Below are 93515 nucleotides of genomic sequence, written 5' to 3'. Positions count from 1 at the left end.
GCCGCCCGTACATGCCCTCCGGCGTGCCGACGGTCGCCAGCAGCGCGTCGATGATCACCGCGTCATCCACAGCGCGGTTGCTGGGCTGGGCGCGCTTCCACGCCCGGTAGGTTCGCGCGGCGACCTCCACGCCCTGCTCCCGCAGGACCTGGCAGACCGACTCGACCGCGCGGCCCTTGGCCCGCTGCTCGTCGATGAAGCCGACGATCAGCGGCGTCGGGGGTCGAGTTCCCCGGCGAAGAAAACCGCCGCGTCGCGCAGGATCGCGTTCGCCTCACGCAGCTCACGGTTCTCCCGCTCAAGCCGCCGCACCCGCTCCGACTCGCTCGTCGAGGCGCCCTGCCGTTCGCCGGCGTCGATCTGAGCCTGCCGCACCCATCGGCGCAGCGACTCGGCCCCGAAGCCGAGCCGTTTCGAGACCGTCTCGCACGCGGTCGTCAGGTTCGGGTACTCATCGAGATGGTCGAGCACGAGCCGGATCGCTCGCTGCTTCGTCTCCTCCGGGATCTGCTTCGGCATGATGACTATCTTCCTTCCAGACTCGAAAGGAACCGGCATCAAACCGGGGACGGTTCAGGTCCTTCGCGGGTCGTCGTGTGGCACGTCGATCGCCTCTACCGGCGACCCCGTGAGCTCGAGGACTTGATCGACCTCGTGGAGACGCATCCGATCCGCATTGAGGCGATCATGGGCGGTGCGTTCGACTTGAACACCCACGAGGGTCGGCTGATGGCCCGACAACTCGTCGCGATGGCGGCCTACGAGTCCGGACACAAGGCTGACCGCATTCGCCGCGCGAACCGGCAGAAGGCCGAACGTGGCGACTGGCACGGCGCAGCAAAGTTCGGGTACGGCACCGGCGGCGGTGCGGATCGTCCGGGCTTGCCGGGTAGTAGGCGTGCAGCCGGCCGGACGGGGTGCGCACGAGCGCGGCCCATCCGTCGACCAGGCCCTCGCGCTGCGCTCGCCCGAACGCGGCGTATCCGGTTCCGGCCGGGTGGACGTCGACGTCGACCACCTCGAAGCCCGAGACCGCGCCGGTCGGCACGCCGATGTTCGCGGTCGGCCAGCGCCGCCACCACGCGGCCACCTGTCGCAACTCGGCGCTCGCGTCATGGAACCCGTGCTCGGTGCGCGGCTCCTTCCCCAGACGCCGGCACGGGAAGACGGGGACGCCGGCCTGGGCGAACGACCTCGCCGCATCCGACAGCGGCATCGCCGCGGCGGCGCGTAGCACGGCGCCGATGTCCATAGCCGGCCTCCTCCCTACGCCCCCGATACCAGGGCTCGCTTCATGGCTTGCGACCATGAGGTGCGCGAGGTTCACCACGCAGCAGGCAGACGGACGATCAGCCAGTACGCCCGTCAGGCGCAGCGGTGGACCTGACGTATCAACCCGGCCTACCGGGAGGGCGCGGAGATCGTCTAGGAAAGCCGCCGAATGTGCGCGTCGCGGCGCGAATCACGCGACACCGCACGAGTTACGGGCTCAAGGACCGGAGTGAGGGCGCACACACCACGGCACGACTCGCACGGCATGGCGCCGGTGCAAGAAGGGTGCGGATGCCGCCGGTACTGCGTGGGGGTGATTCCGAAGCGCTTGCGGAACCATACTGCCGCAACTCGCGCGTCGTTCCATCCGACTTGCCGGGATGCATCGGCGATCGGCAGGTCGGTTTCCTCGATCAGTCGCGTGAACTCCGTCAGGCGGGTCTCGATGAGGAACCGCATGGGGGCGACACCGACCTGCTGGGTGAAAACGCGTGTGAGATGGGCGCGGGAGACGGCCACCTCCGCGGCGAGCCTGCCGACCGTCCACGGCTCGGTCATGCGCGAGCGCAGCAGGACGACCGAGCGGCGCACGGGGCGAGCGATTGGCGGCTGCGCGAGCCGGCCGCGCACCGGGAGGACGAACCTCTCGGGCACGGCGCCGTCGTCGGCGAGCAGCGTCGGTAGGGCAATCTCGACGGCGCGGGAGAACAGAGAGATCAGTCGGGTGGTCGCGACCTCCGGTGGCGCGGTCTCGTTCACGAGGCTGATCTGGCGCCACAGCGGTTCGATGCGGTGCAGGATGTCCACGCCAGGCTGCAGCACGAGTGCCGAGCCGTCCCAGGCGTCAGGATGCACGCCCGGACGGACGCGCGTGGTGTCGGCGAGCACCCATCGCATGTGGGAGCGGAGGAAGGACTCGTCGAAGTAGAGCGTCCATAGCCGCACAGTCGGGTCTGGGCGCCCTGAGCACCACATGCCGGCCCCGAGAGCCATCGCGTAGCCCGGTGTCAACTCGTGGATGCCTGTGGCTGTCTCAATGTGTGCGGCGCCCTCGAGGACGTGGACGATCTTGGCGTGCCCAAACACGGCGCGGTGGATGCGTTCGGCGCGCACGCTCTCCACAGCCGACAACGGCGGACCGGCCGGCCAATAACGTAGCCGCGGCCGGTATCGTCACGATCCCGCAGGGGTGGGACCGCATCCCGTCCGATCAATGGCGCCGTCACGCGTTCATCGACACGACCAGTTCCGTGGCCTCCGGAAGGTTGCGCCGTGGTCACGCCCGATAGCCGATGACAGTGGTCATGCCGGTTTCGGCGTGGTAGATGTTGTGGCAGTGGGCGACCCAGAGACCTGGGTTGTCAGCGTCGAAGTCGACGGTGAGGGCCTGCTTGGGCAGGATGATCGACGTGTCTTTCCGCGGGCCGCCACCTTCATGCTGGTAGGTGTGACCGTGTAGATGGAATGGGTGCCACATCTCGGTGTCATTAGTGATCGTGAACCGGACGCGTTCGCCTTCGCGGATCTCGTGCGCGCCGTCGAGGGGCTGATTCATATCGAACCGTCGCCCGTCGATGCCCCAGTCGTATTCGGCCATACCTCCGGTGAGAGTGATCGCCACGGTCCGATCAGGCTGCCGTGAGGACAGCGCAACGCTGCTATCTGACGTCAGCAGCTGTGCGGTCCCGATCCGGCTGCTAGTGAGCTCCGGGATGCTCACATCGGCCGTCGGTGCTGCCGCGGCGCTGCCGGTGCGGATGACGGCGAAACCGCGATCGCGTTTGCCCTCGGCCTGAGCGATGAGGGGGAACGCGCCGTCATCCAGGGTAATGATCGCGTCGTAGCGTTCGCCCATGCCGATGAGGATGCTGTCGACTTCGACCGGTTCCACGGGAATCCGTCGGTATTGGTGATGGTGAGCGTGTGACCGCCGATGGCGAGGCGGAACGCGGTGTCGCTGCCGGCGTTGATGATCCGCAGCCGCACCTTCTCGCCGGCCCGCCCGGTGAACTGGGTCGGGTCGGCGGGGGGCTTCCCGTTGACGAGGTAGAGGGGATAGTAGACGTCGCCGGCGTCGCCGCCGAGCAGGTCGGAGGTGGCGCCCATGAGGGTGTTGCCCATCCGCATGAACATGTCGCCCATCCCGCCCATGTCGCCCATCCCGGCGGACAGCTCGTCAAGGACGTCGTCGGGGGTGGCGGTGACGCCGTCGAGCCAGTCGTCGAGGATGATGACCCACTCGTCCTCGTAGCCGCCGGGCTCGGCGGGGTCCTCGACGATCAGCGCCCCGTACAGGCCACGGTCCAGCTGCACCCCGACGTGGGGGTGGAACCAGTAGGTGCCGGGATCGGGCGCGATGAACTCGTAGTCGAAACTGGCCCCGGCCTTGATGGGCTGCTGGGTGACCGGCGGGACGCCGTCCATGTCGTTGCGCAGCGCGAGCCCGTGCCAGTGCACGGAGGTGTCCGCCTCGAGCTGGTTCCGGACGGTGGCCTTCAGAGTGTCTCCGGCGCCGAGACGGATCACGGGCGCCGGAACAGACCCGAACGCCCAGGTCGGCGCGGTCGCCCCGGCTAGGTCCAGCACGGTCGGGGCGGCGGTGAGGGTCGCGGTGGTGACCTTCCCGGTGCCGCCGCGGCGCCGCTCGGCGCCTTGGACCTGGGCGCCGTCGGGCTGCACCCAGTTCGCCGCCGGCGCGCAGGCTGCCAGCGCGACCGTCGCGACGGCGCCAATGCTGACGCCGAGGAACCCTCGCCGAGTTAGGAGGAAGCGGGGGCGTGGGGCGGGCGACGGGTTCATCGTTGTTTCCTTTCCGGCCGGGAGCGCGGGCCGTGGTTTTCGTCAGGGAGGCCGTCCGGGTCGGACGTCGCATGATCGGCGGAGGCTCGTGGGGCACGATTGCCGGTTGCCGTGACGGCCGAGGGCTCTGAGCGCCTGGATCCGATGGCGAGCAACGCCATTGCGATCAGCACGATCACGGTCCCGATCCAGCCCCACAGGCCCGGGTCCTCGCGCAGGATCAGCAGCGACAGCAGGATCCCGAAGACCGGCACGAGCAGCGTCCACGCGGCGAGGAGGTCGAGCCGGGCACGTCCGATCTCGGTGAACCAGGCGACCGTGGTGGCGGCGGTGCCGACCAGTGATAGGAACAGCAGGGTGAGGATGAACCGGATGTTCCAGTCGATCGTGGGCGGCCCTTCTGTGACGGCTGCGGTGCCGGCGAGGATCGCACCTCCGATGAGCAGCTGAGCTGCCGCCACGATTCGGACGTCTGCGTGCACGATCCGGCCGATGAGGGTGCCGGCGGTGATCGCGGCGGCGGAGGTCAGTGAGAGCCACGCTCCGGTGCCGAGCCCGGAGGGAAGGACGATGATGAGTAGGCCGGTGAAGCCCAGGCCGATCGCGGCGATCGCGGCGGGGGTGGGACGCTCGCGGTAGAGCCACCACGCGGGCAGCAGGATCAGGATTGGCTGCGCGTTGGCGAGCACCGAGGCGATCCCGGTCGACAGTCCGGTCGCGGCGACGACCATCGTCGCGAATGCCAGGGCGATGTTCACCAGTCCGAGGCAGCCGATCAGTGCCCATGTCTTCGGGTCGCGGGGAAGAGGTGCCCGCTGGATGCCGGCGACGGTTGCGAGCGCGACCCCGGCGATGAGGGCTCTCAGTGCCGCGAGCCACAGCGGCGGGGCGTCTTGCAGGCCGACGGTGATCGCGACGAAGCACGACCCCCAGGCGAGCGTGACCCACAGCATCCGCAGCGGTCGGGGGTGCCCGTGCCGGCTGGCGTCCGCGAGGGGGCGGACGACGGTGTTCACGACGACTCTCGCGTGTCGGTCCCGCTGTCGCCCCCGTGGCGTCGATGATTCGAGTCGTGGGCGCCGGTGTGGTGGCGGTGGCCGAACAGGTGCATGGCGGCCATGCCGATGATCGCGACGTAGGGCAGCACTGCGACGACGTGGGGAAGGTGGTCGATGAACAGGTAGATCGCGATCCCGAGCACGGAGATCCCGATGATCAGCCACGCCGTCACAGGCATCCGTCGCCGCGGGTCGCCTTCGCCGGGATGGTCGGCGGGCGGTTGGTGGTCACCGGTCATGGTCGGGCTCCTCCGCCGGTGTGAGGAAGTCCTGGCGCATGCCGAGGCTCTCGTCGGTGAGGCGGATCGAGGTCGCGGCGTCGGGGACGGTGCCCGTCAGCGCGCGGATCGCGTCGATCGTCTCGGGCACGACGATGGCCTCGTTGTAGACCTGGTAGGCGAGGTAGGCCTCGCTGCCGTTCACGGTGACCAGGTCCTCCCACACGGCGACCTCCCACATGTCTCCCCGGGGGCGGCCGAGATCGCGCATCAGCTCGACGGTGGAGTTGAGGGCGACCAGGCCGTCGGACATCCGGATGAACGCGATGCGGGGCGCGGCGCGCAGGGCGTCCAGCACCTCGTCGCGGGTCGCCTCCCGGGTCAGTTGCAGCGTCCAGTAGTGGCTGTGGGTCTGCGTGTGGGCGCCTTTGGCGGCGATGGTGACGACATCGAGTCCGGGGAGCACGGTCTGTGCGTCGGGGCCCTGATGAGAGGGGATGGTCGGTTCTGGGACCATCGTGTTCATGATCCCGCCGAGGTGCGATTCCCACGGGTCGGTGGCGCGGCGGATGAGCACCCCACGGGCGCGCAGCAGGAGTCCGGCCGCATCCAGCGCGCCGAGGATCCGCACGATGCTGGTGGTGTTGCAGGAGACCACCCGGGTGCTGTCCCTGCCGATGGCGCTGGCGTAGTTGGCTTGGGCGACGAAGGAGTGGCCGGTGGTGGAGTGGGACTCGCCGCCTTGGAACACTGCCTTGACGCCGAGGGCGCGGTAGCGCTCCAGGTTTCCCGCTGCCACATGCTTGGGGGTGGTGTCGACGACGACGTCGCACTGCGCGAGAAGGTCGTCGAGCACTCCCTGTGCGGGCACGTCGGCGCCCCGCATGGCCTGCTGCGCCTCGATGGTGGAGGCGAACACGGGCAGGCGGTTCGCTGCGGACTTGATCCGCCAGTCGGTGGCGATGTCCGCGACGCCGACCAAGTCCATGTCCGACTGCAGCAGGACCGCGTCGGCGACGCGCTTGCCGATGACGCCGTAGCCGTTGACGCCGACTCGAATGGTGTTCATGTGCGTGCCTTTCTGATGAGGGATGGGAGCCGCGGCGGTCATCGCCGTCGCCGCGTGGTCCAGAGCAGGTAGCCGCCGAGTGCGGTGACCACGCTCGCGCCGGCGCCGATCATGACGCCTTCCCGCGAGCGCCATCTCGTGTTCCCGCTGACGAGTTCGCCGATGCCGTTGATCAGGGCGGCGGTGATCATGCCGGCGATCAGGCGATTGCCGATCCGTTCAGCCCGTCCCACGAGCGGTTCCAGTTCGGCCGCGCGCAGGTGCACCTCGAGGCCGCCGTTCTCCAGCACCCGCCGGAGCTGCTTGAGTGTTCCGGGCAGCTCGAGCAGCAGTGCTCCGGCATCCGCGGATGCCTGTGCCCAGCGTTTCGCCAGGGCGGGGAGGGAGAACTGTCGCTGCACGATCCGCTCCGAGAAGGGGGTGAGCGCCTGCAGCATCTCGAACTCGGGGTCGAGCCGTGCCGCCAGTGCCTCGCCCATCATCAGGACCTTGAACAGCAGAGCGGTCTGCTGCGGCAGCTGGAGGTGGTGGTGTCGCAGCAGGGCGAGCAGCTCTCCGAGCAGGTGGCTGAGGTTAATGTCGGACAGGGGGCGTCCGAGATACCGCGACACGAAGACGTCCAGGGAGCGGCCGAGCTCGCCGCGGTCGGAGGTGTTCTTGGTGATCGAGAGCGCGAGCAGGGCGGTGGCGAGCGCGTTGGAGTCTCCGCGGGTGAAGGCGAGCAGCACGTCGGAAAGCTGCTCGGTGACCTCTTCGTCGAGTTGGCCGACCATGCCGAAGTCGATGAGGGCGATGGATCCGTCGGTTTGGATGAACAGGTTGCCCGGGTGCGGGTCGGCGTGGAAGAAGCGGTTCTCGAACACCATGGTGAGGATGAGGTCTGCGCCTCGCCTGGCCAGCTGGTTCCGGTCGATGCCGGCCGCGTCCAGGGCGGGCAGGTCGTCGACTCGGATGCCGTGCATCCGTTCCAGGGTCAGCACGCGTGACGTGGTCGTCTCCCAGAACACCTGGGGGACGGCGACGTCGGGTGAGTCGGCGAAGTCGGCGGCGAACCGCTCCGCGTTCCGGCCCTCCTGCAGATAGTCGAGCTCGGCGCGCAGCGTGCGGGAGAACTCCTCGACGATGCCCGGCAGGTTGTACTGGCGGGCGGCATCCCACCGCTTGTCGGCGCGCTCGGCGAGGTTCTGCAGGATCTCCAGGTCTTCGTGGATCTGGGCGACCGCGCCGGGTCGGCGGACCTTCACGACGACCTGGGTGCCGTCGTGAAGGGTCGCGGCGTATGCCTGCCCGATCGACGCGGCGGCCAGCGGTTGCGGGTCGAACTGTGCGAAGAGCTGTTCGGGGTCCGCGCCGAGCTCCTCGCGGATCACCGCCTTCATCGGCTCCCAGGCCTCGGGCTGCGCGGCGTCCTGAAGCTTGACCAACTCGGCGAGGTAAGCGGCGGGCAGCAGGTCGTTGCGGGTGGACAGCAGCTGGCCGAGTTTGATGAAGGTCGGTCCGAGCTCCTCGAGGGCGAGTCGGAGGTGTTCCGGACTGGCGTAGGGCTCGTCCCGGCGCGCATGCCCGAGAACGCCTTTGTTGAAGGGAATCCACTTCTCCAGTCCGAGCAGCCCGAGGCCGAGCCCGAGTCCGTGGTGCTCGAGGATGGTGGCGATGCGCCGATACCGGCTCCGATGCGTGCTCATCAGTCGAGGCCTCCTTCGCGGTTGGTCGCGTCGCGGACCGAGGTGTCCGGGCCGATCGCGAACGTCTTGGTCTGTCCGGCCGAGAGCGGCACGGCGACCGCGCCGACGCGCACGTGGATCGCGGGTGCTGAGCCGGCGTGCACGCGAAGCTCCAGGCTGCGGTCACGGAGCATCACGTCGACGAGGTGGCCGCGGTATCGGATCTGGAACCCGACCCGGGTGAGGTTCGGCGGCAGTCGGGGGGCGAAGACGAGCTCGTCGTCACCGAGGGCCATGCCGGCGAACGAGCGGACGGGCAGGTCGATGGTGCCGGCCATCGCGCCGAGGTGGATCCCTTCGCGGGTGGTGCCGCCCTGGGAGTCGTCGAGATCGGCGATCAGCGCCTCGCGGAACGCGATCCAGGAGCGGGACGGGTCGATGCCGGCCAGGACGGAGGCGTTCACGACTCGGCTGAGCGTCGACCCGTTGGCGGTGCGGGCGAGGTAGTACTCGACCGTGCGGGTCAGGTCCTGCTCGGAGAACGGGTAGCCGAGCGTGGCGAGCTGCGCCCGGAGCCCGTCGTGACCGAGCAGGTAGACCAGCATGACGACGTCGGGCTGCTTGGCGAGCTTGTACCAGTTGGTGCTGTCGTTCTCGGACTCGAGGATGAGATCGAGCCGGCCGATGTTCCCGTACTCCTCGCGGTAGTGGTCCCAGTCCAGCTCCTGCAGGCTCTCGTAGCCGTCGAACTGGGTGAGGATGCCGTCGCGGTGGAACCCCACCGCCAGTCGTGTGCTGAGCCGGGCCCATCCCGCGATCTCCTCGTCGGTGACGCGGAGCCGGTCGCGGAGGCCCTCGCCGCGGTGCCCGTGGAGCAGGGCGAGTGTCCGGGCCGCTCGCGTGGCGACCCAAGAGGCGAGGACGTTGGTGTACGTGTTGTCGCGCAGGCCGCTGCCGGGAGCGTCCGGGGCGCCGTCGTGGAACTCGTCGGGTCCCATCACCCCGGCGATGTGGAAGCGGTCGGTGGCAGTGTCGTGCTCGGCGAGCGAGGCGAACAGGCGGGTGACCTCGATGATGAGCTCGCCGCCGCGTTCGGCGAGCCACTCGAGGTCGCCGGTGGCCTGGTAGTGCTGCCAGGCGTTGTAGGCGATGGCGAGGCCGACGTGGCGTTGACGGTGGGAGTTGTCCGGCATCCACCGACCGGAGCGCGGGTTGTAGAGCGCCTCGGGCGTCTCCTCGCGACCGTCGCTGCCGCTCTGCCAGGGGAAGAGGGCTCCGCGGAGTCCGGCGGCGGTCGCCGCGGCGCGGGCGGCGTCCAGTCGCCGCCAGCGGTAGTCGATCAGCGCCCGGCTGATCTCGGGCGTGCGCAGAGCGATCACGGGCAGGACGAACACCTCGTCCCAGAAGACGTGCCCCCGATACCCCTCGCCGTGCAGGCCGCGGGCGGGCACCCCGGCGTCGAGCTCGACGGTGTGCGGCGAGAGGGTCTGGAGCAGGTGGAAGACGTGCAGGTTCAGGATGAGTCGGCTGTGCGTGTCGGCGTCCAGGGTGACCGCGAAGCGTTCCCAGAGTCGCCGCCACGCCGCCGCGTGGCGTTCCCGCAGCGCCTCGACGTCGCCACCGCGTTCGGTGAGCAGGGTCAGGGCGGCACCACCCGGCTCGCTGATGGCCCGATCGTGGGAGGTGTAGATCGCGGCCGTCTTGGTGAGGGTGACCGGTCGACCCTGCTCCAGAGGGATGCGCAGCTCCCGGGTGGGCTGCGATGGCGTGTCGATGCGGTGATCGGTCGCGCTGTCGGTTCCGGTGAGGGTCGTGCGGACGGCGGTGGCGATGTGGACCCGGCTCTGTCGGGTCCGCACCTCGCAGAGGGTGGTGTCGCCGACGTGGCGGAACGTCGGCTGCGTGAGGTGGGTGGCGTCCGATCCGAGGTACGCGGCCACGTTGCTGTTGCGCACGCCGGCGTCGATCCCGGCGCGAAGGGTGACCGTGCCGCTCCAGTCGGGGGCGGTGAGCGTGGTTTCCAGCACGGCAAGGTGAGGTTCGTCCAGGGAGGTGAACGTCGTCTGCACGAAGTCGAGTCGATCCCCGTTCGGAGCGGTGAGGACCGCGCGGCGGACGACCAGGCCGCGGCGCAGGTCGAGCTCGCGTCGTTCGCTGTGCGCGACGACCTGGCCGGTGGACAGCCACGGCCCGCCTCCGATGCGGAGGTCCACCGGAAGCCAGTTGGGCGTGTTGACGAGATGCTCCTCCTCGAGCTCGCGCCCGTGGATGGTGCTCGCCAGTCGGTTGTACACGCCGGCGAGGTAGGTGCCGGGATAGTGGATGCCGTCGTCGTGGTGCTCGGGCCGGGCGCCACGGGTGGCCATGTAGCCGTTCCCCAGCGCGGTGAGCGCCTCCCGGTGCCCTTCGTGCGCGGGGTCGAAGCCGTCGTAGACCAGCTGCCACGGATCCGTGGTGGAGACGCCCAGGTCGAGCTCGGCGACATCGGCCAGGACGAGGTCGGCGCCCGCGGCCTCGAGCTGCTCCCGCGCTCCGGCGCGGTCGATGCCGACGACGAAGCCGAAGCCTCCGCGCCTCGCGGCCGCTACGCCGGCGACCGAGTCCTCGACGACCGCGGTGCGGGCCGCGGCGACACCCAGTCGCCGGGCCGCCTCCACGAACATGGCGGGATCCGGCTTGCCTTTCAGGTGATGCGTGAGCGCGATCCGGCCGTCCACCACGGTGTCGAAGCAGCCGGCCAGTCCTGCGGCGGCGAGCATCTGCTGCGCGTTCCGGCTCGCGGTGACCAGCCCGACCGGCACGGCCGCGTCCCGCAGGCGATGCAGCAGCGCCGCGGTGCCCGGATAGACGCGCAGCCCACGGGTGCCCAGCTCCGCCAGGAACAGCTCGTTCTTGCGCGCCGCGAGCCCCGCGATCGTCCACGCCGTTGGTGGGTCGTCGGGATCTCCGGCGTCCAGGGCGATCCCACGGGTCGCCAGGTACGCCGATACCCCGTCCTCGCGGGTTCGCCCGTCCACATAGCGGCGGTAGTCGGCGACCGGGTCGAAGGTCGTCTCGGGGTCGTCCACCTGCACACGCGGGTCTCGCAGCACCTCGTCGAACAGCTGCTTCCACGCGGCGGCATGGATCGCGGCGGTGTTCGTGACCACGCCGTCCATGTCGAACAGCACCGCGTCGTAGACGGCATCGAGGTGGTGAGTCCCGTGCTCTGCCGACCGCGGAGTCATCGCGGCGCCTCGCGTCCGGTCATGAGGCGCCGCCGGGCGTCGACGCCGGGGCGAGGCTGCTCGCCTCTGCCGGGGCCGCGGGGGCCTGCTGGGCGGGCAGCCGGAGCCGCTTGAGCAGGAGCGCGTTGACGGCGACGATCACGCTGGAGCCGGACATGCTGATGGCGGCGATCTCGGGGGTGAGCATGATCCCGAACGCGGGGTAGAACACGCCGGCGGCGATGGGCAGCGCGATGGCGTTGTAGCCGATGGCCCAGCCGAGGTTCTGCCGCATCTTCCGCAGCGTGCCCTTCCCGATCTTCAGCGCGATCGCGACATCGAGCGGGTCGGAGCGCATCAGGACGACGTCTGCGGTCTCGATGGCGACGTCGGTGCCGGCGCCGATCGCGATGCCGAGGTCCGCCTGGGCGAGGGCGGGGGCGTCGTTGACGCCGTCGCCGACCATCGCGACCTTCTTGCCGGATGCCTGGAGCTCGGCGATCTTGGCGGACTTGTCCTCGGGGAGCACGTCGGCGATCACGGTGTCGATGCCCAGCAGCGAGGCGATGCGCTCGGCGGTGGGCTTGTTGTCGCCGGTGAGCATCGCCACCTCGATGCCCTGCTCGTGGAGTGCGTCGATCGCGGCTTTCGCGGTGTCGCGGGGGGCGTCGGCGAGGGCGATCACGCCGGCGATCTGCCCGTCGACGGCGAACATGATCGCGGTGCGGCCGCCGTCTGCGAGGGCCTGCTGCTGCGAGACGACCGGGCCGGTGTCGATGCCCTGCGCGGCCATCAGCCGGGCGTTGCCGAGCACCACCTGCCTTCCGTCGACGGTGGCGATCGCGCCCTGCCCGGTGACGTTGCGGAACGCGGACGCGGTGCGACGCGGGATGTTCCGGCTCTCGGCGTATGTGACGATCGCCTTGGCCAGCGGGTGCTCCGACTCCCGCTCGAGCGCCGCGGCGAGGGCGAGTAGCTCGAGGTCGTCCATGCCGATGGGGATGTAGTCGGTGACCTCGGGCTCGCCCTTGGTGAGAGTGCCGGTCTTGTCCAGCACGACGGTGTCGATATGCGCGGCGGTCTCGATGCCGGTGGCGTTCTTGAACAGGACACCACGCTTGGCGCCCAGGCCGGTGCCGACCATGATCGCGGTCGGGGTGGCGAGCCCGAGGGCGTCGGGGCAGGTGATAACGACGACGGTGATCGCGAACAGGATCGCCATCGGCACATCCGCCCCGGCGAGGAACCACACCAGGAAGGTCAGAGTGCCTCCGACGAGGGCGAGCAGGACGAGCCAGAACGCGGCCCGGTCGGCGAGACGCTGCCCAGGGGCCTTGGAGTTCTGCGCCTCCTGCACCAGCTTCACGATCTGCGCCAGCGCCGTGTCGGCGCCAACCTTCGTGGCGCGCACCCGGAGGGTGCCGACGGTATTCACGGTCGCGCCGATCACCTCCGAGCCGGGCGCCTTCTCGACCGGCATGGATTCGCCAGTGACCATCGACTCGTCGATCTCGGACTCGCCGTCCTCGACGACGCCGTCGGTGGGGACCTTCGCGCCGGGGCGGATGAGCATGAGGTCCCCGGGGACGACCTCGGAGGTGGGGATCTCGACCTCCTCGCCGTCGCGGAGGACGACCGCGCGGGCGGGAGCGAGCTCCAGCAGCCGTCGGATGGCGTCGTTCGCGCCGCCCCTGGCGCGCATCTCGACCCAGTGGCCGAGGAGCACGAAGGTGGCCAGCACGGTCGCCGCCTCGTAGAAGACCTCGCCGCCGCCGGTGAGGGTGATGATCAGGCTGTAGATCCAGCCGGTGCCGACGCCGACCGCGACCAGCACCATCATGTCGAGGGTGCGGGCCCGCAGGGCTCGGTAGGCGCCGTCGAAGAAGATCCAGGCCGAGTAGAAGATCACCGGCAGCGACACGATCAGCATGAACACGTCGTCGCGCAGCCCGAACGGGGCCGGCACTTCGAAGCCGATCACCTCCCGGCCGATCGGGGACCAGAGGGTGATCGGGATCGACAGGATCAACGCGACCAGGAACCGGTTGCGCATGTCCCGGATCATCGCGTCCATCGACATGCCGCCGTGATGCCCGCCGTGGCCCATCACATCCTGCGCGCTGCGGCCGGCCGGCTGAGCCCCGTGATCGTGTCCGCCCTCGGTGGCCGGAGCGTGACCGGCATGCGCGCCGGCGTCCATGGCGGAGTGGTCCGCGTGGTCCGCTGCCGGGTGCGGGTGCTCGTGCCCCGCCGGGGTGTCATGACCGGTGGAGACCGCGCGTCCCTCGTGCTCGGCGTGGTCGTGGTGGTCGGCGTGCTCGTGAGGTTCGTGGGCGGGGTCGCAGATGTGGTCCGGGACGGATCGCCCGGCGCAGTGGTAGCCGCATTCGATCACCCACTTCTGCAGGTGCGCGACCGAGGTGGTCTGCGGGTCGTAGGTGACGGTCGCGGTCTGGGAGACCGGGTTCGCGTCGACGGACAGGACGCCCGGCTGGCGGGCGAGGTGGGCTTCGGTGACGTTCTTGGAGGTCGCGCGGATCATGCCGCTGACCTGCAGGGTCACGGTCCTGGTGTCGGTCATCGGATTTCCTTCGCGGTGGAGGGGCGGTTCAGGTCGGTGTCGGGGTGGGGCCAGCGCCAGTCGGCGACGGCGGGGATGTCGGTGCCATGCTCGCGGGTGTGGGCGCGGGCGCGCAGGCGGGCGTCGACGAGTTCCTGCCGCAGCTGCGCGTGGGTCGCAGCAAGGCCCGGGACGTGGTCGAGGACGTCGATCGCGAGCCGGTAGCGGTCGAGGTCGTTGAGCATGACCATGTCGAACGGGGTCGTGGTGGTGCCCTTCTCCACGAAGCCGTGCACGTGCAGGTTCTGGTGCCCGGCGCGCTTGTAGGTGAGACGGTGGATCAGCCACGGGTAGCCGTGGTAGGCGAAGATCACCGGCTTGTCGGGGGTGAAGATCGCGTCGAACTCCCGGTCCGGAAGCCCGTGCGGGTGCTGGTCCTCGGATTGCAGACGGGTCAGGTCGACCACGTTCACGACCCGCACGGACAGGCCCGGGATGTGCTCGCGCAGCAGCGCGGCCGCGGCGAGCACCTCGAGGGTGGGCACGTCGCCGGCGGCGGCGAGCACCACGTCCGGCTCGTTCCCCTCGGTCTCGGTGCCGGCCCAGGGCAGGATGCCCAGGCCCCGGGTGCAGTGCTCGATCGCCTCGTCCATGGTGAGCCACTGCGGGGCGGGCTGCTTTCCGGCGACGACGACGTTGATGTAGCCGGTGGAGCGCAGGCAGTGGTCGTAGGTGGATAGCAGGGTGTTCGCGTCGAACGGGAGGTAGACGCGGACGATGTCGGGGCTCTTGTTCAGGGCGAGGTCGATGAACCCGGGATCCTGGTGGCTGAACCCGTTGTGGTCCTGCCGCCAGACGTGGCTGGAGAGCAGGTAGTTGAAGCTCGGCACCGGTTCCCGCCAGGGCACCTCGCTGGCGGCTTCGAGCCATTTGGCGTGCTGGTTGAACATCGAGTCGACGATGTGCGTGAACGCCTCGTAGCAGTTGAACAGGCCGTGCCGGCCGGTCAGGACGTACCCTTCGAGCCAGCCCTGGCACTGGTGCTCGCTGAGCACCTCCATCACCCGCCCGGTCGGCGCCAGATGCTCGTCCACCGGCAGCACGGCCGCGTTCCACTGCTTGCCGGTGGCCTCGAACACGGGCGGGGCGAGCCGGTTGGAGGCGGTCTCGTCGGGGCCGAAGATGCGGAAGTTGTCCGGGTTGTGCCGGATCACGTCGGCGAGCCATTCGCCGAGCACCCGGGTCGCCTCCCCGGTTTCCGCGCCTCGCGCCTCGGGGTCGACCGGGTGGGCGTGGTCCCGGAAATCGCCCAGGCGCAGCGGGACGGTCAGCTGCCCGCCGTTCGCGACCGGGCTCGCGCTCATCCGCCGCACTCCCGCCGGGGCGACCGCGACCGTGGCGGGGAACGGGGCGCCGTCGGCGTCGAAGAGCTCGTCGGGCCGGTAGGAGGCCAGCCAGTCCTGGAGGATCTGCAGGTGCTCGGGGGTGTCGCGGACCTCGGCGAGCGGCACCTGGTGGGACCGCCAGGTGCCCTCCACGGGGAGCCCGTCGATCACCGGCGGGCAGGTCCAGCCTTTCGGGCTGCGCAGCACGATCGCTGGCCACGCAGGCCGGCCCTCCAGGGTGCCGGCCGCCGCGGCGGTCTTGATGTCCGCGATCCGGTCCAGCACCTCGTCCAGCACGCCGGCGAACCGGGCGTGGGACTCCTGCGGGTCCTCGCCGTCGAAGCCGACGGTGACCACGAACGGCTCGTGGCCGTAGCCGCGCAGCAGCGCGACCAGCTCGTCCTCGGGGATGCGGGACAGCACCGTCGGGTTGGCGATCTTGTACCCGTTCAGGTGCAGGATCGGCAGCACCACCCCGTCCGCGGCGGGGTTGAGGAACTTGTTGCCGTGCCACGCGGTCGCCAGCGGCCCGGTCTCCGCCTCCCCGTCGCCGATCACACAGGCGACCAGCAGATCCGGGTTGTCGAACGCGGCGCCATAGGCGTGGACAAGGGAATAGCCGAGCTCGCCGCCCTCGTTGATCGACCCCGGCGTGTCCGGGGACGCGTGCGAGGGGATGCCGCCGGGAAAGGAGAACTGCCGGAACAGCGCCCGCAGTCCCTCCTCGGTGCGGTCGATCCGCGGGTACAGCTCCGTGTACGTGCCGTCCAGGTAGGCGTTGGCGACCATGCCCGGCCCGCCGTGCCCCGGCCCGGTCACGTACAGGGTGTTCAGGTCCCGATCGGTGATCGCCCGGTTGAGGTGGGCGTACAGGAAGTTCAGACCCGGGGTGGTGCCCCAGTGCCCCAGCAGCCGCGGCTTGATGTGCTCCGCGGTGAGCGGGTCGCGCAGCAGCGGGTTGTCGAGCAGGTAGATCTGCCCGATGCTCAGGTAGTTCGCCGCCCGCCACCACGCATCCACCTCCTCCAGTCGGTCCAGGGTGACGTCGGTGGTGCGGTGGGCCCAACGGGCCGCTGCGGTGCTCATGGCAGGACTCCTCGCGGTTCGCGGCCGAGGCCGCCGAATGTGGTCATGGTGATAGCGGTCATTGTGCGGTCCCTGTCGGGAGGACGACGGTGGTCTCGGTGCCGTGGATCCAGACGACGCCGCGGTCGTCGACGAGCACGACCGCCCCATCTGCGTTCCCGAGCGCCTGGACGGTGCCCGTGGCGGCACCGACGCTGTCCCAGGATCCGGTGCCGGTGAGTCGCCAGAGGGTGCCGTCGGTGTCGACGCCGACCAGCCCGCCCGTGGAGTCCGCCTCCACCAGGTAGAGCGGCGGCGCATCCGCGACGAGGTCGAAGGTGGCGCCCGCATCCCGGCTCTCCTGCAGGCCCTGCCGCGTCGCGGCGTAGAGGATGCCGTCGGTGGTGACGGTCAGGTCGGCGGCGGGGAGCTCGGCGCCGTCGATCCAGGTGGTCCCGCCGTCGGTGCTGGTGCGGATGGTGATCGAGCTGGACCCGATCCCGTGGATCGCACGGTCTCCGGCGGTGAGGACGTGGAAGTCCTCCTGCCCGGTAAACGCGACCGGCTCCCAGGTGGTCCCGGCGTCGGTGCTTCGGATGAGTCCCAGGTTGTGCTTGCCGAGCTCCGCCGGGGTGTTCGGTCCGGGGTGCCCGGAGGCGTAGAGGACGTCGCCGTCGGCGGTCAGGCCCATCGCGTCGAAGTCCGCGCCTCCCAGGGGGCCGGAGATGTCGCCGGTGTCGGTGAGGGTGTAGAGGCCGATGTGGGTGCCCAGCAGCACGGTGCTCCCGCCGAGGTCGACGATGCCGTGCACATGACCGAGACCCGTGTCCGGGGCGGGTGCCGAGATGGCGGTCGGCGTGGAGGTGCAGCCGGTCAGCAGCAGCCCCGCGGCAGCGGCGACGGCAGCGGCCGTGATCGTGGTGGCGTTGCTGCTCATGCGATCGCCTGGATGAAGAGGATGGTCGCCGCGGACAGGATGATCAGGGCGAGGATGATGCCCACGAAGCACGCGGCCAGAGTCCGGGAAGTCATGATGGGCCTTTCGACGGGCCGGCGCTGTCCAGGTCAGGGGTGGTCGGCCCCGCCCGAGGGGTTCGGGTCAGAGGGTGGCGAGGATGTCCTGCATGGTGGTGATCTCGGCGGTCTGTCCGTCGATGATCTGCTGGGCGAGCGCGGCCACGTCCGGGTTCTCGCCGTTGTTCAGCACCATCTGGGCCATGGTGACGGCGCCCTGGTGGTGGCCGACCATGCCCTCGAGGAACAGCCGGGTCGCCTCGACCCCGGTGGCGGCGTCCAGGGCGGCCATGTCGTCGTCGGACATCATCCCGTCGCCGTGGTCCATGCCGCCCATCCCGCCCATCCCGCCCATGTCGGACATGGAGTCGTCGTAGGGGATTCCCCAGTCCTCGAGCCAGCCCTTCATGGTCTGGATCTCGGGGCCTTGGGCGGCTTTGATCTGCTCGGCGAGGGTCACGACCCGCTCGTCGATGCCGTCCTTGGCCAGGATCTGATCGGCCATCTCGATGGCCTGTTCGTGGTGCGGGATCATCATCGTGACGAACATCTCGTCAGCGGAGTTGAACGATGCCTGCTCGGAGGGGGCGGGGGTGCTGCTGGTCATGCCGCCGGGGCCGTGGTCCATGCCGGGCATGGATCCGTCGGTGGGCGCGCAGCCGGCGAGCACGAGCGCGGCGGCGAGCGCGGCGGTGCTCAGCGCGAGAATGCGGAAACGCATGGGTGGGTGTCCTTGTCTAGTCAGTCGAATGGTGAGTTGATTCCCGAGCCGTATGCGGGCACGGCGCAGCATCTCCCGGCACAGCGGCGACGGGAGGGCGGGGAATCAGGTTCGACTGATCGACAGGACGATGAGGGAAGGTGGTCGGGGGTGCGGTAACGCGGTGAGCACATTCCGCCCGTGCAGGTGTAGCAGGGCGAGGACGGTGCCCAGGGGGGCCAGCAGCGCCGGGGCGAGCAGCACGATGGTGGCGGCCAGCAGCGCCAGCACGCACGCCATCATCAGCATCGAATGGTCCGGCATTCCGCCCGAGCTGTCGCAGTCGCCCTCGCAGTGCCCGCCCGAAGCCTCGGTGCCTGTCCCGATGGTGTTCTCGAGCATGCTCCCGGTCGCGACGGTGCCGCCCAGGTCAGAGTCGGGCGCGGCATGGACGGCTTCAGAGGCCGCTGCGGGGGTGTCGGCGTGCCCGCTGGTGAGCGTGCCGGTGAGGGTGTGCATGGCCAGCAGGCCGGCGATCAGCAGGAGCGCGGTCGCGAAGGTCAGCAGCAGCCGGTGCAGCCCGGATGGGGCGTGCACCAGGGTTCGGATGTGGTTCACCGCCGACCTCCTTCCCGCGTCCAGCGTACCCCGGTGTGCCCGGATCCCCGCCGGCGCCGATCGGGCGCACGGCGGTCCTGCCCAGCCTGGTCGCCCGACCGACGCCTGACCAGGGGCGATGGTCCCGGATGGGGACCGGTGCGCGGCAACCGGCTCATCGGCGGCCCGTTCCGGCACGGTGGGCCTTCTCCATCAGAGCCAGCAGCCCGAGGGTGTCGTCCTTGATCTGGGTGCGACCGACGACGGCCCAGTTGCGGGCGAGGTGATCGCGGAGATAGTCGAGGATGTGCTCGAGGGGGACGGTGTGCCAGGAGCCGGACCGATGGGGGCGGGCGGTGTTGCCGAACGCGACCGTGCGGATCAGGTGGCCCTCCGGGGCGAGGACCTGCCCGGCCGTCAGCAGCTCCTGGACGAGGGCGGGCGCGTCGGCGGGGGTGCAGCAGCCGAACCGAGCGAACGCGGCCTCCAGCACCGCGGGGTCGCGCATCGCGGGGTTTAGCTTCGGGGCGCCCTCCTTGACCTCGCCGACGATCATGTCCGGCGCCCCGGGGCGGGCGCCGAGGGCCGGGTCGGGGTCGTCGCCGGGGATGTGGTGCAGTCGGATCGCGAGGATGTCCAGGTCGGTGACGGTGCGCGGCCCGTCCGGACCGGTCGCGTCCAGCACCGGGTACTCGGCGACGGTGAAGTACCCGTTCACCCGCAGGTAGGCCTGCACCAGACCGACCGCTGTATCCATCCCGCGCCCCCTTTCCCTGCCGTCGTGGGTCAGGCGGCGTTGGCGTAGCGGGCGGGGTCGCCGTCGAACAGCGGCCCGCACTCGGGGCAGCAGAACCAGTACCGCGCGCCTTCGTAGTCACGGAACAGGCCGCGCTTCTCTGCCCACGCCGGGTCGACCTGATTGCCGGGCATGACCGGGCAGGTGACGAGGTTGGTCGCCCCGGCCGGGGGCTCATGGTGATGGTGCTCGTGGGATCCGTGATCGTGCGCGGCGTGCTCGTGGCCGGTGTGGTGCTCGTGGTCGTGCGTCATGGCGGTCTCCTTGCGTGGGTGTCAGGCGTGGACGGGGGTGGTGTCGCGGCTGGGCGTCAGGACGGTGGGCGTCGGGGCGGGCAGGAGGCGGAAGCGGCGCAGTCGGAGGCTGTTGGTGACGACGAACACGCTGCTGAACGCCATCGCGGCGGCGGCGAGGATGGGGTTGAGCAGGGCGAGCATCGCGACCGGGATCGCGGCGACGTTGTACGCGAACGCCCAGAACAGGTTGCCCTTGATGGTGCCCAGGGTGCGGCGGGCGAGCCGGATCGCGTCCGGGACCAGGAGCAGGTCGCCGGAGACGATGGTCAGGTCCGCGGCGGTGATGGCCGCGTCGGTGCCGGTGCCCATTGCGATGCCGAGGTCCGCTTGGGCGAGGGCGGCGGCGTCGTTCACGCCGTCGCCGACCATCGCGACCACCCGTCCGGATGCCTGCAGCTCGCGGATGGTGTCGAGTTTGCCCTGCGGGGTGACTCCGGCGCGGACGTCCTCGATGCCGGCGTCGTCGGCGATGGTGCGGGCGGCGCCGGGGTTGTCGCCGGTAAGCAGGATCGGGGTCAGCCCGAGCCCGCGCAGTCGGGCGATGGCCTCACGGCTGGTGGGCTTGATGGTGTCGGCGACGCTGATCGCGCCGCGCGCCTGCCCGTCCCACGCCACGACGGTCACGGTGGCGCCCGCGGCCTCGTCGGCCGTGATCGTCGCGGCGAGCTCGTCGGGGATCGCGATCGCCCATTGCCCGGTGATCCAGGTGGCGCGGCCGGCGGCGACCATGCGGCCGTCGACGATGCCCTGCACGCCTTGACCGGCCTCGGCGGCGAATGACTCCACGGCATCCGTCGGGCCGTCGGCTGCGGCGGTGATGGCGCGGCCGATGGGGTGCTCGGAGCCGTGCTCGAGCGCCGCGGCGAACCGGATCAGCTCCGCCTCATCGGTGCCGGGAGCGGGGTGGATGCCGGTGACGGTCATGGTGCCGGCGGTGATGGTGCCGGTCTTGTCGAGCACGACGGTGTCGATGCGGCGGGTCTGCTCGAGCACCTGGGGTCCGCGGATGAGGATGCCCAGCTGGGCGCCGCGGCCGGTGCCGACCAGCAGAGCGGTCGGCGTCGCCAGCCCCAGCGCGCACGGGCAGGCGATGATCAGGGTGGTCACCGCGGCGGTGAAGGCGACCTCCAAGGGCGCCCCCGCGATCAGCCACCCGGCGAACGCGGCCAGGGCGAGGACAATGACGATGGGGACGAAGACGGCCGACACCCGGTCGGCGAGGCGCTGCACCTGGGCCTTGCCGGTCTGCGCCTCCTCGACCAGCCGCGCCATCCGGGCCAGCTCGGTGTCGGCGCCGACGCGGGTGATCTGCACGAGCAGGCGCCCGCCGGTGTTCACAGTCGCGCCGACCACGCGGGAGCCGGGGGCGACCTCGACCGGCACGGACTCGCCGGTCAGCATCGACTCGTCCACCGCGGACATTCCCTCGGTGACGAGGCCGTCGGCGGGGATCTTCTCACCCGGCCGCACCACCACGACATCACCCGGAACGAGCTGTGCGACGGGGACGCGCTGCTCAGTGCCTTCGCGGAGGATCACTGCGTCCTTGGCGCCGAGCTCCAGCAGGGCGCGCAGGGCCTCGCCGGACTGCCGCTTGGCACGAACCTCGAGGTAGCGGCCGAGGAGGATGAACACGGTCACCAGCGCGGCGACCTCCAGGTACACCTCGTGGCCACCGGCCTGCGGGGTGCCGACGAAGGTGACGCTCATCCGCATTCCCGGCATCCCCGCACCGCCGAAGAACAGCGCGTACAGCGACCAGCCGAACGCGGCCAGCACCCCGACGCTGATCAGAGTGTCCATCGTCGCCGCCCCGTGCCGGGCATTGATCGCCGCGGCGCGGTGGAACGGCCACGCCCCCCACACCACCACCGGCGCGGCCAGGGTGAGCGTGAGCCACTGCCAGTAGGTGAACTGCAGGGCGGGGATCATCGACAGCACCGCGACCGGCACCGCCAGCACCGCCGAGACGATCAGCCGCTGCCGCAGCGACGCCAGCTCATCGTCCCGCGGGATGGTCTGCTCAGCCGTGTCGGGCACAGGCGGGGCTGGGAGGCTCGCTCCGTACCCCGCCTGCTCGACCGCCGCGATCAGCTCCTCCACCGGCACCGGGGCCTCCGAGTGCACGCGGGCCTTCTCGGTGGCGAAGTTGACCGTCGCCTCCACCCCGGGCAGCTTGTTCAGTTTCCGCTCGACCCGCGTCGCGCACGACGCGCAGGTCATCCCGGTGATGTCGAGATCGACGTCCAGCGTGCTCATGAGGCTGCGGCGAGGCTGTACCCGGCCTCCTCGACCGCCTCCCGCACCCGCTCCGCGTCCACCGGGGCGGTGCTGGACACGGTCACCGTGGACACGCCGCCGGCGTGCAGGTCGACCTCGACGCCGGAGACCCCGTCGATCGCGGAGACCTCCTCGGTGACGCTGCGCACGCAGTGCGAGCACGTCATCCCCTCCACCAGGAACTGCGCCGACACCTCGCCCGATGCCGGTTGCGCCGTCGCGGAGGCGGTGGTGTTGGCCGTGGCGGCGTGGGAGGTGGGGGCGCAACAGGCGCAGCCACCGCCGTTCGTCGCCTGCAGGCCGAGGTCCTGGAATCCTTGTCCGGTCATGTTGTGCTCCTTTCGTGAGCGTGTCGATGCGTGTGGTGTGAACGTTCTAGGAGCGGACCAGCCGCGCGATCGCGGCGTTCGCCTCGCGGAGCTTCTCCTCCGCGACCGGGCCGCCCTGCGCGGTCGCCTGCGCGACGCAATGCCCGAGATGGTCCTCCAGCAGCGTCAGCGCGACCGACTCCAGCGCCTTCGTCGCCGCCGAGACCTGGGTCAGGATGTCGATGCAGTACACGTCCTCGTCGACCATCCGCGCGATCCCGCGCACCTGCCCCTCCGCCCGACGCAACCGCGCCAGCAGCGTCTGCTTGTCATCCACGTATCCGTGTGCCATCTCAGCCACCTCCGACGTCGATCGGATACCCTCTAGGGGTATAAGGCACTTCGTGAAGAGGATATTCCCGGAGCGGGCAGAGCGAAAGGGCGAACGTGACCAACTGGTACGTCATCACCGGGGGGCCCAGCTCGGGCAAGACCACCACCGTGAACCTGCTGCGGGACCGCGGCTACACCACCACCATCGAGCATGCCCGGCACTATCTCGACCTGCAGCGCATCGCCGGCCGCACCGTCGAGGAGGTCCGGGCGAAGCAGCGGCAGTTCCAGCGCGGCGTCCTGGACATGCAGCTCGCGGAGGAAGCTGCCCTCGACCCGGACGCCACCGTGTTCCTCGACCGGGCCGTCCCCGACTCCCTCGCCTACTACCGCTTCCTCGATCTCGAGCCCGACCCCGCCCTGCTCACCGCGCTCGAGCACGTCGACTACCGCACGACGTTCATCCTCGACCTGCTGCCCCTGGCCGCCGACTACGCCCGCACCGAGGACACCGCCGCCCAGCAGCGCATCCACGAACTGCTGACCCAGGTGTACGAAGCGCTGCCCTTGCCGGTCGTGCGGGTTCCGGTCCTCAGCGCCGACGAGCGGGTGCAGTTCATCCTGGACCGGCTCTGACCGCGAGCTGCTGCGGCAGCGTCGCGACCGTGCCGTGCACCGTGAGCGCACCCGACGCGGGCGAGAGCTCGCCGGCGATGAGCCGCAGCAGCGTGGACTTGCCGGAGCCGTTGCGGCCGACGAGGCCCGTGCGGCCGTGGCCGAGCGCGCCGGTCACCGCGTCGAGCGCGACCGTGCCGTCGGGCCAGGCGAAGGAGACGCGCGCGAGCGCGATGGCGGTGTGTGCCAAGCGGAGACCTCCGAGAGCGTGGATGCGCTGACGGATGCGTCGACGGTGCGTGTGCCGTCGGGTCAGCGCGGAGTCGCGGCTCCCGTGCTGTCGGTCATGCTCTGGTCTCCTCGAGCGAAGTGCGCCGGCGCTGACACCGCCGACGATTGCGCAGGCGACGGTACCGGAACCTCCGCGCATCGGCAACGGTCGGGCTCGCGGGGCTACCCTGGTCGCCATGGCCGCGGACGAGGAGCTCGACGCCCTCGTCGACCGCGTCCCGCTCGGCGAGAGCCGCTTCGAGATCGACGGCCGCGCGTGGAGCATCACTCGTGTCGACCGCGCGGGCGGTCGCTCGAGCACGATCGACGGCGAGGAGCTCGGCGGCCGGGCGCGCATGAGCGCGAACGTGTGGCGCACGAGCGGCGGCACGCGGCTCAAGCCGTGCGAGATGCCCGCCGAGCAGGTGCTCGCGGTGCTGCGCGCGCTGCCGGAGCGCGACGAGCGCTGACCTGCCGCTGCGGACAGGGCGGATGTGTCAGCGCGGCGGCTCGGGATCGGTCACGTCGGCGACCTGGGCGCCCAGGTGCGCGACGAGGGCGTCGCCGTCGACCGTCGCGGCGACGCCGTGGGCGCCCGCGCCGATCGAGACCCGGCGGCCGAGGATCCGCTCGTCGGCGATCACCGGGAGCGGCGTCGTCGTGCCGAACGGCGTGATGGTGCCGCGGCGGAAGCCGGTGACCTCGAACGCGACGTCGGCGTCGGGCATCGAGAGCCGGTTGACGCCGAGTAGCTCGCGCAGCTTCGGCCACGCGATCGCGCGGTCCCCGGGCACGAGCACGAGCAAGTGGTCGCCCTCGCCGCGCCGCACGACCATCGTCTTCACGATGGCTGCGGGCTCGACCCCGCGCGCGGCCGCGGCCTCGGCGAGCGAGCCGACCCTGCCGTGCCGCGTGATCTCGTGCTCGAGCCCCGAGGCGGCGAGCGCGTCGAGGGCGGGGTTCGACTCGGCCATGCCCCAAGGCTACGCGGCCGAGGTCGCGAGCCGGCCCCGAGCATCCATCGAATCGCGACCGGTGCGCTACCGCCTCCGGGGTGCTGGTATGCCCGCACCGATCGGGCGGTTCCGCACCCGCTGGCGCCGAGCAAGCGCGGTCAGGCGGGAGCGGAGCCGGCGCTCGCCGTGAGCGCCTCGACGAGCGATGCGGCGCTCGGATGCGCCGCGATGCCCGCGACGCGCAGGCCGAGCGCCCGGCAGTCCTCGGCGGTCTGGTCCCCGATCGCGACGACGCGCGCGTCGAGCGGCAGCTCGAGCCGCGCGACCTCCCGCGCGATCGAGCCGGAGGTGACGAGCACGGCGTCGACCGGCGCATCGCCGACCGCCGCCAGGAGCCGGTCCCGCGACTCGAATGCCGGCACGGTGCGATAGGCGACGACGTCGGTCACGCGCATGCCGTGCTGGCGGAGCCCGTCGGCGACCGTCGGCCGCGCGTCGAGCGCGCGCGGCCAGAGCGCGCTCCCCTCTCGGTGCGGCCACTCGTCGACGAGCCCGGCCGCCGACTGCCGCGCCGGCACGAAGTCGACCGGCACGCCGCGCTCCCGCAGCGCCGCGGCGGTCGCGACGCCGACGGCCGCGACGCGCACGGAGCCCGGCACCGACGGCAGCACCGGCACGGTCGACCGGCTCGTCACGACGAGCCAGTCGAAGCCGCCGTCCGCGAGCCGCGCGAGCGCGCGGCCGAGCGCATCCTGATCCTCGGCCGGCTCGGTCCGCACGAGCGGCAGCACGAGCGGCTCGAAGCCCGCCGCCGACGCGAGCCGGGCGACCTCGTCGCCCCAGCGGCCGCCGCGCGGGATCAGGACGCGCATCGTCGGCTCAGCCGCTCGAGCGCGCCTCGTGGACGAGGTCTGCCGCGCCGCCCTCGAGCAGCTCGGCGACCGCGCGCTCGGCGACGTCGCGCGCCGCCTCGGCGAGCTCGGCGGGCTTCGTCGAGTCGAGCGTGTAGGCGTGGGATGCCGTGAGCTTCCGCGAGCCGTCGGTCGCGTACGCCGACGCAGTGAGGAAGAGCATCCCGTCGGCGACTTCCGCGTGCGCGGCGAGCGGTGCCGCGCAGCCGGCCTCGAGACCGGCGAGCACGCGCCGCTCGGCGTCGGCCGCGGCACGGGTCGAGGCGTGGTCGGTCGGCGCGACGGCCTTCCGCGCTGCCTCGTCGCCCGCGCGCACCTCGACGGCGAGCGCGCCCTGCGCGGGCGCGGTCGGGAAGTCGATCACGTCGAGCACCTCGGTCGCGCGGTCCTCGAGCCCGAGCCGCTTGAGGCCCGCGAGCGCGAGCACGACCGCGTCGAGGTCGGCGTCGGGGCCCTGCGCGCGAGCGAGGCGCGTCGGCACGTTGCCGCGCAGGTCGACGACGTCGAGGTCGGGCCGCGCGAGCCGGAGCTGCGCCATGCGGCGCGGCGATCCGGTGCCGACCTTCGCGCCCTCGGGCAGCTCGGCGAAGGTGAGCCCGTCGCGCGCGCACAGCGCGTCGCGGGCGTCCTCGCGCTTCGAGACCGCGGCGAGCTCGATGCCCTCGGCGGGTGCCGTCGGGAGATCCTTCATCGAGTGCACCGCGACGTCGACGCGGCCCTCGAGCAGCGCATCCCGCAGCGCCGAGACGAACACGCCCGTGCCGCCGATCTGCTGCAGCGACGAGCGGTCGGTGTCGCCCTGCGTCGTGATCGGCACGAGCTCGACCTCGGCGTCGAAGCGCTCGGCGAGCGCCGCGCACTGCGCCATCGCGAGCTCGGAGCCGCGCGTGCCGACCTTGAGCGCGCTCACGGCTGCAGCCCGGCGACCGCGGGCCGGAACCCGAGCCGCGGGTTCTCGCAGCAGCCGGGGCGGCACACGTCGTACCAGGGGTGGATCGAGGTGACGGCCTTCCGCTCGGCGACCGGCCGGCCCTCGAGCCGCTCCTGCACGAGGTCGACGAGCGCGCCGACGTACTGCGGGTCGACGCCGGGCGTCGGCGCGCGGCGCACCCACAGGCCCGCCTCGGTCGCCGTCTCGATCGCCTCCTCGTCGAGGTCCCACATGACCTCCATGTGGTCGCTCACGAAGCCGAGCGGCACGATCACGACGGCCTTCCGGCCCTCCAGCGCCTCGATCGCATCGTTGATGTCGGGCTCGAGCCACGGCTGCGAGGCAGGCCCCGAGCGCGACTGGTAGACGAGCTGCCACGCGACACCCGGCGCCGCCTCGCCCATCACGTGCTCGGCAGCGGCGAGGTGCTGCGCCTCGTAGCCGCCGCCCGGCCCCCACTCGTGCAGGTCGGGTGCGCCCGAGCGCTCCGCGTCGGCGGTGGGGATGCTGTGGGTCGCGAAGAGCACCTCGACGTCAGCCTCGGCGAAGCCCGCCTCGCGCGCCTCGGCGACGCTCGCGCGCACCCCGTCGACGAACGGCGCGAGGAAGCCCGGGTGGTTGAAGAACTGGCGCACCTTGTCGATCTGCATCGACGCCTGCAGTCCCGTCGCCTCGAGCGCGTCGGCCCAGTCCTCGCGGTACTGGCGGCACGAGGAGTACGACGAGTAGGCGGAGGTCGGGATGGCGAGGAGCTTCGAGGCGCCCGCGTCGGCCGCCTGCTGCAGCGCCTCGTCGAGGTAGGGCGCCCAGTTGCGGTTGCCCCAGTAGACGGGCAGGTCGAGGCCCGCCTCGGCGAGCGCCGCCTCGAGCGCGGCCTTGAGCTCGCGGTTCTGGTCGTTGATGGGGCTCACGCCGCCGAAGTGGCGGTAGTGGGTCGCGACCTCCTCGAGCCGCTCGTCCGGGATGCCGCGGCCGCGCGTGACGTTGCGGAGGAACGGCAGCACGTCGTCCTGCCCCTCCGGCCCGCCGAAGCCCGACAGCAGGATGCCGTCGTAGGCGACGGGCTCCTCGACGTGCTCGGGCCCGGCCTGCGCGGCCTCGGTCGCGCTCGGCACCGCGGCGCCGGGCTCGAGGTGCACGCCGGTCGCGGCGGGCGCCTTCGTCTCGCGGCGGCCCTGCTGCGCCGCCTGCTGCTGCTCCGGCTGGGCCTGCACGGCCGCGCCTCCGCAGCACCCGCCGCCGCAGCAGCCGCCCTGCGCCTGGCTCGATCCTGCCTGTGTCGACTCGCTCATGCGAGCACCTCCTCGATCTCGTCGATCGTGATCCGTCGGCCCGTGAAGAACGGGATCTCCTCGCGCACGTGCAGGCGCGCATCCACGGCCCGCAGCTCGCGCATCATGTCGACGAGCTCGACGAGCTCGTCGGATTCGAGCGGCAGGATCCACTCGTAGTCGCCGAGGGCGAACGCCGCGACGGTGTTCGCGACCACGCCGCGGTAGGCGGCGCCCGCGCGGCCGTGCTCGGCGAGCATGCGGGAGCGCTCGGCGGGGTCGAGCAGGTACCACTCGTAGGAGCGGTTGAACGGGTAGACCGTCACCCACTGCTTCGGCTCGATGCCGCGGAGGAACCCGGGCACGTGGGACTTGTTGAACTCCGCGTCGCGGTGCACGCCCATCGCGCTCCAGGTGATCGTCGTGCCGGCGAGCTCGCGCGAGCGGCGCACGCGGCGCACGGCCGCCTGGAGCGCCTCGGGGCTCGTGGCGGCGCCGGCCGTGCCGTGCATCCACACGAGCACGTCGGCGTCGGCGCGCATGCCCGAGACGTCGTAGATGCCGCGCGTCGTGACGCCCTCGGCCTCGAGCGCCGCGAGCTCGTCGGCGAGCGGCGCTCCGCCGGTGCTCGATCCCGCAGCGCCCGCGCCGCCGCGGCGGTGCACGCTCCAGATGGTGAACCCGTCGCCCAGCGCTCCTGCCTGGGGCGATGACTGCTCGCTCATGCCTCTCCTCGTCCGTCTGTCACTGGGGTGCCGGATGCGTCCTCCGGCTCGGTCGCGGCGGCCTCGTCGTCGAGGTCCTCGGTCCAGGGGGTGCCGGCGATCGCGAAGCGCTCGCGGCGGATGCGCAGGGCCGCCTCGCGCGCGTCGGGCACGACCTGCGCGAGGCCCGTGCCGGCGACGGCCGCGCCGACGACCTCGAGGTTCTCGTGCTCGGCCGCGGCGTCGCGGAGCGCCTGCTGGCGGCGCTTCGCGCCGACGATCGACGAGGGCTGGCCCTGCTCCCAGCGCACGCGGGCGCTCGCGAGCGGCTGCGGCAAGTCGATGCCGAGGATCGCCTTCGCGTCCTCGAGCGCGAGCGCCGCGGCCGCCGCGTCGTCGAGCCCCTCGGTCGCGGGCGCGGCGATGCCCGAGCCGTAGGAGAGGCGCACGACCTCGCGGCCCGCGGCGGCCTCGCGCAGCCACGACCACTTCGCGCTCGAGTGCGTCATCGCCTTCGCGCGCACGCCCGTCGCGTCGGCCGCGACGAGCACGCCCGTGCCGCGCGGATCGCCCGAGACCGCGCCCGCGGGGAGCACGAGCGTGACGAGCTCGACGGTCACGCCAGGCTCGTCGGCGCGCGCCGCCGGGCCGATCGCGTCGCCGAGCACGCGGCGCGCCTCGCGCTCGGGGAGCGCGACGACGAGCGACGACGCGTCGAAGCTGCCCGCATCCGTCTGCACGCGCCAGCCGGTCGCGGTCTTCGCGGCGGAGACGGCGCGCACGCCGGTGCGCAGCTCCGCGCGGTGCTCGCGCGCGCGCTCGGCGAGGGCGGCGGTGATGCGGTGGATGCCGCCGCGGATGCCCTGCACGGCAGAGCCTGGCCTGCCGACCTGCTTCGCGGCGCCGGCGCGCTCCTCGAGCACGAGCGCGACGGCGCCCGAGAGCGAGCCGGCGCGCGTGATGGCGTTGTTGAGGCCGGGTGCGACGACCGCGACGTCGAGCAGGTCGGGGTCGGTCGAGTAGACGCCGCCCGCGAGCGGCGCGACGAGCCGGTCGAGCGCCTTCTGCCCCATGCGGCGGCGCACGAGCGGGCCGAGCGCCTCGTCCTTGCCGATCTTGAGCACGGGCATGAGCCGGTCGCCGTAGGCGCGCAGCGCCCCGCCCCAGCCGAGCGCGTCGATGACGTCGCGCGCGAGCGGCACGGCGGGGATGCCGAGCAGCGTCTGCTTCGGCAGCGGCACCGCGCGGCCCGGCAGCTGCAGCCACGCGCCGGCGGGGTTCGGGTCGACGATGTCGTCGGCGAGGCCGAGCTCCGCCGCGAGCTCGGCGACCGCGCCGCCGCGGGTCGCGAACGACTCGGCGCCCGCGTCGAGCGCGAGCCCGTCGACCTCGATGCCGCTCGCGACGCCGCCGAGCCGCTCGCTCGCCTCGAGCACGAGCACGCGGTAGCCGCGGCCCGCGAGGTCGTGCGCGACCGTGAGGCCCGCGACGCCTGCGCCGAGCACGATCGCGTCGTGGGTCGGCGCGCTCCGGCCGGCGGACGCATCCGCCGCCGACGAGGGCTGAGCGAGGTCGTCGGTCACCGAGCGTGCACCGCCTGCACGATGCGCGTGAGCACCTCGGGGTCGGTCGTCGGCGGGACGCCGTGGCCGAGGTTGAACACGTGTGCGCGCGCGACCGAGCCCGCGAGCATCACGTGGTCGATCGCGGCGACGATGATCTCCCACGGCGCGCCGAGCACGGCCGGGTCGAGGTTGCCCTGCACCGTGACATCGGTGCCGATGCGCTCGAGCGCGACGTCGAGCGGCACGCGCCAGTCGACCCCGACGGCGTCGACGTCGAGGTCCATCGCCGAGTAGAGCTCGCCCGCGCCGACGCCGAAGTGCACGAGCGGCACGCGGGCGCCGGTCGCGTCGGTCAGGTCGCGCACGCGGTCGAGCGCGAGGCGCGAGGCGGGGGCGACGTGCTCGCGGTACTGCTCGAGCGGCAGCGAGCCCGCCCACGAGTCGAACAGCTGCGCGGCGCTCGCGCCCTCCTCGACCTGGGCGCGGAGGAAGCGGCCGGTGACGTCGGCGGCCCAGCGGGTGAGCGCGTCCCAGGCGTCGGGGTGCGCGCGCATGAGGGTGCGGGCCTCGAGGTGGTCCTTCGAGGGGCGACCGGCGACGAGGTAGGCGGCGAGCGTGAAGGGGGCGCCGGCGAAGCCGATGAGCGGGGTCGAGCCGTCGCCGATCTCGGCGAGCCCGGCGATCGTCTGCCGCACGCCTTCGCGCACGGGCTCGAGCGCGGTCTCGAGCATCGCCGGGTCGTTCGCGACGAGCCGGGCGACGTCGTCGGGGGTGCGGATGGGCTCGGCGACGACCGGGCCGACGCCCGGCGCGATCTTCACGTCGACGCCCGCGAGCTTGAGCGGCACCATGATGTCGCTGAAGAAGATCGCCGCGTCGACCCCGTGGCGGCGGACGGGCTGGAGCGTGATCTCGCTTGCGAGCTCGGGCACGAGGCACGTGTCGAGCATGTCGCGGTCGGGGCCGTCGGTGCGCTGGCGCAGCTCGCGGTACTCGGGGAGCGAGCGGCCCGCTTGCCGCATGAACCACACCGGGGTCGTCTCGGGGCGGTCGCCGCGGTACGCGCGCACGAGCGGCGAGGCGCCGGTGCGCGTGTTGAGCGGGTGGTTCTCGGGCAGGGCGGTCACTGCTCCATTGTCCCACGCGGGCGGCTGGCCGACCTGGCGCTGGCTGTGCGCCAGCCATGAGCGTGCGCCGCCGACGCGGGCCCGACTACCCGCCGAGCGCACGCGCGTCGATCGTGAAGCCCTGCGCCTGCAAGCGCTCGACGAGCACGTCGCCCATCGCGGTCGCGGGGGTGAGCACACCGCCCGTCGGGCTGCAGCGCTCGCCGTCGACCGCGAGCGCGAGCGCCGCCTCCCCGAGCATGACGGAGGTCGCGGCGTAGCCGGGGTCGCCCTGCGCGGCGAAGGTCGCCTCGAGGCGGTCGCCGCGCTCGGTGCGGGCGGAGGTGACCATGCGGAAGCGCCCGCGCTCGCGCACCTCCTCCGAAGGCCCCTCGCCCGGCGCGGGGAGCGCGGCGTCGACGAGGTGCCGGAGGCCCGGCGTCGCCATCGCGGCGGCGAGCGCCGTGACGCCGGCCGCGAGGCCCGCGGCGCGCAGCTTGCCCCCGACGCCGCGACCGGTCGGCACGATCTCGCGGTAGCGGAAGCGATCGCCGTAGCCGCGGCCGCGCAGCGCGTGCGAGCGCAGCACGAGGCGCGTGTTGTACGAGGCCATCACGAACGGCGCCGCCCACTCCCCGGTCTCGGCGTCGCGGAAGTGCCGCGACGCATCCGCCGACGCGCGCACCGGCACGCCGCCCGTGAGCGCGGCGGGGTCGGCGAGGATCGCGCGCAGCCGCGGCTCGCCTTGCGCGCGCTCGAGCTGCGCGCGGAGCGAGTCGATCGTGCCGCCGCTGATGCCGCCCGAGAGCTCGCGCACCCGCAGCGTCGTGTCGGTGAGGCCACCCGCGCCGAGCTCGGCCGCGAGCGCGGCGAGCACGTGCACCGAGAGGTCGGAGGGCACCGAGTCGAAGCCGCTCGAGACGACGAGCCGGGCGCCGCTCGCCTCGGCGCGCTCGTGGCAGCGCTCGACGAGCTCGCGCACGAAGAGCACCTCGCCCGTGAGGTCGAGGTAGTCGGTGCCGGCATCGGCGCAGGCCTCCGCGAGCGGCAGCCCGTGCCGGAGGTAGGGGCCGACGGTGCTCACGACGACGCGCGAGCGCTCCGCGAGCGAGCGGAGGCTCGCGGGGTCGCCGCTGTCGGCGAGCGCGAGCAGCCACTCCGAGCCCGCGGGGCCGAGGCCCGCCCGCACGCGCTCGAGCCGCTCGATCGAGCGGCCCGCGAGGCCGACGCGCAGGTCGGCGGGCGCGGCGGCCGCGAGGTGCTCGGCGACGAGCCGGCCGACGAAGCCGGTCGCGCCGTAGAGGATGAGGTCGAGCTCGCGCATGCGGCCAGCGTGGCCGCCGCGCCTCGCGGTGCGCTGTGCGATCACTGACGGCGGACGGCGAGGGATCGGAACGGGGTACACGGGCGCGGTAGGATGCTCTGGTGCTCATCTGCCTGACGGCGAGTCACAAGAACGCCGACTTCAACGCCCTCGAGGCGCTGTCGTCCGCCGACGCCTCCGCCCTCCCCAGCTCCTTCGCCGCCCACCCCGCGGTCGACGGCGCCGTCGTCGTCTCGACGTGCAATCGCTTCGAGGTCTACCTCGACGTCGACGCCGATGAGTACGAGGAGGCGGCCGGCATCGCGCAGGGCGCCGCCGCCGACGCGCTCGGCTTCCATCGCCCCGAGACGCTCGAGCCGCTCGTCGACACGCGCGCCGCCGAGCACCTCTTCTCGGTCGCGGCGGGCCTCGAGTCGGTCGTCATCGGCGAGGGCGAGATCGCCGGCCAGGTGCGCCGCGCGCTCGCCTCGGCGCAGGAGGCCGGCACGACCTCCACGCACCTCGAGCGGCTCTTCCAGCGCGCCTCCGAGACGCAGCGCAGCATCAAGAACCGCACCGGCATCGGCGAGGCGGGCCGCTCGATCGTGCGCCTCGCGCTCGACCTCGCGAGCGCTCGCGTCGACCTCGCCGGCGCCCGCGTGCTGCTCGTCGGCACCGGCCGCTTCGCGGGCGTCTCGCTCGCCGAGCTGCGCCGCCGTGGCGCGAAGCACATCGAGGTGTGGAGCCCCTCGAACCGCGGCGAGGGCTTCGCCCGCAGCCACGCGATCGGCTACGTCGACCCGCGCGACGCCGCGCTCGCCGCCGCGAGCGCCGACGTCATCGTGACCTGCACGAGCTCCGACCAGCACGTCGTCGACGCCGCCCTGCTGCGCGCGGGCCGCGAGCGCCTCGCCGCGACCCACGCCTTCCCGGGCGCCGAGGCCGACGTGCACGACGCATCCGTCTGCCCCGTCGGGCACGACTCCCCCGCGACGTGCCCGCTGCACTCGGCCGGCGCGGGTGCGGCGCACGAGTGCCCCGTCGAGCACGGCCGCGCCGCGCAGCTCGTCGTCGACATGGGCATGCCGCGCAACGTGGATCCCGACGTCGCGACCGTGCCGGGCGTCGAGGTGCTCGACCTCGAGACGATCCGCATCCACGCGCCGCTCGAGCACCTCACGGCGACCGAGGATGCGCGCGACCTCGTGCGCAAGGCCGCGCGCCGGTTCGAGCGCGGCACCGCCGAGCACCAGGTGGGCTCGGCGATCGCGACGCTCCGCGAGCACGTCGAGGACGCGCTCGAGGCCGAGCTCGCGCGCATCGGCAAGCGCGGCACCGAGGCCGAGCGCAAGCTCGCCGAGCAGGCGCTGCGGCACTTCGCCGGCGTCGTGCTGCACAAGCCGACCGTGCGCGCCCGCCGGCTCGCGGCCGAGGGCCGCCACGACGACCTCCTCTCGGCGATCGACGCGCTGCTCGGCGACGACTCCGCCGCGTGAGCGGCCCTCGCCTGGAGTCGGGCGACGAGCCGACGACCGGCTCGCACGGCATCCTGCCTCCCGCCGGCGTCGAGACCGACCCGCGGGACACCGCGGGCGAGGCGCCCGAGCGTCGCCGGCGCATGGTCGACCTCGCGCCGCTCAAGGCGAGCCCCGCCTTCGCCCGGCTGTGGATCGGCACCGCGATCAGCGGCATCGGTGCGCAGATGACGATCGTCGCCGTCGGCCTGCAGATCTTCGACATGACCGGCAGCACGATGATGGTCGCGCTCGTCGGCGGCATCGCGCTCGTGCCGATGATCGTCGCGGGCCTGTGGGGCGGCATGCTCGCCGACGCCTTCGACCGCCGCGCGCTGCTCATCGCCTCGAGCCTCACCGGCTGGACCGCCGTGCTCGGCCTCGTCGCGCTCTCGGCGTGGGACGCGGCCCTCATCGCGGACGGCGAGCGCGCGCTCGTCTGGCCGTTCTACGTGCTGACGACGATCAACACGGTCGCGGCCACGATCTCGGGTGCGACGCGCTCGGCCGTGACCCCGCGCATCCTGCCCTCCCACCTCATCTCGCGCGCGGCGGCGCTCAACGGCATCTCGTTCGGCACGATGCTCACGGTCGGACCGGCCGCGGCGGGCGTGCTCGTCGCGACCGTCGGGCTGCCGATCACCTTCGCGATCGACGCGGTGCTCTTCACCGCCGGCTTCCTCGGCATCATCGGGCTGCCGAAGCTGCCCCCGCTCGGCGCGGTGTCGAAGCCGGGCCTCGAGTCGCTGCGCGAGGGCTGGCGCTTCCTCAAGCACGCGCCCAACATCCGCATGTCGTTCCTCGTCGACATCATCGCGATGACGCTCGGCCGCCCCTTCGCGCTGCTGCCGGCGGTCGGCGCGCTCGCGATCGGCGGCGGTCCCGTCACGGTCGGCGTGCTCACGGCCGCGGCCGCGATCGGCACCCTGCTCGCGAGCCTCTTCTCCGGCCCCGTCGCGCACGTGCACCGGCACGGCATCGCGATCTCGCGCGCGATCACGGTCTACGGATGCTTCGTCGCGCTCGTCGGCGCCGTCATCCTCGCGATGACGCTCGGGGCGGGCGGCGAGGTCGGCCCCGACTGGTCGCAGGTGTCGTGGCCCGCGCTCATCGTCGCCGGGGTCGGCATGGCCGGCATGGGCGCGAGCGACGAGATCAGCGCGATCTTCCGCTCGACGATGATGCTCACGGCGACGCCCGACGACATGCGCGGGCGCACGCAGGGCCTCTTCCAGGTCGTCGTCGCGGGCGGCCCGCGCCTCGGCGACCTCTACGCCGGCGCGGTCGCGAGCCTCGTCGCGCTCTGGGCGCCGCCCCTGTTCGGCGGGCTGCTCATCGTCGTGCTCATCGCGGTCGTGACGCGCTCGCAGCGCTCGTTCCTCGCCTACGACGCGCGCCGGCCCACGCCATAGGGACGGTCGGGGCGCCGCTCGGCGCGACACCCGGAGGCTGAGGCAGGGATGCGCGAAGGCTCAGGCGGCCTTGCGTCCCGACCGTTGCGGACAGCGTTACCGTGACCGCGAAGGGCATTCACGAGGTCGGGGTCCCATGCGTCACGAGCAGGCTCAGCAGGTCGAGCCGCCGCCCCTGCTCCACGATCAGCTCACATCGGTGTCCGCGCCGACGCAGGCCTGGTCGCGCCGCGACGGCTCGATGGACGAGCACCCGATCCACGGCCTCTTCCACGGCGACTGGCGCTTCGTGCGCGCCGTCGAGCTGCGCGTCGACGGCGCGCCGATCGAGCACCTCGCCACGTCGAGCGCGGGCGACTGGGCGCTCATCCGCGGGATCGCCCCGGCGCTCGACTCGGAGCTGGGTGACGCGCGCATCGCGGTCGAGCGGATGCGCGAGGTCACCCCGGGCGCGGTGCTCGAGCGGGCGACGGTCGTGAACGGCCGCGACCTGCCGATCGACGTGCGCATCGAGCTCGCGATCGACGTCGCCTTCAGCCCCATGGAGCGCGTGCGCGACGGCCGCGCCGACCCCGACCCGGTGCACGTCGGGATCGAGGGCGCCGACGCGGTCGCGACCGACGGCATCCGCACCCTCCGCGTCCGCAGCCGCGCGGGCGAGGTCGAGGTCGTCGATGGGCGGGTCGTCGTGCGCCAGCGCGCGATCGTGCAGCCCAACGACTGGGCCGGGCTCTCGGTCGAGCTGCTGCTCGACGACGCCTCGCTCGCGGTCGAGGGCGCGATCGTCGACGCGCCGAGCCGCGGCCTCGAGCCGACCGGTCGCCCCGCGCTCGACCATTGGGGCGAGCGCGCCGTCGCCGACCTCGAGGACCTCCTGCTCGACGTCGGCAGCGGCGCCGTGCTCGCCGCCGGCGCGCCGTGGCGGCTGACCATGGTCGCCCGCGACGCGCTGAGCGCCGCGCGGCTGCTGCTACCGCGCGGCACGACGGTCGCCGAGAGCACGCTCCGCACGCTCGCCGCGCGGCAGGGCGTGCAGCACGACGGCAGCACGGGCGAGCAGCCGGGCCGCATGCTGCACGAGCTCTCGCCGCACCGCCCCGCCGGCGCTCGCGCGGGCGCCGAGCTGCCGCCCACGTTCACCGACTCGGTCGACGCGACGCCGCTGTGGATCGTGCTGCTGCACGACGCGTGGCGCGCGGGCCTGCCGCTCGAGGCGGTGCGCGAGCTGCGCACCGCCCTCCACGCCGCGCTCGGCTGGCTGGGGCAGCAGGTGGGCGAGGGCTTCCTCACCCTGCCGGGCGGCGACGTCGCCGTCGGCGACGGGCCCGAGCTGCCGCGCGACGCCGAGGGGGCGCCGGTCGCCGGTCCCGTCGCGACCGCCCGGCTGCAGGCCCTCGCGTGCCGCGCGGCCGTCGGCGGCGCCGCGCTGCTCGAGGCGCTCGGCGATGACGGCGCGCCCTGGCTCGATTGGGCCGAGAGACTCCGCCGCCGGTTCCGTGCCGCGTTCTGGGTGGTTCGCGGCGACGATCGCCATCCCGCGATGGCGATCGACGGAACCGGCGGGCGGCTCGACTGGCTCTCGGCCGACCTCGCGCACCTCGTCGGCTCGACCCTGCTCTCGCGCGACGAGGAGCGCACCGTCGCCGAGCTGCTGCTCGACGAGCGCCTCTCGTCGGGGTTCGGCCTGCGCTCGATCGCGGTCGACGCGCCCGGCTACTGGCCGCTCGCGTGGAACGGCGGCGCGATCCGACCCCACGACACGGCCGTCGCGATCGAGGGCCTGCTGCGCGCAGGGCTCGACGACGCGGCTCGCCGCCTCGCCGAGCAGCTCGAGCGGGCGGCGGAGGCGTTCCACGGCTCACTCCCCGAGCGCTACGCGGGCTACGGACTCGCCGACGCGAGCGCGCCCGTGCCGCTGCCGGACGCGGGCGCCCCCCACGCCCGGAGCGCCGCAGCGGTCGTGCCCGCCTGGCAGGCGCTCGGCGCCCGGCGGGCCGCGCCCGCCGCGCGCCGCGAGCGCCATCTGCGCGCTGTCGAGACGCTGACCGTCGACGTCCCGAGGGAGGCGACCGCGGGTGAGGCCCGCTTCGCCAGCACCGGCGGCGCGTCGCCGCGCCGCGCGCACGTGCGGCTCATCGACGGCGGCTGGCCGCCGTCGATCTGACGGCGGGGCCCCGCACGACAGCTGCCGAGCGAGGAGATCCCGATACGCGGAGGGGCGGCCACCGGCCGCCCCTCCGCAGTTCGATCTTGAGCGCTTCGCACGCAACGCGCCGGAGCCGCATCGCGTGCTGCGCGCTCAGCCCTTGGCCGACCCCGCCAGCAAGCCTCTGACGAAGTAGCGCTGCAGGCTGAAGAACACGATGAGCGGGATGATGAGCGAGACGAACGCTCCCGCGGTGAGCCGCTCCCAGTTCTCGCCTCGAGACCCCGCGAGCTCCGCCAATCGTTGCGTCAATGGCGCGGTATCCGGCGTGCCGGTCGAGAACACGAGCGCGACGAGCAGGTCGTTCCAGACCCAGAGGAACTGGAAGATCGCGAACGACGCGATCGCCGGCATCGCGAGCGGCAGGATGATGCGGAAGAAGATCTGCCCGTGGCCCGCGCCGTCGACGCGCGCCGCCTCGATGACGTCGGCGGGGATCGCCGAGATGAAGTTGTGCAGCAGGAAGATCGCGAGCGGCAGGCCGAAGATCGCGTGCGCGATCCACACCGGCAGGTACTGCCGCTCGCTGATGAACGGCACGGCCTCGTGCAGCGCCGTCTGGAACGGCTGCAGGAACGTCACGAACAGCTGCAGCAGCGGGATGAGCGCCATCTGCAGCGGCACGATCTGGAGCGCGAAGACGATCACGAACAGCGTCGACGAGCCCTTGAACTTCACCCACGCGAACGCGTAGGCGGCGAGGCACGCGAGCACGAGCGGGATGAGGGTGCCTGGGATCGCGATCGCGAGCGAGTTGACGAAGTACTCGCCGAGCTGCGGAGACGACGCCGACGACGAGAACAGCACCTCGCTGTAGTTGGCGAGCGTCAGCTGCGGGTCGGAGAAGAACGTCCACCAGCCGGTCGTCTGGATCTGATCGGCGGGGCGGAACGACGACAGCAGCAGGCCGAACGTGGGGATCGTCCAGACGACCGCGATGACGAGCGCGGCGATCGTCGCCCACGGGCTCGTCAGGCGGCGCTTCACGCGATCGGCGCGGGTCCGCACCGCCGGCGCGACCTCGTCGGGGGTGACCTCGGGGTCCGGGGTGAATGCGACGGAGCTCATCGGATCGCCTTCTGCTGGTTCAGGACGCGGATGTTGTAGATGACGATCGGCATCACCATGATGAACAGGATGAGCGCGAGCGCCGCGCCTCGGCCCGGCTCGCCCGAGCGGAACGCCTGCGTGTACATCTCGTTGGCCACGACGGATGTGTTGAAGTTGCCCGCGGTCATGGTGCGGACGATGTCGAAGACCTTGAGCGTCGCGATCGAGATCGTCGTGACGACGACGACGAGCGACGTGCGGATGCCGGGCACCGTGACGTTCGCGAAGCGCTGCCACGGGTTCGCGCCGTCGATCTCGGCCGCCTCGAGCTGCTCGGTCGGCACGCCCTTGATCGCCGCCGAGAGCACCACCATCGCGAAGCCGGTCTGGATCCAGATCATCACGACGATGAGCGCGAGGGTGTTCCACGGGCTGTTCTGCAGGATCTGCTGCGGCTCGCCGCCGAACCAGACGAGGATCTGGTTCACGAGGCCGATCTGCTCCTGCTCCGGGCCGCGGTAGGCGTACATGAAGCGCCAGATGATGCTCGCGCCGACCATCGAGATGGCCATCGGCATGAAGACCAGCATCTTGTAGACGCGCTCGCCGCGGCTCTTGTCGATGAAGACCGCGTAGGCGAGGCCGATCGCGGTCGACAGCAGCGGCACGAGGATGACCCACACGACCGTGTTGGCGAGCGTCACGAGCGCCTCGGGCTGCGTGAACATCCAGATGAAGTTGTCGAGCCCGTTGAACGCGCCGGTCTTGTCGGTGAAGGCGAGCAGCGTCGTGCGGATCGCCGGGTAGACGAGGCCGATCGTGAGCAGCAGGGCCGAGGGCAGCAGGAAGACGAGCATCGGCTTCGAGTCGTCGTCCCGGTCGGCGAGGTAGCCGAGCAGCCCGATGATGCTGAGCGCGGCGGCAGCGGCCCACGGCCACACGCCCACCGGCTGCTCCTGGCCCGCCTCGAGCACGAGCGCGACGACCACGACCGCGACGGCGGCGAGCAGCCACGCGAGGAGCCGGGCGCTGCGGCGGATGCGGTCGGGCAGGAAGGCGATGGCGGCCGTCGCGACGAGCGCGCCGACGAGCGGCCAGCCCACGATCGCCGCCGCGAGCACGAGGGCGGGCGTGACCCAGTCGAGCGCCGGGATGCGCTCGGCCGACTGGGCGACGAGCACGATCGCGACGACGATGGCGGCGCCGACGCCGCGCAGCACGGCGCTGCGCACGGCGGGGCTCGCCGGCTGCAGCAGGCGGTCGAGCAGCCACTGGAGGACGACGATCGCGATGCCCGCGACGCCGACGGCGATCGCCGCGTTCGTGAGCGCTTGCGTCATCCACGGGACCAGGCCGTAGAGCAGGCGGGCGAGCAGCGCGAGGAGCGCGAACGCCGCGACGAGGATGATGCGGGGTCGCAGCCCCGAGCGCCAGCTCGCCGCCCGCGGCTTGTCCTCGGGCCGGTCGAGGAAGGCCAGCAGCAGCGCCACCACGGCACCGAAGGCCACGAGGCCGACGAGCACCTGCAGCAGCTTGCCGACGAGATCCATCGAGGTCATGCGCACCCCATCCGTTCGTGAGACGTGCCGATGATGCGGTGCGGGGGCCGTCTCGCGACCCCCGCACGCGCGTCATGCGACTACTGCGGCCAGCTCTGCTCGATCTGCGAGAGCACGGTCGCCGTGTCGGCGCCCGAGACCCAGTCGACCAGGCCGCTCCAGAACGTGCCGGCGCCGACTGCGCCCGGCATCAGATCGGAGCCGTCGAACCGGAACGTCGTCTCCGGGTCCTGCAGCGTCTCGACCGCGGACTGCAGCAGCGGGCTGCTCGCGTTGGCGGGGTCGAGGCCCGAGTTCGCGGAGATGACGCCGCCGAGCGAGACGCGGCTGTTGGCCCACGTGTCGCTCGAGAGGAACGTCTGCACCGCCACGACCTCCTCGTCGTCGCTGAACGCGCCGACGAACTCGCCGCCGCCCGTGACCGCGGCCGCGTCGGCCTCGGTGCCGGGGAGCACGAAGGCCCAGACGTCGCCGTCCTCCGCGACGGTGACCGAGTTGTCGTCGCTCCAGAAGCCCTCGTAGAACGAGGCCTGGTGGTGCATCGCGCACTCGCCGTCGAGCACCGGCAGGCCGGCCTCGCCGAAGTCGGTCGTCGCGATCGTCGACACGTCGCCGATGCCGCCGTTGACGTACTCGGGGTTCTTGATCAGGTCGCCGACCCGATCCACCGCCTCAGCGATCTGAGGGTCGTCGAAGGGGATCTCGTGCGCGACCCACTGGTCGTACACGTCGGGGCCGTGCAGGCGCAGGACGTAGTCCTCGATCCAGTCGGTGCCCGGCCAGCCGGTCGCCTCGCCGGAGCCGAAGCCCACGCACCACGGGGTCGTGCCCGATTCGGCGATCGTCGCGGTGAGCTCGTCGACCTCGTCGAGCGTCGTCGGCACCTCCCAGCCGTTCTCCTCCCAGAGGGCCGGCTGGTACCAGACGTAGCCCTTGACCGACGCCATGAGCGGCGCCGCGTAGAAGGTGCCGTCGACCGTGCCGTAGTTGCGCCAGTCCTCGGTCCAGAACTCCTCGGCGTTCGCGGCGACGGCCTCGGGCGCGGGCAGCAGGCTGCCGGTGCCGGCGATCGAGGCGAGCAGGCCGGGCTGCGGGAAGATGGCGAGGTCCGGCGGGTTGCCGCCCTGGACGCGGACGTTGATCTGCGCCTCGAACTCGGCGGAGCCCTCGTAGACCACGTCGATGCCGGTGCACTCCTCGAACTCGGCCCACGACTCGTTGAGGCGGTTCGCCTCCTCGTCGAGGATCGTGCCGTAGACGCTGACCTCGGCGCCGTCGAAGGTGCCGTAGTCGGCGTAGGCCTCGCAGCCCTCGGCGGCAGCGCCGGTGCTGCCGGGCGCCTCCGATGCGCCGGGCTCTGCGTCGCCGACACACCCGGTGAGGGCGAGTGCCGCGACGCCCGCGATGCCGAGCGGCACCGCGATCCTGCGTGCGTGCTTCACGTGAACTCCTTCGCTCAAACTCAGCGGATGAGCACGTGCCGCGAACGTCGCGCACGGCGGCGTGCTCGAAACCGGAACCGGTTCCACTTCGAGCGACCGTAGCGCACCCTGCCACAGGATGCACTCAGCAACGATGTTTCGATTCGGCAACGATCCGCGCGGGCGGTCGTTGGCGGATGCGCTCGGCACGGCTATGGTCGGAACCGGTTCCGATGATTGGGAGGCGGTCATCCGCCCGGGCGCGAGGAGGCGGCCGTGCCGAGGCTCGACGACGTCGCCCGTGCCGCGGGCGTCTCGAAGGCGACCGCGTCCCGCGCGCTCTCGGGCGCATCCGGTGTCGCCGCGAGCACGCGCGAGCGGGTGCAGCGCACCGCCGACGAGCTCGGGTTCCGGGTGTCCGGCGCCGCGCGTCGGCTCGCGACGGGCATGACCCGCACGATCGGCGTGCTCACCCCGTCCGTCAACCGCTGGTACTTCGGCAGCGTGCTCCACGGCATCGCGCACGCCGCCGACGCGCACGACCACGACGTGCTGCTCTACGACCTCGGCGCGTTCGGGCGGGGCGGGCACGAGAAGTTCGAGCGATTCATGACGCGCGGGGAGGTCGACGGCCTCGTGACGATCACGTGGAGCCTCGTCGGCGGAGACCTCACGCGCCTCGCCGACCTCGGCATCCCGGTCGCGACCGTCGGCGAGCCCACGCAGCACACGCGCTCGTTCGCGCTCGACGACGACGCGGCGGGTGAGCAGGCCGCCGAGCACCTCGTGCGGCTCGGCCACACCGACCTCCTGCACCTCGCCGCCGAGCCCGAGGTGCAGCCGTTCGAGGCATCCTCCTCCGATCGGCGGAAGCGGGCGTTCGAGCGCGTCTCGGCTCGGCACGGGCTGCGGATTCGACCGGTCCAGACGGTGCCGACCACGCTCGAGGGCGCGCACGCCGTCGTGCGCGAGATCATCGATCGCGCCGACCGCCCGACGGGCATCGTCGCCGGCACCGACGAGGTCGCGATGGCCGCGCTGCTCGCCGCGCACCAGCTCGGCATCCGCGTGCCCGAGGAGCTCTCGGTCATCGGCGTCGACGACGTGCCGGCCGCGGCCGCGTTCGGCCTCACGACGATCCGGCAGGACCCGGCGCAGCACGGCGAGGACGTCGTCGCGTGGATCATGGCGGCGCTCGACGACCCCGACGACGAGCCCGACCGGAGCCACACGGCCTACGCGCCCGTGCTCGTCGTGCGGTCGTCCACCGCCCCGCCGAGCTGACGCTTCGGCGCTACTCCCCCTGCACGCGGTCGTAGGCCGGCTGCCGCAGCCGGTGCGCCCGCCCGTACTCGCGCGCACCCGGCAGCAGCCGGCGGCCGGCGTCGAAGCGCAGCAGCGGGTCGAGCGGACCCGGGCGGCGCCGCAGCTCGAGCTCGCCGAAGCGCCGCCACGCGCCGCGCGGCCGGGCGACGAGCAGCTCGAGCCGCCACGGCTCGGCGGCGAGCCGATCGGCGAGCTCGTCCGGGTAGGGCGGGAGGTCCGCCGGTGCGATCGTGCGGGCGGCGAGCAGCACGGGCCCGCTCGGCGAGCGGTACGGCAGGATCGCGTGCAGGTGGGCCCGCGACGGCGAGCGGTGCGCGCGGAGGACGAAGCGCCACGGCCAGCCGTCGCCGGTCGAGGCGAGCTCGAGGTCCGCGGGCCCCTCCGGTCCGTCGAAGCGCACCGCGAGGCCGATGACGTCGGGCAGCGGCGCAGGCACGCCCGCCGAGCGGGAGGCGCGGGCGAGGACGGGCAGCGGCACCGGCTCCGCCTCGTCGATCCAGCCGATGCCGGTGCGGAGCGGGCTGCCCGCGCGGCGGAGCTCGCCGTGCAGCACGACGCCGTGCGGGTGCACGGGGTGCGGTCGTCGCACGAGCGCGAGCGTCGCGAAGGCCGCGCCGAGCGCGCGGCCGGCGACCCCGGCGATCGTCGCCGCGGCCGCCTCGGGCGCCGACCCGGGCCGCGACGTCGACGGAGCGCTCACGTCGACGACATCATGAGGCTGACCATCGCAGCCTGCACGGCCTCGATCGAGCGGTGCACCTCGCGGCTCGCCCAGGATCGCTCCGCGAGCTCGGCGCCCCGGGCGAGCAGCCGCTCGCGCGGGAGGCCCGGGAAGATCGGCGGCAGCGCCTCGGCCCCGTGCAGGATCGCGAGCGCCGCGCCGACGGTCGGGTCGTCGGCGCCCTCGAGCACCTCGATCGCGCGTGCCTGCAGCGCGTCCTCGACGTCGCGGCGCTCGCCACGCTCCCAGCGCTCGCGCCAGCGGATGCCGAGGAAGCGGTCCTCCTCCCGCGCGAGCACGCCCGCCGCGGCGAAGTCCTCGAGCAGCTCGCGGCGCACGCGGCTCGTCGGTGCGCTGCGGCCGCCCCAGCCGGCGACGACGCTCAGCGCCTGCGACGGCGTCGCGCCGTCGATCCGGTCGACGAGCGGCTCGAGGTGCGGGTTCGTCGTGCCGCTCGCCGCGACGAGCACGCCCGGCTCGCTCCCGGGCTCGCCGTGCGCGACCACGCGCATCCGCCCGTCCACCACGAGCTGCGCGAGGGCGGCCCCTGCGATCGCGATCCCCAGCGACGAGTCCTCGATGAGGGGCGAGCCCTCGTCGTCGTCGATGGCGAGCAGCAGCACCGCCTCCGGGATCGTCAGCGCCATGGCGCCCACGGTACGCCGTCCGCCCGCCGCGCGCACCCGTCGGCGGCGTCAGCCGCTCGTCGACGACGGCACGATGACGGTCGCGATGAGCACCGCCGTCATCGCCGCCTGCACCGACGCGATCGCCTCGCGCACCTCGCGGCTCCCCCACGACGCCTCGGCGAGCGCGTCGCCGCGGCGCTTGAGCGCATCCCTCGGCAGGTCCGGGAAGACCTGCGGCAGCGCACCGGCGCCGTGCAGGATGGCGAGCGCCGCCTCGACCTCGAGGTCCTCCGCTGCCGCCTCGCCGTCGCTCGTCACGAGCGCCCGCGCGCGCTGCTGCAGCGCGTCCTCGAGCTCGCGCCGCTCGCCGCGCTCCCAGCGCGTGCGCCACGTGAGGCCGAGGAAGCGGTCCTCGTCGCGAGCGACGACGCCCGCGGCCGCGAGGTCGTCGAGCAGCTGCCGCTTGAGCTTGCCGCTGTCGCCGCCGAGGCCCGCGATCGTCGAGAGCGCGTCCTTGGACTTCTTGCCCTCGATGCGCGCGACGAGCGGCTCGAGGCGCTCGTCCGTCGAGCCGCCGGCAGCGACGAGCCGACCGGGCTTCGCGCCCTCCTCGCCCTCGCCCGCGATCCGCACGCGGCCGTCGAGCAGCAGCTGCGCGACCGCGCCGCCCGCGAGCGCCGCGCCGAGCGCCGAGTCGTCGATGAGCGCGGTGCCGCGCTCGTCGTCGAGCGCGAGCAGCAGGACCGCTTCGGGGATGGTGATCTCCATGCCGCGACGCTACGTCGCGACGCCGGTCGACGCATCCCCCGACCGAGGGGCGCCGCACGGCGGAGGCGGGCGCGCCGCGAGCTCGTCTTGGAGCGCACGGCCCCTGTGGTGGAGACTGGCACGATGCAGGAACTCGCGATCCTCGCGATCGTCGTCATCGTCGCCCTCGCGTTCGACTTCACCAACGGCTTCCACGACACCGCCAACGCCATGGCGCCGTCGGTCGCGACCGGTGCGCTCAAGCCGAAGCCCGCGGTCGCGCTCTCGGCGGTGCTCAACCTCGTCGGCGCCTTCCTCTCGATCGAGGTCGCGAAGACCGTCGGATCGGGGATCGTCGACCTCACCGGCGTCGACGGCGAGAGCCTCATGCTCATCGTGCTGTGCGGCCTCACGGGCGCGATCGTCTGGAACGTGCTCACGTGGCTGTTCGGGCTGCCGTCGTCTTCGAGCCACGCGCTCTTCGGCGGGCTCATCGGCGCGACGATCGCGGCGCTCGGGGTCACGGGCGTGCTGTGGGGCGGCGTCGCGCAGAAGATCCTCATCCCCGCGCTGCTCGCGCCCGTCATCGCGGGCCTCGTCGCCTTCTGCGGCACGTGGCTCGTGCAGCGCGTCACCGCGAACCTCAGCGAGCGCGGCGAGAAGCGCGGCTTCCGCATGGGCCAGATCGGCGCGGCCTCGCTCATGTCGCTCGCGCACGGCACGAACGACGCGCAGAAGACGATGGGCGTCATCTTCCTCGCGCTCGTCGCGCACGGCTCCCTCGACCCCGACGCCGACATGCCCCTGTGGGTGCGCGTCGTGTGCGCCGTCGCGATCGCCGCGGGCACCTACATGGGCGGCTGGCGCGTCATCCGCACGCTCGGCAAGGGCATCGTCGACATCTCGCCGCGGCAGGGCATGTCGGCCGACTTCTCGAGCGCATCCATCATCCTCACCTCGAGCCACCTCGGCCTGCCCCTCTCGACGACCCACGTCGCCTCGGGGTCGGTCATCGGCTCGGGCCTCGCCCGCACCGACGCGAAGGTGCGCTGGTCGGTCGCCCGCCGCATGCTCATCGCGTGGCTCATCACGCTGCCGGCGTCGGGCGCGATCGGCGCGCTGTGCTTCGTCATCGCCGGGCTCTTCGGCCACCTGTGGGGCTCGATCGTCGTGACGGCGCTGCTCATCGCCGCGTGCGCCGCGATGTGGCTGCGCTCGCGCATGAGCCACGTCGGCTCGCACAACGTCACCGAGGAGTGGGAGCAGCCCAAGAAGGAGCGCAAGCGCGAGATCGACCGCGAGCTCAGCGCCGTCGCCTCGCACGTCGCGCCCGTCTCGCGGCCGCGCAAGCGGAAGAAGCGCAAGCACCGCCGCGAGGGAGGGACGGCCTGATGGGCATCGACTTCGGCGCGCTCGCGATCGCGATCGCCTCCGTGCTCGGCGTCGGGCTGCTGCTGGGCGCCGGCATCCCGCTCATCTACGGGGTGGGCATCCGCTCGCTCGAGAGCGAGCGACCCGGCTCGACCCTGCTCGGCCGATCGCTGCTCGGCCTGTGCGTGCTGCTCGCGCTCGCGGGCATCGTCGTGATCGTCTTCGGCAAGCAGCTCTTCGGCATCTGAGGCGCGCTGCGTAGCGTGGCCGCATGAGCAACGACGAGGCCCTGCTGCTCGAGAGCGCGCAGGCGTGCATCGACGAGGCGCGCGCCGCGGGGCTCGAGCTGCTGCTGCCTCGCGAGGTGCCGCTCGGCGGGCCGCGCGCGATGCCGGTGCTGCGCGTGCTGCCCAACAAGCACCGCCACTTCGTCGGCGCGTGGTGCTTCGCCGATGCCTTCGGGCCCACGTCGCTGCGCGGGGGTCCGGGCATGGACGTGCCACCGCATCCGCACACGGGCCTGCAGACCTGGAGCTGGCTCGTCGACGGGGCGATCGAGCACCGCGACTCGGCCGGCTTCATCCACACCGTGCGCCCCGGCGGGCTCAACATCATGACCGCGGGTCGCGGCATCTCGCACAGCGAGTACTCGAGCGCCGACACCGACGTGCTGCACGGCGTGCAGCTGTGGACGGTGCTGCCGAGCCACGAGCGCGGGCGCGAGCCGTGGTTCGACGGGCTCGACGTCGTGCCGACGGCCTCGCTCGGCGGCGGCGTGACGGCGAGCGTCTTCGTCGGCGACTTCGCCGGCGCCTCGAGCGGCGTCGGCGCCTACTCGCCGCTGCTCGGGGCCGAGCTGCGGCTGCTCGCCGGCACCGAGGCGGTGCTCGAGCTGCGCGCGGGCTTCGAGCACGGAGTGCTCGCCCTCACCGACGGCGTGCGCGTCGACGACGTGCAGGTCGAGCGCGGCGCGATGGCCTACGCGGCACCGGGGCGCGAGGCGCTCGTCGTCTCGGCCGAGCGCGACGCGATCGCGATCCTCCTCGGCGGGGAGCCGTTCGAGGAGGAGGTCGTGATGTTCTGGAACTTCGTCGGCACCGACCACGACGAGGTCGCGGCGGCGCGGGAGCAGTGGATGCGCGAGCGCGCGGCGGGCACGGACGCGCGGCCGCGCTTCGGCTCGGTCGTCGACGACGCGACCCCGCCGCTGCCGAGCCCGCGGCTCCCGTCGGTCGAGCTGCTGCCGCGCGGGCGCGCGAAGCGGCGCGGCTGAACCTGGCCCGCGTCAGGCGCTGAGCTCGAGCGCGACGACCGCGCGGTCGGGCGTCGGCCGCGCCACCTCCCGGAAGCCGGCGCGCTCGAACGTCGAGACGACGCCGCGGTAGAGCTCGTTCGCGGCCTTCCGCCGCCCCTCGGCCGGATCGACCGGGTACCCCTCGACGAGGCGGGCGCCGCGCGAGCGGGCGAAGTCGATCGCCGCGGCGAGCAGGCGATCGGTGAGCCCGGCGCCCCGGTGCTCGCGGCGCACGACGAAGCACGACACCGCCCACACCGACTCGTCGTCCCACGGCTCCTGCGTCGCCGAGACCAGCTGCTTCGTGCGCTGCAGCCGCACCTGCCGCGTCCGCGGGCCGACCCGCACCCAGCCGGCCGCCTCGCCGTCGACGTAGGCGATGAGCGCCGGCGGGAGCCCGTCCTGCAGCTCGGCGCGCAGCAGCTCGCGACGCTCCTCCGTGCTCGAGCGCTGGAAGTCGGCGTTCGTGATCGTCCACCACTGGCACTGGCACGATCGCCCGTCGCCCCCGCCGCCGAGCGCCCGCTGGGCGTCGTCGAAGCGATCGGGCGTCGCGGGGCGGATCTCGACCTGCGGCATGGGGCGACGGTAGACCCGCGCGTCGGCACCGACAAGGCCCCGACTCGCCGCGAGCGTCAGCAGGAGCGACGGGCGCCGATGAGGAGCGCGGTCGACGCGGCTCCGTCTCGATACGCCCGCTCCGCGGGCTGCTCGACGAACAGGAAGTCAGCGCTTCGCGGGCTGCTCGACGAGCGGGAGGTCAGCCCTTCGCGGCGCGCTTCGCCGCTTGCTTCGTCGCCCGCACCTCGGCGAGCGACGCCGCGTCGACGATGTCGGCGACCGAGCGCTTCGCGCCCTCCTCGCCGTAGGGGGCCGACGCATCCACCCACCCCGCGCCGTCGAAGCCGGCGCGCTTGCCGAGCAGCGCGAGGAAGATGCGCGCCTTCTGGTCGCCGAAGCCCGGCAGCGACTGCAGCCGCCGCAGCACCTCGGGGCCGTCGGGCTCGCCCCGCCGCCAGATCGCGCCCGCGTCGCCGCCCCACTCGTCGGCGACGACGGCGGCCAGCTGCTGCACGCGCTTCGCCATCGAGCCGGGGAACCGGTGCACCGCGGGCTTCTCGGCGAACGCGGCCTGGAACGCGTCGGGGTCCATGCGCGCGATGGCGGCTGCGTCGAGCGCGCCGAGCCGGTCGCGCAGCTTCGCGGGCCCCGCGAAGGCCGTCTCCATCGGCACCTGCTGGTCGAGCAGCATGCCGACGAGCAGCGCGAAGTCGTCGTCGGAGAGGAGGCGGTCGGCGGCCTCGTCGCCCGTGATGTGCAGCTCGCGAGTCATGGCTCCAGCCTGGCACGGCCCCGGCGTGCGATGCTCGTCCCGCGACGACGAGCCGCGCCCCCGCCTGGTCACGACAGGCGGGGACGCGGTGATCGTGGGCGCCCGGCCGACTCGGGGAACCGGTCGTGCGCCTGAGGACAGCAAAGCCCCCGCGACACCGTTCCGCAACAGTGTTCGCATTCCTTGATCGCATCTTCAGGTTGCGTCGCCGCTGCCGAGCGGCGGCTCAGTCCGCTCGCACGCGCGCCTGAGATGATGGGCGCATGAAGCGCAGCAACCCGTGGTCCTGGTGGGCGTTCTGGATCGGCCTCCTCGGCCTCGTGCTCATGCCCATCCCGCTCTTCGTCGGGCTCATCCTGGGCGGCGGGCTCGCGGCGATCGCGGCGATCCTCGCGGTCATCGGGCTGTTCAAGTCGCGCCACGCGGGCGGCCGCGGCATCGCACCGGCGGTCGTGGCGATCGTCTTCGTGCTGCTCACCTACGGCGGCATCTCGATCGGCGGCGGCGTCATCTGGTGACGCCCGCTCGCGGGCCGATCAGCCGACGCGCGAGCGCTCGGCTCCCACGCCCACGGCATCGGTCCGCCGGAGCAGGCTGCGCGCCGAGAGCGACAGCAGCGCGACGAGGCCGACGACGAGCAGCCCGTCGGCGGCGATGTAGAGGTAGTGCAGTCCCGAGCCGCCCTCGCTCTCCCCCGCGATGACGGCGTCGGTCGTCGCGTGCATCATCGGGCGGATCGCGAGCGCCTTCACGGCGAGCACGGCGGTGAGCACGAGCGAGAGGATGCGCTCGGCGCGCGGCGCTCGGGACGCGAAGGCCGCGGTGACGAGCAGCACCGCGAGCGCCGCCTCCGCGACGTTCATCGCCGCGAAGACGAGCCGGCCGATGCCGAGGCCGAGCGGCACGGTGATGCCCGGCGCCTGGAACTTGAGCGGCGCCTCGATGAGGGAGATGCCCACGATGAGACCGAGCCACACGGCGGGCAGCACGAGTCGGGCGGCGCGGGCGAGCATGCCTCCACGGTACGCCGCCGCCGTCCTGCGGGCGCCGTCCAGCCGCCGCTCGCGCCCGGGTGCCAGGATCGGGGCATGGCCCCGCAGCCGACCACGACCCTGCTCATCCTCGGCGCCTCCGGCGACCTCACCGCGAGGCTGCTGCTGCCCGGCGTCTCGACGCTCCTGCGGGCCGAACCCGAGCGACGGCTCCGCGTGGTCGGCGCCGACGTGCGCGAGCTCGACGCCGCGGATTGGCGCGGCCGCGTGCAGACGGCGCTCGACGCCGCCGAGGTGAGCCCCGCGGCGGCGGCCGCCGTGCTCGAGCACACCCGCTACGTCGCCGCCGACGCGACCGACGGCGACGCGCTCCGAGCGCTCATCGCGTCGCTCGAGTGCGAGCGGCTCGTCATCTACTTCGCCCTGCCGCCCCACGTGACACGGCTCGTCTGCGAGACGCTCGAGCGCATCGGCGTGCCGAGCGGCACGATCCTCGCGATCGAGAAGCCGTTCGGCGACAGCCTCGCCAGCGCGCGCGAGCTCAACGCGCTCGTGACGCGCATCGTGCCCGAGCAGCGGGTCTTCCGCATCGACCACTTCCTCGGGCTCCACACGGTGCTCAACCTCCTCGGCCTGCGGTTCGCGAACCGGCTGCTGCAGGGCTCGTGGGATCGGGGCAGCATCGAGCGCGTCGAGGTGCTCTACGACGAGACCGTCACGCTCGAGGACCGCGCGGGCTACTACGACCGCAACGGGGCGCTGCGCGACATGATCCAGTCGCACCTGCTGCAGATCATGGCGCTCATCGCGATGGAGCCCGTCGCGACCGTCGGCGAGCGCGACCTGCGCGACGCCGTCTCGACCGTGCTGCGCGCCGCGCGCGTCGTCGACCCCGTCCGCCACTCGCGCCGCGCGCGCTACACGGCCGGGAGCGTCGAGGGCCGGCCGGTGCCCGACTACACCGGCGAGCCGGGCGTCGATCCCGCGCGCGGCACCGAGACGCTCGCCGAGATCGAGGTCGAGATCGCGAACGCCCGGTGGGCCGGGGTGCCCTTCGTGCTGCGCTCGGGCAAGTCGCTCGGCGGCGTGCGCAAGCGAGCGATCGTGTACTGGCGACCGCCCGCCCACGTGCCCGACGGCTTCCGCGGCCACGACACCGCCGACCGCTTCGTCATCGACTTCAAGCCCGACGGCTTCGAGCTGCACCTGACGACGAACGGCAAGGGCGAGCCGTTCACGCTCGAGCAGACCGTGCTGCGCGGCGAGCTCGGCGGCGGAGCGCTCCTGCCCTACGGCGAGGTGCTCGGCGCCATCCTCGACGCCGACCCGCGGCTCGCGGTGCGCGGCGACGCCGCCGAGGAGTGCTGGCGCATCGTCGAGCCCGTGCTCGAGGCGTGGCGGGCGGATGCGGTGCCGCTCGAGGAGTACGAGGCCGGCTCCCGAGGTCCCCGGCACTGGGCGTCGAGCGGCTCCTAGATCGCGCGCATCCCTCGACAGGGGCAGTGCCGCCTGAGCGGGGCCGGCGTGCCTGCCCCTGGTGGGCGGAACCGCCCCGGTCGCGCCCGCGCTGGAGAAGTCGACCGCAGCCCCAATATCCTGGACGGGTGCCTCGTTCCACTGCTCCTCGCGTGCGCCCGGACGCGCTCGCGGCGTGACCGTGGACGCGCCTCGCACCGGCGCGGTGCCGACCCCGGACGAGGACGCCTCGGCGGAGCTCGTGCCGCCGCCCGCGCTCGACGATCGCTTCGACGCCGACGGCGACCCGACGCGCGAGGAGTCGCTCGCGCGCGTGCTCGGCGGCAGCCGGGCCGCGATCGAAGGCAGCGTGCCGCCCATCGCCTTCCTCGTCGCGTGGCTCGCGAGCGGCGGCGAGCTGCTCACCGCCGTCGTCTGGTCGCTCGTCGCGAGCGCCGTGGTGCTCGTGCCCGCGATCGTGCAGCGGCGGAGGCCCAAGGCCGTCGTGATCGGCATGCTCATGACCGTGATCGCGGCGATGATCGCCTACTACACGGGCGAGGCGCGCAACTTCTTCCTCATCCAGCTGCTCTCGAACGCCGCGAGCGCCCTCGCGTGGATCGTCTCGATCGTCATCGGCTGGCCGTTCCTCGGCATCATCGTCGGCGGCCTCATCGGCACGAAGGCCCGCTGGCGCCACGATCCCGTGCTGCTGCGCGCCTACCGGCGAGCGTCGTGGATCTGGGTGCTGCAGTACGTCATCCGCGTCGTGGTCTTCAGCGTGCTGTGGTGGCTCGACGAGACGACGTGGCTCGCGATCATGCGCGCGGCGCTCACCTATCCGCTCATCATCGCGTGCATCGCGATCTCGGGGTGGGTGCTCTTCGCCTCGATCCCGAAGTCGCACCCGGGCATCCGCAAGCCCCTCCCCCGACCCGGCGGCTGAGCGCCCTCCACAGGCCCGCGCCGCACCGTTGCGCGGGCGTCGGCCTCGGCGTACAGTCTCGGCAAGCAAGCGGTGCGGACAGACCAGGCGCCTTCACCGATCCTCACGAGCAGAGCGAGCGCCCAGCGCCAGTCCGCACCGCTTCTTCGCGCCGGCGGCCGCGGGTGCCGCTCGCCGCGATCGCGGAGTAGCGTGCGGCCATGCGGCAGATCCCGGTGTCGGATGCGGTGCGCGAGCGGGTGCGCGCGGCGATGCTCGCGGCCGACCGGGCCGCGTTCCTGCCCGCGAGCGTGCGCCACCTCGCGCCCGTCGACCGCCCGGTCGGGATCGGCTGGGAGGCGACGAACTCGCAGCCCTCGACCGTCGCCCGCATGCTCGAGCTGCTCGACGCGCGCCCCGGTCAGCGCGTGCTCGACGTCGGCGCGGGCTCCGGCTGGACGACGGCGATCCTCGCCGAGCTCGGCGCCGAGCCGGTCGGCGTCGAGCTCGTGCCGGCGCTCGTCGAGCTCGCGAACGCCAACCTCGCCGCGCACGGGAGCCCCGCGCGCGTGCGGCAGGCGACCCCGGGCATCCTCGGCCTGCCCGAGGAAGGGCCGTGGGACCGCATCCTCGTCTCGGCCGACTTCGGGCGCATGCCCGACGCCCTCGTCGCGCAGCTCGCGGAGGGCGGCCGCATGGTCGCGCCCGTCGCGGGCGCGATGACGGTCGTGGATGCGGTGGGCGGCGAGGCGCGAGTGCGCACCGACGGGGGGCGCTACGCGTTCGTGCCGCTCATCGGGTGAGCGGCTGAGCAGTCGCTCCACCGCGGCGGAGTGAGTTCGCGACGAGGCCTCACTAGGGTGGCTGGCATGCAGCCGAGACCCGAGGAGCTCGCAGAGCGGCTCGCCCGCACCCGCGCTCGCATGCAGCGCGCGGGCCTCGACGGCCTCGTGGTCGTCGACCCCGCGAACCTGCACTACCTGACGGGCTACGACGCGTGGTCGTTCTACATGCCGCAGCTGCTGTTCGTGCCGCTCACGGGAGAGCCGCTGCTCATCATGCGGCAGATGGATGCCGACGGCGCGCACCGCACGGCGAGCACGCCACCCGAGCGGATCCTCGGCTACCCCGAGTCGCTCGTGCACCAGCGCGGCGCGCACCCCTTCGACTGGGCCGCCGAGCAGCTGCGCGAGCACGGCTTCGCGCGGCGCGGCCGCATCGGCTTCGAGGCCGAGGCGCACTTCTTCACCGTGCGCTCGTTCCAGGCGCTCGAGCGCGCGCTGCCGGAGTGGCAGCTCGTCGACGCGCACGACCTCGTCAACTGGGTGCGGCTCGTGAAGAGCCCCTTGGAGCTCGAGCTCATGCGCGACGCCGGCCGCATCGCCTCGGCCGCGATGCGCGCGGGCATCGAGGCGCTCGGCGACGGCGTGCGGCTCAACGACGTCGCCGCCGCGATCCAGTTCGCGCAGGCGACGGGCGTCGAGGGCGCCGAGGGCGACTACCCGGCGATCGTGCCGATGCTGCCCACGGGCGAGTCGGCCGACACCCCGCACCTCACCTTCAGCGCCCGCCGAGTGCAGCCAGGCGAGGCCGTCTCGATCGAGCTCGCCGGCGCGCACCGCCGCTACCACGCGCCGCTCGCCCGCACCGTCTCGGTCGGCACGCCCGACGCGCGGCTCGCGGGCCTCGCCGACATCGCGGCCGAGGGGCTCGACGCCGTGCTCGAGGGGCTGCGGCCCGGTCGCGTCGTCGCCGATGTGCACGGCATCTGGCGCGAGCACCTCGCGCGGCACGCGATCGAGAAGCCCTCGCGGCTCGGCTACTCGATCGGCATCGGCTACCCGCCCGACTGGGGCGAGCGCACGGTCTCGATCCGCGAGGACGACCTCACGGTCATCGAGCCCGGCATGTGCCTGCACGTCATCGCCGGCATGTGGATGGACGGCTACGGCTGCGAGCTGAGCGAGTCGGTCGCCATCGGCGAGGGCGGCGCCGAGCTGCTCACCGACGCCCCGCGCGAGCTCATCGTCGTGGAGGCGGCATGACGTCCCCGATCGGCGACCGCGACCGCTCGGACGTCGATCGGGCCATCGCGCTCGTCGACGAGGCGACGATCGTCGCCGACGCCTCGTCGCTCATCCTCGCCGCGAGCGAGAACCCCGGCGGCACCGAGCTCATCGCCGTGCGCGTGCTCGAGACGATCGCCTCGCGCCTCGGCGGCCGCGGCCGGCGCTCGACCGTCGCGCCCGGCAGGCCCAACATCGCCATCCGCTTCGGCCCCGACCCCTCCGCGGCCGTGCCCGGCGTCCTCATGCTCGGCCACTCCGACGTCGTGCCGGCGGGCGAGGGCTGGAGCGCCGACCCCTTCAGCCCGCGCGTGCGCGACGGCTGGCTCACGGGCCGCGGCGCGACCGACATGAAGGGCGGGCTCGCGGCCGCGCTGCAGGCGATGGCCGCGGTGCACCGCGTGCGGCCCGAGCTGCCGCTCGAGCTGCTCGTGACCGTCGACGAGGAGGACCTCGCGACCGGCATCCAGGCGCACCTCGCCGAGCCGCCGAAGCCCTACCGCGCGTGCATCGTCGCCGAGCCCACCGACCTCGCGGTCGTCGTCGCGTGCCGCGGCGCCGCGAACCTCGAGGTCGAGGTGCGCGGGCGCGCCGCGCACGCCGGCCGGCCGGAGGACGGCGCGAACGCCATCACGACAGCCGCGCGCATCGCGGGCTGGATCGCCGACGACCACGAGCGGATGCGTCGGGGCGCGACGGGACTGCTCGGCTCGGCGACCTGGAGCGTCGGCCGCATCGAGGGCGGCCACGGCACCTCGATCGTGCCCGACCGATGCACGCTGCTCGTCGACCGGCGGCTCATGCCGGGCGAGACGGGCGCGCAGGCGCTCGGCGAGCTCGAGGCGGGGATCGCCCGCGCGCTCGGGCACGACGGCTGCGAGGCAAGCGCGTCGCTCCTGATGGAGATGCCGGGCTTCGAGACCGAGCCGACGCATCCGCTCGTCAGCGCCGCCGCGGGAGCGCTCGAGGCCGAGGGCCGCGAGGCGCGCATCGAGGCGTGGACGGCCGCGTGCGAGGGCGGCTACATCGCTCGCCACCACGGCTGCCCGACGATCATCCTCGGCCCCGGCGACATCACCGGCCAGGCCCACCAGCCCGACGAGCGCGTGCGCATCGCCGACCTCTCCGCCGCCGCGCGCGCCTACGCGCGGCTCATCCTCGCCCTCGACCCCTGACCGCATCCGACCCCGACCGACCAGCACGACCCCAGAACACGACCCCAGAGCACGACCCCAGAGCACGACCAGGACACTGCACCAGTAGGACACCCTGCACCGACCGAAGGGACACGGCCATGACCGAGCAGACAGCACCGCGGCGGCACCCGCGCGAGCCCGCGCCCATCACGAGGGAGCTCGACCTCTCCCCCGTGCAGCGCAAGACCGTCAAGAAGTCGGTCATGGGCGCGATGGCCGGCAACGCGATCGAGTGGTTCGACTACGGCATCTACGGCTACCTCGCCGTGCACCTCTCGCAACAGATCTTCGGCGGCTCGGAGGACGCGATCCTCTGGACGCTGTTCGGCTTCGCCGTCTCGTTCCTCATCCGGCCCATCGGCGGCGCCGTGCTCGGACCGCTCGGCGACCGCATCGGGCGCCAGAAGGTGCTCGTCTTCACGATCCTGATGATCTCGGTCGCGACCGCGGCGATCGGTGTGCTGCCCACCTACGACATGGTCGGCTGGCTCGCGCCCATCCTGCTGTTCACGCTGCGCATCATCCAGGGCTTCTCGGCCGGCGGCGAGTACGCGGGCGCCGCGGTCTACATGGCCGAGCACGCGCCCGACGACCGGCGCGGCTTCTGGGGCTCGTTCCTCGAGTTCGGCACCCTGCTCGGCTTCTCGATGGCCGCGATCCTCGTCACGGGCCTCGAGCTCGTCGTCGGCCCCGAGGGCATGGCCGAGGGCTGGTGGCGACTGCCGTTCCTGCTGACGCTGCCGCTCGGCATCGTCGCGCTCCTCATGCGCTCGCGCCTGCACGACTCCGAGACCTTCATCGAGGCGAAGGAGCAGGACACCCGCTCGAGCGCGTGGGAGACGCTGCGCGACGTCGTCGTGAAGCAGCCGAAGCAGCTGCTGAAGATCATGGGCATCACGATCCTCATCAACACGGCGTTCTACCTCGTGCTCACCTACATGCCGACGTTCCTCACGACGTCGCTCGACATGGGCGCGACGCAAGCCGGCCTCATGCTCGTCGCGGTGCAGCTCGTCATGATGGCGGTGATCATCCCGATGGGCGCGCTCACCGACCGGATCGGGCGGCGCCCGGTGCTGCTCATCGCGGCGGTCGGCTTCACGCTCTTCTCGATCCCGGCGATCATGCTGCTGCAGACGGGCAACGTCGTGCTGCAGGTGCTCGGGCTCGCGATCTTCGGCCTCTTCCTCGTGATGCTGCTGTGCAACATCTCGGCGACCCTGCCGGCGCTCTTCCCGACGACCGTGCGCTACGCGGGCTTCGCGCTCGGCTACAACGTCGCGACGTCGCTCCTCGGCGGCCCGGCGGGCCTCATCAACGAGTGGCTCATCGGCGAGACGGGCTCGACGCTCGTGCCCGGCTTCTACATGACGGTCGCCGGCATCATCGGCCTGCTCGCGATCCTGACCTTCAACGAGACGGCCGGCCGCAGCCTGCGCGGCGACATCGTGCCGGGCGACGACGACGTGGACCGCATCGCGATCGGCGAGGACCTCATCGGCAAGGTCAACGACCCCGAGCACGAGCTCGTCGACGGCAAGCTGCCCCCGCGCTCGGGGGCGGCGGGCGAGAGAGGCACGCCCTGAGCCCGAGCATCGGCCTGTGGCGCGGCGGCGCGCTCCTCACCCCGGAGCTCGCCGCCGCGGCCGAGCGCCTCGGCTTCGACACCGCCTGGATCGGCGGCTCCCCCGCCGCCGACCTCGCGATCGCCGAGCGCCTGCTCGAGGCGACCGAGCGCATCCGCGTCGCCACCGGCATCGTCAACATCTGGACCGCGCCGGCGGCCGAGGTCGCGGCGTCGTTCCACCGGCTCGAGGCGGCGCATCCCGGCCGCTTCACGCTCGGCATCGGGATCGGCCACCCCGAGGCGATCGGCGATCGCTACCGGCGCCCCTACGCGGCGCTCGTCGCCTACCTCGACGAGCTCGACGCGGCAGGCGTGCCGAGCGACCGGCGGGTCGTCTCGGCGCTCGGCCCGCGCACGCTCGCGCTCGCCGCCGAGCGCGCCGCGGGCACGCATCCGTACCTGACGACGCCCGAGCACACGCGCTTCGCTCGCGGCATCGTCGGCCCCGAGCGCCTCGTCGCGCCCGAGCAGCGGCTCGTGCCGGGCCTCGAGCCTGGGCAGGCGCGAGCGGCCGCGCGCCGCTTCCTCGAGCGCTACCTCTCGCTCTCGAACTACCGCCGCACGCTCGAGTCGCACGGCTTCACGGCCGCCCAGCTCGACGACGGCGCGACGGACGAGGCCGTGGAGGCGCTCGCGCCGCACGGCTCGCCGGCTCGGCTCGCCGAGGCGGTGCGCGGGCACCTCGACGCGGGCGCCGACCACGTGTGCGTGCAGATCCTGCCCGCGCGGGAGGACCCGGTGCCGGCGCTCGAGGCGCTCTCGGCCGAGCTCGGCATCCGCTGACCGCCTCGGCATCTGCTGACCGTTCGCTCCGAATCCAGCCTCCGCGGGGGTGCCGGTGCATACGGTCGAGGGCATGCGAGCACTCACTTGGCAAGGCAAGCGCAAGGTCTCGGTCGAGGAGGTCCCCGACCCCGTCATCCAGGAGCCGACCGACGCGGTCATCCGCATCACGTCGACCGCGATCTGCGGCTCCGACCTCCACCTGTACGAGCTCTTCGCGCCCTTCCTCAAGAAGGGCGACATCCTCGGCCACGAGCCGATGGGCATCGTCGAGGAGGTCGGCTCGGCGGTGGCGGACCTGCAGGTCGGCGACCGCGTCGTCATCCCCTTCGTCGTCGCGTGCGGCAGCTGCTTCATGTGCCGGAAGGGCCTCACGACGCAGTGCGAGACGACCCAGAACCGCCACTCCGGCACCGGCGCATCGCTCTACGGCTACACGTCGCTCTACGGCTCGGTGCCCGGCGGCCAGGCCGAGCGGCTGCGCGTGCCCTACGCCGACTTCAACGCGACGAAGGTCGGCTCGGAGCTCGCCGACGACCGCTACCTCTTCCTGAGCGACATCCTGCCGACCGCGTGGCAGGGCGTCGCCTACGCGGGCCTCGAGCCCGGCCAGACGCTCGGCGTCATGGGGCTCGGGCCGGTCGGCCAGTTCGTCGCGCGCATCGGCAAGCACCTCGGCCACCGCGTCATCGCGGTCGAGCCGGTCGCGGAGCGCCGCGCGATGGCCGAGCGCTACGGCGTCGAGACGCTCGACATGCCGGATGCGACGGATGCGCTCAAGGACCTCACGGACGGCCGCGGGCCCGACGCGATCGTCGACGCCGTCGGCATGGAGGCGCACGGGGCACCCGGCGCCGCGACGGCGCAGCAGCTCGTCGGCGCGCTCCCCGACCTGCTCGCGAAGCCGATGATGCGGCACGCGGGGCTCGACCGGCTCTCGGCCCTCCACACGGCGTTCGACGCGGTGCGCCGCGGCGGCACCGTCTCGCTCAGCGGCGTCTACGTGGGCTCGGCCGATCCGATGCCGATGATGACGCTGTTCGACAAGCAGATCACGCTGCGGATGGGCCAGTGCAACGTGCAGTCGTGGCGCGACGAGCTCCTGCCGCTCGTCGAGGACCCGGCCGACCCGCTCGGCACGGGCGACCTCACGACGCACCTCGTGCCGCTCGAGCAGGCGCCGGAGTACTACGAGATCTTCCAGAAGAAGGAGGACGACTGCATCAAGGTCGTGTTGCAGCCTTGAGGCCGGAGGGCGCAATGCGACGCAGTCGCGTTGCGCCCGGAGGCCTCAAGGTCGAGTAGGCGGCCGCCAGGCCGCCGTATCGAGACCCCCTGCTCCGAGCGATGGTCTCGATACGCGCCCTGCGGGCGCTACTCGACCAACGGGGGTGGTGACGCGGACGCCGCTCGACCGGCGGGCGTGGCGATGCGGAGGGGCGAGACGAGAAAAGGCCCCGGGGTGGAGCCCGGGGCCTTCCCGTGCGCGAGGGGGGACTTGAACCCCCACGTCCGTACGGACACTGGCACCTGAAGCCAGCGCGTCTGCCAATTCCGCCACTCGCGCGACGCCCGGGGCAGCCCGGGCAACCCCACGAGAATATCAGGTTCGGAGCGACGGCGGGTACGCTGTCGGGCGACGACGAAGGGCGGTGATGACGGCAGTGGGATTCCTCGACGCGATCGAGCGCGGTCTCGAGCGAGCCGTCAACGGCGCCTTCGCGAAGACGTTCCGCTCCGGCGTGGAGCCCGTCGAGATCGCGAGCGCGCTCAAGCGCGAGCTCGACACGAGCGCGTCCGTCGTCTCCCGCGACCGCATCCTCGTGCCGAACCGGCTCACCGTGCGCCTCGCTCCTGCCGACTTCCAGCGGCTGCGCCGCCTCGGCGAGCCGCTGCTCGACGAGCTCACCTCGACGGTGCAGAGCCACGCGCGCCAGTCGGGCTACTCCTTCCCCGGCCCCGTCGACCTCGGCTTCGAGCCCGACGAGGCGATGTCGACCGGGATGCTCGACATCCAGTCGGACACCGAGGCCGGAGAGGTCGTCTGGACCGCGGTCGTCGACATCAAGGGCAAGCGCCACCAGCTGCGAAAGGGCCGCACCGTCATCGGCCGCGGCTCGGACGCCGACATCACCGTCGACGACGCGGGCGCCTCGCGCAAGCACGCCGAGATCGTCTGGGACGGCACGCGCGCCCAGGTGAGCGACCTCGGCTCGACGAACGGCACGACGCTCAACGGCCGGGCGCTGGGGACGGCGCTGCTCGAGCCCGACTCGATCATCGACATCGGCGCGACGCGCATCGTCTACCGCGTGCTCGCGCAGTCGAAGGAGCGCCGCGCATGAGCGAGCTGACCCTCATCATCATCCGGATCGGCTTCCTCGCCCTCCTGTGGCTGTTCGTCTTCATCGTGCTGTACTCGCTGCGCAGCGACCTCTTCGGGCCGAAGCTCACGCCGCTGCAGCGCGTCGCGGTGCAGAGCCAGCGCACCCGCGCGGAGGCGGCCGCGCAAGCCGCCCCGGCGGCGGCGGGCGGCGACGCACCGACCACCGTGACCGAGCGCGCGAGCGCCGGGAGCGCATCCGGCCTCGCCCGCCGCATCGTCATCACCTCCGGCCCGCGCACCGGCACCGAGATCGAGCTGCCCGAGACGGGGCTCACGATCGGCCGCTCGAGCAGCGCCGGCCTGCAGATCAAGGACGACTACACCTCGAACTCGCACGCCAAGATCGTGCGCTGGCGTGACGAGTGGGTCGTGCAGGACCTCGACTCGACCAACGGCACGTTCGTCGAGGGCAAGCGGATCACCCAGTCGACGCCCGTGCGGGTCGGCAGCTCGGTGCGGATCGGCACGACGACGTTCGAGCTGAGGCGCTGAGCTTGAGCGCACCGCTCGCGGCCGCCATCAGCCATGTCGGCCGCATCCGCACCGAGAACCAGGACTCGGGCTACACGGGCGCCCACTTGAGCTTCGTGGCCGACGGCATGGGCGGGCACGCGGGCGGCGACGTCGCGAGCGCCATCGTCACCCGCAAGGTGCGCGAGGCCGACGTCGAGTACGAGAGCGCGGAGCAAGCGGCGCAGGCCCTCGCCGACGCGCTCCGGGCCGGCAACGAGGCGCTGCAGCAGGCGATGCTCGAGCACCCCGAGCTCTCGGGCATGGGCACGACGGCGTCGGGCATCATCCGCGTCGGCGACCGGCTCGGCGTCGCCCACATCGGCGACAGCCGCATCTACCGCTACCGCGTCGGCGCGCTCGAGCAGCTCTCGACCGACCACACCTTCGTGCAGCGGCTCGTCGACGCCGGCCGCATCACGCGCGAGGAGGCCGAGCACCACCCGCGCCGCAACGTCGTGATGCGCGTGCTCGGCAACATCGAGACCGATCCCGAGATCGACACGTGGGTCGAGGACGCGCTGCCGGGCGACCGCTACCTCGTGTGCTCGGACGGCCTGTCGTCGTACGTCGACGAGGACCGCATCCGCGCGATCCTCGAGCAGCGGCTCGACACCCCCTCGACCGTGCAGCGCCTCGTGAACGAGTCGCTCTCGCGCGGAGCGCCCGACAACGTCACGGTCGTGGTCGTCGACATCGACGAGCGACGGTCGTCGGCGGTCGAGCCGACGACCGTCGGCTCCGCCGCCGCGCCCATCAGCTACGAGGCCGTCGAGCCCGAGCGCACGTCGCTGAGCCTCTCGCAGCTGCTGCTGCACCCGCGGCAGGCGCGCATGCAGCCGGCGTTCGAGCACTTCGAGCCCGAGAGCGAGGAGTTCCTGCAGGAGCTGCTCGCCGAGCAGCGCCGCATGCGCCGCAACCGCCGCATCAGCTGGTCGATCGGCGCGGTGCTCGCGATCGCCCTCGCGGTGACGCTCAGCGCGATGTTCTACAGCTGGACCCAGGACCGCTTCTTCGTCGGCGTCAACGACTCGGGGAACGTGGCGATCTACCAGGGCATCCAGCAGCAGATCGGCCCGTTCGTGCTCGCGACCGAGATCGAGAGCACCGACATCGAGCTCGCCGAGCTCACGCCCTTCAACCAGCGCAGCATCGAGCAGACCATCTCGGCCGAGTCGCTCGCCGACGCGCAGGCCATCGTCGAGAGGCTGGAGCGATCGCCATGACCGACCGCACCGCTCCCACCGCGCTCCAGACGGGCATCGTGCAGCTGCGCGATGTCACCGAGGCGATCAAGGTGCGCATCCGCAACCCCGCGAAGCTGCGCAACCTCGAGCTCTTCCTGCTCGTCATCGCCTGGGTGCTCGCGGGCGGCGCGATGGTGCTCGTGCAGCTCGGCGCGCTCCAGCGCGTCGACATGATGCCGCTGCAGCTCGCCGGGCTCCTCGGCCTGCTCACCCTCGCGCTGCACATCGCGCTCCGCGTCGTCGCCCGCGAGGCCGACGCGATCATCCTCCCGGTCGTGACGGTGCTCAACGGCCTCGGCATCGCGATGATCTACCGCATCGACATCGCCGAGGGCGCGACGGGCTGGGACGCCGCCTCGATGCGGCAGATCGCCTGGACGGGCATCGCGCTGCTCATCGCGATCGCGACGATCGTCGTCATCCGCAACCACCGGGTGCTCGCGCGCTACCGCTTCCTCGCGATGGCGGCCGCGATCATCCTGCTCGTGCTGCCGCTCGTGCCGGGCCTCGGCCGCACGATCAACGGCGCGACGGTCTGGATCGGCCTCGGCAGCGTGCTCTCGCTGCAGCCGGGCGAGCTCGCGAAGATCGCGCTCGCGATCTTCTTCGCCGGCTACCTCATGACCGCGCGCGACTCGCTCTCGGTCGTCGGGCGCAAGGTGCTCGGCATCCGCTTCCCGCGCGTGCGCGACCTCGGGCCGATCCTCATCGTGTGGGCGATGTGCCTGCTCGTGCTCGTCTTCCAGCGCGACCTCGGCACCTCGCTGCTCTACTTCGGCCTCTTCCTCGTGATGATCTACGTCGCGACCGGCCGCCGCTCGTGGATGGTCATCGGGCTCGGGCTCGTCGCGCTCGGCGGCATCGCCGCCTACTTCGCCCTCGGCTACGTGCAGCGCCGCATCGGGGCGTGGATCCACGCCTTCGACCCGAGCGTCTACGACGCGCAGGGCGGCTCGTACCAGATCGTGCAGGGCGTGTTCGGGATGGCGCACGGCGGGCTGCTCGGCACGGGCCTCGGGCTCGGCAGGCCCGACATCACGCCCTACGCCAACAGCGACTACATCATCCCCTCGCTCGGCGAGGAGCTCGGGCTCGTGGGCATCTTCGCGATCCTCGGGCTCTACCTCATCCTCGTCTCGCGCGGCATCCGCATCGGCTTCCAGGGCCCCGACGACTTCACGAAGCTGCTCGCGGTCGGGCTCGCCTTCACGATCGGCCTGCAGGTCTTCATCGTCGTCGGCGGCGTCACGCGGCTCATCCCGCTCACGGGGCTCACGACGCCGTTCCTCGCGGCAGGAGGCTCCTCGCTGCTGGCCAACTGGCTCATCGTGGCGCTGCTGCTGCGGCTGAGCGACTCCGTGCGCGGAAGGGGGATCGCATGACGAGCGCCGAGCGGGAGCAGAGCATGCGCCGGCCGATCCGCCGCGTGAGCATGCTGCTCATGGTGATGTTCGTCGCGCTGTTCGGCTCGTCGACGATGATCCAGGCGGTGCAGGCGGATGCGCTGCACACGGATGCGCGCAACACGCGCACGCTGCTCGACTCCTTCTCGGTCGAGCGCGGCTCGATCGTCGTCGACGGCGTCCCGGTCGCGCTCTCGACCCCGTCGGACGACGAGTTCGAGTGGCAGCGGCAGTACCCGCTCGGGTCGCTCTACGCATCCGTCACCGGGTACAACACGCTCGGCCAGGGCAACAGCGGCATCGAGGAGGCGATGAACGCCGAGCTCACGGGCACCGCGAACAGCCAGTTCCTCGAGCAGGTGCTCGCGACGCTCACGGGCCAGGACCCCTCCGGCGCCTCGGTCGAGCTCACGATCGACAGCGCCGCGCAGCAGGCCGCGGCCGAGGGGCTCGGCGACCGCGAGGGCGCCGTCATCGCGATCGACCCCGAGACGGGCGACGTGCTCGCGATGCACTCGAGCCCCACCTTCGACCCCAACGCCTTCGCCTCGCACGACATCGCCGGCGTCCGGGAGGTCTACGACCGGCTGCTCAACGACCCGGGCGACCCGCTCGTCAATCGCACGATCGCCGGCGACCTCTACTTCCCCGGCTCGGTCTTCAAGCTCATCACCGCGGCCGCGGCGCTCGAATCGGGCCGCTACACGCTCCAGTCCGAGTTCGAGAACCCCGTCGAGCTGCAGCTGCCGCAATCGACGGCGGTCGTGCGCAACGCGACGCGCGGGCCGTGCGGGCCCGACGAGACCGCGACGCTCGAGACGGCGATCGTGCTCTCGTGCAACATCCAGTTCGCCCTGCTCGCGCAGGAGCTCGGCGCCGACGCGCTGCGGCAGCAGGCCGAGGCCTTCGGCTTCGGCCAGGAGCTCGAGATCCCGCTGCGGGTGACCCCGAGCCAGTACCCGGCGCAGCTCGACGAGCCGAGCCTCATGCTCACGGGCTTCGGCCAGTTCGACGTGCGCGTGACGCCGCTGCAGATGGCGATGGTCTCGGCCGCGATCAACAACGACGGCACGATGCTGCGCCCGCAGATGGTCGATCGCGTGCTCGCGCCCAACCTCGACGTCGTCGACGACCCGGAGGCCGAGATCCTCGCCAACCCGATCTCGGCGGCGACGGCGACGGCGCTCCGCGGCGCGATGGAGCGCGGCGTGACCGAGGGGCTCGCGTCGAACGCGGCCGTGCCGGGCGCGACCGTGGGCGGCAAGACGGGCACCGCCGAGACGGGCGAGCGGGGCGAGCCGTTCAACCTGTGGTTCACGGGGTACGGAGAGCTGGGCGAACGGAGCGTGGCAGTCGCCGTCGTGGTCGTGCCTAGTGAGAACATCGTCGGTGATACTTCAAACGTGATCGCCGCACCTATCGGGAGAGCAGTGATCGAGGCGGTGCTGAACTCATGAGACCATCCAGCGGACTCACCTTCGGTGGGCGATACCAGCTGACCAGCCGGATCGCCATCGGCGGCATGGGCGAGGTCTGGCAGGCGACCGATCAGGTGATCGGGCGCACCGTCGCGCTCAAGATCCTCAAGGACGAGTACATGGGCGATCCCGGGTTCCTCGAGCGCTTCCGCGCCGAGGCCCGGCACGCGGCGCTCGTCAACCACGAGGGCATCGCGAACGTCTTCGACTACGGCGAGGAGGACGGCAGCGCCTTCCTCGTGATGGAGCTCGTGCCGGGCGAGCCGCTCAGCGCGATCCTCGACCGCGACCGCACGCTCTCGGCCGACAAGGTGCTCGACATCGTCGCCCAGACGTCCGCGGCCCTGCACGCCGCGCACCAGGCGGGGCTCGTGCACCGCGACGTCAAGCCCGGCAACCTGCTCATCACGCCCGAGGGGCGCGTGAAGATCACCGACTTCGGCATCGCGCGGATCGCCGACCAGGTGCCGCTCACCGCGACCGGCCAGGTGATGGGCACGGTGCAGTACCTCTCGCCCGAGCAGGCCTCGGGCCAGCAGGCGGCCCCGTCGACCGACATCTACTCGCTCGGCATCGTCGCGTACGAGGCCCTCGCGGGGCGGCGGCCGTTCACGGGCGAGTCGCAGGTCGCGATCGCGATGGCGCACATCAACGACGCGCCGCCGGACCTCCCTGGCACGATCCCTGAGCCGGTGCGCAACCTCGTGCTCTCGTGCATCGCCAAGACGCCGGCCGACCGGCCGACGTCGGCCGCGCACCTCTCGCGCGCGGCCACGATGCTGCGCCGCGGCGACATCGCCGGCGCCGCCGCCATCGTGCCGGGCATCGCGTCGACCGACTCGTTCGCGACGATCGACTCGCCGACGCAAGCGGCGACGCGCGTCATCACGACGCAGTCGTCGCCCGCGACCGCCGCGCTGCCCGTGACGAGCGCGACGACCGCGGTCGAGGAGCGGAAGCGCCGCACCAACCCGTGGATCTGGCCCGTCGTCATCCTCGCCGTGCTGCTCGTCGCCGCGGGCGTCGCGATCGCCCTCATGCTCTTCAACCAGCAGCGACCCGATCCGGCCGCGTCGACGCCCGGCTCCGAGAGCCAGTCCGCCGCGCTCGTCGACATCTCGCTCGAGCAGTTCGAGGGCATGGACGAGCAGGAGTTCCGCGACGCGGTCGAGGCGCTGAACCTCGTGCCCGCGGTCGAGACCGGCCAGCCCGCGACCGACCCCGCGCTCGTGGGCCGCATCTATGCCGTCGCCCCGACCGGCCCGGTGCCGGAGGGCTCGACGATCGCCGGCACGATCCACAGCGCGGTCGCGCAGATCGACGACCCGACCGCCGCACCGCGGCTCGGCGACGGCTCCGACCCCGCCGCGCAGGAGGTCGGCGCGACCCCGTCGATCGTGTGGGACGCCGCGACGTGCCCCTCCGGCTACACGCGCGGCGACTACGTCGCGACGATCACGTGGCCCGACGGCCGGGTGCAGGACCAGGTGACGCCCGTCGAGGGCTTCGACATCCTGGCGCCCGGGCTCGGCGAGGGCACGACGACCGTGACCTACACGTTCAGCTGCGAGGTCGAGGGCGGGCAGCCGCTCACGAGCGGCTCGTCGCCCGCGCTCGAGATCACCGCGGTGGCCGAGGAGGAGCCCGAGCCGGAGCCCACGCCGACCCCGACGCCCACGCCGACCCCGACGCCGGAGCCCACGACCGAGCCGTGAGGCGCCCGGCCGGGGCCGTCGAGCGGCCCTGACGTAGAATCGACCGATCCCCCGTCCCGGGGAGCGGCGAGCCACGCACGAGGAGAGGAGCCGCGATGACCGACAGCATCATCGCGTCGCTGCGGACCCTCGGCGACCGCTACGAGATCGGCGAGCTCATCGGGCAGGGCGGCATGGCCGAGGTGCACCTCGCGCGCGACACCCGGCTCGACCGCCAGGTCGCGGTGAAGCTGCTCAAGCCCGAGCTCTCGCGGGATCCCGAGTTCCGCACGCGCTTCCGCCAGGAGGCGCAGTCCGCGGCGCGCATGTCGCACCCGACCGTCGTGCGCGTCTTCGACGCGGGCGAGGAGCCCGCGGTCGACTCGAGCGGCCAGCCGGCCGCGGTGCCGTACATCGTCATGGAGTACGTCGACGGCCGGATGGTGAAGGACATCATCGCCGAGGGTCCGCTCCCCGAGTCGGAGGCCGTGCGGATCACGAAGGGCATCCTGACCGCCCTCGAGTACTCGCACCGGGCCGGCATCGTGCACCGCGACATCAAGCCCGGCAACGTCATGGTCACGCCCGGCGGCCAGATCAAGGTCATGGACTTCGGCATCGCCCGCGCCGTCTCCGAGACGAGCGCGAACGTCGCGCAGACCGGCATGATCCTCGGCACGGCCCAGTACTTCTCGCCCGAGCAGGCGAGGGGCGAGGCCGTCGACGCCCGCACCGACCTCTACTCCACCGGCGTCATCCTCTTCGAGCTCCTGACCGGCCGCGCCCCCTTCGAGGCCGACACCCCGGTCGGCGTCGCCTACCAGCACGTCGCCGAGGAGCCCCCGACGACGTCGTCGATCACGCCCGGCATCACGCCCGAGATGGACTCGATCGTCGCGAAGGCGCTCGAGAAGCCGCGCGACGACCGCTTCCAGTCGGCGACCGAGTTCAAGCAAGCGCTCGACGACGCCCTCGCGGGCGTGCTCGTGCCCTTCGAGAAGACCGAGACGGCGCCGCTCGAGATCGGCGCCGCGACGACGATGTTCGCCGCCCTCACCGCCGACGAGCCGGAGCCCGAGGCGGAGGGCGGACCGGTCGCGACGCAGCGCGACCGCCGACCGCCGGTCGCGTGGCTGTGGGGCGCGGCGGCGCTCATCGCCGTGCTCGTCGTCGTCGCCGTCGCGTGGGCGACGAACTTCCTCAACCTCCCGATCGCAGGCCTCTCGACGAACGTGCCCGAGGTCGCCGGCCTCACCGAGGACGAGGCGATCGCGGCCGTCGAGGCCGCGGACCTCGAGGCCGAGGTGCGCCGGATGATCGACGAGGCGGAGCTCGGCACGGTGCTGCGCTCGGAGCCCGGGCCCGGCGTGCGACTCTCCCCCGGCAGCCCGGTGACGATCGTCGTCTCCAACGGGCCGCCGCCTGTGCCGCTCATCAGCGTCGCGAACCTCACCGAGCAGCAGGCGCGGCAGGCGCTCGAAGCCGCGGGCTACGTCGTCGGCGAGGTCTCGCGCGCGACGTCGCCGACCGTCGCGATCGACCGCGTCATCAGCACCGAGCCGAGCGCCGGCACCGACGTCACGCGCGGCGAGACCATCGACATCCAGCTCTCGAACGGCCTCGTGACCGTGCCGGACGTCGTCGGCCAGTCGCTCTCGAGCGCGCAGTCGCAGCTCGAGAACCTCGGGCTGTCGGTGCGGCGGTCGACGACCACCGCGTGCACCGCCGCGAACGTCGTGACCGCGCAGTCGGTCGCGGCCGAGAGCGACGTCGCGCAGGGCAGCAGCGTCACCGTGACGTACTGCGTGCGCCGCGCCGCGCCGCCCGCGCCCCCGCGGCAGAGCACGCCGCCGGCCGATCCCGCCCCCGCGCCGCCTCCCGGCGACGACGACGGCGACGACGGCGGCAACGGCGGGAACGGCAACGGCAACGGCAACGGCAACGGCGGTCGGAACGGCGGCGGCGGCTGAACCGCGGCGCGCGAGCCCTCAGCGCTGCGGCGGCGGGGCGAGCGTGACGAGCGGCGCGCGGCCCGCGGCGAGCTCGGCGGCGCCGTCGAGCCCGGCCGACTCGAGCCAGTTGCCGAGCATCCGGTAGCCGCCCTCCGTCAGCACCGACTCGGGGTGGAACTGCACGCCCCACACGGGCGCGTCGCGGTGCTCGAGCGCCATGATGACGCCGCCCGCCCTCCGGTCGCCCTCCGGGTCGGGCACGGTCCGCGCGGTCACGCGCAGCGCATCCGGCACCGTCCCGTCGACGACCGCGAGCGAGTGGTAGCGCGTCGCGGTGAGCGGGCTCGGGAGCCCCTCGAAGACGGTCGAGCCATCGTGCTCGACGAGGCTCGTCTTGCCGTGCATGAGCTCGGGCGCGTGCGTGACGACCCCGCCGAGCGCCTCGGCGATCGCCTGGTGCCCGAGGCACACGCCGAGCAGCGGCGTGCCGGCGTCGATCGCGGCGTGCACCATGGGGATCGAGACGCCCGCGTCGGCCGGGGTGCCCGGCCCGGGCGAGAGCAGCACGGCGTCCCACTCGGCGATGCCGCGCGCGTCGACCCGGTCGTTGCGCACGACCGAGACGTCGGCGCCGAGCTCCTGGAGGTAGCCGGCGAGCGTGTAGACGAAGCTGTCGAAGTTGTCGACGACGAGGATGCGGGTCATGCGAGGGCACTCGATCTGCGGTCGGATCCGGCGAAGGTCGGATCGGGGGTCGGGAAGAAGGTCTGCATCACCCACGGGTAGACGTGGAAGACGAGCAGGTAGGCGGTGACGGCGAGCAGCGCGAGCACGATCGCGAGCCGCACGGGCCACGGGCCGGGCAGCGCCCGCCAGAGGGCCGCGTACATCACGCCCTCCCGAGGGTCTCGGCGAGCTCGAGCGGCATGCCGTCGGCGGCACTCTGCCAGCCTACCCAGGTGGCGTAGGCGATGAGCCTGCCGGCCGCCGACCACTCCGGGTTGCACGTCGTGAGCGTGAGGTAGCGCCCGTCCGCCGGCACGTGCGGCAGCTGCGGCACGGGCGCGACGACACCGACCGCCGTCGGCGGCACGTACTCGTGGTTGCGGAACTCGTAGACGTGCCACGCGCTCGCCGTCTGCACGTAGACGCGGTCGCCGATGCGCATCTCGTCGAGGTGCGTGAACGGCCCGCCCTGGCCGTTGCGGTGCCCGGCGACCGCGAAGTTGCCGAGCCCGCCGGGCATCGCCGACTCGCGGTAGTGGGCGAGCCCCTGGTCGAGGCTGTCGAGCACCGCGCGACTCGTGCCCTCCCCCACGACGCGCTCGAACTCGCCGAGCCGCGGGATGTGCATGATCGCGAACGACTCGCGGTCGGCGGGAGCCGCCTCGAGCGGCGGTTCGTCGGTGCGGAGGGCGGATGCGTCGGCGATCGCTCCGCGCTCGAGGTGCTCGGGCACGAGGTCGGCGGCGAAGGCGCGGGCCGCCTGCTGCTGCTGCGCCCCGAGCACCGCGTCCGAGAGCCACACCTGCCAGCCGGCGTAGCCGAGCGCGAGCACCCCCGCGGTCAGGAGCAGCTCGCCGAGCACGCTCGAGACGGTCGCTCGGCGCCGGGGGCGCGCCGAGCGGCGGGCGCGAGCGTCGAGGGCTGCCACCGCTCAATCCTAGGCGGCGACTGCACTAGCATGGGGTGCCATGAGCAGCGAGAAGTCCGTCGAGAGGGCCAAGGCCGATCGGAACCGGTCGGCGAAGGAGCGCTCGCCGCACGACGAGCAGCACAACCCGGCGTGGTTCAAGCCGGTGATGTTCGGCTTCATGATCGTCGGCTTCCTCTGGGTCATCGTCTACTACGTCTCGGGCACGACGCTGCCCATCGCGCAGCTCGGCTCCTGGAACATCGTGATCGGCTTCGGCGTGATGTTCATCGGCTTCATCATGACGACGCGCTGGAAGTAGTCGAATCACACTGGTGTAGTTCTCCCCAGCTGTGGAGAGAGCTGTGGAGAACGACCTCAGAGGATCGAGGCGAGCCGCAGCGCGAACAGCGCCGCGAGCACGACCGCGATCCCGCCGATGACGAGCCACGCGGCCTTCGCCGCCTGATCGCCGCGCAGCCGCTCGTGCACGGCGCCGATCCCGAAGCCGAGCGCGAGCCCGATGACGAGCCCGCCGACGTGCGCCGCCCACGAGACGTTGCTGATCACGAACGTCAGCACGAGGTTGATGGCGACGATGATGAGGATGCTCGGCTGCACCCGCCCCACCATGCGCTGCATGCCGATGACCATGCCGAAGAGTGCGTAGATGGCTCCCGACGCGCCCACGACCGCCGAGAGCGGCGTCAGCCACGAGATCGCGACCGCGGCGCCCGCCGCGCTCACGACGTAGGCGGCGAGGAAGGGCAGCCTGCCGATGCGCTGCTCGATCGAGGGGCCGATGAGCCACAGGATGAGCATGTTGAAGCCGAGGTGCAGCACGCCCGCGTGCACGAGCGCGTAGCTGACGAAGCGCCACGGCTCGATGAGCGAGTACGGCAGGAAGAACAGCAGCGACGCCGCGATGTCGCCCGGCAGCAGCTGCAGCGCGCCGAGCAGCACCGTGACGACGAGGATCGACATCGTCACGGGTGCCGGCTGCGCGAACCAGCGGCGCGCGCGCCGGCCGACGGCGCTGCGCGGCGCACCGCTCGCCGCTCGCACCTGCCGCTGCAGGGTGCGCTGCTCGGCGGCGAGCTCGCGCACGCACTCCGGGCAGCGCACACCGACGGGCGACGGCTGCTGGCACTCGCCGCACACCGTGCGCCCGCATCGCTGGCACAGCACCCAGCTCGCGCGGTCGGGGTGCCGGTAGCAGCGGTCGGCGGGCGCTGGGGATGACACCTCGGCTCAGGCCTCGGCGATCTCGATCGTCTCGATCACGACGTCCTCGAGCGGGCGGTCGCGGCCGTCGGTGGCGACGGCCTGGATCGCGTCGACGACGCCGCGCGACGCCTCGTCCTCGACGAGCCCGAAGATCGTGTGCTTGCCCTGCAGCCACGGCGTCGCGACGGTCGTGATGAAGAACTGCGAGCCGTTCGTGCCGCGGCCCGCGATCTTGCCGGCGTTGGCCATCGCGAGCACGTAGGGCGCGTTGAAGTCGAGGTCGGGGTGGATCTCGTCGTCGAACTGGTAGCCGGGGCCGCCGACGCCCTGGCCGAGCGGGTCGCCGCCCTGGATCATGAAGTCGGGGATGATGCGGTGGAAGACGACGCCGTCGTAGAGCGGGTCGGTCGAGGTCTTGCCGGTGCCGGGGTGCGTCCACTCGCGCTTGCCCGTGGCGAGCTCGACGAAGTTCTGCACGGTCTTGGGGGCGTGGTCGCCGAGGAGGTTGACCTTGATCTCGCCGAGGTTCGTGCGGATGGTCGCGACAGCGGTGTGATGAGCCATGCCCCGATCCTCCCACAGCGCGCTTGGCGACAGCCGCGCACGAGCGCCTGGTTCGGCGAGAGCGAAACCCTCGGAGCGTGGGTGACGCGTCCAGGAAAACCTGCAAGGATGACGCGCAGGCTCCACGACGGAAGGACAGACATGTCGCTCGAACTGACGCGCAAGCGCGCGAAGCAGGTCAAGAAGCTCCGCAAGCAGGCCGACAAGCTCATGGCCGAGCAGCGCGCGGTGAACCACCACGCGGCTGCGCTCGCCCGCGAGGCTCGCGAGCAGGCGCGCGCCTACAGCGCCGAGACGCTGCGCCCCGCCGCCGAGCGCGTCGTGCACCGCGGCAAGGAGGCCGGCATCGACAGGCTCTCGAAGGCCGCCCGCGGCTGGAACTCGAGTGTCGTGCCCGCGCTCGCGACGGGCCTCGGCTCGGTCGCCGCACTCGCGTCCATCGGCAAGGACGAGCGCGTGCAGAGCGCGATCGACAACGTCCGCCGCTACGCGACGGTCCCCGACCTCGCCCCGTCGACGCCGGCGAAGTCGGGCCCGAACGCCTGGCAGTGGATCCTCATCGGCGTCGGCTCGGTCGCCGTCGTGAGCGCCGCCTACGCCGCGTGGCAGACCCTGCGCGCCGACGACGACCTGTGGATCCCCGACGCCGAGGACACCGCCGTCGACGCGCCCGCGCGCCCGTTCGACCAGCCGTCCGGCGGGATCGCCGACGGCCCCGAGGCCGGCGCCCCCCAGGCCTGAGCCGTCTGAGCCGCGAGCGAAGGGCCCCCGTCCGCGGGGGCCCTTCGTCGTGCGCGCATCAGGCCTCGGTCGTGCCGGTCAGGACAGCGCGGCGCCGATCGCGACGAGGATGCCGCCGAGCACGAGCATGCCGGCCGCGAGCATGAACGAGCGGATGCGTCGCTCGGGCTCGCGACCCTGGCGCATGGTGCGCACGGAGTCGATGCCGCTGATGACGCACGAGACGACCATGAGGCCGATGCCGAGGACGATGAGGGGATGCATGGGTCAGCGGAGCGGCGAGCCGTGGTCGTCGATGTGCCGGATCGCCCAGTCGACCGCGTGCACGTGGCGCAGGGCCGGCACGTCCGCGAGCCGGTGCCACGCGACGTCGTCGGTCGTGCCGTCGACCTCGACCGCGAGCTCGCCGCCGGTGATCTCGGCGCGGTAGAGGATGCGCAGGGCCTGCATCTCGTCGCCGCGCGCGGTCGTGGGGAGCACCGCGGAGTCGACGCCGAGCAGGCTCGTGAGCCGCACGTCGTAGCCGGTCTCCTCGCGCACCTCGCGGACGGCGCCGTCCGCGGGATGCTCGCCGGGCTCGACACCGCCTCCCGGCAGCGTCCACCCGGCCATGTCGCCCTCGTTCCAGTGCGGCAGCAAGATCTCGCGCTCGTCGCCCTCGCCCCTCGTGATCAGGGCGTAGGCGGCCACTCGCATGCGCATCCGGTCATCCTACGGCTACGGCTACGGCTGCGGCTGCTGCTGGGCCGCGACGACGGCTTGTGCGCGCTCGCGCCAGCGGGCGATCGCCGGCCGATGCGCCGCCAGCGCGACTTGCGCCAGGTCGTCGAGCATGGCCTCGATCCGCCGCGGCACCTGCAACGACCCGCGGCCGTAGTGCAGCGGCTCCGCCAGCGCGAGGTCGATGAGCTGCTCCACGCGCTGAGGCCGATGCACGAGCCGCACGACCCCGCCGCTCCGGACGAGCGCGGGCAGATCGGCCCGCGTCACCGCTCGGCGGAGGATCCGGTGGACCTCGTCGAGCACCTGCACCGCCGTCGCCGGGTCGTTGATCCCCGGCGAGAGCGCACGGTCCGCGATGTCGATGAGCTTGCGCACGCCGAGGGCCGGATCCTGGCCCGGGATGCGATCCTGCTCGACCACGACGAGACCTCGCAGCGCGTCGAGCGCGTCCTCGCCGAGCGCTCCGAGCCCGGGCTCGTGCCAGATCCGCAGCACCGGTCGGCCCTCGGCCGCGAAGTCACCCACCGGGAGCAGCACCTCGATCACGGCATCGAGGTCGACGGCGCGAGCGACGAGCTCGCGGTGATCCACCTCCACGATCGCCCCGTGCTGCCGCGCCTCGACCGTGCGCGCCTCGAGCGAGCCCTCGGGCTGCCAGGAGTCGCGCGCCGGCAGGGCGCGCAGGCCGGTCGGCTCCGGGTAGTAGCCGTCGACGACGTCGACCGTCGCGCTGCCCAGGTGCGACACGATCGACGAGACCTGGATCGACCGGGTGATGTGGTGGATGAACGCGAGGAACATGCCAACGCTCGCGAGCACCAGCACGAAGCCGAGCGTGACGGACACCTGTGGCACGAACGCGCCGCCGTCGCCGGACTCGCCCCGCACCGAGCGCAACACCGTCAGCGCGTAGGTGAAGCTCGCGGCGAAGATGCCGAGGGTCGCTTGCGTGACCCGGTTCGAGAGGAAGTCGCCCAGCACTCGAGGGCTGTACTGGCTGCTCGCCAGCTGCACCACGACCATCGTGATCGAGAAGACGAGCCCGGTCACCGAGATCATCGCACCCGCGATGGTGCCGAGCATGTCCCTCGCGCCGCTGGGGCCGCCGGGGAAGACGTAGGGGAGCTCATCGCCCACGAGCCGGTCGAGCTCGGGCACGAGGTAGCCGGCGAGCACCGACGCCACCACGATCGCCATCGGCAGCACCCAGAACGGACGCCACGCGCGCTGCCACGCGCTGCTCGACCGAGTCCTCGGCAGCGCGCTGACGTCGGCCGGTCCGACATCGGCGCCGCCGTGCATCATGCTCCGGTCGGGGCCTGCGGAGGGCCGCTCGCACCGCCGTCCGGCCGCGCCTCGGCACCCCGCCAGTGCTCGTCCGGCCGGTGCTCGTCGGCCGGCGCGAGCGTCGGGTCGACGGACTGCGTCGGGACGAGCTCGCCGACGCCCTCCCCCGGCGCGGTCTGCTCGACCGTGAGCTGGAAGTCGTCGCCGTGCTCCGTGACGCCCGCGACGATCGCCTGCTCGACCGCCGCGACGGCATACCGGCGCCGTACGACCATGGGATCGAGCGCGAGGTCCTTCGCGAGCGCCGCCGCGAGCCCGATCATCACGACGACGAACGGCAGGGCGGCGACGACCGTGACCTGCTGGAGGCCCGTGAGGGCATCCTCACCGCCCAGCAGCAGCATGATCGCCGCGACGGCACCCGTCGCGACGCCCCAGAAGATGACGGTCGCGCGCGAGGGCTGCAGCGAGCCGCGGTGCGAGAGCGTGCCCATGACGATCGATGCGGCATCGGCGCCCGAGATGAAGAAGATCGCCACGAGCACCATGACGACGATCGACGAGATCTGCGCGAGCGGCAGCTCCGCGAGCGCCTGGAACAGCGTCGACTCCGGCGTGCCGCTGCTGCCGAGGTCGGTGCCGCCGAGCTCGAGGTCGATGCCGAGCCCGCCGAAGATCGCGAACCAGACGAGCGAGACGAGCGTGGGCGCGACGAGCACCCCGGTGACGAACTGGCGGATCGTGCGGCCGCGCGAGATGCGCGCGATGAACATGCCCACGAACGGCGTCCAGCTGACCCACCATGCCCAGTAGAAGATCGTCCAGCCCGAGAGCCAGGCCGCGACCTCCTCGCCGCCGGCCGCCTCGGTGCGCGCCGACATGACCGCGAGCTGCTCGGCGTAGCCGCCGATCGTGGTCGGCAGCAGGTTGAGGATGAAGACGGTGGGCCCGACGACGAACACGAAGAGCGCGAGGATCCCCGCGAGCACCATGTTGGTGTTCGAGAGCCACTTGATGCCGCGGGAGATGCCCGAGACGGCGGAGAGGACGAAGGCGAGCGTCAGCACCGCGATCACGGCGATGAGCAGCCCGTTGCCCACTTCGCCGAGTCCCGCGACGACCTCGATCCCCGAGCCGATCTGGAGCGCGCCGAGGCCGAGCGACGTCGCCGAGCCGAAGAGCGTCGCGAAGATCGCGAAGACGTCGATCGCGCGACCGATGGGACCCTCGACGGTGCGGGAGCCGAGGAGGCTCGTGAAGGCCGCGGAGACCGTGAGCGCGCGGCGCTTCCGGAAGACGCTGTAGGCGAGCGCGAGCCCGACGACGGAGTAGATGGCCCACGGGTGCAGCGACCAGTGGAACATCGTCGTGGCCATGGCGGTGCGCACGGCTTGGGCCTCATCGCCGCCGCCGGTGCCGGGAGGGGGCGCCACGAGGTGGCTCACCGGCTCGGTGACGCCGAAGAAGACGAGGCCGATGCCCATCCCGGCGGAGAACATCATCGCGATCCAGGAGACGGTGCTGAACTCCGGCTCCTCGCCGTCATCCCCGAGCGGGATGCGCCCGAAGCGGCTCGCGGCGATCCAGATCACGAAGATGACGAATCCGGAGGCGGCGAGCGCGAAGAGCCAACCGGTGCTCCCGACCACCCAGTCGAGGCCGGCGGACGACGCCGTCGCGAGCGACTCGGTGCCGACGGCGCCCCAGATCACGAACGCGAGGGCGACCGCCGCGGCGACGCCGAACACGACGCGGTCGATCGGCCGGCGCTCGGGGCCGCCGCCGGCTCGCGGCGGCACGTCGAGCGCGGGATGCAGCGGCTTCCGGCGGGGCTGCCAAGGGCGCCTCCCGGAACCTTCTCCGACCGTCTCGGGCTCGCCCATCCGTCCTCCAGTGCTCGAGGTCGACGCGCGGGACGCGCGTCCGTGACGCCGCAACGCTAGTCCCACCCGCTGGGTGCGAAGTGAGGGCCGCGGGTCAGCGAGGGCGAGCGCGCCCGCGCATCCTGCTCTCGACGGAATCGCGCAGCGGGGCACCGAGGAAGAGCCCGAGCGAGGCGCCCGATGCGAGCGCGAGGCCGACCGCGCCGGCGCCGATGAGCGTCGCGACCCCGAGCACGAGGCTCGCGGCCGAGCCGTCGGACTCGACGAGCTGCAGCAGCCCCCGGAAGACCGCGTAGCCCGGCACGAGCGGCACGATCGCGGCGGTCGTCACCGCGATGGACGGCACGTGCAGGCGGTGCCCGATGATGATGCCGACGAGGCTCGCGACGAGCGCGCCGACCCCGCTCGCCACCGGCGCGCCCGCTCCGGCCCCCGAGCCGATCGTGAAGCCGATCCAGGCGAGCCCGCCGAGCACGGCGCTCACGAGCGTCGTGCGGAGGCGGGCGCCGTTCATGATCGCGACCGAGACCGCGATGATGACCGCGCCGGTCAACTGCAGCGGCAGCGAGCCGAGCGCTGGCGCCTCGCTCGTGACGGCGAAGCCCAGCCCGAGCGTGCGGGCGAGCGAGAGCCCGCCGAGGATGCCGATCACGACCCCGAGGGTCGAGAGCACGAGGTCGAGGATGCGTCCCCCCGCGGTGAGCGAGAAGCCGTCGATCGCGTCCTGGGCGGCCCCGACGACCGAGAGCCCCGCGAGCATGAGCACGATGCCGGCGGCGATGATGATCGAGGGCCGCACGTCGGCGAGCAGCGGCACCCCGAGCCTCGCGAGCGCGCTCGTCGCGGTCGCGGCGGCCGTGACGACGAGCGCGCCGACGATCTGCGAGAAGAAGAACGGCACGCGCAGCCTCGCCATGCCGCGCTGCGCGACCGCCGCCGCGCACGACGCGAGGAAGGCGATGAGCCCGATGATCCACGAGGCGCCGAAGAGCACGGTGACGCCGACCGCGAGCATCCCCTGCGCGAGCACGACGAACGTCGGCCGGTAGAGGAAGGGCGTGCGGCGGATGGCGTCGAAGCGGGCGCGCGCGTGCTCGAGGTCGAGCCCGCCCTCGATCTCGACGACGAGCGCCTGCAGCCGCTGGAGCTTCGCGTGGTCCGGCACGGGCGCCCGCACGACCCGGATGAGGGTGATGGGCAGGTCGTCGTGGCCCCGGTGGTACGAGACGCCGATCGAGTTGTACGTCACGTCGACGTGCACGGGGCGGATGCCGAGCGCGGCGGCGACGCGCGTCGTCGCGAGCGTCACGTCGTTCGCCGAGGCGCCGACCGTCAGGAGCGCCTCGGCGATGCGCATCGCGAGGTCGATGACCTTCCGCGCGTGCACCTCGTCGATCGTGAGGAGCGCCTCCGTCATCGCCCGCGAGGCGGGGTCGGTGCGGATCGCGCGCGCGATGCGCTGCCGCCAGTCCTGCCGTCCGTCCATCCCTCCCATCCTCCCATCCGCCGGGAGGCCGGCGGGGATGCCGGGAGCTGCTCAGGCCTCGCGCCAAGCGTCGCTCTCGAGGCGCGAGTTCGGCGAGGGCGACGGCCGTCGCGCGGCCGATGCCGGAGCCGGTGACGATCGCGGTGCGCGCGGAGTCCGAGGCGAGCACGCTCCTCGCGCGCGGGTCTCGGGGACCAGTGGTGGAGCCTGGGAGAATCGAACTCCCGACATCCTGCTTGCAAAGCAGGCGCTCTACCAACTGAGCTAAGGCCCCGTGGCCGGCGGGCCGGCCGTGGGAGTTGTGCGTGGTGGGGCTACCTGGACTCGAACCAGGGACCTCTTCGTTATCAGCGAAGCGCTCTAACCGCCTGAGCTATAGCCCCGAGCACAATCATCGATGCTACCACGCGCGCCGGTGTGCTCGGGACCACGGCGCGCGCTCGGCCTACTGGTTGGCGAAGCCGACCTGCAGGCCGCCCGTCAGCCGCACCGAGAGGTTGTAGAGCACGGCGATGACCGCGCCGAGCACCGTGATGACGACGAAGTTCAGCACCGCGACGAGCAGCGTGAACATCATCACCTGCGGCAGCGACAGCAGCGACGTGATCGCGAACTCGGGATCGGCGAGGATGTCGCGCATCACCTCGTCGACCTTGCCGAACAGCCCGACGACCTGGAGCAGGCTCCACATCACGAAGACCACGACGACCTGGACGATGCCGAGCACGAGCCCGAGCACCGCCGAGACCTTCATGGCCGACCAGAAGTCGATGTGCACGAGGCGCAGTCTCACCTGCTTGCTCGAGCCGCTGCGCCGAGGCGTCTTGCTCTGCAGCTTCTCGGCGATGCTCATTCGTCGGTCTCCTCGGTGGGCTCGTCGTCGGTCGAATCGGCGTCGGCCGAGTCCGTGGCGTCCACGATAGCGTCCTCCGCCTCCGCGATCGCGACCTGGGCGACGCCGGTCTGCGCATCCTGCGCGGGCGACGTGGCCGGCTGGTTCGCGGCGTCCTCGACCTCCTCCTCCACGTTGCGCGCGATCGAGATCACGAGGTCGGTCGTCGACTTCTCGGCGAACTGCACGCCCATCGTCGTGCGGCCGGTCGCGCGCACCTCGTCGACGCTCGAGCGGATGACCTTGCCGGAGCTGCGGATGAGCAGCAGCTCGTCGCCGTCGTGCACGATCGTCGCGCCGACGAGCGCGCCGCGGTCGTGGTCGCCCGACGAGAAGGTGAGCACGCCCTGCGTGCCGCGGCCCTTCGACGGGTAGTCGGCCACCGGGGTCTTCTTGCCGAAGCCCTGCTCCGTCACGACGAAGACGTAGCCGTCGTCGCCGATGACCATCGCCGCGAGCGCCTCGTCGCCGTCCTTGAGCCGGATGCCCCGCACGCCGCCCGTCGCGCGGCCCATGGGCCGCAGCGCCTCGTCGGTCGCGGCGAAGCGCGCCGCCCGGCCCTGCTTGCTGATGACGAGGATCTCGTCGTCGGAGTTCGCGAGCATCGCGGAGATGACGCGGTCGTCCTCGGCGAGGTTGATCGCGATGATGCCGCCGGAGCGGTTCGTGTCGAACAGCTCGAGCCGCGTCTTCTTCACCTGGCCCTGCTGCGTCGCGAGCACGAGGTAGTCGGCCTGGTCGTAGCGGCGCAGCTGCAGCACGGTCTGCACGCGCTCGTCGGGCTGGAAGGCGAGCAGGTTCGCGACGTGCTGGCCCTTCGCGTCGCGGCCCGCCTCGGCGATCTCGTACGCCTTCATCCGGTAGACGCGGCCGAAGTTCGTGAAGAACAGCAGCCAGTCGTGCGTCGACGTGACGCCGAAGTGCTCGACGATGTCGTCGCTGCGCAGCTGCGCGCCGCGCACGCCCTTGCCGCCGCGGTGCTGCGCGCGGTACTGGTCGATGCGCGTGCGCTTGATGTAGCCGCCGGTCGTGAGGCTCATCACGACCTGCTCCTCGGGGATGAGGTCCTCCATCGAGACGTCGCCGCCGTAGCCGTGCATGATCTCGGTGCGGCGGTCGTCGCCGTGCCGGTCGACGATCTCGCGGAGCTCGTCGACGATGATCTGCCGCTGCCGCGTCACGCTCGCGATGATCTCCTTGTAGTCGGCGATGCGCACGGTGAGCTCCTCCGCCTCGTCGTGCACCTTCTGCCGCTCGAGCGCCGCGAGCCGCCGCAGCTGCATCTCGAGGATCGCGCTCGCCTGCTCCTCGTCGATGTCGAGCAGCTCCATGAGCCCGTCGCGAGCAGCCTCGGTCGTCGAGGAGCGACGGATGAGCGCGATCACCTCGTCGAGCGCGTCGAGGGCCTTGAGGTAGGCCTCGAGGATGTGCATGCGCTTCTCGGCCTTGGCGAGGCGGAACTGCGTGCGGCGGACGATGACCTCGACCTGGTGGTCGGCCCAGTGCGTGATGAAGCCGTCGAGCGAGAGCGTGCGCGGCACGCCGTCGACGATCGCGAGCATGTTCGCGCCGAAGTTCTCCTGCAGCTGCGTCTGCTTGTAGAGGTTGTTGAGCACGACCTTCGCGACCGCGTCGCGCTTGAGCGTGATGACGAGGCGCTGGCCCGTGCGGCCCGAGGTCTGGTCCTCGATGTTCGCGATGCCCTGCAGCTTGCCGTCCTTCACGAGGTCGGCGATGCGCACCGCGAGCCGGTCGGGGTTCACCTGGTAGGGCAGCTCGGTGATGACGAGGGCCGTGCGGCCCTGGATCTCCTCGACCGTGACGACCGCCCGCATCGTGATCGAGCCGCGGCCCGTGCGGTACGCCTCCTCGATGCCCTTCGTGCCGAGGATCTGCGCCCCGGTCGGGAAGTCGGGGCCCTTGATGCGCTCCGTGAGCGCCGTGAGCAGCTCCTCCTTCGACGCCTCCGGGTGCTCGAGGTGCCAGATCGCGCCGTCGGCGACCTCGCGGAGGTTGTGCGGCGGGATGTTCGTGGCCATGCCGACCGCGATGCCGACCGAGCCGTTGACGAGCAGGTTGGGGAACCGCGCGGGCAGCACCGACGGCTCCTGGGTGCGGCCGTCGTAGTTGTCCTGGAAGTCGACGGTGTCCTCGTCGATGTCGCGCACCATCTCGAGCGCGAGGTGCGACATCTTCGTCTCGGTGTACCGCGGGGCCGCCGCCTCGTCGTCGCCGGCCGAGCCGAAGTTGCCCTGCCCGAGTGCGAGCGGGTAGCGCAGGCTCCACGGCTGCACGAGGCGCACGAGGGTGTCGTAGATCGCCGTGTCGCCGTGCGGGTGGTACTGCCCCATGACGTCGCCGACGACGCGCGAGCACTTCGAGAAGGCCTTGTCGGGCCGGTAGCCGCCGTCGTACATCGCGTAGATCACGCGGCGGTGCACGGGCTTGAGGCCGTCGCGCACCTCCGGCAGCGCTCGCCCGACGATGACGCTCATCGCGTAGTCGAGGTACGAGCGCTGCATCTCGAGCTGCAGGTCGACCTGCTCGATCGCGCCGTGGTTGGGGGCGTCGCGGTCGAAGGGCTCCGCAGGGGTGGTCTCGTCAGTCATCGTCTCTCAACCTCAGATGTCCAGGAAGCGCACGTCGCGCGCGTTCTTCTGGATGAAGGATCGGCGGGCCTCGACGTCCTCGCCCATGAGGGTCGAGAAGATCGCGTCGGCCACGGCGGCGTCGTCGAGCGTCACCTGCTTGAGCGTGCGGGTCTCGGGATCCATCGTCGTCTCCCACAGCTCGCTGTAGTTCATCTCGCCGAGGCCCTTGTAGCGCTGCACGCCGTTGTCCTTCGGCATGCGCTTCCCGCTCGCCTGGCCCTCGGCGATGAGCGCGTCGCGCTCCCGGTCGCTGTACGCGTATTCGTGGTCGGCGTTCGTCCACTTGATCTTGTACAGCGGCGGGGCCGCGAGGTAGACGTAGCCCATGTCGATGAGCGGGCGCATGTAGCGGAACAGCAGCGTGAGCAGCAGGGTCGTGATGTGCTGCCCGTCGACGTCGGCATCGGCCATGAGCACGATCTTGTGGTACCTCGCCCTCGACGGGTCGAAGTCCTCGCCGAGGCCCGCGCCGAACGCGGTGATCATCGACTGGATCTCGGCGTTGCCGAGCGCCCGGTCGAGCCGCGCCTTCTCGACGTTGAGCACCTTGCCTCGCAGCGGCAGGATCGCCTGCGTGTAGGGGTTGCGCCCCTGCACCGCGGAGCCGCCGGCGGAGTTGCCCTCGACGAGGAAGATCTCCGAGATCGCCGGGTCCTTCGACTGGCAGTCCTTGAGCTTGCCGGGCATGCCGCCCGACTCGAGCAGGCCCTTGCGACGCGTCTGCTCGCGCGCCTTGCGCGCGGCGATGCGGGCGGTCGCGGCACCGATCGCCTTGCGCACGATCTCCTTCGCCATCGCCGGGTTCGACTCGAACCAGTGGCCGAGCTCCTCACCCGTGACGCGCTGCACGAACGACTTCGCCTCGGTGTTGCCGAGCTTCGTCTTCGTCTGGCCCTCGAACTGCGGCTCGCCGAGCTTGACCGAGACGATCGCCGTGAGCCCCTCGCGCACGTCGTCGCCGGAGAGGTTCTCGTCCTTCTCCTTCAGCAGGTTGGTCTGCCGGGCGTACTTGTTGACGAGCGTCGTGAGCGCCGCGCGGAAGCCCTCCTCGTGCGTGCCGCCCTCGTGCGTGTTGATCGTGTTGGCGTAGGTGTAGACGCCCTCCTGGTAGGAGGTCGTCCACTGCATCGCGATCTCGACCGAGATGCGGCGCTCGGTGTCCTCCGACTCGAAGTCGATGATCTCGGGGTGCACTGCCTCGGCCTTCTTCGACTCGTTGAGGTAGGCGACGTAGTCCTTGAGGCCCTGCTCGTAGAGGTACTCGTCGGAGCGCTGCCGCGGCTCGGCGCCCTCCTCGTCGGCGTCGGGCTCGATGAGCGCCTCGGGGCGCCGGTCCTCGATCGCGATGCGGAGCCCCTTGTTGAGGAACGCCATCTGCTGGAAGCGCTTCGCGAGCGTCTCGTAGTCGAACTCGACCGTCTCGAAGATCTCGGGGCTCGGCCAGAAGGTGAGCGTCGTGCCGGTCTCGTCGGTCGCCTCGCCGGAGACGAGCGGGCCCTCGGGCTCGCCGACGCGGAACGACTGCCGGTGCACTCGGCCCTGGCGCTTGATCTCGACCTCGAGGCGCGACGAGAGCGCGTTGACGACCGAGGAGCCGACGCCGTGCAGGCCGCCGGAGACGGCGTAGCCCCCGCCGCCGAACTTGCCGCCCGCGTGGAGCACGGTGAGCACGACCTCGACGGTCGACTTCGAGGGGTCGGACGAGTGGGGGTCGACGGGGATGCCGCGGCCGTTGTCGGTGACGCGCACGCCGCCGTCGGGCAGGATCACGACGTCGATGCTGTCGCAGTAGCCGGCGAGCGCCTCGTCGACCGCGTTGTCGACGATCTCGTAGACGAGGTGGTGCAGGCCGCGGGGCCCGGTCGAGCCGATGTACATGCCCGGGCGCTTGCGCACCGCCTCGAGTCCCTCGAGGATCTGGATCTGATCGGCGCCGTAGTCGCCCTGGGTGGGAGGCTGCGACGGCTTCGCCGTCTGGTCGTCGGGCTGCGTCTCGTGCTCGTTCGCCATGCTTCTCCCGGTGCGTCTCGCGCGACCGCCATGCGGCGGCGCAACCCTCCGATCCTACCGCGGAACGGCATCCGAGGCCCGCCAACGCGCGCCTGTGGTGGACGATCGGCCTGCGCCACGAGAGAACAGTCTCCCGAAAGCGCGTTCTGCGGCCCTGGACGCTCCGAGCGGTCTTCCCGGGCCGATCGCGGACCGGGGTCGATACCCGCCGCCGAACGCCGAGCGGCCCGGGACCTGTCGGTCCCGGGCCGCCGGAGGGCATCCGCCGTGGGTCGCTCAGCCCATCGGGATGACGATCCAGAGCGCCGCGGTGAGGAGGAAGCCGAGCACGCCGAGCACGGTCGTGAGCACCGTCCACGTGCGCAGGCCGTCCTTGACCGAGAGGCCGAGGTAGCGCGTGACGATCCAGAAGCCGGAGTCGTTGACGTGGCTGAGCCCGAGCGCGCCGTAGACGATCGCGACCGCGAAGAGCGCGAGGTGGATCGGGTCGAGCCCGAGCCCCGCGACCGCCGGGATGAGGAGGCCCGAGGCGGTCGTGATCGCGACGGTCGCCGAGCCCTGCGCGGCGCGCATGATGAGCGAGATGAGGAAGCCGAGCAGCAGCACCGGCATGCCGGAGGCGGCCATGACGTCGGCGACGGCGCCGCCGATGCCCGTCTCGGTGAGGATGCGGCCGAACGCGCCGCCGGCTCCCGTGACGAGGATGATGACCGCGGCGGCCGGCAGCGCCGACTCCATGACCTCGCCGAGGTGGCTCGACGACCAGCCGCGGCGCACGCCGAGCGCGATCATCGCGACGCCGATCGCGACCATGAGGGCGAAGATCGGCTGGCCGATCATCGAGAGGAAGCCGTGCCAGAAGCTGCCGACCTCCATCGAGGGCGCGATCGTCGTGCCGACCATGATGAGCGCGAGCGGCAGGATGATGATCGCGAGGATCGTCCAGGCGCTCGGCGCCTTCTCGCCCTCGGCGAGCGAGCTGCCGCCGCCCACGGTGTCGGCCTCGGTGCCGAAGGAGTCGAACATCGCCTTCGTCGCCGGCAGCATCGCGAACTCGCGCCGGTTCATGCGCTTCGCGACGAAGTACGAGGCGAAGGCGAGCGGCACGGAGATGACGAGCGAGAGGATCGTCACCCAGCCGATGTCGGCGCCGAGGATCGTCGCGCCGCCGACGATGCCGGGGTGCGGGGGCACCGCGACGTGCACGGCGAGCATGATGCCCGCGATCGGGAGGCCGAACTTCATCGGGCTCAGCCCCGCCGCCTTCGAGAAGGCGTAGATGATGGGGATGAGGATGATGAAGCCCGCGTCGAAGAAGACGGGGATCGCGAGGATGCCCGCGGCCGCGGTGAGGGCGACCGCGACGCGCTTCGGCCCGAGCCAGCTCGTGAACCTGCCGGCGAGCGACTCGGCGCCGCCCGAGATCTCGATGATCTTGCCGAGCATCGAGCCGAGCGCGACCAGCACGGCGACCGAGCCGAGCGTGCCGCCGACGCCGGCGATGATCGCCTGGATGACACCGAGCCGCTCGGGGGCGTCGTCGGTCGCCGGGATGGTCGTGAGCGGCAGGCCCGCGACGATGCCGACGATGATCGAGGTGAGCAGCAGGGCGTAGAACGCCTGCACCTTGAAGCGGATGATGAGCAGCAGCAGGAGCCCGATGCCGCCGAGGCCGATGGCGATCAGCACGCCGAGGGGGTACTCCATCACCGCACCTCCCCGCGCAGCGTCGGGGCGACGACGCGGATGACCGCGGAGTCGTCGAGGTGGCCGAGGCCCTGCGCCTCGCCGAGCAGGAAGAGCTGCTCGGCGGCGGCCGCGACGGGCGCGGCGAGGTGGTGGGCACGGGCCGCCGCGCCGACGATGCCGAGGTCCTTCACGAAGATGTCGAGCCGGCTGAGCACCTCGGCGCCGTCCTCGTCGTAGGCCTGCAGCGCGCGGGGCCCGCGGTTGCCGAGCATGAACGAGCTCGCGGCGCCGGCCGTGAGCGCCTCGAGGGTGCGCTCGCGGTCGAGCCCGAGCGCGTCGGCGAGGGCGAGCGCCTCGGCGGCCGCGGCGATGTGCACGCCGCACAGCAGCTGGTTGACCGTCTTGAGCGCCTGCCCGTCACCGGGCTCGTCACCGACGATCGAGAGGGTCGAGGCGAGCTGCTCGAGCACGGGCCGCGCGGTCTCGAGCGCTGCGGGCTCGGCGCCGACGACGATGAGCAGGTCGCCCTCGCCGGCGCGCACGGGGCCGCCCGAGAGCGGCGCGTCGACGAGGTGCGCGCCGGAGGCGGCGAGCCGCTCGGCGATGTCGGCGATCCCTTCGGTGCCGACCGTGCTCGTGAGGATGACGACGGCGCCGTCGGCGAGGTGCGCGGCGAGGCCCGACTCGCCGAAGAGCAGCTCGCGGAGCTGCTCGCCGGTGCGCACGGCGACGAGGACGGCGTCGGCGCCCGCGACGGCGTCGGCGGCCGACGCGGCGGGCGCGACGCCCTGCTGCTCGGCGAGGGTGAGGCGCTCGGCCGCGATGTCGAATCCGCGGACGTCGAAGCGCGCGGCGAGCCGCGTCGCCATGGGGAGTCCCATGGCGCCGAGCCCGATGACGGCGACGGTGCTGGTCATGGCTGTTCCTGTTCCTGTATCTGAGGTCGTGGACGGTCAGTCGCCGAGCGTGCGGACGACGCGCGCGAGCGAGTCGGTGTCGCCGACGTTGCCGGCGAAGACGACGAAGGGGATGCCCTCGGCGGGCCCGGACTGGGGCTGCCAGAGCGAGACGATGCCCGGCAGCATGGGGCCGACGACGCGCGCGCGGCGGATGCGCAGCGCCTCGGTCGCGACGTCGCTCGAGGTGATGCCGCCCTTCGCGATGACGAAGCGGGGCGGCGCGAGCTCGAGCACGCGCGCGACGAGCTCGACGAGCCCGGCCGAGACGCGGCGCGCGATCTCGAGGCTCTCGGCGCCGTCGCGGCCCGTGACGAGCTCGCGGCTCGTGTGGACGATGACCGTGCCCGACGCGATCGCGCGCGCCACGGCATCCGCTTGCTCCGTGAGGTGCGCCTCGCGCCGGTCGTCGATGAGGGAGCGCACGTCGAGCTCGACGGTCGCGGTGCCGGGCCGGTCGGCGCGGAGCGCCTCGAGCTGCGCGGTCGTGAGCGGCACGTGGCTGCCGACCACGACGAGCCCGCCGCGCTCGTGCTGCGCGGCGATGTCGCCGGCGGTGTCGGGCGCGGCGATCTCCTGCCCGATGTGGGCGCGCACGTAGGGCGGGCCGATGCGGAGGAGCGCGTCGATGCCCTCGCGGTCGAGCGCGTGGAGCGCGAGCGCGACCTGGCGCATGTCGTGCTCGTCGACGACGTCGACGGCGACGACGGTGCCGGGCGCGAGCCCGCGCAGGAACGAGGCGACCGCATCCGTGCCGGCGCGGATGACGTCGATCGTGAGCGCCGCGACCTCGTCGCGCGCGATGCGGCCCTCGGTCTTCTCGGCGACCCAGTCGCGGAGGTCGGACGAGCGGTAGCCGAACGTGGCGTCCTGCGCGAAGGCCGTCTCGCCCACGGGCGTCGCCTCGCCGTCGACGACCCAGTAGTGGATCGAGTCGACGGTGATCCGGCCGGCGTCGGGGAAGGCGGGGATGAGCATCGTGAGCCGCGGCGCCTCACCGCGCGCGGCGATCGCGTCGCGCAGCACGTCGGTCTCGAGCGGGAAGTGACCGCGGAGCGTCGAGTCGCCGCGGCTCACGAACGAGACCCGCTTCCCGGCGCGCTCGGCCGCCGCGAGCGCGACGTCGACGACCTCGAGGTTGCGCTCGGCGGCCTGCTGCTCGTCGAGCGAGCGCGAGTTGGTGAGCACGTAGACGGCGGGGGCGTCCTGCGCGAGCGCCCAGTCGAGGTCCTCGGCCTCCCAGCGCGTGAGCACCGGGAGGTCGGCGACCGATTGCGTGCCGGTCGGGTCGTCGTCGAGCACGACGAGCACGAGGTCGCGGCTGCGAGCGGCGGCGACCTCGGCCGCCGAGATGTCGAGCGGGGCCGGCAGGGATGCCAGCAGGCCGTCGAGGTGCACGAGAACTCCCTTGTCCGCGGGATCGGCGCAGGCGATGCGCGAATCTGATGTCAGATATCTTCGATCACTCGACGCGGGGCTGTCAAGCCCCGCGCACGGTTCAGTCGCGCACGAGCGCGACGAGGTCGTCGCGCGTCTGCCGCATGTGGCTCGCCATCGCATCGCGCGCCGCGACCGGCACGCCCGAGCGGATCGCGTCGAGCACCGCCCGGTGCTGGTCGATCGCGTGCGCGCGGATCTCGTCGACGGCGCTCGTCTCGCCGCGCGTCTCGGCGAGCATCGAGGTGAGCGGGCGGAGCGCCGCGACGAGGATGCGGTTGTCGGCGGCGCGCATCACGACGTCGTGGAACTCGAGGTCCGCCTCGACGAATGCGTCGACGTCGCGCTCCTCGTGGTGCTGCCGCATGCGCGCGAGCGAGTCCTCGAGCGCCGCGAGGTGCTCCTCGGAGCGGCGCTCCGCCGCGAGCTCGGCGGCGCCGGTCTCGATCATCATGCGCACCTCGAGCAGCTCGAGCGACGACTGCCGCCGCTGACCCGCGCTCCGCGCGTGCCGCACCACGGCATCCATGCCCGTCCACTCCGCCACCGGGGCGATGAGGTGACGGCTGCCGGGCACCTGCACGATGACGCCCTGCGCCTGCAGCAGGCGCACCGCCTCGCGCATCGTGAGGCGCGAGATGCCGAACTCGACGGCGAGCTGGCCCTCGGGCGGCAGCTGCTCCCCCGCGGTCAGGCGACCCTCGATGATCGCGTCGAGCAGTCGCTCGACGGCGTCGTGCGTGCGCGATGGGCGGGGCATGGCTCCTCCTCGAGACCTGGGGTATCTGACACCCTAGCCGCGGCTGCGACCCCCGTCGGTCAGCCCTCGTCCGTCATCCCCAGGTGTCGCGCGGCCCGCGCCCCGGCACCGAGCGGCGCCCGCGGTTGAAGCTCGGCAGGTCGGGCCCGATGAAGCGCACCGACTCGAGCCCGCAGTCGGGGAAGCGGGCGAGGATGCGCGTCGTGGTCTCGGCGCGCAGGATGCGCATCTGCTGCGTCCAGGCGGTCGAGGCGCAGCGCACCGTCAGCACGCCGTCCTCGAAGGAGATCGGCTCGGTGCGGTCGGCGTTCTCGGCGCCGACGAGCTCGGGCCAGTGCGCCATCACGTCGGCGCGCGCGAGCGTCGTGGTCCAGCCGCGGTCCTCGGCGAAGCCGCCGAGCACGTCGCCGAGCGCGCGCGGGTCGCGCCCCTTCCCGAAAGGCACGGATGCGTCGGGGTCGCGGCGCGAGCGCCGTCGGCCGTCGCGCGTGACCTTCTCCGGGTCGCCGAACTTGGCCTTGAGGCGCATCCACACGCGCTCCGGCTCGGTGGGGGCGAGCTCACGCATCGAGCACCTCCCCGCGATCGATGCGGATGCGGTGGTGGCGGAGCGCGTCGGGCACGTCCTCCTCGACCGCGGCCGTGATGAGCACTTGCTCGAAGCGGCCCGCGGCCTCGGCGAGCCGCTGCCGGCGGCCGGCGTCGAGCTCGGCGAACACGTCGTCGAGGATCATGACCGGGTCGCCGCCCGAGCCGTCGCGCAGCAGCTCGGCGGAGCCGAGCCGGAGCGCGAGCGCGAACGACCACGACTCGCCGTGGCTCGCGTAGTGGCGGGCGAGCAGGTCGTTGAGCTGCAGCTCGAGGTCGTCGCGGTGCGGGCCGACGAGGCTCACGCCGCGATCGAGCTCGTCGCGGCGCCGCTCGGCGAGGATCGCGTGGAACGCCTCCGCCGAGTCGGGCACGTTCGTCGTCAGCTCGATGCGCGCCGCGTGCTCGTCGCCCGCGACGAGCCGGTAGGCCGCGTCGACGTGCGGCGCGAGGTCGGCCACGAGCGCGCGCCGCGTGCGCATGACCTCGAGCCCGAGCTCGACGAGGCGCCCGTCCCACACCTCGAGCGTCGTGAGGTCGTCGGGTCGCAGCCGCGCCGCGCGAGCGCTCTTCAGCAGCGAGTTGCGCTGCTTGAGCACGCGGTCGAGATCGCTGTGCACGCCGGCGAGGCGCGGCGCGCGCATGACCGAGAGCTCGTCGAGGAACCGCCGGCGGCCGCCGGGATCGGCACGCACGAGCTGCAGGTCCTCGGGGCTGAAGAGCACCGCCTGGAGGTAGCGCGGCAGGTCGCGGATGCGCACCGACTGGCCGTTGGCCTGCGCGCGGTTGGAACCGCGCGCGTTGAGCTCGACGTCGAGCTGGAAGCTGCGCTCGTCGTTCGTGACCGTGCAGCGCACGATCGCGCGCTCCTGGCCCGCGCGGATGAGCGCGAAGTCGCTCGGCACCCGATGGCTCGAGCCGGTCGCGATCCACACGAGCGACTCGACCATGTTGGTCTTGCCCTGCCCGTTGCGGCCGACGAGCAGGTTCGGACCACCGACGAGCTCGACGTCCGCGGCGCGGTAGTTGCGGAAGTCGGTGAGGGCGAGTCGGCTGACCCGCACCTAGGCCTTCTTGATCGAGTGGCCGCCGAACTGGTTGCGGAGGGCGGCGACGGCCTTCATCGCGGGGCTGTCGTCCTGGCGCGACTCGAAGCGCGCGAAGAGCGAGGCCGAGATCGCCGGCATGGGCACCGCGTTCGCGATCGCCTCCTCGACCGTCCAGCGGCCCTCGCCCGAGTCGTCGACGTAGCCCTCGATCTCCGAGAGGTCGGCGTCCTCGTCGAGCGCGCGCACCATGAGGTCCAGCAGCCACGAGCGCACGACCGTGCCGCGCTGCCACGCGCGGAAGCTGCCGGCGACGTCGTGCACGCGCTCGGCGCGCTCGAGCAGCTCGAAGCCCTCGGCGTAGGCCTGCATGAGCCCGTACTCGATGCCGTTGTGCACCATCTTCACGTAGTGGCCGGCGCCGATCGGGCCGGCGTGCACGAAGCCCTCCTCGCGCGGCCCCTCCGGGCGCAGCGCATCGAAGACGGGCATGAGCTCCTCGACGTCGGCGCGCTCGCCGCCGACCATGAGCCCGTAGCCGTTCTCGAGCCCCCAGATGCCGCCCGAGACCCCGACGTCGACGAAGCGGATGCCGCGCTCGGCGAGCATCGCGGCGTGCCGGTCGTCCTCCGTGAAGCGCGTGTTGCCGCCGTCGATGACGAGATCGCCCTCGGACAGCTTCGCCGCGAGCTCGGTGATCACCGCATCCGTGATCGCGCCGGCCGGCACCATGACCCACACGACGCGGGGCGACGGGAGCGCCGCGATGAGCGCGTCGACGCTCGGGACGTCGGTGATCTCGGGGTTGTGGTCATACCCGGTGACCTCGATGCCGGCCGCGCGGAGGCGCTCGCGCATGTTGCCGCCCATCCGCCCGAGTCCGATGAGTCCGATGTGGGTCATGGTGCTCCTCGTGTCGGGGTGGGGGTCTCGGTCAGCGCAGCAGCAGGTTGGGCTGCAGCAGGTACTTGAAGTCGCTCGCCTCGGCGTCGTCGCGCGACGTCTGGCCGCGGATGAGCATGGGGCCCGGCTTGTTCGTGTTCTCGGAGTGCGTGAACGAGACGCGCACGAACTCGGAGTGGGTGGCCTGGATGCCGTCGATGAGCAGCTGCGGCTTGATCGAGAGCACGATGTCGTCGCCCTCGAGCACCGCGTCGATGATCTCGGAGGCCTGCGCCTGCTCGGAGCCGATCGCCTCGAGCTGCACCTGGCCCTCGCTGAAGGTGTAGCGGATGGCCGCCTCGGCGTCGAGCACGAGCTGCACGCGCCGCGTGGCGTCGACGAGCTCGGCGGTGTTCACGACGGCGTGGTGGTCGACCTGCTCGGGGAAGAGGCGCCGCACGGGCGGGTAGTTGCCCTTGATGAGCAGGCTCGTGACGGTGCGATCGGCGGTCGAGAAGGCGATCTGCTGCCGCTCCCCCGCCTCGCTCATGGTGATCTCGATGCGCTCGGCGCTGCCGAAGGTGCGGCCGACCTCGACGAGCGTGCGCGCCGGCACGAGCGAGGTGAGCGCCTCGGTGACGTCGCCGGCGTCCCACGGGATGCTGCGCACCGAGACGCGGTAGCGGTCGGTCGCGATGAGGGTCAGGGTGTGGTCGCTCGCCTCGAGCTGCACGCCGGTGATGACGGGCGTGACGTCCTCGCGCGACGCGGAGATCGCGACCTGGCCGATGGCCTCCGAGAACGCCTTGCCCTCGACGACGCCCGTGCGCCCCTCGACGGTCGGCACCGTCGGGTACTCCTCGAGCGGCATCTTCGCGAGCGAGAACTGCGCGTTGCCGCAGCGGACGAGCACCTTCGAGCCGTCGTCCTCAACCCGCACCTCGCGCTGCGGCAGCTTCGCCGCGATGTCGCTCAGCAGGCGACCCGAGACGAGCACGACACCCTCGGCCTCGACATCGGCGGCGACCGCGGTGCGCGCCGACGACTCGAAGTCGAACGAGGAGAAGATGACGCCATCGGCGGTCGACTCGATGCGCACGCCGCTCAGGATCGGCATCGTCGGCCGCTGCGGCAGCAGCTTCACGGCGAACGAGACGGCATCACTGAAGACATCGCGATTGATGACGAACTTCACCGGGCGTCCTCCTTCTTGGGCGAGCTGCGGCGCTGGGGCACGGCGGCAGCCGCCCGTGCTGGTGCACAGCGCTGTCGATTGTGGCACAGCCGCGACGCGGTCGAGCCGTGGCATCCCTCCGCCGCCGACCCGTCATGGTTGGCGACGAGCTGCATCTTCTCTCTAGGAATCTCTGTCATTCATAACCGCTGTGCAAGCTGGGGATGGAACGTGTGGTTCTCGCTCCCCGCGAGGGAACTACAACAGTGCAAGATGTTGAGCCGCTGTTGACGCCCATCCACGGGTCGTGGAGAGCGAGGGATGCGTCCCCGGGCTCCGTCCACAGCTCTCGGTCCCGTTGTCCACAGGCACGCCCGGGCCGTCCACATCCGAATCACATGAAGTACGCGTTGAGACTTCCTCGTGCTATGGCGCCGTGCGCAATCGCCCGCAAGCGCAGAGTTCCGGCACTCTGCGCATCTCGGGCGCGCTGAGGGCAGAGTTCCGGCACTCTGACCGTTGTGGCCTGTGCCGAGCGCAGCGTGACGGCGCGCTGCGGATGCCCCGTGCGGTCGAGACCGGCTGCGGGACGGGTGCCTCGCTGACGCGCTTACGCGCCTGCGCGCTGACGGATGCGCGAGGTGAGCTCCGTCACCTGCGTGTAGACCGAGCGACGCTCCTGCATGAGCTTCTCGATCTTCTTGTTCGCGTACATCACGGTCGTGTGGTCGCGGTTGCCGAACAGCTGGCCGATCTTCGGCAGCGACATGCTCGTCATCTCGCGGCACAGGTACATGGCGATCTGCCTCGCGAGCGCGATGGTCTGCGAGCGCGACGAGCCGTGCAGGTCCTCGACCGTGAGCCGGAAGTACGCAGCCGTGTGGCTGATGATGTCGCTCGGCGACACCACCGCCTCCTCGTCGAAGCTGAACAGGTCCTTGAGCACCGTCTGCGCGAGCTCCATCGTGACCGGCAGCCGGTTGAGGCTCGCGAACGCCGTGACGCGGATGAGCGTGCCCTCGAGCTCGCGGATGTTCGACTGCACCTTGTCGGCGATGACCGAGAGCACCTCGGCGGGGATCTCGATGCGCTCCGCCTCGGCCTTCTTCCGCAGGATCGCGATGCGCGTCTCGACGTCGGGCACGGTCACGTCGGTGATGAGGCCCCACTCGAAGCGGCTCACCATGCGCTCCTCGAAGCCCTGCAGGTGCTTGGGCGCGACGTCGGAGGTGATCACGACCTGCTTGTTGTGGTCGTGCAGCGTGTTGAAGGTGTGGAAGAACGCCTCTTGCGTCGACTCCTTGCCCTTCAGGAACTGGATGTCGTCGATGAGGAGG

85 protein-coding genes, 3 tRNA genes and 3 pseudogenes (1 of these 91 cut by a window edge) are annotated in these 93515 nt (G+C 72.3%); 28 read left to right on the top strand and 63 right to left on the bottom strand.

The features are described 5' to 3' along the window. Positions 1-207 precede the first annotated feature (207 nt). Complete coding sequence (locus tag L332_RS23155; protein ID WP_021009488.1) at positions 208-519, bottom strand: transposase; 312 nt, start codon at positions 517-519, stop codon at positions 208-210. Between L332_RS23155 and L332_RS30980 the strand changes: the two are divergent. Continuing rightward, positions 460-768, top strand: a pseudogene (locus L332_RS30980) (recombinase family protein); the annotation flags it as partial. The gene L332_RS23155 and the pseudogene L332_RS30980 sit on opposite strands and share 60 nt — an antisense overlap. On the opposite strand, the gene L332_RS29845 reads toward L332_RS30980, so the two are convergent. The 19 genes and pseudogenes from L332_RS29845 to L332_RS23065 form a co-directional block, all read right to left on the bottom strand. Then, positions 686-1216: a bifunctional DNA primase/polymerase gene (locus tag L332_RS29845; RefSeq protein ID WP_407637628.1), complete on the bottom strand. Its 531-nt coding sequence runs from the start codon at positions 1214-1216 to the stop codon at positions 686-688. The pseudogene L332_RS30980 and the gene L332_RS29845 overlap by 83 nt on opposite strands. 209 nt (positions 1217-1425) lie before the next feature. After that, on the bottom strand, positions 1426-2385 hold the full coding sequence (locus L332_RS29460) for a helix-turn-helix transcriptional regulator (protein ID WP_021010680.1): 960 nt from the start codon (positions 2383-2385) through the stop codon (positions 1426-1428). A gap of 163 nt (positions 2386-2548) precedes the next feature. Further along, positions 2549-2893, bottom strand: a complete 345-nt coding sequence (locus tag L332_RS31010; protein ID WP_021065013.1) for a multicopper oxidase domain-containing protein — start codon at positions 2891-2893, stop codon at positions 2549-2551. A gap of 225 nt (positions 2894-3118) precedes the next feature. Then, positions 3119-4071: pseudogene (locus tag L332_RS31005) on the bottom strand (multicopper oxidase family protein); the annotation flags it as partial. Continuing rightward, complete coding sequence (locus L332_RS23135; protein WP_021010679.1) at positions 4068-5087, bottom strand: DMT family transporter; 1020 nt, start codon at positions 5085-5087, stop codon at positions 4068-4070. The pseudogene L332_RS31005 and the gene L332_RS23135, both read right to left, overlap by 4 nt. Then, complete coding sequence (locus L332_RS23130) at positions 5084-5302, bottom strand: DUF2933 domain-containing protein (RefSeq protein WP_021010678.1); 219 nt, start codon at positions 5300-5302, stop codon at positions 5084-5086. The genes L332_RS23135 and L332_RS23130 overlap by 4 nt, the downstream gene beginning before the upstream one ends. Before the next feature lie 55 nt (positions 5303-5357). Then, the gene (locus L332_RS23125) at positions 5358-6416 is read right to left on the bottom strand and encodes a type II glyceraldehyde-3-phosphate dehydrogenase (RefSeq protein WP_021010677.1); all 1059 of its coding nucleotides are present in this window, start codon (positions 6414-6416) and stop codon (positions 5358-5360) included. Between the two features lie 38 nt (positions 6417-6454). After that, positions 6455-8101, bottom strand: a complete 1647-nt coding sequence (locus L332_RS23120) for an ABC1 kinase family protein (protein ID WP_021010676.1) — start codon at positions 8099-8101, stop codon at positions 6455-6457. Next, positions 8101-11307: an HAD-IA family hydrolase gene (locus L332_RS23115; RefSeq protein WP_021010675.1), complete on the bottom strand. Its 3207-nt coding sequence runs from the start codon at positions 11305-11307 to the stop codon at positions 8101-8103. The genes L332_RS23120 and L332_RS23115 overlap by 1 nt, the downstream gene beginning before the upstream one ends. Positions 11308-11326: 19 nt before the next feature. Beyond that, the gene (locus L332_RS23110; RefSeq protein WP_021010674.1) at positions 11327-13867 is read right to left on the bottom strand and encodes a heavy metal translocating P-type ATPase; all 2541 of its coding nucleotides are present in this window, start codon (positions 13865-13867) and stop codon (positions 11327-11329) included. Continuing rightward, entirely contained in the window at positions 13864-16317 is a 2454-nt protein-coding gene (locus L332_RS23105; RefSeq protein WP_021010673.1) for a phosphoketolase family protein, read from the bottom strand. The genes L332_RS23110 and L332_RS23105 overlap by 4 nt, the downstream gene beginning before the upstream one ends. A gap of 58 nt (positions 16318-16375) precedes the next feature. Continuing rightward, entirely contained in the window at positions 16376-17233 is an 858-nt protein-coding gene (locus L332_RS23100; RefSeq protein WP_021010672.1) for a F510_1955 family glycosylhydrolase, read from the bottom strand. A gap of 162 nt (positions 17234-17395) precedes the next feature. After that, positions 17396-18031 carry a DUF305 domain-containing protein gene (locus L332_RS23095; RefSeq protein ID WP_021010670.1) on the bottom strand — a complete coding sequence of 212 codons (636 nt, stop codon included), beginning with the start codon at positions 18029-18031 and terminating at the stop codon, positions 17396-17398. Between the two features lie 105 nt (positions 18032-18136). Further along, a complete protein-coding gene (locus L332_RS23090) occupies positions 18137-18628 on the bottom strand; it encodes a DUF6153 family protein (RefSeq protein WP_021010669.1) in 492 nt (163 codons plus the stop codon). Between the two features lie 154 nt (positions 18629-18782). Continuing rightward, the gene (locus L332_RS23085; RefSeq protein WP_021065011.1) at positions 18783-19364 is read right to left on the bottom strand and encodes a hypothetical protein; all 582 of its coding nucleotides are present in this window, start codon (positions 19362-19364) and stop codon (positions 18783-18785) included. A gap of 29 nt (positions 19365-19393) precedes the next feature. Then, positions 19394-19657 (bottom strand): YHS domain-containing protein, encoded by a 264-nt coding sequence (locus tag L332_RS23080; protein ID WP_021010667.1) that lies wholly within the window; start codon positions 19655-19657, stop codon positions 19394-19396. Between the two features lie 21 nt (positions 19658-19678). Next, positions 19679-21958 (bottom strand): heavy metal translocating P-type ATPase, encoded by a 2280-nt coding sequence (locus L332_RS23075; protein ID WP_021065010.1) that lies wholly within the window; start codon positions 21956-21958, stop codon positions 19679-19681. Continuing rightward, positions 21955-22308 (bottom strand): heavy-metal-associated domain-containing protein, encoded by a 354-nt coding sequence (locus L332_RS23070; protein ID WP_021010665.1) that lies wholly within the window; start codon positions 22306-22308, stop codon positions 21955-21957. The genes L332_RS23075 and L332_RS23070 overlap by 4 nt, the downstream gene beginning before the upstream one ends. Positions 22309-22354: 46 nt before the next feature. Beyond that, entirely contained in the window at positions 22355-22639 is a 285-nt protein-coding gene (locus L332_RS23065; protein ID WP_031223754.1) for a metal-sensitive transcriptional regulator, read from the bottom strand. A 95-nt stretch (positions 22640-22734) separates the two neighbouring features. Here L332_RS23065 and L332_RS23060 point away from each other — a divergent pair, with 95 nt between their 5' ends. Next, positions 22735-23256: an AAA family ATPase gene (locus L332_RS23060; RefSeq protein WP_021010663.1), complete on the top strand. Its 522-nt coding sequence runs from the start codon at positions 22735-22737 to the stop codon at positions 23254-23256. Here L332_RS23060 and L332_RS30745 read toward each other — a convergent pair. After that, positions 23255-23485: pseudogene (locus L332_RS30745) on the bottom strand (ATP-binding cassette domain-containing protein); the annotation flags it as partial. The gene L332_RS23060 and the pseudogene L332_RS30745 sit on opposite strands and share 2 nt — an antisense overlap. Before the next feature lie 217 nt (positions 23486-23702). On the opposite strand from L332_RS30745, the gene L332_RS23050 reads away from it, so the two are divergent. Continuing rightward, complete coding sequence (locus tag L332_RS23050; protein WP_021010661.1) at positions 23703-23975, top strand: hypothetical protein; 273 nt, start codon at positions 23703-23705, stop codon at positions 23973-23975. 27 nt (positions 23976-24002) lie between these two features. Here L332_RS23050 and L332_RS23045 read toward each other — a convergent pair whose 3' ends face one another. From L332_RS23045 to L332_RS23010, 8 genes are all read right to left on the bottom strand, one after another. Further along, positions 24003-24479, bottom strand: a complete 477-nt coding sequence (locus L332_RS23045; RefSeq protein ID WP_021010660.1) for an aminoacyl-tRNA deacylase — start codon at positions 24477-24479, stop codon at positions 24003-24005. 140 nt (positions 24480-24619) lie between these two features. Next, positions 24620-25333: a uroporphyrinogen-III synthase gene (locus L332_RS23040; RefSeq protein ID WP_021010659.1), complete on the bottom strand. Its 714-nt coding sequence runs from the start codon at positions 25331-25333 to the stop codon at positions 24620-24622. A gap of 7 nt (positions 25334-25340) precedes the next feature. Then, complete coding sequence (gene hemC, locus L332_RS23035) at positions 25341-26282, bottom strand: hydroxymethylbilane synthase (RefSeq protein WP_021010658.1); 942 nt, start codon at positions 26280-26282, stop codon at positions 25341-25343. Further along, positions 26279-27595: a ferrochelatase gene (locus L332_RS23030; RefSeq protein ID WP_081646106.1), complete on the bottom strand. Its 1317-nt coding sequence runs from the start codon at positions 27593-27595 to the stop codon at positions 26279-26281. The genes hemC and L332_RS23030 overlap by 4 nt, the downstream gene beginning before the upstream one ends. Further along, positions 27592-28299: a hydrogen peroxide-dependent heme synthase gene (gene hemQ / locus L332_RS23025; RefSeq protein ID WP_021010656.1), complete on the bottom strand. Its 708-nt coding sequence runs from the start codon at positions 28297-28299 to the stop codon at positions 27592-27594. The genes L332_RS23030 and hemQ overlap by 4 nt, the downstream gene beginning before the upstream one ends. Next, the gene (hemG, locus tag L332_RS23020) at positions 28296-29861 is read right to left on the bottom strand and encodes a protoporphyrinogen oxidase (protein ID WP_021010655.1); all 1566 of its coding nucleotides are present in this window, start codon (positions 29859-29861) and stop codon (positions 28296-28298) included. Before hemG ends, hemQ begins: the two co-directional genes overlap by 4 nt. Then, the gene (gene hemE / locus L332_RS23015) at positions 29858-30970 is read right to left on the bottom strand and encodes a uroporphyrinogen decarboxylase (protein ID WP_021065009.1); all 1113 of its coding nucleotides are present in this window, start codon (positions 30968-30970) and stop codon (positions 29858-29860) included. Before hemE ends, hemG begins: the two co-directional genes overlap by 4 nt. Positions 30971-31055: 85 nt before the next feature. Next, positions 31056-32273, bottom strand: a complete 1218-nt coding sequence (locus tag L332_RS23010; protein ID WP_021010653.1) for a saccharopine dehydrogenase family protein — start codon at positions 32271-32273, stop codon at positions 31056-31058. A 101-nt stretch (positions 32274-32374) separates the two neighbouring features. Here L332_RS23010 and L332_RS29455 point away from each other — a divergent pair, with 101 nt between their 5' ends. From L332_RS29455 to L332_RS22995, 3 genes are all read left to right on the top strand, one after another. After that, positions 32375-33748 carry a glutamyl-tRNA reductase gene (locus tag L332_RS29455; protein ID WP_021010652.1) on the top strand — a complete coding sequence of 458 codons (1374 nt, stop codon included), beginning with the start codon at positions 32375-32377 and terminating at the stop codon, positions 33746-33748. Further along, on the top strand, positions 33745-35178 hold the full coding sequence (locus tag L332_RS23000; RefSeq protein WP_021010651.1) for an MFS transporter: 1434 nt from the start codon (positions 33745-33747) through the stop codon (positions 35176-35178). Before L332_RS29455 ends, L332_RS23000 begins: the two co-directional genes overlap by 4 nt. A 199-nt stretch (positions 35179-35377) precedes the next feature. Then, on the top strand, positions 35378-37342 hold the full coding sequence (locus tag L332_RS22995; RefSeq protein ID WP_158316716.1) for a glycogen debranching N-terminal domain-containing protein: 1965 nt from the start codon (positions 35378-35380) through the stop codon (positions 37340-37342). A gap of 135 nt (positions 37343-37477) precedes the next feature. Here L332_RS22995 and L332_RS22990 read toward each other — a convergent pair whose 3' ends face one another. The 3 genes from L332_RS22990 to L332_RS22985 all read right to left on the bottom strand — a co-directional run bounded on the left by L332_RS22990 (position 37478) and on the right by L332_RS22985 (position 41435). Next, complete coding sequence (locus L332_RS22990; RefSeq protein ID WP_021010649.1) at positions 37478-38452, bottom strand: carbohydrate ABC transporter permease; 975 nt, start codon at positions 38450-38452, stop codon at positions 37478-37480. Then, positions 38449-39408: a carbohydrate ABC transporter permease gene (locus L332_RS30580; RefSeq protein ID WP_374222122.1), complete on the bottom strand. Its 960-nt coding sequence runs from the start codon at positions 39406-39408 to the stop codon at positions 38449-38451. Before L332_RS30580 ends, L332_RS22990 begins: the two co-directional genes overlap by 4 nt. 665 nt (positions 39409-40073) lie before the next feature. After that, positions 40074-41435: an ABC transporter substrate-binding protein gene (locus L332_RS22985; RefSeq protein WP_021065008.1), complete on the bottom strand. Its 1362-nt coding sequence runs from the start codon at positions 41433-41435 to the stop codon at positions 40074-40076. Between the two features lie 255 nt (positions 41436-41690). Between L332_RS22985 and L332_RS22980 the strand changes: the two genes are divergently transcribed. Beyond that, positions 41691-42698: a LacI family DNA-binding transcriptional regulator gene (locus tag L332_RS22980; RefSeq protein ID WP_021065007.1), complete on the top strand. Its 1008-nt coding sequence runs from the start codon at positions 41691-41693 to the stop codon at positions 42696-42698. Positions 42699-42708: 10 nt separating this feature from the next. On the opposite strand, the gene L332_RS22975 is transcribed toward L332_RS22980, so the two are convergent. The 3 genes from L332_RS22975 to L332_RS29450 are packed head-to-tail and all read right to left on the bottom strand — an operon-like array spanning position 42709 to position 44858. Next, positions 42709-43440 (bottom strand): hypothetical protein, encoded by a 732-nt coding sequence (locus tag L332_RS22975; protein WP_021065006.1) that lies wholly within the window; start codon positions 43438-43440, stop codon positions 42709-42711. Continuing rightward, positions 43437-44108: a GPP34 family phosphoprotein gene (locus L332_RS22970; RefSeq protein WP_021010647.1), complete on the bottom strand. Its 672-nt coding sequence runs from the start codon at positions 44106-44108 to the stop codon at positions 43437-43439. The genes L332_RS22975 and L332_RS22970 overlap by 4 nt, the downstream gene beginning before the upstream one ends. A 48-nt stretch (positions 44109-44156) precedes the next feature. Further along, positions 44157-44858: a GOLPH3/VPS74 family protein gene (locus L332_RS29450; RefSeq protein WP_021010646.1), complete on the bottom strand. Its 702-nt coding sequence runs from the start codon at positions 44856-44858 to the stop codon at positions 44157-44159. 123 nt (positions 44859-44981) lie between these two features. Here L332_RS29450 and L332_RS22960 point away from each other — a divergent pair, with 123 nt between their 5' ends. Genes L332_RS22960 through L332_RS22950 form a run of 3 tightly spaced genes read left to right on the top strand, consistent with a single transcriptional unit; the run spans position 44982 to position 47481 of the window. Then, positions 44982-46229, top strand: a complete 1248-nt coding sequence (locus L332_RS22960) for an inorganic phosphate transporter (RefSeq protein WP_021010645.1) — start codon at positions 44982-44984, stop codon at positions 46227-46229. Continuing rightward, positions 46229-46456, top strand: a complete 228-nt coding sequence (locus tag L332_RS22955; RefSeq protein ID WP_021010644.1) for a hypothetical protein — start codon at positions 46229-46231, stop codon at positions 46454-46456. The genes L332_RS22960 and L332_RS22955 overlap by 1 nt, the downstream gene beginning before the upstream one ends. 23 nt (positions 46457-46479) lie before the next feature. Further along, positions 46480-47481: a pirin family protein gene (locus L332_RS22950; RefSeq protein ID WP_021010643.1), complete on the top strand. Its 1002-nt coding sequence runs from the start codon at positions 46480-46482 to the stop codon at positions 47479-47481. A gap of 12 nt (positions 47482-47493) precedes the next feature. On the opposite strand, the gene L332_RS22945 is transcribed toward L332_RS22950, so the two are convergent. Then, complete coding sequence (locus L332_RS22945; protein ID WP_021010642.1) at positions 47494-48081, bottom strand: GNAT family N-acetyltransferase; 588 nt, start codon at positions 48079-48081, stop codon at positions 47494-47496. A gap of 181 nt (positions 48082-48262) precedes the next feature. After that, a complete protein-coding gene (locus tag L332_RS22940) occupies positions 48263-48835 on the bottom strand; it encodes an HhH-GPD-type base excision DNA repair protein (protein WP_021010641.1) in 573 nt (190 codons plus the stop codon). 263 nt (positions 48836-49098) lie between these two features. Between L332_RS22940 and L332_RS22935 the strand changes: the two genes are divergently transcribed. Beyond that, a complete protein-coding gene (locus tag L332_RS22935) occupies positions 49099-49353 on the top strand; it encodes a hypothetical protein (protein ID WP_021010640.1) in 255 nt (84 codons plus the stop codon). A gap of 18 nt (positions 49354-49371) precedes the next feature. On the opposite strand, the gene L332_RS22930 is transcribed toward L332_RS22935, so the two are convergent. Further along, the gene (locus tag L332_RS22930; RefSeq protein WP_021010639.1) at positions 49372-49848 is read right to left on the bottom strand and encodes a hypothetical protein; all 477 of its coding nucleotides are present in this window, start codon (positions 49846-49848) and stop codon (positions 49372-49374) included. A 75-nt stretch (positions 49849-49923) separates the two neighbouring features. Here L332_RS22930 and L332_RS22925 point away from each other — a divergent pair, with 75 nt between their 5' ends. The 8 genes from L332_RS22925 to L332_RS22895 all read left to right on the top strand — a co-directional run bounded on the left by L332_RS22925 (position 49924) and on the right by L332_RS22895 (position 59125). Beyond that, entirely contained in the window at positions 49924-51303 is a 1380-nt protein-coding gene (locus L332_RS22925) for a glucose-6-phosphate dehydrogenase (protein ID WP_021010638.1), read from the top strand. 175 nt (positions 51304-51478) lie between these two features. Next, positions 51479-52228, top strand: a complete 750-nt coding sequence (locus L332_RS22920; RefSeq protein ID WP_021010637.1) for a DUF3159 domain-containing protein — start codon at positions 51479-51481, stop codon at positions 52226-52228. Between the two features lie 200 nt (positions 52229-52428). Continuing rightward, complete coding sequence (locus tag L332_RS22915) at positions 52429-53010, top strand: protein-L-isoaspartate O-methyltransferase family protein (RefSeq protein ID WP_021010636.1); 582 nt, start codon at positions 52429-52431, stop codon at positions 53008-53010. A 66-nt stretch (positions 53011-53076) separates the two neighbouring features. Then, entirely contained in the window at positions 53077-54252 is a 1176-nt protein-coding gene (locus L332_RS22910) for a M24 family metallopeptidase (RefSeq protein WP_021010635.1), read from the top strand. After that, entirely contained in the window at positions 54249-55448 is a 1200-nt protein-coding gene (locus L332_RS22905; RefSeq protein WP_021010634.1) for a M20 family metallopeptidase, read from the top strand. Before L332_RS22910 ends, L332_RS22905 begins: the two co-directional genes overlap by 4 nt. A 119-nt stretch (positions 55449-55567) precedes the next feature. Then, positions 55568-57055: an MFS transporter gene (locus L332_RS22900; protein WP_021065005.1), complete on the top strand. Its 1488-nt coding sequence runs from the start codon at positions 55568-55570 to the stop codon at positions 57053-57055. Further along, positions 57052-57879: a TIGR03620 family F420-dependent LLM class oxidoreductase gene (locus L332_RS0115300; RefSeq protein ID WP_031223727.1), complete on the top strand. Its 828-nt coding sequence runs from the start codon at positions 57052-57054 to the stop codon at positions 57877-57879. The genes L332_RS22900 and L332_RS0115300 overlap by 4 nt, the downstream gene beginning before the upstream one ends. A gap of 73 nt (positions 57880-57952) precedes the next feature. Continuing rightward, positions 57953-59125, top strand: coding sequence for a zinc-dependent alcohol dehydrogenase (locus tag L332_RS22895; protein WP_021010633.1), 1173 nt, complete (start codon positions 57953-57955; stop codon positions 59123-59125). 237 nt (positions 59126-59362) lie between these two features. Here the strand turns inward: L332_RS22895 and L332_RS22890 are convergent. After that, a tRNA-Leu gene (locus tag L332_RS22890) sits at positions 59363-59446 on the bottom strand. Positions 59447-59543: 97 nt separating this feature from the next. Here L332_RS22890 and L332_RS22885 point away from each other — a divergent pair. From L332_RS22885 to pknB, 7 genes are all read left to right on the top strand, one after another. Continuing rightward, positions 59544-60224 (top strand): FhaA domain-containing protein, encoded by a 681-nt coding sequence (locus L332_RS22885; RefSeq protein WP_021010632.1) that lies wholly within the window; start codon positions 59544-59546, stop codon positions 60222-60224. Then, positions 60221-60757: an FHA domain-containing protein FhaB/FipA gene (locus L332_RS22880; protein ID WP_021010631.1), complete on the top strand. Its 537-nt coding sequence runs from the start codon at positions 60221-60223 to the stop codon at positions 60755-60757. The genes L332_RS22885 and L332_RS22880 overlap by 4 nt, the downstream gene beginning before the upstream one ends. Positions 60758-60759: 2 nt before the next feature. Continuing rightward, positions 60760-62001 carry a PP2C family protein-serine/threonine phosphatase gene (locus L332_RS22875; protein ID WP_021010630.1) on the top strand — a complete coding sequence of 414 codons (1242 nt, stop codon included), beginning with the start codon at positions 60760-60762 and terminating at the stop codon, positions 61999-62001. Continuing rightward, positions 61998-63404: an FtsW/RodA/SpoVE family cell cycle protein gene (locus L332_RS22870; RefSeq protein ID WP_021010629.1), complete on the top strand. Its 1407-nt coding sequence runs from the start codon at positions 61998-62000 to the stop codon at positions 63402-63404. Before L332_RS22875 ends, L332_RS22870 begins: the two co-directional genes overlap by 4 nt. Next, positions 63401-64882, top strand: coding sequence for a peptidoglycan D,D-transpeptidase FtsI family protein (locus tag L332_RS22865; protein WP_021010628.1), 1482 nt, complete (start codon positions 63401-63403; stop codon positions 64880-64882). Before L332_RS22870 ends, L332_RS22865 begins: the two co-directional genes overlap by 4 nt. Next, positions 64879-66618, top strand: a complete 1740-nt coding sequence (locus L332_RS22860; protein ID WP_021010627.1) for a protein kinase domain-containing protein — start codon at positions 64879-64881, stop codon at positions 66616-66618. Before L332_RS22865 ends, L332_RS22860 begins: the two co-directional genes overlap by 4 nt. Positions 66619-66713: 95 nt before the next feature. Beyond that, positions 66714-68567, top strand: a complete 1854-nt coding sequence (pknB, locus tag L332_RS22855) for a Stk1 family PASTA domain-containing Ser/Thr kinase (protein ID WP_021010626.1) — start codon at positions 66714-66716, stop codon at positions 68565-68567. A gap of 18 nt (positions 68568-68585) precedes the next feature. Here pknB and L332_RS22850 read toward each other — a convergent pair whose 3' ends face one another. From L332_RS22850 to L332_RS22840, 3 genes are read right to left on the bottom strand one after another with little or no spacing between them, the layout of a single operon-like run. After that, positions 68586-69254 carry an anthranilate synthase component II gene (locus L332_RS22850; protein ID WP_021010625.1) on the bottom strand — a complete coding sequence of 223 codons (669 nt, stop codon included), beginning with the start codon at positions 69252-69254 and terminating at the stop codon, positions 68586-68588. After that, positions 69251-69439 carry a hypothetical protein gene (locus tag L332_RS22845; RefSeq protein WP_021010624.1) on the bottom strand — a complete coding sequence of 63 codons (189 nt, stop codon included), beginning with the start codon at positions 69437-69439 and terminating at the stop codon, positions 69251-69253. The genes L332_RS22850 and L332_RS22845 overlap by 4 nt, the downstream gene beginning before the upstream one ends. Further along, the gene (locus L332_RS22840; protein WP_021010623.1) at positions 69439-70203 is read right to left on the bottom strand and encodes a class E sortase; all 765 of its coding nucleotides are present in this window, start codon (positions 70201-70203) and stop codon (positions 69439-69441) included. Before L332_RS22840 ends, L332_RS22845 begins: the two co-directional genes overlap by 1 nt. A 40-nt stretch (positions 70204-70243) precedes the next feature. Between L332_RS22840 and L332_RS22835 the strand changes: the two genes are divergently transcribed. After that, positions 70244-70504 carry a cell division protein CrgA gene (locus L332_RS22835; RefSeq protein WP_021010622.1) on the top strand — a complete coding sequence of 87 codons (261 nt, stop codon included), beginning with the start codon at positions 70244-70246 and terminating at the stop codon, positions 70502-70504. 56 nt (positions 70505-70560) lie between these two features. Here L332_RS22835 and L332_RS0115290 read toward each other — a convergent pair whose 3' ends face one another. Further along, on the bottom strand, positions 70561-71427 hold the full coding sequence (locus L332_RS0115290) for a rhomboid family intramembrane serine protease (RefSeq protein WP_021010621.1): 867 nt from the start codon (positions 71425-71427) through the stop codon (positions 70561-70563). 6 nt (positions 71428-71433) lie between these two features. Further along, positions 71434-71973 carry a peptidylprolyl isomerase gene (locus tag L332_RS22830; RefSeq protein WP_021010620.1) on the bottom strand — a complete coding sequence of 180 codons (540 nt, stop codon included), beginning with the start codon at positions 71971-71973 and terminating at the stop codon, positions 71434-71436. Between the two features lie 141 nt (positions 71974-72114). On the opposite strand from L332_RS22830, the gene L332_RS22825 reads away from it, so the two are divergent. Continuing rightward, positions 72115-72714, top strand: a complete 600-nt coding sequence (locus L332_RS22825) for a hypothetical protein (protein WP_021010619.1) — start codon at positions 72115-72117, stop codon at positions 72712-72714. Positions 72715-72792: 78 nt separating this feature from the next. On the opposite strand, the gene L332_RS22820 is transcribed toward L332_RS22825, so the two are convergent. From L332_RS22820 to dnaA, 19 genes are all read right to left on the bottom strand, one after another. Next, positions 72793-72978, bottom strand: coding sequence for a hypothetical protein (locus L332_RS22820; RefSeq protein WP_021010618.1), 186 nt, complete (start codon positions 72976-72978; stop codon positions 72793-72795). Between the two features lie 3 nt (positions 72979-72981). After that, complete coding sequence (locus L332_RS22815) at positions 72982-73416, bottom strand: NUDIX hydrolase (protein ID WP_021010617.1); 435 nt, start codon at positions 73414-73416, stop codon at positions 72982-72984. Positions 73417-73437: 21 nt separating this feature from the next. Further along, a complete protein-coding gene (locus tag L332_RS22810; RefSeq protein ID WP_021065001.1) occupies positions 73438-74739 on the bottom strand; it encodes a DUF2254 domain-containing protein in 1302 nt (433 codons plus the stop codon). After that, entirely contained in the window at positions 74739-76523 is a 1785-nt protein-coding gene (locus tag L332_RS22805) for a BCCT family transporter (protein WP_021065000.1), read from the bottom strand. Before L332_RS22805 ends, L332_RS22810 begins: the two co-directional genes overlap by 1 nt. Positions 76524-76701: 178 nt before the next feature. Then, positions 76702-78093, bottom strand: coding sequence for a threonine/serine exporter family protein (locus tag L332_RS22800; protein ID WP_021010614.1), 1392 nt, complete (start codon positions 78091-78093; stop codon positions 76702-76704). A 198-nt stretch (positions 78094-78291) separates the two neighbouring features. Continuing rightward, positions 78292-78367: transfer RNA gene (locus tag L332_RS22795), tRNA-Ala, on the bottom strand. Between the two features lie 32 nt (positions 78368-78399). Beyond that, positions 78400-78476, bottom strand: a tRNA-Ile gene (locus L332_RS22790). A gap of 62 nt (positions 78477-78538) precedes the next feature. Beyond that, a complete protein-coding gene (locus L332_RS22785) occupies positions 78539-78946 on the bottom strand; it encodes a DUF3566 domain-containing protein (RefSeq protein WP_021010613.1) in 408 nt (135 codons plus the stop codon). Continuing rightward, on the bottom strand, positions 78943-81594 hold the full coding sequence (gene gyrA / locus L332_RS22780; RefSeq protein WP_021010612.1) for a DNA gyrase subunit A: 2652 nt from the start codon (positions 81592-81594) through the stop codon (positions 78943-78945). Before gyrA ends, L332_RS22785 begins: the two co-directional genes overlap by 4 nt. 12 nt (positions 81595-81606) lie before the next feature. Beyond that, positions 81607-83646 carry a DNA topoisomerase (ATP-hydrolyzing) subunit B gene (gene gyrB / locus L332_RS22775; protein ID WP_021010611.1) on the bottom strand — a complete coding sequence of 680 codons (2040 nt, stop codon included), beginning with the start codon at positions 83644-83646 and terminating at the stop codon, positions 81607-81609. A gap of 276 nt (positions 83647-83922) precedes the next feature. Continuing rightward, the gene (locus L332_RS22770; RefSeq protein ID WP_021010610.1) at positions 83923-85353 is read right to left on the bottom strand and encodes a GntP family transporter; all 1431 of its coding nucleotides are present in this window, start codon (positions 85351-85353) and stop codon (positions 83923-83925) included. Further along, positions 85353-86252, bottom strand: coding sequence for an NAD(P)-dependent oxidoreductase (locus tag L332_RS22765; RefSeq protein ID WP_021010609.1), 900 nt, complete (start codon positions 86250-86252; stop codon positions 85353-85355). The genes L332_RS22770 and L332_RS22765 overlap by 1 nt, the downstream gene beginning before the upstream one ends. A 36-nt stretch (positions 86253-86288) precedes the next feature. Further along, positions 86289-87689, bottom strand: a complete 1401-nt coding sequence (locus L332_RS22760) for a four-carbon acid sugar kinase family protein (protein ID WP_021010608.1) — start codon at positions 87687-87689, stop codon at positions 86289-86291. Between the two features lie 100 nt (positions 87690-87789). Further along, positions 87790-88488: a FadR/GntR family transcriptional regulator gene (locus L332_RS22755; protein ID WP_021010607.1), complete on the bottom strand. Its 699-nt coding sequence runs from the start codon at positions 88486-88488 to the stop codon at positions 87790-87792. Positions 88489-88561: 73 nt separating this feature from the next. Continuing rightward, positions 88562-89056 carry a DUF721 domain-containing protein gene (locus tag L332_RS22750; protein WP_021010606.1) on the bottom strand — a complete coding sequence of 165 codons (495 nt, stop codon included), beginning with the start codon at positions 89054-89056 and terminating at the stop codon, positions 88562-88564. Continuing rightward, positions 89049-90140, bottom strand: a complete 1092-nt coding sequence (gene recF, locus L332_RS22745; RefSeq protein WP_021010605.1) for a DNA replication/repair protein RecF — start codon at positions 90138-90140, stop codon at positions 89049-89051. Before recF ends, L332_RS22750 begins: the two co-directional genes overlap by 8 nt. Further along, complete coding sequence (gnd, locus tag L332_RS22740; RefSeq protein ID WP_021010604.1) at positions 90141-91025, bottom strand: phosphogluconate dehydrogenase (NAD(+)-dependent, decarboxylating); 885 nt, start codon at positions 91023-91025, stop codon at positions 90141-90143. Positions 91026-91056: 31 nt separating this feature from the next. Next, entirely contained in the window at positions 91057-92199 is a 1143-nt protein-coding gene (gene dnaN / locus L332_RS22735; protein WP_021010603.1) for a DNA polymerase III subunit beta, read from the bottom strand. Between the two features lie 589 nt (positions 92200-92788). Continuing rightward, on the bottom strand, positions 92789-93515 hold the 3' portion of the coding sequence (gene dnaA, locus L332_RS22730; protein WP_021010602.1) for a chromosomal replication initiator protein DnaA. Its footprint extends 683 nt past the window's final position; the window shows 727 of its 1410 coding nt (coding positions 684-1410); its start codon lies off the right edge, out of view; its stop codon occupies positions 92789-92791.

It is taken from the genome of Agrococcus pavilionensis RW1 (assembly GCF_000400485.1).
Lineage (GTDB): Bacteria > Actinomycetota > Actinomycetes > Actinomycetales > Microbacteriaceae > Agrococcus > Agrococcus pavilionensis.
Note: the sequence above shows the minus strand (reverse complement) of the source record. Positions and strands in the feature narration are given on the sequence as shown.

What these genes read in the sequence shown, in the direction of transcription:
- L332_RS22750 (WP_021010606.1), bottom strand. Translation starts at nt 89,056, where the DNA reads ATGCGTGAGCTCGCCCCCACCGAGCCGGAGCGCGTGTGGATGCGCCTC.
- L332_RS22815 (WP_021010617.1), bottom strand. Translation starts at nt 73,416, where the DNA reads ATGCGCATGCGAGTGGCCGCCTACGCCCTGATCACGAGGGGCGAGGGC.
- L332_RS22860 (WP_021010627.1), top strand. Translation starts at nt 64,879, where the DNA reads ATGAGACCATCCAGCGGACTCACCTTCGGTGGGCGATACCAGCTGACC.
- L332_RS22930 (WP_021010639.1), bottom strand. Translation starts at nt 49,848, where the DNA reads ATGCTCGCCCGCGCCGCCCGACTCGTGCTGCCCGCCGTGTGGCTCGGT.
- L332_RS23120 (WP_021010676.1), bottom strand. Translation starts at nt 8,101, where the DNA reads ATGAGCACGCATCGGAGCCGGTATCGGCGCATCGCCACCATCCTCGAG.
- L332_RS22835 (WP_021010622.1), top strand. Translation starts at nt 70,244, where the DNA reads ATGAGCAGCGAGAAGTCCGTCGAGAGGGCCAAGGCCGATCGGAACCGG.
- pknB (WP_021010626.1), top strand. Translation starts at nt 66,714, where the DNA reads ATGACCGACAGCATCATCGCGTCGCTGCGGACCCTCGGCGACCGCTAC.
- L332_RS22825 (WP_021010619.1), top strand. Translation starts at nt 72,115, where the DNA reads ATGTCGCTCGAACTGACGCGCAAGCGCGCGAAGCAGGTCAAGAAGCTC.
- L332_RS22935 (WP_021010640.1), top strand. Translation starts at nt 49,099, where the DNA reads ATGAAGCGCAGCAACCCGTGGTCCTGGTGGGCGTTCTGGATCGGCCTC.
- L332_RS23085 (WP_021065011.1), bottom strand. Translation starts at nt 19,364, where the DNA reads ATGGATACAGCGGTCGGTCTGGTGCAGGCCTACCTGCGGGTGAACGGG.
- L332_RS23155 (WP_021009488.1), bottom strand. Translation starts at nt 519, where the DNA reads ATGCCGAAGCAGATCCCGGAGGAGACGAAGCAGCGAGCGATCCGGCTC.
- L332_RS22905 (WP_021010634.1), top strand. Translation starts at nt 54,249, where the DNA reads ATGACGTCCCCGATCGGCGACCGCGACCGCTCGGACGTCGATCGGGCC.
- L332_RS23030 (WP_081646106.1), bottom strand. Translation starts at nt 27,595, where the DNA reads ATGAGCGAGTCGACACAGGCAGGATCGAGCCAGGCGCAGGGCGGCTGC.
- L332_RS22895 (WP_021010633.1), top strand. Translation starts at nt 57,953, where the DNA reads ATGCGAGCACTCACTTGGCAAGGCAAGCGCAAGGTCTCGGTCGAGGAG.
- gnd (WP_021010604.1), bottom strand. Translation starts at nt 91,025, where the DNA reads ATGACCCACATCGGACTCATCGGACTCGGGCGGATGGGCGGCAACATG.
- L332_RS22990 (WP_021010649.1), bottom strand. Translation starts at nt 38,452, where the DNA reads ATGAGCTCCGTCGCATTCACCCCGGACCCCGAGGTCACCCCCGACGAG.
- L332_RS22945 (WP_021010642.1), bottom strand. Translation starts at nt 48,081, where the DNA reads ATGCCGCAGGTCGAGATCCGCCCCGCGACGCCCGATCGCTTCGACGAC.
- L332_RS22950 (WP_021010643.1), top strand. Translation starts at nt 46,480, where the DNA reads ATGAGCAACGACGAGGCCCTGCTGCTCGAGAGCGCGCAGGCGTGCATC.
- hemQ (WP_021010656.1), bottom strand. Translation starts at nt 28,299, where the DNA reads ATGAGCGAGCAGTCATCGCCCCAGGCAGGAGCGCTGGGCGACGGGTTC.
- L332_RS22915 (WP_021010636.1), top strand. Translation starts at nt 52,429, where the DNA reads ATGCGGCAGATCCCGGTGTCGGATGCGGTGCGCGAGCGGGTGCGCGCG.
- L332_RS22960 (WP_021010645.1), top strand. Translation starts at nt 44,982, where the DNA reads ATGCAGGAACTCGCGATCCTCGCGATCGTCGTCATCGTCGCCCTCGCG.
- L332_RS22865 (WP_021010628.1), top strand. Translation starts at nt 63,401, where the DNA reads ATGACGAGCGCCGAGCGGGAGCAGAGCATGCGCCGGCCGATCCGCCGC.
- L332_RS22810 (WP_021065001.1), bottom strand. Translation starts at nt 74,739, where the DNA reads ATGCACGGCGGCGCCGATGTCGGACCGGCCGACGTCAGCGCGCTGCCG.
- L332_RS22850 (WP_021010625.1), bottom strand. Translation starts at nt 69,254, where the DNA reads ATGACCCGCATCCTCGTCGTCGACAACTTCGACAGCTTCGTCTACACG.
- L332_RS23050 (WP_021010661.1), top strand. Translation starts at nt 23,703, where the DNA reads ATGGCCGCGGACGAGGAGCTCGACGCCCTCGTCGACCGCGTCCCGCTC.
- L332_RS22900 (WP_021065005.1), top strand. Translation starts at nt 55,568, where the DNA reads ATGACCGAGCAGACAGCACCGCGGCGGCACCCGCGCGAGCCCGCGCCC.
- L332_RS22970 (WP_021010647.1), bottom strand. Translation starts at nt 44,108, where the DNA reads ATGGCGCTGACGATCCCGGAGGCGGTGCTGCTGCTCGCCATCGACGAC.
- L332_RS29845 (WP_407637628.1), bottom strand. Translation starts at nt 1,216, where the DNA reads ATGCCGCTGTCGGATGCGGCGAGGTCGTTCGCCCAGGCCGGCGTCCCC.
- L332_RS22800 (WP_021010614.1), bottom strand. Translation starts at nt 78,093, where the DNA reads ATGGACGGACGGCAGGACTGGCGGCAGCGCATCGCGCGCGCGATCCGC.
- L332_RS23125 (WP_021010677.1), bottom strand. Translation starts at nt 6,416, where the DNA reads ATGAACACCATTCGAGTCGGCGTCAACGGCTACGGCGTCATCGGCAAG.
- L332_RS22880 (WP_021010631.1), top strand. Translation starts at nt 60,221, where the DNA reads ATGAGCGAGCTGACCCTCATCATCATCCGGATCGGCTTCCTCGCCCTC.
- L332_RS23095 (WP_021010670.1), bottom strand. Translation starts at nt 18,031, where the DNA reads ATGCGTTTCCGCATTCTCGCGCTGAGCACCGCCGCGCTCGCCGCCGCG.
- L332_RS23080 (WP_021010667.1), bottom strand. Translation starts at nt 19,657, where the DNA reads ATGACGCACGACCACGAGCACCACACCGGCCACGAGCACGCCGCGCAC.
- L332_RS22910 (WP_021010635.1), top strand. Translation starts at nt 53,077, where the DNA reads ATGCAGCCGAGACCCGAGGAGCTCGCAGAGCGGCTCGCCCGCACCCGC.
- L332_RS23010 (WP_021010653.1), bottom strand. Translation starts at nt 32,273, where the DNA reads ATGCGCGAGCTCGACCTCATCCTCTACGGCGCGACCGGCTTCGTCGGC.
- L332_RS23105 (WP_021010673.1), bottom strand. Translation starts at nt 16,317, where the DNA reads ATGAGCACCGCAGCGGCCCGTTGGGCCCACCGCACCACCGACGTCACC.
- gyrB (WP_021010611.1), bottom strand. Translation starts at nt 83,646, where the DNA reads ATGGCGAACGAGCACGAGACGCAGCCCGACGACCAGACGGCGAAGCCG.
- L332_RS22870 (WP_021010629.1), top strand. Translation starts at nt 61,998, where the DNA reads ATGACCGACCGCACCGCTCCCACCGCGCTCCAGACGGGCATCGTGCAG.
- L332_RS29450 (WP_021010646.1), bottom strand. Translation starts at nt 44,858, where the DNA reads ATGGAGATCACCATCCCCGAAGCGGTCCTGCTGCTCGCGCTCGACGAC.
- L332_RS22845 (WP_021010624.1), bottom strand. Translation starts at nt 69,439, where the DNA reads ATGTACGCGGCCCTCTGGCGGGCGCTGCCCGGCCCGTGGCCCGTGCGG.
- L332_RS23110 (WP_021010674.1), bottom strand. Translation starts at nt 13,867, where the DNA reads ATGACCGACACCAGGACCGTGACCCTGCAGGTCAGCGGCATGATCCGC.
- L332_RS22785 (WP_021010613.1), bottom strand. Translation starts at nt 78,946, where the DNA reads ATGAGCATCGCCGAGAAGCTGCAGAGCAAGACGCCTCGGCGCAGCGGC.
- L332_RS22770 (WP_021010610.1), bottom strand. Translation starts at nt 85,353, where the DNA reads ATGGAGTACCCCCTCGGCGTGCTGATCGCCATCGGCCTCGGCGGCATC.
- L332_RS23115 (WP_021010675.1), bottom strand. Translation starts at nt 11,307, where the DNA reads ATGACTCCGCGGTCGGCAGAGCACGGGACTCACCACCTCGATGCCGTC.
- L332_RS23045 (WP_021010660.1), bottom strand. Translation starts at nt 24,479, where the DNA reads ATGGCCGAGTCGAACCCCGCCCTCGACGCGCTCGCCGCCTCGGGGCTC.
- L332_RS22925 (WP_021010638.1), top strand. Translation starts at nt 49,924, where the DNA reads ATGGCCCCGCAGCCGACCACGACCCTGCTCATCCTCGGCGCCTCCGGC.
- L332_RS22940 (WP_021010641.1), bottom strand. Translation starts at nt 48,835, where the DNA reads ATGACTCGCGAGCTGCACATCACGGGCGACGAGGCCGCCGACCGCCTC.
- L332_RS22755 (WP_021010607.1), bottom strand. Translation starts at nt 88,488, where the DNA reads ATGCCCCGCCCATCGCGCACGCACGACGCCGTCGAGCGACTGCTCGAC.
- L332_RS22955 (WP_021010644.1), top strand. Translation starts at nt 46,229, where the DNA reads ATGGGCATCGACTTCGGCGCGCTCGCGATCGCGATCGCCTCCGTGCTC.
- L332_RS23065 (WP_031223754.1), bottom strand. Translation starts at nt 22,639, where the DNA reads ATGGCACACGGATACGTGGATGACAAGCAGACGCTGCTGGCGCGGTTG.
- L332_RS23075 (WP_021065010.1), bottom strand. Translation starts at nt 21,958, where the DNA reads ATGAGCACGCTGGACGTCGATCTCGACATCACCGGGATGACCTGCGCG.
- L332_RS23100 (WP_021010672.1), bottom strand. Translation starts at nt 17,233, where the DNA reads ATGAGCAGCAACGCCACCACGATCACGGCCGCTGCCGTCGCCGCTGCC.
- L332_RS22830 (WP_021010620.1), bottom strand. Translation starts at nt 71,973, where the DNA reads ATGGCTCATCACACCGCTGTCGCGACCATCCGCACGAACCTCGGCGAG.
- L332_RS23070 (WP_021010665.1), bottom strand. Translation starts at nt 22,308, where the DNA reads ATGACCGGACAAGGATTCCAGGACCTCGGCCTGCAGGCGACGAACGGC.
- gyrA (WP_021010612.1), bottom strand. Translation starts at nt 81,594, where the DNA reads ATGACTGACGAGACCACCCCTGCGGAGCCCTTCGACCGCGACGCCCCC.
- L332_RS23040 (WP_021010659.1), bottom strand. Translation starts at nt 25,333, where the DNA reads ATGCGCGTCCTGATCCCGCGCGGCGGCCGCTGGGGCGACGAGGTCGCC.
- L332_RS22765 (WP_021010609.1), bottom strand. Translation starts at nt 86,252, where the DNA reads ATGACCAGCACCGTCGCCGTCATCGGGCTCGGCGCCATGGGACTCCCC.
- L332_RS22820 (WP_021010618.1), bottom strand. Translation starts at nt 72,978, where the DNA reads ATGCATCCCCTCATCGTCCTCGGCATCGGCCTCATGGTCGTCTCGTGC.